This window comes from Bacteroides sp. AF25-5LB, from assembly GCF_003602965.1.
GTDB lineage: Bacteria > Bacteroidota > Bacteroidia > Bacteroidales > Bacteroidaceae > Bacteroides > Bacteroides uniformis.
Genome location: NZ_QTMC01000002.1, coordinates 230686 through 346028 on the forward strand (window position 1 = coordinate 230686; position 115343 = coordinate 346028).

The 115343-nt window shown below is 45.8% G+C and carries 102 protein-coding genes and 2 pseudogenes (1 of these 104 running past the window's edge); 42 read left to right on the top strand and 62 right to left on the bottom strand.

All coding sequences use genetic code 11. The features are described 5' to 3' along the window. Window positions 1-243: 243 nt before the first annotated feature. The 11 genes from DWY57_RS03120 to DWY57_RS03175 form a co-directional block, all read right to left on the bottom strand. A complete protein-coding gene (locus DWY57_RS03120) occupies window positions 244-1044 on the bottom strand; it encodes a DUF4595 domain-containing protein (RefSeq protein ID WP_011964754.1) in 801 nt (266 codons plus the stop codon). Window positions 1045-1094: 50 nt separating this feature from the next. Further along, a complete protein-coding gene (locus tag DWY57_RS03125; protein WP_115649090.1) occupies window positions 1095-1847 on the bottom strand; it encodes a hypothetical protein in 753 nt (250 codons plus the stop codon). Window positions 1848-2554: 707 nt separating this feature from the next. Further along, on the bottom strand, window positions 2555-3142 hold the full coding sequence (locus DWY57_RS03130; RefSeq protein WP_011964752.1) for a tyrosine-type recombinase/integrase: 588 nt from the start codon (window positions 3140-3142) through the stop codon (window positions 2555-2557). A 309-nt stretch (window positions 3143-3451) separates the two neighbouring features. Further along, window positions 3452-4468: a DUF3871 family protein gene (locus DWY57_RS03135; RefSeq protein WP_011964751.1), complete on the bottom strand. Its 1017-nt coding sequence runs from the start codon at window positions 4466-4468 to the stop codon at window positions 3452-3454. A gap of 201 nt (window positions 4469-4669) precedes the next feature. Continuing rightward, window positions 4670-5485 (bottom strand): winged helix-turn-helix transcriptional regulator, encoded by an 816-nt coding sequence (locus DWY57_RS03140; RefSeq protein WP_115649091.1) that lies wholly within the window; start codon window positions 5483-5485, stop codon window positions 4670-4672. 540 nt (window positions 5486-6025) lie between these two features. Continuing rightward, window positions 6026-6175 (bottom strand): hypothetical protein, encoded by a 150-nt coding sequence (locus tag DWY57_RS03150; RefSeq protein ID WP_243634638.1) that lies wholly within the window; start codon window positions 6173-6175, stop codon window positions 6026-6028. A 536-nt stretch (window positions 6176-6711) separates the two neighbouring features. Next, window positions 6712-7158 carry a hypothetical protein gene (locus DWY57_RS03155; RefSeq protein WP_011964749.1) on the bottom strand — a complete coding sequence of 149 codons (447 nt, stop codon included), beginning with the start codon at window positions 7156-7158 and terminating at the stop codon, window positions 6712-6714. Continuing rightward, window positions 7155-7475, bottom strand: a complete 321-nt coding sequence (locus DWY57_RS03160; RefSeq protein ID WP_119961332.1) for a hypothetical protein — start codon at window positions 7473-7475, stop codon at window positions 7155-7157. Before DWY57_RS03160 ends, DWY57_RS03155 begins: the two co-directional genes overlap by 4 nt. Window positions 7476-7491: 16 nt before the next feature. Further along, window positions 7492-8397 carry a hypothetical protein gene (locus tag DWY57_RS03165; protein WP_243634639.1) on the bottom strand — a complete coding sequence of 302 codons (906 nt, stop codon included), beginning with the start codon at window positions 8395-8397 and terminating at the stop codon, window positions 7492-7494. 219 nt (window positions 8398-8616) lie between these two features. Further along, on the bottom strand, window positions 8617-9633 hold the full coding sequence (locus DWY57_RS03170; RefSeq protein ID WP_119961333.1) for a hypothetical protein: 1017 nt from the start codon (window positions 9631-9633) through the stop codon (window positions 8617-8619). Between the two features lie 59 nt (window positions 9634-9692). Continuing rightward, complete coding sequence (locus DWY57_RS03175) at window positions 9693-11369, bottom strand: recombinase family protein (RefSeq protein ID WP_011964745.1); 1677 nt, start codon at window positions 11367-11369, stop codon at window positions 9693-9695. Between the two features lie 68 nt (window positions 11370-11437). Here DWY57_RS03175 and DWY57_RS03180 point away from each other — a divergent pair. The 21 genes and pseudogenes from DWY57_RS03180 to DWY57_RS03285 form a co-directional block, all read left to right on the top strand. Further along, a pseudogene (locus DWY57_RS03180) lies at window positions 11438-12124 on the top strand (VapE domain-containing protein); the annotation flags it as partial. A gap of 64 nt (window positions 12125-12188) precedes the next feature. Beyond that, the gene (locus DWY57_RS03185; protein ID WP_057252409.1) at window positions 12189-12743 is read left to right on the top strand and encodes a DUF5063 domain-containing protein; all 555 of its coding nucleotides are present in this window, start codon (window positions 12189-12191) and stop codon (window positions 12741-12743) included. Window positions 12744-12746: 3 nt separating this feature from the next. Next, the gene (locus tag DWY57_RS03190) at window positions 12747-13370 is read left to right on the top strand and encodes a 3'-5' exonuclease (RefSeq protein WP_005826911.1); all 624 of its coding nucleotides are present in this window, start codon (window positions 12747-12749) and stop codon (window positions 13368-13370) included. A 39-nt stretch (window positions 13371-13409) separates the two neighbouring features. Next, window positions 13410-14591 (top strand): class I SAM-dependent rRNA methyltransferase, encoded by a 1182-nt coding sequence (locus DWY57_RS03195; RefSeq protein WP_119961334.1) that lies wholly within the window; start codon window positions 13410-13412, stop codon window positions 14589-14591. A 563-nt stretch (window positions 14592-15154) separates the two neighbouring features. Continuing rightward, on the top strand, window positions 15155-16387 hold the full coding sequence (locus DWY57_RS03200; RefSeq protein ID WP_005867000.1) for a site-specific integrase: 1233 nt from the start codon (window positions 15155-15157) through the stop codon (window positions 16385-16387). A gap of 17 nt (window positions 16388-16404) precedes the next feature. Beyond that, window positions 16405-16797, top strand: coding sequence for a hypothetical protein (locus DWY57_RS03205; protein ID WP_005866999.1), 393 nt, complete (start codon window positions 16405-16407; stop codon window positions 16795-16797). Window positions 16798-16873: 76 nt separating this feature from the next. Beyond that, on the top strand, window positions 16874-17242 hold the full coding sequence (locus DWY57_RS03210) for a hypothetical protein (protein ID WP_195527776.1): 369 nt from the start codon (window positions 16874-16876) through the stop codon (window positions 17240-17242). 162 nt (window positions 17243-17404) lie between these two features. Then, window positions 17405-18772 carry a MobV family relaxase gene (gene mobV / locus DWY57_RS03215; protein ID WP_117682424.1) on the top strand — a complete coding sequence of 456 codons (1368 nt, stop codon included), beginning with the start codon at window positions 17405-17407 and terminating at the stop codon, window positions 18770-18772. A 143-nt stretch (window positions 18773-18915) separates the two neighbouring features. Then, the gene (locus DWY57_RS03220; RefSeq protein ID WP_029427360.1) at window positions 18916-19140 is read left to right on the top strand and encodes a hypothetical protein; all 225 of its coding nucleotides are present in this window, start codon (window positions 18916-18918) and stop codon (window positions 19138-19140) included. 87 nt (window positions 19141-19227) lie between these two features. Continuing rightward, on the top strand, window positions 19228-19629 hold the full coding sequence (locus DWY57_RS03225; protein WP_118033010.1) for a hypothetical protein: 402 nt from the start codon (window positions 19228-19230) through the stop codon (window positions 19627-19629). Window positions 19630-19677: 48 nt separating this feature from the next. After that, the gene (locus tag DWY57_RS03230; RefSeq protein ID WP_004295267.1) at window positions 19678-20241 is read left to right on the top strand and encodes a hypothetical protein; all 564 of its coding nucleotides are present in this window, start codon (window positions 19678-19680) and stop codon (window positions 20239-20241) included. Window positions 20242-20316: 75 nt separating this feature from the next. Then, window positions 20317-20688, top strand: a complete 372-nt coding sequence (locus DWY57_RS03235; RefSeq protein WP_119961336.1) for an SMI1/KNR4 family protein — start codon at window positions 20317-20319, stop codon at window positions 20686-20688. Window positions 20689-20774: 86 nt separating this feature from the next. Then, complete coding sequence (locus tag DWY57_RS03240; protein WP_117682422.1) at window positions 20775-21680, top strand: hypothetical protein; 906 nt, start codon at window positions 20775-20777, stop codon at window positions 21678-21680. A 102-nt stretch (window positions 21681-21782) separates the two neighbouring features. Then, window positions 21783-22165: pseudogene (locus DWY57_RS03250) on the top strand (hypothetical protein); the annotation flags it as partial. A 233-nt stretch (window positions 22166-22398) separates the two neighbouring features. Next, on the top strand, window positions 22399-23655 hold the full coding sequence (locus tag DWY57_RS03255) for a nucleoside permease (RefSeq protein ID WP_117964164.1): 1257 nt from the start codon (window positions 22399-22401) through the stop codon (window positions 23653-23655). A 26-nt stretch (window positions 23656-23681) separates the two neighbouring features. After that, window positions 23682-24266: a bifunctional nuclease domain-containing protein gene (locus DWY57_RS03260; RefSeq protein ID WP_117964163.1), complete on the top strand. Its 585-nt coding sequence runs from the start codon at window positions 23682-23684 to the stop codon at window positions 24264-24266. 1 nt (window position 24267) lies between these two features. Continuing rightward, entirely contained in the window at window positions 24268-24966 is a 699-nt protein-coding gene (locus DWY57_RS03265) for a 16S rRNA (uracil(1498)-N(3))-methyltransferase (RefSeq protein ID WP_117964162.1), read from the top strand. A 22-nt stretch (window positions 24967-24988) separates the two neighbouring features. Next, the gene (locus DWY57_RS03270; RefSeq protein ID WP_119961337.1) at window positions 24989-26542 is read left to right on the top strand and encodes a DUF4836 family protein; all 1554 of its coding nucleotides are present in this window, start codon (window positions 24989-24991) and stop codon (window positions 26540-26542) included. A 41-nt stretch (window positions 26543-26583) separates the two neighbouring features. Then, window positions 26584-27228, top strand: coding sequence for an ATP-binding cassette domain-containing protein (locus DWY57_RS03275; RefSeq protein ID WP_119961338.1), 645 nt, complete (start codon window positions 26584-26586; stop codon window positions 27226-27228). An 11-nt stretch (window positions 27229-27239) separates the two neighbouring features. Next, complete coding sequence (locus DWY57_RS03280; RefSeq protein ID WP_117964159.1) at window positions 27240-28445, top strand: ABC transporter permease; 1206 nt, start codon at window positions 27240-27242, stop codon at window positions 28443-28445. 619 nt (window positions 28446-29064) lie between these two features. Further along, window positions 29065-30027, top strand: a complete 963-nt coding sequence (locus DWY57_RS03285) for a TIM-barrel domain-containing protein (RefSeq protein ID WP_243634641.1) — start codon at window positions 29065-29067, stop codon at window positions 30025-30027. A 147-nt stretch (window positions 30028-30174) separates the two neighbouring features. Here the strand turns inward: DWY57_RS03285 and DWY57_RS03290 are convergent, their stop codons facing one another. Together DWY57_RS03290 and DWY57_RS03295 are read right to left on the bottom strand one after the other, a co-directional pair. After that, window positions 30175-32034 carry an SLC13 family permease gene (locus DWY57_RS03290; protein ID WP_119961339.1) on the bottom strand — a complete coding sequence of 620 codons (1860 nt, stop codon included), beginning with the start codon at window positions 32032-32034 and terminating at the stop codon, window positions 30175-30177. Between the two features lie 78 nt (window positions 32035-32112). Further along, on the bottom strand, window positions 32113-32388 hold the full coding sequence (locus DWY57_RS03295; protein ID WP_117964158.1) for a putative quinol monooxygenase: 276 nt from the start codon (window positions 32386-32388) through the stop codon (window positions 32113-32115). Between the two features lie 167 nt (window positions 32389-32555). Here DWY57_RS03295 and DWY57_RS03300 point away from each other — a divergent pair, with 167 nt between their 5' ends. Continuing rightward, window positions 32556-32849, top strand: a complete 294-nt coding sequence (locus tag DWY57_RS03300; RefSeq protein WP_117964157.1) for a YtxH domain-containing protein — start codon at window positions 32556-32558, stop codon at window positions 32847-32849. 66 nt (window positions 32850-32915) lie between these two features. Here DWY57_RS03300 and DWY57_RS03305 read toward each other — a convergent pair whose 3' ends face one another. Continuing rightward, a complete protein-coding gene (locus DWY57_RS03305; protein WP_009038044.1) occupies window positions 32916-33266 on the bottom strand; it encodes a helix-turn-helix domain-containing protein in 351 nt (116 codons plus the stop codon). Between the two features lie 299 nt (window positions 33267-33565). Next, window positions 33566-33778, bottom strand: a complete 213-nt coding sequence (locus DWY57_RS21600; RefSeq protein WP_007567577.1) for a hypothetical protein — start codon at window positions 33776-33778, stop codon at window positions 33566-33568. A gap of 106 nt (window positions 33779-33884) precedes the next feature. Between DWY57_RS21600 and DWY57_RS21045 the strand changes: the two genes are divergently transcribed. From DWY57_RS21045 to DWY57_RS03360, 9 genes are all read left to right on the top strand, one after another. Then, complete coding sequence (locus DWY57_RS21045; protein WP_004291538.1) at window positions 33885-34295, top strand: hypothetical protein; 411 nt, start codon at window positions 33885-33887, stop codon at window positions 34293-34295. A 161-nt stretch (window positions 34296-34456) separates the two neighbouring features. After that, entirely contained in the window at window positions 34457-34672 is a 216-nt protein-coding gene (locus tag DWY57_RS03325) for a hypothetical protein (RefSeq protein ID WP_004291535.1), read from the top strand. 11 nt (window positions 34673-34683) lie between these two features. After that, window positions 34684-34905: a hypothetical protein gene (locus DWY57_RS03330; RefSeq protein WP_004291534.1), complete on the top strand. Its 222-nt coding sequence runs from the start codon at window positions 34684-34686 to the stop codon at window positions 34903-34905. 13 nt (window positions 34906-34918) lie between these two features. Beyond that, entirely contained in the window at window positions 34919-35335 is a 417-nt protein-coding gene (locus DWY57_RS03335) for a PcfK-like family protein (RefSeq protein ID WP_004291533.1), read from the top strand. Further along, complete coding sequence (locus DWY57_RS03340) at window positions 35332-36663, top strand: PcfJ domain-containing protein (protein WP_004291532.1); 1332 nt, start codon at window positions 35332-35334, stop codon at window positions 36661-36663. The genes DWY57_RS03335 and DWY57_RS03340 overlap by 4 nt, the downstream gene beginning before the upstream one ends. Before the next feature lie 24 nt (window positions 36664-36687). Further along, window positions 36688-36945 carry a hypothetical protein gene (locus DWY57_RS03345; RefSeq protein ID WP_004291531.1) on the top strand — a complete coding sequence of 86 codons (258 nt, stop codon included), beginning with the start codon at window positions 36688-36690 and terminating at the stop codon, window positions 36943-36945. Between the two features lie 19 nt (window positions 36946-36964). Continuing rightward, on the top strand, window positions 36965-37198 hold the full coding sequence (locus DWY57_RS03350; protein ID WP_004304291.1) for a DUF3873 domain-containing protein: 234 nt from the start codon (window positions 36965-36967) through the stop codon (window positions 37196-37198). Continuing rightward, window positions 37138-37440: a hypothetical protein gene (locus tag DWY57_RS03355; protein WP_005783104.1), complete on the top strand. Its 303-nt coding sequence runs from the start codon at window positions 37138-37140 to the stop codon at window positions 37438-37440. Before DWY57_RS03350 ends, DWY57_RS03355 begins: the two co-directional genes overlap by 61 nt. 53 nt (window positions 37441-37493) lie before the next feature. After that, window positions 37494-37802: a hypothetical protein gene (locus tag DWY57_RS03360; RefSeq protein WP_004304290.1), complete on the top strand. Its 309-nt coding sequence runs from the start codon at window positions 37494-37496 to the stop codon at window positions 37800-37802. Between the two features lie 33 nt (window positions 37803-37835). On the opposite strand, the gene DWY57_RS21605 is transcribed toward DWY57_RS03360, so the two are convergent. From DWY57_RS21605 to DWY57_RS03450, 19 genes are all read right to left on the bottom strand, one after another. Further along, window positions 37836-38225 (bottom strand): hypothetical protein, encoded by a 390-nt coding sequence (locus DWY57_RS21605; protein WP_004291527.1) that lies wholly within the window; start codon window positions 38223-38225, stop codon window positions 37836-37838. A gap of 64 nt (window positions 38226-38289) precedes the next feature. Continuing rightward, a complete protein-coding gene (locus DWY57_RS03370; protein WP_004291526.1) occupies window positions 38290-38817 on the bottom strand; it encodes a hypothetical protein in 528 nt (175 codons plus the stop codon). Then, window positions 38814-39317, bottom strand: a complete 504-nt coding sequence (locus DWY57_RS03375) for a DUF3872 domain-containing protein (RefSeq protein ID WP_004291525.1) — start codon at window positions 39315-39317, stop codon at window positions 38814-38816. The genes DWY57_RS03370 and DWY57_RS03375 overlap by 4 nt, the downstream gene beginning before the upstream one ends. Beyond that, a complete protein-coding gene (locus DWY57_RS03380; protein WP_004291524.1) occupies window positions 39314-40216 on the bottom strand; it encodes a toprim domain-containing protein in 903 nt (300 codons plus the stop codon). Before DWY57_RS03380 ends, DWY57_RS03375 begins: the two co-directional genes overlap by 4 nt. Before the next feature lie 7 nt (window positions 40217-40223). Beyond that, window positions 40224-40799 carry a conjugal transfer protein TraO gene (locus DWY57_RS03385; protein WP_004291523.1) on the bottom strand — a complete coding sequence of 192 codons (576 nt, stop codon included), beginning with the start codon at window positions 40797-40799 and terminating at the stop codon, window positions 40224-40226. Between the two features lie 2 nt (window positions 40800-40801). Next, the gene (gene traN / locus DWY57_RS03390) at window positions 40802-41788 is read right to left on the bottom strand and encodes a conjugative transposon protein TraN (RefSeq protein ID WP_004291522.1); all 987 of its coding nucleotides are present in this window, start codon (window positions 41786-41788) and stop codon (window positions 40802-40804) included. A 34-nt stretch (window positions 41789-41822) separates the two neighbouring features. Next, on the bottom strand, window positions 41823-43175 hold the full coding sequence (gene traM, locus DWY57_RS03395; RefSeq protein ID WP_004291521.1) for a conjugative transposon protein TraM: 1353 nt from the start codon (window positions 43173-43175) through the stop codon (window positions 41823-41825). Continuing rightward, a complete protein-coding gene (locus tag DWY57_RS21060) occupies window positions 43156-43464 on the bottom strand; it encodes a TraL conjugative transposon family protein (protein ID WP_004291520.1) in 309 nt (102 codons plus the stop codon). The genes traM and DWY57_RS21060 overlap by 20 nt, the downstream gene beginning before the upstream one ends. 6 nt (window positions 43465-43470) lie before the next feature. Next, window positions 43471-44094, bottom strand: a complete 624-nt coding sequence (gene traK, locus DWY57_RS03400) for a conjugative transposon protein TraK (RefSeq protein WP_004291519.1) — start codon at window positions 44092-44094, stop codon at window positions 43471-43473. 31 nt (window positions 44095-44125) lie between these two features. Continuing rightward, complete coding sequence (gene traJ, locus DWY57_RS03405; protein WP_004291518.1) at window positions 44126-45130, bottom strand: conjugative transposon protein TraJ; 1005 nt, start codon at window positions 45128-45130, stop codon at window positions 44126-44128. Window positions 45131-45133: 3 nt separating this feature from the next. Next, window positions 45134-45763, bottom strand: a complete 630-nt coding sequence (locus DWY57_RS03410) for a DUF4141 domain-containing protein (protein ID WP_004304283.1) — start codon at window positions 45761-45763, stop codon at window positions 45134-45136. A 23-nt stretch (window positions 45764-45786) separates the two neighbouring features. Next, a complete protein-coding gene (locus DWY57_RS03415; protein WP_004291516.1) occupies window positions 45787-46167 on the bottom strand; it encodes a DUF3876 domain-containing protein in 381 nt (126 codons plus the stop codon). Window positions 46168-46207: 40 nt separating this feature from the next. Next, window positions 46208-48712 (bottom strand): TraG family conjugative transposon ATPase, encoded by a 2505-nt coding sequence (locus DWY57_RS03420; protein ID WP_004291515.1) that lies wholly within the window; start codon window positions 48710-48712, stop codon window positions 46208-46210. Beyond that, window positions 48709-49041 (bottom strand): DUF4133 domain-containing protein, encoded by a 333-nt coding sequence (locus DWY57_RS03425; RefSeq protein WP_004291514.1) that lies wholly within the window; start codon window positions 49039-49041, stop codon window positions 48709-48711. The genes DWY57_RS03420 and DWY57_RS03425 overlap by 4 nt, the downstream gene beginning before the upstream one ends. Before the next feature lie 10 nt (window positions 49042-49051). Beyond that, window positions 49052-49369, bottom strand: a complete 318-nt coding sequence (locus tag DWY57_RS03430; protein ID WP_002560983.1) for a DUF4134 domain-containing protein — start codon at window positions 49367-49369, stop codon at window positions 49052-49054. A 201-nt stretch (window positions 49370-49570) separates the two neighbouring features. Continuing rightward, the gene (locus tag DWY57_RS03435; RefSeq protein ID WP_004304280.1) at window positions 49571-50299 is read right to left on the bottom strand and encodes a hypothetical protein; all 729 of its coding nucleotides are present in this window, start codon (window positions 50297-50299) and stop codon (window positions 49571-49573) included. Window positions 50300-50315: 16 nt separating this feature from the next. After that, window positions 50316-50669 carry a DUF3408 domain-containing protein gene (locus DWY57_RS03440; RefSeq protein ID WP_004291505.1) on the bottom strand — a complete coding sequence of 118 codons (354 nt, stop codon included), beginning with the start codon at window positions 50667-50669 and terminating at the stop codon, window positions 50316-50318. Window positions 50670-50671: 2 nt separating this feature from the next. Continuing rightward, on the bottom strand, window positions 50672-51112 hold the full coding sequence (locus DWY57_RS03445) for a DUF3408 domain-containing protein (protein WP_004291503.1): 441 nt from the start codon (window positions 51110-51112) through the stop codon (window positions 50672-50674). A 2-nt stretch (window positions 51113-51114) separates the two neighbouring features. Continuing rightward, window positions 51115-52164, bottom strand: coding sequence for a ParA family protein (locus DWY57_RS03450; protein ID WP_004291492.1), 1050 nt, complete (start codon window positions 52162-52164; stop codon window positions 51115-51117). 421 nt (window positions 52165-52585) lie between these two features. On the opposite strand from DWY57_RS03450, the gene mobA reads away from it, so the two are divergent. From mobA to mobC, 3 genes are read left to right on the top strand one after another with little or no spacing between them, the layout of a single operon-like run. Continuing rightward, complete coding sequence (mobA, locus tag DWY57_RS03465) at window positions 52586-53014, top strand: conjugal transfer protein MobA (RefSeq protein ID WP_004291488.1); 429 nt, start codon at window positions 52586-52588, stop codon at window positions 53012-53014. Then, a complete protein-coding gene (gene mobB, locus DWY57_RS03470; protein WP_004291483.1) occupies window positions 52993-54240 on the top strand; it encodes a conjugal transfer protein MobB in 1248 nt (415 codons plus the stop codon). The genes mobA and mobB overlap by 22 nt, the downstream gene beginning before the upstream one ends. A 30-nt stretch (window positions 54241-54270) precedes the next feature. Continuing rightward, complete coding sequence (gene mobC / locus DWY57_RS03475) at window positions 54271-56289, top strand: conjugal transfer protein MobC (RefSeq protein WP_004291482.1); 2019 nt, start codon at window positions 54271-54273, stop codon at window positions 56287-56289. Window positions 56290-56420: 131 nt separating this feature from the next. Here mobC and DWY57_RS03480 read toward each other — a convergent pair whose 3' ends face one another. The 13 genes from DWY57_RS03480 to DWY57_RS03540 all read right to left on the bottom strand — a co-directional run bounded on the left by DWY57_RS03480 (window position 56421) and on the right by DWY57_RS03540 (window position 79763). Beyond that, window positions 56421-59675, bottom strand: a complete 3255-nt coding sequence (locus tag DWY57_RS03480; protein ID WP_004291481.1) for a P-loop NTPase fold protein — start codon at window positions 59673-59675, stop codon at window positions 56421-56423. A 16-nt stretch (window positions 59676-59691) separates the two neighbouring features. Beyond that, a complete protein-coding gene (locus DWY57_RS03485) occupies window positions 59692-60822 on the bottom strand; it encodes an ATP-binding protein (RefSeq protein ID WP_004291480.1) in 1131 nt (376 codons plus the stop codon). Window positions 60823-61123: 301 nt separating this feature from the next. After that, a complete protein-coding gene (locus DWY57_RS03490; RefSeq protein WP_004304269.1) occupies window positions 61124-61729 on the bottom strand; it encodes an RteC domain-containing protein in 606 nt (201 codons plus the stop codon). A gap of 238 nt (window positions 61730-61967) precedes the next feature. Further along, window positions 61968-62390, bottom strand: a complete 423-nt coding sequence (locus DWY57_RS03495; protein WP_004291474.1) for a dihydrofolate reductase family protein — start codon at window positions 62388-62390, stop codon at window positions 61968-61970. Window positions 62391-62669: 279 nt separating this feature from the next. After that, window positions 62670-63992, bottom strand: coding sequence for a sigma-54 dependent transcriptional regulator (locus DWY57_RS03500; RefSeq protein ID WP_004291471.1), 1323 nt, complete (start codon window positions 63990-63992; stop codon window positions 62670-62672). Beyond that, entirely contained in the window at window positions 63985-66303 is a 2319-nt protein-coding gene (locus tag DWY57_RS03505) for an ATP-binding protein (RefSeq protein WP_004291467.1), read from the bottom strand. The genes DWY57_RS03500 and DWY57_RS03505 overlap by 8 nt, the downstream gene beginning before the upstream one ends. After that, window positions 66303-68228 (bottom strand): tetracycline resistance ribosomal protection protein Tet(Q), encoded by a 1926-nt coding sequence (tet(Q), locus tag DWY57_RS03510; protein WP_004291466.1) that lies wholly within the window; start codon window positions 68226-68228, stop codon window positions 66303-66305. The genes DWY57_RS03505 and tet(Q) overlap by 1 nt, the downstream gene beginning before the upstream one ends. 657 nt (window positions 68229-68885) lie before the next feature. Next, window positions 68886-74702 carry an N-6 DNA methylase gene (locus DWY57_RS03515; protein WP_004291462.1) on the bottom strand — a complete coding sequence of 1939 codons (5817 nt, stop codon included), beginning with the start codon at window positions 74700-74702 and terminating at the stop codon, window positions 68886-68888. Then, on the bottom strand, window positions 74692-75279 hold the full coding sequence (locus DWY57_RS03520; protein WP_004291461.1) for a DUF1896 family protein: 588 nt from the start codon (window positions 75277-75279) through the stop codon (window positions 74692-74694). Before DWY57_RS03520 ends, DWY57_RS03515 begins: the two co-directional genes overlap by 11 nt. Window positions 75280-75306: 27 nt before the next feature. Then, window positions 75307-77394 carry a type IA DNA topoisomerase gene (topB, locus tag DWY57_RS03525; RefSeq protein WP_004291456.1) on the bottom strand — a complete coding sequence of 696 codons (2088 nt, stop codon included), beginning with the start codon at window positions 77392-77394 and terminating at the stop codon, window positions 75307-75309. A gap of 60 nt (window positions 77395-77454) precedes the next feature. After that, entirely contained in the window at window positions 77455-79026 is a 1572-nt protein-coding gene (locus DWY57_RS03530) for a DUF3945 domain-containing protein (RefSeq protein WP_004291455.1), read from the bottom strand. A 20-nt stretch (window positions 79027-79046) separates the two neighbouring features. Then, on the bottom strand, window positions 79047-79397 hold the full coding sequence (locus tag DWY57_RS03535) for a helix-turn-helix domain-containing protein (protein WP_004291454.1): 351 nt from the start codon (window positions 79395-79397) through the stop codon (window positions 79047-79049). Between the two features lie 3 nt (window positions 79398-79400). After that, complete coding sequence (locus tag DWY57_RS03540) at window positions 79401-79763, bottom strand: helix-turn-helix domain-containing protein (protein WP_004304264.1); 363 nt, start codon at window positions 79761-79763, stop codon at window positions 79401-79403. Window positions 79764-79964: 201 nt separating this feature from the next. Between DWY57_RS03540 and DWY57_RS03550 the strand changes: the two genes are divergently transcribed. Both DWY57_RS03550 and DWY57_RS03555 read left to right on the top strand, forming a co-directional pair. Then, window positions 79965-80264: a helix-turn-helix domain-containing protein gene (locus tag DWY57_RS03550; protein ID WP_004291426.1), complete on the top strand. Its 300-nt coding sequence runs from the start codon at window positions 79965-79967 to the stop codon at window positions 80262-80264. 31 nt (window positions 80265-80295) lie between these two features. Then, window positions 80296-80601, top strand: a complete 306-nt coding sequence (locus DWY57_RS03555; protein WP_004291424.1) for a helix-turn-helix domain-containing protein — start codon at window positions 80296-80298, stop codon at window positions 80599-80601. Between the two features lie 77 nt (window positions 80602-80678). On the opposite strand, the gene DWY57_RS03560 is transcribed toward DWY57_RS03555, so the two are convergent. Together DWY57_RS03560 and DWY57_RS03565 are read right to left on the bottom strand one after the other, a co-directional pair. Further along, window positions 80679-81041: a hypothetical protein gene (locus DWY57_RS03560; RefSeq protein ID WP_004291423.1), complete on the bottom strand. Its 363-nt coding sequence runs from the start codon at window positions 81039-81041 to the stop codon at window positions 80679-80681. Between the two features lie 11 nt (window positions 81042-81052). After that, window positions 81053-82288 (bottom strand): site-specific integrase, encoded by a 1236-nt coding sequence (locus DWY57_RS03565; RefSeq protein ID WP_004291422.1) that lies wholly within the window; start codon window positions 82286-82288, stop codon window positions 81053-81055. Between the two features lie 367 nt (window positions 82289-82655). Between DWY57_RS03565 and ung the strand changes: the two genes are divergently transcribed. Continuing rightward, window positions 82656-83318, top strand: a complete 663-nt coding sequence (gene ung, locus DWY57_RS03570; protein ID WP_005826944.1) for a uracil-DNA glycosylase — start codon at window positions 82656-82658, stop codon at window positions 83316-83318. Between the two features lie 4 nt (window positions 83319-83322). Here ung and DWY57_RS03575 read toward each other — a convergent pair whose 3' ends face one another. Next, window positions 83323-84030 carry a TIGR02757 family protein gene (locus DWY57_RS03575; protein WP_117964156.1) on the bottom strand — a complete coding sequence of 236 codons (708 nt, stop codon included), beginning with the start codon at window positions 84028-84030 and terminating at the stop codon, window positions 83323-83325. A 193-nt stretch (window positions 84031-84223) separates the two neighbouring features. On the opposite strand from DWY57_RS03575, the gene DWY57_RS03585 reads away from it, so the two are divergent. Together DWY57_RS03585 and DWY57_RS03590 are read left to right on the top strand one after the other, a co-directional pair. Beyond that, on the top strand, window positions 84224-85081 hold the full coding sequence (locus DWY57_RS03585; protein ID WP_016272950.1) for an AraC family transcriptional regulator: 858 nt from the start codon (window positions 84224-84226) through the stop codon (window positions 85079-85081). A 342-nt stretch (window positions 85082-85423) separates the two neighbouring features. After that, window positions 85424-86320 (top strand): DMT family transporter, encoded by an 897-nt coding sequence (locus DWY57_RS03590; protein WP_117974322.1) that lies wholly within the window; start codon window positions 85424-85426, stop codon window positions 86318-86320. A gap of 6 nt (window positions 86321-86326) precedes the next feature. Here the strand turns inward: DWY57_RS03590 and DWY57_RS03595 are convergent, their stop codons facing one another. Beyond that, window positions 86327-87343, bottom strand: coding sequence for an N-acetylmuramoyl-L-alanine amidase (locus DWY57_RS03595; RefSeq protein ID WP_035457740.1), 1017 nt, complete (start codon window positions 87341-87343; stop codon window positions 86327-86329). A 137-nt stretch (window positions 87344-87480) separates the two neighbouring features. On the opposite strand from DWY57_RS03595, the gene DWY57_RS03600 reads away from it, so the two are divergent. Next, complete coding sequence (locus DWY57_RS03600; RefSeq protein ID WP_087331714.1) at window positions 87481-88761, top strand: O-acetylhomoserine aminocarboxypropyltransferase/cysteine synthase family protein; 1281 nt, start codon at window positions 87481-87483, stop codon at window positions 88759-88761. A gap of 64 nt (window positions 88762-88825) precedes the next feature. On the opposite strand, the gene DWY57_RS03605 is transcribed toward DWY57_RS03600, so the two are convergent. After that, window positions 88826-91330, bottom strand: a complete 2505-nt coding sequence (locus DWY57_RS03605) for a family 20 glycosylhydrolase (RefSeq protein WP_117964153.1) — start codon at window positions 91328-91330, stop codon at window positions 88826-88828. A 175-nt stretch (window positions 91331-91505) separates the two neighbouring features. Between DWY57_RS03605 and DWY57_RS03610 the strand changes: the two genes are divergently transcribed. Both DWY57_RS03610 and DWY57_RS03625 read left to right on the top strand, forming a co-directional pair. Further along, window positions 91506-93794, top strand: coding sequence for an NADP-dependent malic enzyme (locus tag DWY57_RS03610; RefSeq protein WP_034522738.1), 2289 nt, complete (start codon window positions 91506-91508; stop codon window positions 93792-93794). 363 nt (window positions 93795-94157) lie between these two features. After that, window positions 94158-95495, top strand: a complete 1338-nt coding sequence (locus DWY57_RS03625) for an NADP-specific glutamate dehydrogenase (RefSeq protein ID WP_117964151.1) — start codon at window positions 94158-94160, stop codon at window positions 95493-95495. A gap of 214 nt (window positions 95496-95709) precedes the next feature. Here DWY57_RS03625 and DWY57_RS03630 read toward each other — a convergent pair whose 3' ends face one another. From DWY57_RS03630 to DWY57_RS03675, 10 genes are all read right to left on the bottom strand, one after another. Continuing rightward, the gene (locus DWY57_RS03630; RefSeq protein WP_120164383.1) at window positions 95710-96552 is read right to left on the bottom strand and encodes an endonuclease/exonuclease/phosphatase family protein; all 843 of its coding nucleotides are present in this window, start codon (window positions 96550-96552) and stop codon (window positions 95710-95712) included. A 91-nt stretch (window positions 96553-96643) separates the two neighbouring features. Next, entirely contained in the window at window positions 96644-97375 is a 732-nt protein-coding gene (locus DWY57_RS03635; protein WP_117964149.1) for a DUF3823 domain-containing protein, read from the bottom strand. 24 nt (window positions 97376-97399) lie between these two features. Beyond that, window positions 97400-99358: a RagB/SusD family nutrient uptake outer membrane protein gene (locus DWY57_RS03640; protein WP_227203892.1), complete on the bottom strand. Its 1959-nt coding sequence runs from the start codon at window positions 99356-99358 to the stop codon at window positions 97400-97402. A gap of 12 nt (window positions 99359-99370) precedes the next feature. After that, window positions 99371-102454: a TonB-dependent receptor gene (locus tag DWY57_RS03645; protein WP_117600491.1), complete on the bottom strand. Its 3084-nt coding sequence runs from the start codon at window positions 102452-102454 to the stop codon at window positions 99371-99373. Between the two features lie 31 nt (window positions 102455-102485). Beyond that, entirely contained in the window at window positions 102486-105971 is a 3486-nt protein-coding gene (locus DWY57_RS03650; protein ID WP_119961342.1) for a glycoside hydrolase family 38 C-terminal domain-containing protein, read from the bottom strand. Window positions 105972-106481: 510 nt separating this feature from the next. Beyond that, on the bottom strand, window positions 106482-107657 hold the full coding sequence (locus DWY57_RS03655) for an MFS transporter (RefSeq protein WP_117652722.1): 1176 nt from the start codon (window positions 107655-107657) through the stop codon (window positions 106482-106484). 25 nt (window positions 107658-107682) lie between these two features. Next, window positions 107683-109272, bottom strand: coding sequence for a sulfatase (locus DWY57_RS03660; protein ID WP_117652711.1), 1590 nt, complete (start codon window positions 109270-109272; stop codon window positions 107683-107685). 10 nt (window positions 109273-109282) lie between these two features. Beyond that, window positions 109283-111634, bottom strand: a complete 2352-nt coding sequence (locus DWY57_RS03665; RefSeq protein ID WP_009038014.1) for a GH92 family glycosyl hydrolase — start codon at window positions 111632-111634, stop codon at window positions 109283-109285. A 33-nt stretch (window positions 111635-111667) separates the two neighbouring features. After that, the gene (locus DWY57_RS03670) at window positions 111668-114805 is read right to left on the bottom strand and encodes a GH92 family glycosyl hydrolase (protein ID WP_165853580.1); all 3138 of its coding nucleotides are present in this window, start codon (window positions 114803-114805) and stop codon (window positions 111668-111670) included. A gap of 72 nt (window positions 114806-114877) precedes the next feature. Beyond that, window positions 114878-115343 carry the 3' end of an ROK family protein gene (locus DWY57_RS03675; RefSeq protein ID WP_117588442.1) on the bottom strand. The gene runs 638 nt beyond the window's last position, so 466 of the gene's 1104 nt are visible here — the last part of the coding sequence; the start codon falls outside the window, past its right edge — the gene reads right to left on this strand; its stop codon occupies window positions 114878-114880.

A 115343-nucleotide genomic window follows, 5' to 3' on the forward strand; every position in this document is an offset into this window, starting at 1 on the left:
ATTTCTCTGTAATATTGAATACAGTTGGATATGTGAAACTCTAAAATTTATAGCTATGAAGAAATTAATAAAGAAACCAATTGGTAACAGAGAGATAATGCGGAACTATTTCTCTACTATTGGACTTGTTCCTATAATGAAGTCCAAGAAAAGATGTTAATGATTAAGTGTTCAGAACTGAAAAAGCCAACTTATCCGTAATTGGATAGGCTGGCTTTTTGCATTAGTTACAGTTTCACTAGACTATTCCCATGTGAAAGTATAAATTGTAGTTTCTGTTCTTGTTTCATTATTATCTAGGCGTTTGTAAGTAGATACTTCAGTACAGCTTTCCACATATCCGTCTTTATCAAATGTATAGGTATATTGCTCTGTAGTTTCGTCAATTTCATCTTTGCTATATATTTTGTCTGGAAGTTGGTTGCATCTCATTCCTGCCAATTCGGGATGTGCTTCCAATAACGGACGCAAATCATCCACACTCCATACCATTATCGGGAGATAGCCTTTACAAGTTTTTCCACTATAAGACAATTCGTGAATATCTTCATCGCTAAAGCTCCATGCCATTTTAGTTAATTTTTCACCTTGCCATGTGTAAGACAGATAGTCCTCTTCATCATATTGCAATTTTACTAGCTGATTGTTTGCATTATAAGTAAAGTCTGTATTATCCAAATCTCCTCCGTCACTATCAGAAGTATGTGTTATCAATCCATTTTCTAATGTATATGTGATTGCCTCTCCATTTCTGCTTTCAATGATTTTGTTTGCTCCCCAAGTGACTGTATAAGTACTGGTGTGTGTGCTACCATCGTATTGTTCTGTGTTTGTAGCTGATATTAGCTTACCATTACTACCGTAGGAATATTCAGTAATAGATACCCCATCTTCGTTTGTCATTCTTAATTCAATAAGTAGCTTTTGATTGGTGATAACACCATCATCATTTTTACTAGGTTCTTCATCATCACTGCAAGAAGTGAAATTCACACACATGACTATGGCTAGTAAAGCCATTCCAATTAATCTAAAAGTTTTCATTTCTGTTTGATATTTAAGTTATTAATTATGTTGATTAAATCACTGGATATTTATCTTTGGTTATAGCGTCTAAGTATTCTGCTTCTTAATCTAATATCAATTATTATTGCAATGACACTGAAAAATAGTATTGGAGAACAGAATGTAAAAAGCATATCTATAAAACTTCTAAGGTTCTGTGTTGGAGGATAATAAATAATAAACAGAACTGTATATATTACGAATATACTCCCTGCAATTATGCTGAATTTCAAGTAATAGTTACAATTCTTCAAAATTTCTTCTTCTCGTTCTTCCTCTTTTCTTCGTCTTTTCTGGTCTATCTGAAATTCTCTTATTTCTTTTTGCCTAGTTTCTTGCTGTTGCAATAAGAATCTTTTTTCTTGTTGCCTTTCTTCTATATTTCTACGTTCTTTGTTTTCAAAATAGGCAGTAAGTTCTTTTAGTGATTTTGGATGAAAAGAATTGCTTTGGCTTTCTTCTATCATAAAGGCAAATTTTTCTGTTCCGTCTAGCTGTAAAACAAATATAACATCATCCTTGAATGATGGATGAAGCATATAAGATTGTTCTTTGAAAGAAATCACTAAGGAATTATTGGCAGAAATATATTGCCATGTAGCATTTATAACACTACCATTTACAGAAGTAATGAGAGAACCGTTTTCTTGAAAGATATATAACTCCTTATCTCCAGAATCATTAAATACCAACCAAGACTTATTACATAGAATAGCCTTAACATCCAGATTCTTACTGAATCTGTGGTATTTGTTAGGAATATCCAATAAGTAGGCTTTCATCTTGTTTAAATCCATGCTTCCCAGTTTCCAGACAGAAGCGGATAAAAATAAGGCGTGGAAACTTTAACTTATTATTCCACTTAGGCTCTGGACTGCCTTGACTGTATAATAAGCAAAGTCCACGCCTAATGATATGATATTCCTATAGCTAGGATATAAAATACCATAGACGCGGACGCTTCTTGCTCATTACCCACAGTCAAGAATTGTCCAGATTCAAGTGAAGGATAACTTTGCTAAACGCCCTTTACTAAAATATGTCCTTCCAGTGTCTTAACGCATTAAGACCTCTGAAATTGCTGCAAAGTTAATGAAAGGTTTTGAATAGCTAAAGATAAAACGCTGATAAATGCAGTTCCAAGTGTTCCAAAACATATCTGTAATAGATAATTAGCTAGTATCAGTTTCTTTTAGTTGTAACTTCATTGCAGTATAAAAATTAGAAGTGGGCATATAAGACGGAACTCATACTTACTGTTAGCTAGAAAGATTATAGCTAATATTGCAGATTGATATAACCATTCAAACTTTATTAGTAGTTCCCACAAATCGCACATACCATAAACTACAAGCCGTACCATGCCTTTTTAAAAAGACGGTTCCCACTTCATTTCGGAACTGGTTTGCATAGGACTATCAGAATGTGACAAAACTTTCTATCTCTGTAAATAGCTCAGAAATTTCAAACTTTGTCACATTCCAACAGATTAGAAACTTAGGCAGTCATAAGTATTTAACAGTTCTTCCTGCCTTAAACCTAAGTATCTTTTAGTTATAGTTACACTGGAATGATTAAACAGTTCCATCAGTTTGACTAAGGCTAGTTCTGAATTGTCACTGTTCATATTATAAACTTGTCTGCCAAAAGTCTTTCTAAGTGAATGACAGCTAAAGTTCTTAATCTTTAATTTATACTTCTTTTTCACCTCTTTTAGTATCACATTGATTCTCTGGATAGTGAAAACAGTTCCTTTTTGGCTCACTAAAATAGGTGAGTTAATTCCTATAGGCTTTATCTGTTCATAGCATTCTTTAATGTGCTGCCCAAGTTGGGCATTTATCCTAATAGTTCTCACCTTATTTGTCTTTTTCTCTATTACTGTAAATTCACTGGTATTTAATATCTGTTTCCATCTCAAAGCTAAAATATCTGATATTCTCAATCCTGTGAAACAACCCAAAGCTATAAGAAGTGAAATTTTGTAATTACCATCTTTAGCCAATTTCCTTATTAAATTCATAGCATCAGACCAAACTAGATAATCTGCTGTAGTGCTTGAATACTTTAAACTCATAATGTTCTGTTTTATATGTAAATAAATAAAAGTGAATGTTTCACCATTACCAACATACTAGCTAATTAGCTAATGTGTTGATTTATAGCAAAACATTCACTTTGTATATTAGTGAGTATTTATGATTGCAGATAAGTAAAGATTGCAATAATCAGTATCAGCAAAAAAGGATTGATAATACCAATTATTATTAGTAGTAGAACTACCAATGTACCCCATAGTACTAGTTTTCCATTATCTTCCATTCTGTAGTATTTTTAAGTTGTTAAAAAAGAAAGGACACCTAATAAATAGATGTCCTCTCATTAATTAGTCAATAAACCATTTGTAATGCTCATCCCCATGCAAGGCTGCATTAATTCCAACTGCCATTTCAGTAGCATTTAAAGAGCGGTCTAAGAAACTATCAATATATGAACTTTTATTTGCTCCAGTGAGCAAATTATAAAATTTCCACATATTCAAGTCATTTCCAAAGCTGCCAAAGTTCTCATCATTAATGTAGGCTTTTGCAACACTGTTAATCTGTGTATCAGTTAATAACATTCTTGGCAGTCTCTTTTGGTAGCCATTGGGCAAACACTGATAAAGTCTCATTTTACCCAATATTTGTGCAAATTGATGCTCACTCATGGAAGTATTACCCAACTGTTGCATCAGATACAGATGTTTGGCAGGATTGTAGTTGTTGAACAACTCTAAGGCAGAACGGTAAAGTTCACTTGTATTGCTCACTCTTAAATCATCCTTGTAACCATCTGTAAATATGCACATATTGCAACAAACTTGGTTTTTAAAGCCTATTGCCAACCTAAACAACTCTGGAACTTTCTTTGAATACAGATTCATTTGGTTATAGGCTCTAACCCCTACTATTGAAAGGTTCAACTTGTTACCCTCAACCGTTTCATAGATTGTAGGAATGTCAATACTGAAAGCTGCCCTCTCATAATAGATAGTTTTGTCAGATTCTAACAACTGATTGGCTGGCTTATGTATCGCTTCCGGAATGCGCCCCTTAATCACATGACTAACACGAATATTGGGTGTTCCAATAGCCTCACCATTGTAGTAGGAGTTTGCAGCTTCCCAAACAGTTTCAATAAATGCAGCATGGTTTACTGTAAGCTCATTGTCTTTGGCAAACACTGGAGTAATGCAGTCATTTTTCAAGTGACTTAAAGAAACTTCTTGTGTGTTTGCCTCTATGAAATGTAAAGACTTGTTAGATATTGCAGTTTCTTCAATAATGGTTGCTTCTTCTGCAAACTCACCTAAATTCATTCTCTCTCTGTTCTCTGTTGGCATGATAACTAAATTATTCATATTGATAAAAGTTTAAATGATTAATAATTCTTTTTATATCAATATACAGAGGGGGACTATTGAGGGTTGCCAACCGTAAAGGCAGGCACTCTTATATATTTAAGGTTACTGGCTGAATGGGGAGGGGGCTTTCTGTACTAAGTACTTTATATATCTGCTCTCTTGACTTTTAGCTAAACTGAATATAGGTGATTAGCTAGTTTAGTCAAGCATGATGATGGGTGGCCACTCTATTTCTTCCTTCTTCTTTTTATTTTTTATATTCAGCACTTTAGCTATATATTCCAAAGTTATTTCTTCGGAAGTTATTCTATTAGTTAGCAAACTCCTAATTTCTTCATCTTTCATATAACCTAGCTTTCCTGCTATTTCAAGAAGTAAGCTGTTTTTTCTTCTGACACTGCCATCTTCCATTATTTTTATTTCATCGTTTCTGTCTGGTGGAACAACATCGTTATCAATGCACCAGTCATAAATAATATGATAGATTCTTGTATCTGTATCATCTTTCTTAAAATCTGGAATAATGGACTTGTTCAATATCAGCAAACCATTAGTTATATATTTTATCTGTCCTGCATTGACTGCCATTTCCAGATATTTATTTAATGTCTTTGTATCAATGCCCAGTTTCTTAGACAGTTCCGCTTTGTTAAGCCCATCCAGATACGGACTTTCACTTATATACTTGTTCGTTTCCTTTTTGCATATTGCCTTTAATTTAAGCAAGAAGTTCTTTATCTTAATTCTCTCACTGGCTTTTGCAATGTTCATATCATCATTAAAGAAACTGTTATAAATATAAAAGAAGTCTTCATTACATTTTGCCACATGATATTTATTGTACGTCTTGTAGCTTCCTTCTGCTATTACATTGTTACTTATCACTTTATCAATAAGATTCTTATTATTCTTTAGCCTTGAAACGCTTCTTTTTACAGTGCTTAATGATATGCCTAGTTTTTCGGAAATCTCCTTTTCCGTAACATTATCTGCAATGGAAGTTTTATAATTCATCCTTGACTTTATATAGGCATATACTATAGCATCCTTATTATCTACATTATTAATGTCTTTTGTCAGTGTCGTATATTGTTGTTCCATTGTGCGCAAACGGTTGGTTATTTGATTCTTCTTGATATATGTTATAAATCTCTCCGTTTTTCAGAGCCTTGTTGTATTTACGTGTTCCACCTAGATACCGTTTCAATTCCTTTCTGGTATTGAACAGTCTGTTGTTGTATATCATCATAATGTTACGTTTTTGTTATTAGTTACTTATCTACGAAAGCTAGAAATTTGATAATGAAGTGCGAAGCACTGAATTATCTAAGTTGTAATGTTAGTATTGTAGTAATGTATAGAGTATCATTTTTCCCCTATACTTGGTGTCAAATTTCCCATAGACTACGGTTCATTTTTCCTTAGTACCACTTCACTAAGATTATCTTTAAAAAACATCTGTAATTTACTTTCTTGTGTTATCTGGCTAACCATGTATGCCGAAATAGGTATTATGTACCGTTTTTGATGCTGCCTTACAGAAAGGCTTTGCAGTCATACATTATGAGGTTGCCAATCATCCAGTTTAAAGTAGAATGTAATTCTACGCTTGTTTATCTGCTTCTTTTTCTTTAGAAAGCCGTTCATCTTTGCCCATATACCAACAGCTACCTTATTGCCGGTAATGCCATCCTTGAAAGCCATTTCTTTTAATTGTTCAAACGTGTAATACTCCATGATTCAATGTTAGTTTCATTATATACTGTAAAATCTATAGTGCTTGAATTACTCTGGGCAGTTCTGGTTATGCCTCTGCTCGTGGTAATTCCAATCTTTTTATCTATGTACGATTATACTCACCTCTGGGCAGTGTACCTAATCAAAGGGGCACTTTCTATAGCCAGCTTACCTTTATCTCCATATTGCCGTTATTTTCTTCTGTCAATAAGCTAACAGACAAGAATAGTGACTTTATGTAGTTCTTTTGACAATAGTTTATATTTATGGCTATTTACGGATATGTGATATTCGGAATAGATAGTTAAACAACTGTATATTAGCGACTAGCGGATATATCGAAGTAGGTGCTATATAACTTGCCTAGTAGATGAAAAACGGCAATAAAAAAAGGCAGTCAGTTATCCTGCTGCCCTTGTGAACCAGTGGAATACTGATTCAAACAATATAATGCAAAAAGCCAGTCAAATTAATATTAAACTGGCTTTCTTATTTCATTGTGTCTAATCTATTCCGACACAAGTTCTAATGAACTTCGTTTCTTCTTTTCTGTTTTCAAGTAGCAGTACCTTGAGCTTTTCTGGAACTTTAGCCCACTCTTCCTCTGTATCTTCTTCTTCAACGTCCATAGTTCTTTTTATTGTCACATCAAAAGAATCATTTCCTCTCTTTTCAATAAATATAAATATCTCCGCATCTATATTTATCACACTAGTGTCATATCTGAACAGCCTTTCAATTATTCCGGCATCATTGGTTTCTTGATAAAATACTCCCACCACTCCCTCTTTCTGTTCCATCTCTATATCCGTTTTCAGAACATCTTCTGTAAAAGTCAAACCAAGCATTCCATAGTGTATCAATTTGGAAGCGAAGTTTGCGCCATAATGTAAGTAACCAACTTTACATACATCTTTCTTTAATTCAATGATACAACCTCTTGTACTCATAATTCAAAATGTTTAAAGTTATTATTAACTATATCTTGCATAAAATCTCTATCCAGAGGAACACCGCAAGGCTCAAAAACGCTTCCTGCCTTTGGCATTTCGTATGATTCATTTATTAGTTTTGCATCTTTAAGACCTTGCAATGACTGAATGGTAAACCCACGACAGCACACTCTCATTGAAAAGTATTCATTTACCACTTCTGCATTTTGCTTGGCTTGTGCCCAAGCCAACATCTTTGCCAACATATACTCATTAAAGTTTATGCCATACTTCTCCAAAAAAGTAAATAGCTTTGTAAATTCATTCTTTCCCATATTTATATTTATTTGATTAATTATAGTTCTCTTCCATGTGTTTTTTCCAAAGAATGTTTAGTTCTTCATAAATGATAGTTTCCTTTGGTTTTCCACCTCTTGTACCTTTAGCTTTTTCTATCTTCTCCGTATTTTCACGTTGAACATTAGCTAGAAAGTGGTTCATATTGTTAGTGAACGTACTTTTTTCGCTATCATCCGTATCTTCATACTTGCCAATAATCCAGTCAATGAGTGTACGGCTCTTCAAAAACTCCGCACTGAATGATTTTCTGGCGGCTTCAACAAGTGTTCTCCCTCTACTGATGGTGTTTGATTTTCTAAGCACTTCATCAATATTGCCGCTGATAGCCCTGACAAGAACTGCCTTGCTTATCTTACTGCCAAATGTAGCCCACTTGGAAGCCGCATCCAGAGAATAGCCCATAGTAGTCAAATCAGACACAAAGTCCAATGTCGGCAAATCCTCTTCAACCATCATTTTCACACCCTTTACATAATCCGCACCTTTCCATGGGGTAGTGGCAATGTTGATTTCCGCCAATGTCTTTTCAATGCTAACAGACGGATTCAAAGAATACATGAAATAGAACTCTCTTTCGTACTGCTTTTCCAGCTCAATCTTTTTATTCTCTTCCAGAAGTCTTAAATGGGCACTGTAACGGTGGTTGGCATCCAATAGAACAACATAGTTATTTCCATCCTTGATTTCTTCACCAGTGGTAAAATCAACCACTTTCAAACCGTCTTTAATTGCAGTGGAAGCGTCCACAATGATTGCAGGAACTAGCTGACCGTATTCCCTCATTGATTTCATTTTAGCCTTGACTGCCTTTTCATTCAAATCTCTGTTACCTGCCAATCTTGCTACTTTTACACCATTCTTAGTTAATTCTGTTAATGTCATAATTTCGTTTCTCATAATTTATTACCGCTGCCCTGCGGATTTATATTGGCTTCTGGCACGCCGTTATTATTTTTTTGATGATGCAAAAGTAGAGTGGAAATTCCCATAGACAAAGCATTTTGCCTAATGCCCATGTGTGTAGAAAACGTGCCCATTCCAGTACGCAAAAAAAATGCGTACCAAAAAGGGAAATCCTTTCAGTACGCATTCCTGCTATGGTTGTATGTATGTCGTTTATGAGACTACCATGTAGTTATTAGCTATGACAGACGGAAATTTCTCGTTCTTGTATCTTCTAAGGAGATTGGATAACATTCTGTTCTTGTTGCCCTCCGAATCGTATTCTTCATTATATCTCTTGCCATCATAGCCCACTGTATAGATAAGCCTTGAAACAAGCATCATCTTGTCTTTAGATACCTTTACCCTTTTATTGGGTATGATGGTAGCCTTTCTTCTTTCAATAAAGAACAGAAACATATCCGTAAACTTCCATTTCTTATAAGATATGTCAAGACTGAACTTGTCCGTAAAGCTGATTTTTGACGATAAGTCATTTCTGATAAATCCACCCAAACCTATGTTCTTTAATTGTTTAATCATGGTTTCTCTGTCTTGTTCACTATGTATAATATCACTGTATGTATTGATAAAATGCTGCAAGGCTGCTTGAATGATTCTAATTGTGTCCTCTCTTTCAACAACATAGCTTTTCTTGTTGTTCTTCTTTAAGGTGATACTTGTAGCTTCCAATAGATTGGCATGAAAATAGCTAAAATCTTCTAATACGGACTTATTTAATGCAGGTGCGTTTGTACCAATATCCTCTATAAAGTCATATACGAACAGAAGTAGATACCAAAACTTGCTAACATCTAGCTTATATGCTTCAATGGTATTCTGTAAATCTTCATTAGTTAGAAACTTCTCTTTGAAAGAATCATCCAGATTTCTGTATTCCCGTTTTTTGTATTCTTCCAAAGTTCCTTTGAAAGTGTTCATTTCTTTGTTTCTCTCGTATCTTTCTTCAACGGACAAGTTTCTTTCCGCATATCTGTTGGCAAATATAGCAGGTGCTGTAGATTCTATTGGTATCATTCCCTTATCTGTTTCTTCATAATCTGGTAGAAAGTGGTTGGCTACTTCCCACACATATTCTAATAGTGGCTCATCCAGACATTTGTAGCTTTCAGTCCAATAAACTTTCAAATCTGAAAGTTCCTCTATCTGATATAGTTTTTCTTCTAGCATGGTACATTCATTATTAGTTCTACTGCAAAATAACAGAAAAGTTTGTAGAATACAGACTTTTATATTTTATATTCTTCCAGATTGAAACTTTCCTGCAACTGTTTAAATGTGTATTCTTTCTCTTTGATACGTTCCAAGACAAAAGAAGTCATTTTAGGTTGCTCTGGTAAAGTTGGAACTATTACAGTCCGTTTTACCTTGTTGAATCTGAAAGTTATAGGAAGTGCCCATAAAAATGGTTTGTTCCTATTATGATACGCTATGATAGTTTCCAAGTCATTCTTGTAAGTAATGACTATGAATCCGCTATTTAAAGAAACGGAATAATAAACTACTTTACTAAGTAATTCTCTGAACATTTCTCCCTTGCCCTCCAGAGAAAGGCTGTCAAGTTCTTTTCTTGACTGGCTCTTTATTTCATCCGCTATTCTTCTGTTATTGGATGCAATTTCTTCATCAATGGCTGTCTTTTCCGCTTCTATACTCTTTATCTGGCTGTCTATTGAATCCGCCTTGCCATTCAATGCCTTGACTATTGTTATATTGGTGGAAGCCATAACATTATCTATGACTGTTTTCAAATCAGACTGTAGTTTGGCTATTTCAGAATCCTTTTCTTTTATGCTTTGTGTCAGTTTTATATTTTCAGCTTCTATTTCTGCAATTTTCTCATTGCTCTTGGCTTGGTAAGTTTCATCCAGAGTTCTAAGTCTGACATCTTTCCACACCGCATATATTAAAGTTTCAGCCTTTATGCCAACATTGGTGCATGGGCTTTTTATTCCCATCTTTATTCTGTCAAGACATCTGTAGGTAATGCAGGATGAGGTTCTGCCATACATTGAGGTTTGCCCACAAGGACACTTGATAATGCCTTTCAACGGGTTATAATGTTTTTGTGCCTCACCGCTATAATTCTTGTTCTCCTGCACTTTCTTGTGTGCCAGATTCCAGATTTCATCTGATATGAATTTTACGGGAAGTTCCAGTTTCATGCCTTTCCAATATCTGACACCGTTATAAATGGAATCATTTATAATTGTTCTGATAGACTGTTCATAGAACGGTTTGTTTCTTGCTGTCCTATATCCAAGCATATTCAGTTTTTCTGCTGTTTTTCCTAGAGAAAGACCGTTTGCCACATAGTTAAATATATCTCTGACTAACTGCATACGTTCCTCATCTTCCACCAATAACATTTTGGGGGTTGCTCCCTTTATATAATTCGGATTGGGCACTGCCTTAAAGCCAGTTGGTATATTACTGTCTGTAAGCATTAACGGAAACGCTTGTACTTTACTGTCTTTACCTGTAGTCATACGGCTTACTATTTTCTTTCTTTCATCCGCTGCTCCATAGGCTTTGATTGCAAGCATTAAAAAGTCAGAAAGAATGATAGTTTTTCCAGCTTCATATACCTTGTCTGGTTCGTCTAGTATTACTAAATCCACGTTTCTAATGATTGTGTGAATCTGTGTCAAAGTTTCAAATATATCATCTTGACGTGACAGTCTAGACAACTCACTAACTACTACCATGTCAGCAACGCTATTGGTAATGTTTAGAATACTGTTCAATCCGTTTCTGTTGCTGACTGTTCCAGATATGGCATAGTCTTCTTCTATTCTTAACAGAGAGTACCCCTTATTCTCACAATACTTTCTAATCAACACCCTTTGCCTTTCAAGGTCTTGATTATCAGTAGAAACACGAATATAACCTATAACTCTTTTCATTGTTTATCTTATCTTTGATGCAAAGATAAAGAGTATTTTCAATAGCAAGGTATAACTTTAACAACTTAACATTCTGCCGCATCCTGCTGCCACCCGAACTGCGCTTCGGCTATACCGACAGTATCGACTTCAAAAGCAAGCAGGACGCAGAGCGGAGCCTCGGCCGCTTTTTCCTGATAAACATCGACGAATTCGACCAAATCAGCGTCAATCAGCAAGGTTTTCTAAAGCATCTGCTGCAGAAACCCGTGGCAAACCTGCGCAAGCCTTACGGCACCGCCATCCAGGAAATAAGACGCTACGCCTCCTTTATAGCCACCAGCAACCAGAAAGACCTGCTGACAGACCCCAGCGGCAGCCGCCGTTTCATCTGCATCGAAGTCACCGGCCCCATCCATACCAATGTCACCATCAACTACCGGCAACTCTACGCACAAGCCATGGATGCCATAGCCAAAGGTGAACGCTACTGGCTGGACGATTCCGACGAAGCCATCTTGAAACAGACCAACCGGGAGTTTGAACAGCCCACACCGTTGGAACAGCTCTTCCTCTGCCACTTCCATCCCGCCGAAAATGAAGAGGAAGGAGACTGGATGACCCCTATGGAGATTCTCTCCTTCTTGCAAACCAAGACCAAAGACCGACTGTCCATCAATAAAGTGGCTCTGTTCGGACGTGCACTCCACAAACTGGGCATCAGCAGCCGCCGGAAGACAAGAGGAACAGAATATCATGTAGTGAAAAAAGAATAATCCTGCCAATTAATTTGCTTCTACTTTCGGTTTGCGCTATCTTTGCGTTTCAAATCAAGAAGATATGAAAAAAGAAAGTCAAGTGATATTCGACCGGAATGCCGTAGAGTTTGTGACCGTAGCCGCCGAGTTTTGCAAGTTTCTGGAACAAGCGGAAGGGGTGAAACGTTCCGCGTTCGTCGATACCTCCTTAAAAATACTTCCGTTGCTCTACCTGAAGGCCTCCATGCTGCCCGAATGCGAAACCATAGGAGACGAGGCACCGGAGACATTCGTCACCGAAGAGACCTACGAGGTACTCCGCATGAACCTCGCCAATATCCTGGCCGAGAAAGACGACTACCTGGACGTATTCGTATCTGACATGAAGTATAGTGACCAGCCCATCACCAGGAACATTTCCGAAGACTTGGCCGACATATACCAGGACATCAAGGACTTTATCTTCGTATTCCAGCTGGGTTTCAACGAGACGATGAACGATTCGCTTGCCATCTGCCAGGAAAACTTCCGCCTCCATTGGGGACAGAAGCTTGTCAACACCCTGCGTGCCCTGCACGAGGTGAAGTATGCGCAAGGCGAGGATGAAGAGGAGGAAACCACAGACTTTGAATATTAAATTATGGTTATCAAAAGAACAATAGATAAAGAAACAGTGAAAGACCTGCCCAAAGCCGCCTTTCCGGGACAGATACATGTCGTACAGACACCGTGGGAAGCGGAGAAGGCAGTTGCCTATCTGAAGTCCTGCCCGTTGCTGGGCATAGACAGCGAAACCCGTCCGTCGTTCACAAAAGGACAGATACACAAGGTAGCCCTGCTGCAGATTTCTTCAGAGGAACATTGCTTTCTGTTCCGCCTCAACCTGACGGGACTGACTCTGCCGGTTATCACATTGCTGGAAAACCCGAGTGTAACGAAAGTAGGCCTTTCCTTGCGGGACGACTTCATGATGCTGCACAAACGCGCGCCCTTCGAACAGCATGCCTGCATCGAATTGCAGGAATATGTCCGCGCTTTCGGCATCCAGGACAAAAGCCTGCAGAAGATATACGCCATCCTCTTCGGGGAAAAGATTTCGAAAAGCCAGCGCCTTTCCAACTGGGAAGCCGAAACCTTGACCGAACCGCAGAAACTGTATGCCGCCACCGATGCCTGGGCATGCCTCAACATCTACAACAAGCTGCAAGAACTGAAACGGACAGGAGATTTTGAGATAGAAGCCAATAATAATGTGGTAATGTGATGCACATTATCACATTACCACATTAATCACATTATATATATGTACAAAGTATACCTTAAACCCAATAAAGAGGAGTCATTAAAGCGTTTTCACCCGTGGGTGTTTTCCGGCGCCATCGCACATTTCGACGGAGAACCCGAAGAAGGGGAAGTAGTTGAAATCTATACATCCAAAAAGGAATTCATAGCCAAAGGGCATTTTCAGATTGGCAGTATCGCCGTACGCGTACTGACCTTCCGCCAAGACGAAGAAATCAATGCGGACTTCTGGAAACACAAACTCAGCATAGCATACGATATGCGCCGCAGTATCGGCATAGCCGGAAACCCGACAAACAACACCTATCGCCTGGTGCACGGGGAGGGAGACAACCTGCCGGGGCTGGTTATCGACATTTATGCCCGCACCGCAGTGATGCAGGCACATTCTGCCGGCATGCACCTCGACCGCATGGCCATTGCCGATGCCCTTACCGAAGGGATGGGCAGCCAGATTGACAATATCTATTACAAATCGGAGACGACCCTTCCCTTCAAGGCCGACCTCTATCCGGAGAATGGTTTCTTGAAAGGCGGCAGCACGGACAATGTAGCCATGGAGTACGGCCTGAAGTTCCACATCGACTGGCTGAAAGGCCAAAAAACCGGTTTCTTCGTAGACCAACGCGAGAACCGTTCGCTACTGGAACGATATGCCAAAGGCCGCAGCGTACTGAATATGTTCTGCTATACCGGCGGCTTCTCCGTATATGCCATGCGTGGAGACGCCAAACTGGTGCATTCCGTGGACAGCTCCGCCAAAGCCATCGACTTGACTAACAAGAACATCGAACTGAACTTCCCGGGTGATACCCGCCATGCCGCCTATGCAGAAGATGCCTTCAAATACCTGGACCGCATGGGCGACCAATACGACCTGATAGTTCTTGACCCTCCTGCTTTTGCCAAGCACCGCGATGCCCTGCGTAATGCCCTGCAAGGCTACCGCAAACTCAATGTCAAGGCTTTCGAAAAAATCAAGCCCGGAGGTATTCTTTTCACTTTCTCGTGCTCGCAAGCCGTCAGTAAAGAGAACTTCCGCACGGCCGTGTTCACAGCCGCTGCCATGTCCGGCCGCAGCGTACGCATCCTGCACCAACTGACACAACCTGCCGACCACCCGGTCAGCATCTATCATCCGGAAGGGGAATACCTGAAAGGACTGGTTCTATATGTAGAATAAAGGAAAAAGCAGGCTTTGTTAGCCTGCTTTTCTTAAATAGAGTTAATAAAAAGCAGAAAAACGTCAAAACAGTATGTTATATAACATAAACCGTGTATATTTGCACTGTGTTTTTCATGGTATTAGATTTAAGGTTAATAAAGATTGGGTGTCTGGGATAGATACCCTTCTTTTTTTATAATACATTCCTTCCCAAAATCCATCCCTCATTAATCTCTTTCGTTGAAGAAAAAGCCGTACAGAACTTGTTTTTCTCCTAGTCTCATTGTACATTTGCATCTATTACATAATTTAAAATAAACACATAGCGAAAAAGTAAATTTGGGCAAAGCGTAGCGAATTAGCTGATAGAGTGTTCGTTACGCTTTGTTTTTCTATGGGGCAGAGCCAACGAAATACCACCTCGAAGCCAAACAGCGCAGAAGTTCAGTTACCACCTCATTACCCCCGTAACGGGTGTGAATTTCTTGCTAAATGGTTCTGTTTCTGTGATTTGCGTAATTTTGCATAGCAGTCGGTAACTCACTAATAACTAATTTTGTAACCAAAAAAAGGAGTGAGTTATGCGAAGTACATTCAAGGTATTATTTTACGTGAAGAAAGGCAGCGAGAAGCCGAACGGCAACCTGCCTCTGATGTGCCGTATCACGGTGGACGGCGAGATTAAACAGTTCAGTTGCAAGATGGACGTTCCCCCACGGTTGTGGGACGTGAAGAACAGCCGTGCTTCGGGCAAGAGCGTCGAAGCGCAGAGAATCAACCTTGCGGTAGATAAAATCCGTGTGGAGGTAAACCGCCGCTATCAAGAGTTAATGCAGACGGACGGATATGTTACCGCCGCCAAACTCAAAGACGCCTATCTTGGTATCGGCATCAAGCAGGAAACCTTGCTGAAGCTGTTCGAGCAGCACAACGCCGAGTTTGAGAAGAAAGTCGGGCACAGCAGGGCGCAGGGTACATTTACCCGTTATCGGACGGTCTGCAACCATATTCGGGAGTTCCTGCCCCATACCTACAAGCGTGAGGACATCCCGTTAAAGGAACTCAACCTCACGTTCATCAACGATTTCGAGTATTTTCTGCGCACGGAGAAGAAATGCCGCACCAATACCGTGTGGGGCTACATGATTGCGTTGAAGCACATCGTTTCGATAGCGAGAAACGACGGACGTTTGCCGTTCAATCCCTTTGCCGGATATATCAACTCTCCCGAAAGCGTGGATAGGGGCTACCTCACCCAAACGGAGATACAGACGCTCATGGACGCACCCATGAAGAATGCCACCCATGAACTTGTACGGGACTTGTTCGTCTTTTCGGTGTTCACGGGTTTGGCGTATTCGGACGTGAAGAACCTCACCGCCGACCACCTGCAAACATTCTTCGACGGCAACCTTTGGATAATCACCCGAAGAAAGAAGACCAACACCGAATCGAACATCCGTCTTTTGGACGTTCCCAAGTGTATCATAGAGAAATACAAGGGACTGGCTCGGGACGGTCATGTTTTCCCCGTTCCGAGTAACGGCAGTTGCAACAAGATACTCAAAGAGATAGGCAGACAATGCGGCTTCAAGGTACGTTTGACCTACCATGTTGCAAGACACACGAACGCCACGACCGTGCTTCTGTCGCACGGCGTACCCATCGAAACGGTGAGCCGTCTTTTGGGGCATACCAACATAAAGACCACCCAAATTTACGCCAAAATCACCGCCCAGAAGATAAGCCAAGACATGGAAACCCTGTCGCACAAGTTGGAGGATATGGAGAAGAATATCTGCCGAGCCATCTAATTAAAAACAGAATCCCGATGAAAGAAGAAAGGAACATTATCACGATGGACGGGCAGGGCAATATCTCCCTGCCGAGCGATATAGGTGCAACCGCCATGACCGAGCGGGAAATCTGCGAACTGTTCGGGGTTATCGCCCCGACGGTTCGGGCAGGGATAAAGGCACTCTGCAAAAGCGGAGTTTTGAAAGAGTACGGCATAAAACGCCTTATCCGCTTACCGGAGAGAAGTTACATCGAGGTTTACAACCTCGAAACGATAGCCGCCCTCGCTTTCCGTATCGAGTCGTTCGGGGCGGCGAAAGTCCGCAGGGCATTATTAGAGAGGATTATACACGGGCGAAAAGAGAAAACGACGGTATTCGTGTCGGTTGTTTCGGACGGCAAGCCCAACAGCCGTTGGAAAGCATGATGATACACCAACATATCAACATACCAACATGCAAACGTACCAACATACCGGCATGCAAACATGCAAACCTATCACTATGGTGATATATATTGCAGGTTCTATTCCTCTTTTCAGAGGAAAGCGGAGCAATCATTTCCGTTTACAAAGGCAAAGCAAGCACGGGGCTTTATGTCGGCTAAAAGGTCAGGCGGCTGCGCCGTTTCCCGATAAATCTTCCTCTCGCTTCGCTGCGAGCGTATTTATCGGGAAAACCTTGTATCCGACCGCCCCGTGCAAAAGAGCCTTTGAAAACGGAAACGACCGCCCCGCCGCCCACCACCGACCGAAAGGGAAAAATAATAAGGTGGGGGTTACGGGCAAGCAGGCGGCAGGGACAGCCACCGCCGAAAGGCAGACGGGCAGACGGACGGCACGCCGCAGGGTATTTGCGGAGAAAATACCGTAGCTTATTAGGGAATTTTCCGAGCCGCAATACTACGTATCGCTGAAAATTCCCCAATAAGGCAAGGGGCAAGCCCCTCTGCACACCCCATCGGGGACGGCATTTGCCGCCCCCGAAAATACAAAAAATCATTGTTTCACAAGCCAAAAAAGAAAGGAAGAATATATGGGTTTCGTAGTTTTACACATGGAAAAGGCGCACGGCAGCGACAGCGGAACGACCGCACATATCGAGCGTTTCATCATACCGAAGAACGCCGACCCCACACGCACGCACCTGAACCGCAGGCTTATCGAATACCCCGACGGGGTGAAAGACCGTTCGGCGGCTATACAGCAGAGATTAGAAGAAGCGGGGCTGACACGCAAAATCGGAAGCAACCAAGTACGGGCAATCCGCATCAACGTGTCGGGAACGCACGAGGACATGAAGCGGATAGAGGAAGAGGGGCGTTTGGACGAGTGGTGCGCCGACAATCTGAAATACTTCGCCGACACGTTCGGAAAGGAGAACATCGTGGCGGCTCACCTGCACAGGGACGAGGAAACGCCGCACATACACGTCACGCTCGTCCCCATCGTCAAAGGAGAGCGAAAGCGCAGGAAAAGGGAGGAACAGACGAAGAAGCGATACCGCAAGAAGCCGACCGACACCGTGAGGCTGTGCGCAGACGATATTATGACACGGCTGAAATTGAAGTCCTACCAAGATACCTATGCCGTGGCGATGGCGAAATACGGGCTGCAAAGGGGCATAGACGGCTCGAAAGCTCGTCACAAGTCCACGCAGCAGTATTATCGGGATATACAGAAACTCTCCGACGACCTCAAAGCGGAAGTGGTGGATTTGCAGCAGCAGAAAGAAACGGCACGGGAAGAACTAAGACGGGCGAAAAAAGAAATACAGACCGAGAAGCTGAAAGGGGCGGCAACCGTCGCAGCCGCCAACATCGCCGAGAGTGTCGGTTCTCTTTTCGGCAGTAACAAGGTCAAGACGCTGGAAAGGGAGAACACCGCCCTGCATAGGGAGGTAGCCGACCACGAGGAAACCATCGAAGCCCTGCAAGACAGAATACAGACCATGCAGGCAGACCACAGCCGACAGATGGCGGAAGTAGAACGGAAGCACCGCAGGGAGATAGCGGACAAGGAAACGAAGCACAAGGAGGAAATATCTTTCTTGAAAACGGTAATCGCAAAGGCTGCGGCATGGTTTCCCTATTTCCGTGAAATGCTCCGTATCGAAAACCTTTGCCGCCTTGTCGGGTTCGATGAAAGGCAGACCGCAACGCTCGTCAAGGGAAAACCGTTGGAGTATGCAGGGGAACTCTACTCGGAGGAACACGGACGGAAATTCACGACCGAAAGGGCAGGTTTCCAAGTGCTGAAAGACCCCACGGACGGGGCTAAATTGGTTCTTGCCATCGACCGAAAGCCCATTGCCGAGTGGTTTAAGGAACAGTTCGAGAAGTTAAGGCAGAACATACGCCGACCTATACAACCGCAAAGGAAAGGCAAGGGATTCAAGCTATAAATGTTAAATCCTGCCCGATTTGCCGAAAAAAGTGCGGTACGCCGTTCGTGGTGTACCGCACTTTTTTTATATTTGTTCGCAAGGTGATATACTTGAAGAAAATAACAGCTGATTTCGCTGTTAGCACAATGTTACCGATAAGAATGAATACGAAAGAACTTATTAGAAAATTGGAGCAAATGACAGAGCTATCGGAAAGTAGGAATGAGTTTTATAAGAAACTAATACATTCCTTCCAGAATGATGCTGATCCACAAATCTATGATAAGATATATTCTAATCTTTGCGGATTATTAGCGCATGGAGATTTGAATAATAAAGAATATGACTTACTGAAAGAAGTTTTATATGAATTAGAAAGGATATAAGAATTAAAAGAATGTATCAGTAACATGCACCTCAATCGCCCATAAAGGTCGATTAGCTGCCAGACATTATCGGTAAAGTTCAAAAGAATGGAAATAAAAGATATAATAACAAGCATAGGCTTTATTGGTGGACGAGATGCTATAATAATTGAGCATATCAATATTGTAGATACTCGAACAATCGAAGTGTATGTTAATGTCTGGAATAATAGTCTATGTGATTTTTTTGACAACTCGATGAGTGATATTAATCTGAAATTTGTATTCAATGGAGTAATGAAATTCCAGTTGTACGATTACGAAATGTTTGAAAACAATATCAAAGGTAAAGGGCAAACAGTGTCATCTATACGAGAGATTGTAAAGCCCACCTATTCCTCAAAGGGACTTCATCACATAATAATAGATGCATACGATGATGTAATGGAACTTTTATGTACCGAATTTCATAATGAATTGATTACCGATAACAAACAGCAGACCGACTGAATAAGCGGAACGCTGCCGAACATTATAATAAATAAAAATCAAAGCATTATGGCAAAATATGAGTTGGGGGCAATTTATAAAATTAATGGTCGAAGTGGTGAATTGTATTATGTAAGACTTTTGACAAACGACTGTTATGGCGTTTTTTCATCATTAGAAGGCGAACTGAATGAAGAGACATTTGCTCAAACCCATTATCGTCTCTATTTTAGCTGTAACTCTTTTCCTATAAAACGAGGTATATGGGAAAAAGTCGTATCATCTCCAAACTGTACAGATATTGCACGGTGGCAACGCCCTCAATATTTAGCTAATTTTGCTAATTTCAACATGAAATTATTTCTTGATCAATGTAGAGTTTTTCATGAAGATGGGAACCTTTATCAATGTGAAAGTAAAGAGGAGTTTATTAGATTAGTAAAATCCGGTAAGATTTTATTTTGTTTTAATACTTATGAAATTATACCAGACTTTCTAATGAGGTATTACAAGGATTTCCCCAATAGCTATATTGTAAATAAAGATTTTATCCATAGTGGAACTTTGGAATACCAAAAAGAACAAACAAATGTATTAAAAGAATTAGGCTTTGATATTGGAAACTTATTATAACAAGCGGCTGAACATTCCTATAAAGGTTAGTTAGCCACCAAACATTAGTGTTTTTAATAAATAAAATATAAAGCTATGACAGTTGACAATAAAGAAATAAACAAGAGGATTACTGAACTTCAAGCAAAGCTCAACATTACTTTCCCATCACTTTATATTGAATTTTTAGCTGAAATCAATGATGGAAATGTGTATGAAGTAGAGAATTCTGGGATATGTCTGTATTCATACTCTGATTTAGAGGAAAGAAATAAAACATATCAAATAAAAGACTTTGAGCCAAATTATTTTATGATAGGACAAGATGGGGATTTAGGGTACTTCATAAATGTCGATAACCCCAATGATAATGCTATATATTCAAATGATTTAGGTGCTTTAGGTTCTTTGGAAATGGAAAAGGAATCGGACAATATCTTTGATTTCATAGGCAGAAATGAAAAATAAACACTAACACACCTTAATCGCCCCAAAAGGCGATTAGCTGCATCACATTATCCACCGAATATTACGATAATTAGAATAAGTTAAGTATGAGAACAATTCCATTTATAATGTTATTCTTGAGTTGTAGCTTGTATGCAGTAGCTCAACTCAACATAATCCCCAAGAATGACGGTTTGAAAGAGTACACTGTGCAGAATGCACAACCTTATGACAGCCTTACAAACGTGGAAAGTCGGAGTTTTGCTTCATTGCCCGGCCAGACCCTCTATATGCATGGAGCGAAAAATGACAGTCGTGGTTACTACGAGGTATTCTTCACGGGCAACTTCCTCGATGGTGAGAAGCAGCCGGTATATCAAATGGATGGTGTAAGTGTAACTCCTGCAAAATCTGTGGTGGGAAAGTATTATGAGGTTCTGAAAGTCTGGACTAAAGGAACAGGATGCTGTATTCTGTTGCGTGAAAAAGAAAGTGGAGATGAAATTTACTACAATCCTTATCGTTATCCTCTATGTATGACCTGTTTGGGCTTCTATGAGAAGCTGAAAAGATACATTGGGCAGGCATTCTTCTCACTTGCCAAACGGGTAGAAACCGAGGACGGACAAATCATAACACCGCCTGAAGGTACTGAATACCATTGTATGGATATAGGCTTGAAAATGAACAGTGACGGGGCGTTTCTGATTATGGAGGGGGCAGACAGCGTTAAGGTAGAAGCCTTCCCAATAGGTGATGAAGTTTACGAGTTCGTAAGTGCCAAGCGTATTTCCTTGCTGAAAGAACAGTATGGCGATAATTTTGGCAAGCAGATAGCGTTCAGGAAAGTAGATACCGGAATGACGAAAGAAATGGTTGTCGTTGCGTGGGGTGAACCTTATCGGAAATCAGAAATAAAAAAGGAAAACGGAACGCTTGAAACATGGAGTTTTTCAGATAATCGTTATGTGGAACTGTTTAATGGAAAAGTGTTGAATGTTCGTGTCTATTAGTACGCTACAAACCTTATTTTGCAAGTAAGAAAATGAGAACACCTATCATAATCATACTTTTGGCAACCGTATTTACTGCAAGCTGCGGAGAGCCGCCCATGCCGCCAAGGCAAGATAGACGGAACTGTAAAGACCTATTTTCATAACGGCAAAATGGAAACCGAAAAGGAGTATAGGCAGAGTGTGGAGAGCGGACGGGAACGCCGCTTTGACAGCAAGGCGGGTGAGCAGATTTTTGAATCTCATTATATAGACGGAAAAAAAGAGGGTGAGGAATGGGAGATTTTCGAGGATGGGCGCACGCTTCACAACAGGACTACACGACACTACCGTAACGGAAAACTTGACGGCTCTTATCATGTGGAATCGACACGGGACGGAAAACCCTATATAACCATCGAGGGACAATACACGACGGCGAGAAATCGGGACGTTGGAAACAGTACAACGCCACCGATGACACAACCCATGAATGGGATGAATGATTTTCTTTTTTCGCAAGTTGATTTTATAAAATTGCCACCGAAAGTTCGTACTTTCGGAAAAAGATGTTATATTTGCAAATGAAAGAGTTATTTGACAGCATAGCAACGCAAAACGCTGAAATTCGCACAGTTGCTAAATCGTTACCTCTATTTCTCAAATAATTCGCTAAAAGTTTATTTCTCAATTGGTTAAGTCAAACCGAGAAAAATCTAAAATATAAAAAGCTAATATTATGAGCATCAAATTCCGACTCACTGCCATGCAATTCCTGCAATTCTTCGTTTGGGGAGCATGGCTGATTTCATTAGGTGGTTACATGGGCGGTACGTTACATTTTGAAGGCGGACAAATCGGAGCAATCTTTGCAACCATGGGTATAGCCTCACTGATAATGCCCGGACTGACCGGTATCATCGCCGACAAATGGATAAACGCCGAACGCCTTTACGGCATACTTCACCTCATCGGTGCCGGTGCTCTGATTTATGCTTCCACTGCCACTACGTACACCCACATGTACTGGGCCATGCTGCTCAACATGCTTGTTTATATGCCCACGCTATCCCTGGCCAACACCGTGTCCTACAATGCGCTGGAAAGATATAAAATGGATTTGGTGAAAGACTTCCCCCCCATCCGTGTATGGGGAACGGTAGGCTTTATCTGTGCCATGTGGGCTGTGGACCTTACCGGGTTCAAGGCAAGTGCGGCACAACTCTATGTGGCAGCCATCTCGGCAGCCATGCTGGGGCTTTACGCCTTCACCCTGCCTGCCTGCCCTCCCATGCGCTGCGAAGGAAAAACGATGCTCTCCGCTTTCGGACTGGATGCACTGGTGCTGTTCAAGCGCAAGAAGATGGCCATCTTCTTCCTATTCTCCATGTTGCTGGGAGCCGCCCTCCAAATAACAAACACCTATGGTGACCTTTTCCTGGGTTCGTTTGCTTCCATACCGGAATATGCAGATTCGTTCGGTGTGAAACACTCCGTCATCCTGCTCTCCATCTCGCAAATGAGTGAGACGCTGTTTATCCTTGCCATCCCCTTCTTCCTGAAACATTTCGGAATCAAGCGTGTTATGTTAATCAGTATGTTTGCATGGGTATTCCGTTTCGGGCTTTTCGCCCTCGGAGACCCGGGAAGCGGACTTTGGATGCTCATTCTCTCGATGATTGTCTACGGCATGGCATTTGACTTTTTCAATGTATCGGGCTCGCTGTTTACAGAAATGGAGGCACATCCCAGTATCCGTGCCAGCGCACAAGGCTTGTTCTTCATGATGACGAACGGTGTGGGAGCCATCATCGGAGGTTATGCCAGCGGAGCCGTGGTGGATGCCTTCTCGGTATATGCCGAAGGCGGAGGACTGGTAAGCCGCGACTGGACACCGGTATGGTTTATCTTTGCAGGATATGCCTTAGTCATTGGTCTGTTATTTGGAATAGTATTCCGCTATAAGCATAATCCGGAGAAAATAGAGAAAAACTGATTGAAAATCAGGTTGATTTAATAGGTATGAATAAGAAGAAGATAGAACTACAAGTACTAAACATTTCCAACAGCCAGGCGCAAGCGGGCGCCTATGCCCTGGTACTGGGTGAAGCGGGCGGCGAGCGTCAGCTTCCGATTATTATAGGTGCCACCGAAGCACAAGCTATGGTCATCGAGATGAAAGGTATTGTACCGCCCCGTCCGCTGACCCATAACCTATTCGCTTCCGTTCTTGAAGTGCTGGGCGTAAAACTGATGCGTATTCTTATCTATAAAGTAGACAACGGAGTATTCTACTCTTACCTTTATATGAAAGCCGAAGAAACCATTCTCCGGATTGATGCGCGTACCAGCGACGCCGTTGCCCTGGCATTGCGCATGAATGCCCCTATCTTTGTCTACGAAGACATCCTCGAAGCAGAATGTCTGAAAACCGTCGAAGGTTCCATCGACCCGATGGAAGGCAGCGAACCGGACAAAGACGAACTGCTGCAGGAAGACACGATAGGCATACTGAAAACGGCCCTGCAAAAAGCAGTCGATGAAGAGGACTATGAACGTGCCGCACAGCTAAGAGACCAGATTAACCAACTCAAGAACAATTTGTAATATGCACGTATTCTATACCCCCGACATACAAGCCCACGCAGAGCTGCCCGAAGAGGAAGCCGCACACGCCGTACGCGTCTTGCGCTTGCAGGCTGGAGACGAGGTCATGTTGACAGACGGAAAAGGCTGCTTTTATCGTGCCGAAATCAGTACGGCTACAAACAAGCGCTGTCTGGTGAATATCCTGGAAACCCTTCCGCAAGCCCCCTTGTGGAAAGGTCATCTGCACATTGCCATGGCGCCTACCAAGAATATGGACCGCACAGAGTGGTTTGCCGAGAAAGCGACGGAAATTGGGTTTGACGAACTGACATTCCTGAACTGCCGTTTCTCGGAACGGAAAGTCATCAAGACGGAGCGCATTTCCAAAATACTGGTTTCCGCCATCAAGCAGTCGCTCAAGGCACGCCTGCCCCAACTGAATGAGATGACAGACTTCAACAAGTTCATCACACAGCCTTTTCCGGGCCAGAAATTCATCGCCCACTGTTATGAAGGCGAAAAACCGCTTTTGAAGGATATGGTACATCCCGGAGAGGATGCCCTCGTACTAATCGGTCCCGAAGGAGACTTCAGCGAAGAGGAAGTCCGGAAGGCGGCGGAAAACGGGTTTATCCCCATCAGCCTGGGAAAATCAAGGCTGCGCACAGAGACGGCGGCACTGGTTGCCTGCCACATCCTCAACTTACAGAATCAATGATACTCACTAAAACAAAAACTATATGAAAAAGAACCTATTCTTCCACTTCTCAGTACTGGCAATGCTCATCGTGCTGATAAGCGCTTGTTCGTCCAAAAAGTCGGAATATACCAATGTGATTCCCTCCGATGCCTCGCAAGTCATCGCTGTCAATTTAAAATCATTGGCAGACAAGGCCGGTACCAAAGATAAAGAGACTAAAGAAGCACTGCAAAAGCTGACAGATGCCTTGAAAAGCGATATGAATGCAGCCACTTTCCAACAATTGGAGGCTGTACTGAAAGACCCTGCCAAATCGGGAGTGGACGTTCATGCGCCCATCTATATCTTCAATGCTCCCTCGTTCCCCTACACCACCATGGTAGCCAAGGTTCAGAACAAGGATGACTTGCTGAAACTGCTGGAAGTTACGGAGAAAGAACAGATAATCAGCCACGTGTCAGAAGCGGACGGCTACAGCTTTGCACAAATCAACAAGCAGGCACTGCTCGCTTTCACTCCCACCACGCTTATGGTGGTGAACTACACCGGCACATCGCAATTGGAAAAAGTCAAGGAGGAAATACCCGCCCTACTGAAACAGACGGAAGAGAACAGTATCAACAGCAATACTGCTTTCAAGAAGATGCAAAAGCAGAACGGAGACGTCAACATGCTCATTACTCCCTCCAGCCTGCTGAGTGCCTATGCCAGTCCGCTGAATTACGGAATATCCCAAAGTATTGATTTGAAAGATTTGAAGATGCTGGGAAGCCTCTCTTTCGAAAAAGGAAAAATTGAGCTGAAGATAGATAACTATACAGAGAATGCAGAACTGAAAGCTCTCTTCGAAAAGCAGGCCAAAAGCACTTGCCCCATCGAAAACACATTTCTGAAATATTTCCCCAAATCTACGCTGGCACTGCTCAGCATAGGTATCAATGGAGAGGAGTTCTACAATGTACTGCAAGAGAATGAGCAGTTCCGCAACGATTTCTCCATTACCAAAGCCGCTGAAGTAAAGGACTTGTTCAGTGCTTTCCACAACGACCTGACCATAGGCCTTATCAATGTAACCATGAACAGTAATCCTTCTTTCCTTGCCTACGCCAGCGTAAAGAACGATGCTCCTCTGAAAGCCCTTTATGAGAAAAAGTCCGAACTGGGACTGAAACGCGGCGAAGACATCGTGAAATTGAATGAGAATGAATATGTCTATAAATCACGCGCTATCAACATTTTCTTCGGCATACGAGACAAACAAATGTACGCCACCAACGACGAACTGCTGTATAAGAATGCCTGCAAGACCGCTGACCCGTCTGCCAAAGAAACAGACTTCGCTTCCAGTCTGAAAGGCAAGCGTACAGCCTTTGTCATCAATGCGGAAGCCGTACTCGACCTGCCCGTTATAAAATTGCTTGTTGGGTTCGGCGGACAAGAGTATAGCACCTATTACTCGCTGCTCGGCAATATCTCGTATCTGGAAGCTGTCGGTAACGAGGACAAGGCAACCGTTACCCTGCAACTGAAGAATAAGGATGTAAATGCGTTGAAACAGATTGTGGACTTCATCAAGCAGTTTGCAGGAATGTAATTTAAGGATTAAAGATTAGAGATTAAGGATTAATACCACTCATGAATAGGATTCACCTACGGCAAACACTACCTCAAGTGTTTGCCGACCGTGATGCCATTACCTCAGACGTATGGCATCGGGACATTACGTTCCACAAAGGGAAACGTTATCTCATAGAAGCCGCTTCGGGTACCGGAAAGTCATCGCTTTGTAGCTATATTTACGGCTATCGGCACGATTATCAGGGAATCATCAACTTTGATGAACGCAATATCCGTTCACTCTCCGTCAATGACTGGATAGATATACGCAAACACTCTCTCAGCATTCTTTTTCAGGAGTTGCGTATCTTTCCCGAACTTACCGCCATCGAGAACATACAACTGAAGAACCGGCTTACCAATTTCAAAAAAAGGAAAGAAGTCCTTACCCTCTTTGAGGCCATCGGCATTGACGACAAGGTAAACGAAAAAGCCGGAAAGCTATCTTTTGGCCAGCAACAAAGAGTCGCCTTTATCCGCAGCCTCTGCCAGCCTTTCGACTTCATCTTCCTGGACGAACCCATCAGCCATCTGGATAACGAGAACGGAACAATCATGGGCAGACTGCTGACAGAAGAAGCCAGCCGCCAAGAAGCGGGAATCATAGTGACTTCCATAGGTAAGCATCTGGAACTAGAGTATGACGAAATTTATAAATTATAAATGTAGCTAATATGAATCGACTTGTTTGGAAACTTCTCCGCCAGCACATCAGTGTCGGACAGCTGGCAGGCTTTTTCCTCGCCAATCTCTTCGGCATGATGATTGTATTGCTGAGCGTACAATTCTATCGTGATGTCCTTCCCGTTTTTACGGAAGGGGATAGTTTCATGAAGAAGGAGTATATCATTGCTACCAAAAAAATCAGTACTCTGGGCAGCTTTGCCGGGAAAAGCAATACCTTCTCCAAAGAGGAGATAAAGGACCTAAAAGCCCAACCTTTTACTAAGGGGGTAGGCGCGTTCACTCCTTCCCAGTTCAAGGTTTCTGCCGGACTCGGTATGCAGGAAGCCGGTATCCGTCTGTCAACAGAGATGTTTTTCGAGTCTGTACCCGACGAATATGTGGATGTCAGTCTGGACAAATGGCATTTTGACGAAGATGCCCGGGTAATTCCCATCATCATTCCACGTAACTATCTGAACCTCTACAACTTTGGCTTTGCACAAAGCCGGAGTCTGCCGAAACTCTCCGAAGGCCTGATGAGTCTGGTACAAATGGATGTGATGATGCGGGGTAACGGACGTGTGGAACAATATAAAGGCAACATTGTAGGATTCTCCAACCGGCTGAATACCATTCTCGTTCCCCAATCCTTCATGGACTGGGCCAATAAGAATTTCGCACCGGAGAAAGAAGCGGAACCGTCCCGGCTGATTGTGGAAGTAAAGAATCCTACCGACACAGCCATCACCGACTATTTCCAGCAAAAGAATTACGAAACTGAAGGCAACAATCTGGATGCCGGGAAGACAACTTATTTCCTGCGCCTCATTACGGCCATCGTCATGGGAGTAGGATTGTTCATCAGCATTCTGTCATTCTACATCCTGATGCTGAGCATCTTCCTGCTTCTCCAAAAGAATACGGTAAAACTGGAAAACCTGCTGCTGATAGGATATAGCCCGACGCAGGTAGCCACACCTTATTATATACTGACAGTAGGGCTGAATGTACTGGTACTGCTCCTCGCCATCGGCTGCGTGGCATGGGTGCGCAGTTACTATATAGAAGTAGTCCAAAGCCTCTTCCCGCAATTGGAGAGCGGATCACTGCTTCCATGTATATTGATCGGTTGCCTATTATTTTTTGCTGTATCACTGCTGAATATTTTGGCAATAGGCAAAAAAATTATCAGTATCTGGAAAGGGAGAAAATAAAGATGGAAAAATTCCATCCAGCAAATATAAAGTTCATGATATGCCATCATTACAGCAAGCATCCGCCTCTACATATACCGCACCCGAAAGGAGATGGAACGGAAACACAAAGAAGAAATCCTTTTGCTCCGCATCCGCAACTTGATAAAGCAGTGCAGCCGTTATGAAGCGGAACAAAAGAAATGTACGGTTGCCACCCCTCGGAATATGCGGAAAAAATGCAGAAATCAACCTGAGTGTTGTTCCGTTTCAACAAGATTGTTGCCGTCTAAAGAGGATTCAAGACTACTTTTGCAGCATAATTTTAAAAGAACCATGAAAATGAATTTTATGAAAAGAGCCGGCTTCGTGCTGACTTGTGCAACCATGCTTGCAAACTTGTGTGCCGCCCAGAACACAGAACGCACACCTCAAGGAATGAAATGCACCACATAAGGAATGGACATCCGTGTGGAATTCTATTCGCCTTCCATTGTGCAGGTTTCAAAACTCCCGAAGGCAAACCCTACAACAAAGAAAGTCTGGTAGTGGTCACAAGCTGAATGCCAAGCTGATGATTGTGGCATGACCCGGCTTTGGCACCCACACAGAGCAACGCAAGGAGTTGGATGCCAAAGGGATGATTATCAACTTCAACACTTGGCCACCCAAAAGTGGCACACGCCCCTACGACGTCTACAATCCCGAAGCAAGGGACATTTATTGGAAATATCTGAATAAAGGCATTTTCAGTTACATCGGCAACGACGACTGGTGGCTCGATTCTACAGAGACTGACCATATCAACCGACAAGAATCGGACTATGACCTCTCCACTCACTTGGGGTCTTACCGGAGTGTAAAAAATGTCTACTCACTGATGCACAACAGCGGAATAGCCTCGCATCAAAAGGCTTTGAGCAAAGACAAACGCGTTATCATCCTGACCCGTTCCGGATTTATCGGACAACAACGTTACGGCTGCAACACCTGGAGTGGTGACGTGACCTCCACTTGGGACATGCTGGAGAAACAGATTCCTGCCGCACTGAACTATAGCTTGATGAACATCCCGAACTGGAACAGTGACATAGGTGGCTTCTTTGCCGGACGCTGGATGCAGTTCGGCACTTTCTGCCCGATAATGCGTTCGCACGGTACGGAGTTGCCCCGTGAAATCTGGAACTTCGGCAAGCGTGGCGAGTGGTGTTTCGATGCCCAGGAGAAGGTGATTAATCTGCGCTATCGCCTTCTGCCCTACGTTTACAGCACTTCCTGGGATGTGTTCCACAATGACGGTACATTCATGCGTCCTTTAGTAATGGATTTTGCGCCGGTTTACCTCCCTCAAGGCGCAGACTGGTGGGACTTCTGGAGTAACGAAAAGCAGCAGGACAGACAGACCTTGAACCGCAGTGTATCTTGGGAGGACAAGGCCCGTCCTCTGACGATAGAAGAGCGGGAAAGCAGTTTTCCGAACATGCTGAAAAGCCGCAAGTTCAAGGTTGTCCTGGTCGGTCAGGACTCCGGTACGAGAAACCGGCCGATGAAAGGCAGAAAGACAATAAGCTATGCAGGAAAGAAAAAGAGTATAAAGCTGTAACAGTAAAAAGGAGGAACGTGTCAAAACTACCTTACTATTTTTTAGGCGCGGATTACGCAGATTTCAAGAATCCAATTTGCATAGTCCGCGTTACTCCACGTAATCCGCGCCTAATATTACAGCATAATGAAGTGGTCATATACTTTGCTAAAAAGGAAACAACAACGGCAGCACAAATACCATCACCACTCCCATAATAATCTGCAACGGGAGCCCCACTTTTATATAATCCATGAATGTATATTGTCCTGCCGGCATCACCAGTGCATTGGGCGGTGTAGAGAATGGAGAAGCGAAACACATACTTGCCGCAACCGTCACGGCAAACAAGAACGGAACGGGACTTACTCCAATCTGAATCGCACTTTGAAGAGCAATAGGGGCCATCAGCACTGCCGTCACCGTATTGCTGATGAACATGGTCATCAATGAAGTGGTGAAATAGATACCTGCCATCAACACAATAGGACCATAACTGCCCAACCCACTTACAAGACTGTTGGATATATATTCCGAGGCACCGGTCTTTTCGAGTGCAAGAGACATGGGGAGCATGGCTGCAAAGAGTACAATTGTTTCCCAGTTTATCGTTTTATAGGCGGCTTCCACATTCCTGAAACATCCCGTCAGCACCATCAGCAAGCCGGCAATCATCACCGCTGTCACCGGGGCCACGGGAATAAAGTCGAAGACCATCATGGCAACCATCAGCACCATAATAGCGGCAGCTATGGGCGCTTTATAATCCAGCGTCACTTTGGCGGCTTCTGCCAAAGGCTGCCCCAATACCACCCAATCGGAATCTTCCCTGCTTATCCGTGCGATGTCCTGCCACGCACCCTGCACCAGCAAAACATCGCCACTATGCATACGCTCACGTCCCAATTCACGTAATATATATTCCTTCTTACGACGGATGCCCAATACATTTACATTAAATTTATCACGGAACCCTGCTTCCTTCACCGTCCGGTTCACGATATTGGAAGAAGGCATCAACACAATTTCGGCAATTCCGATGTCATAAAAGTCAAGGGACTTGTCGGCTTTAGAGGCTTCTTCAGTGGTATGCCCGTCGAGCATTTCCATTAAAAAGTCTTCAGCAAAACGATTTACGTTCGATACCTCTCCCGTAATATAAAGCACGTCGCCCACCCAAATAGTCGTATCGGGTGATGCCAATTTCTGGGTAATAGTTTTCAGGAATCTATGTTGGGAAGAGTCTACACGCCGTACTTCAATGATATTCAGACCATACTTGCGGCGTACATCCAGGTCTATGATGGTTTTTCCTATCAGACGGGAATCATTGACAGCCCTCAAACGGAACAGATTGCTGGAAAGTCCGTACTCCTGCACCAGTTGGTTCAATGATTTGCCCGACAATGTTCCGTCATTCTTTTTGCCTTTCTTGGAGAGAAACCATTTGGTCAGAGGCATTAAAACCAAAGTTCCCACTATCACGCACACAATGCCCACCGGCAAGAAGGAGAAGAAAGACAGCGGTTCAAAGCCCGCTCCCGTCAATGTATTCTGAATGACCAAGTTAGGAGGCGTACCGATAAGTGTCATCATACCACCCATGCTGCTGGCAAAAGCCAAAGGCATCAATAGACGGCTGGGATTCATTCCTGCACTCAGTGCCAAACTCACCACGATAGGCAGCATCAAAGCCACCGTTCCCGTATTGCTCACAAAAGCACCAATGGCAGAGGTAACCAGCATAACCAGCAAGAAGAGTTTCAGCTCGCTTTTGCCTGCCAACTTTAGAATACGCGAACTTATCATTTTAGCCAGCCCGGTCTGAAAAATGGCGCCGCCCACAACGAACAAGCCTACCATCATAATCACCACCGAGTTGGAGAAGCCGGAAAGGGCCTCTTCAGGAGTAAGAATCTGAAATATCAATAAACCAATCAGCGCACAAAGCGCCACAATGTCCGAACGGACTTTGCCTGCTACAAAAAAGGCAGCGGAGAGAACAAGGATAATAAGGGTAATCAGCATAAATATGTATATTAAGAATGCACAAATATACTTATTTACGCATGATCACACAACCCCTTACTACCTCAAACTACTGATTTAGAACTCGAATTTTTCCAGCTTCATGGCGGCCAGCCCCTGGATTTTGGGCACCAGGGCCACAAAATGGTCCGCTTTTTCATGGGCAGACAATGACTCTGCATCTTTCCATGTTTCACAAATCATAAGAACATCGCTGCGAGTGGCGCTCTCAAACACATCATAGGCAATGCATCCATTGTCCTTCAAGGAATATGCGACCAGTTCTTTGGCAGATTCCAATACTGCGGTACGGTTTTCCGCACTTACCTGAATAAAAACATTTAATCTAATCATACTTGTATAAATTTTAAGTGCATCGCAAATTTAAGCAGAATAAATCTCTCCACCAACAAAAGTAAATTGTTATTAATTCCTTTCCCGCCGGATGAACCAATCTTTGGCAAGTATGTTGTCTCATCAGAATTGATTCTAACTTTAACTATTAAAAAACTGACTTGATTATGAAATGTAAAGATTCTAATTTCTGGATCGGACTGGGAATAGGTTCGGTTGCCGGTGCATTGGCCTACCACTTCTCCCGTACGGAGAAAGCTAAAAAGCTGGAAGATGCCATATGCCGTGCCATCCACAAAGCAAGTGGCGAAGCCAAGGAGTTCATCAACACTGCTGAAGAAGAAGCATTGCACACTGGCACCAAAGTAGCGGACAAGATGGCCCATGAGGTCCATGAGGCCGCAGAGAAAGCTGACAATCTGAAAAACAAGGTTCACAATTTTGCCGATGCCAAGAAATAAAACAAGCACTTGGAAACTTCTGAAGACGGATGTATTTTGATACATCCGTTTTTTCATATCGCCCCATCAGTTCTGCAGACTGCGCCGATTCAAAATATCATTCATATGCTCCAATGCCCATCCTACCAAAGATTCAATATGCGGCATCAGGCTACATCCGGTTTCTGTAAGGTTATACTCCACACGGGGAGGAACTTCCGCATAGACTTTCCTGACAATCAGCCCGTCCGTCTCCAATGAGCGCAATGTAACCGTCAGCATCCGCTGGGAAATATCCCCTATGGTTTTCTGTATATCGCAAAAACGCATCGTTCCATTCGCTTTCAGTGTGACCAGCACAAGCATTGTCCATTTGTCTCCCAACCTGCTCAGTACATCCCGTACCGGACAAGCATCCATACGATGAAAATTTTCCATTCCTTTATTTTACCAATCAGTTCAACCTCAGCAATGGCGACTCTATGCTTAGTGTCCGGCATTGCACCACAAAAGTAATAAACTTACTCAAAATAACTATCGTTTCATACAATAATAAAAACATTCTTTATACTCATAAAAGCATCCATCTCATCCGGATTATTTGTATGTTTGCAACATGAAGTTACGAAAAGAGTGTAATTTATTGGAAATGAGCGTAGGTTAATTGCTCTTGATAGTAATAGGTTACGATTTAGTTAGTTATCTACTGCATTATCCTTCTGCGCGTTGCGTAACCTTCAAAGAACTCTTCGTATGCAAAAGTAGCTATTTAATTCGAGATTTTGATATAAACTCCCGTTTTTTATCCCCTCATTCATAAGAATTTTCCGTAAAAGCGGTATTGTCCGTCGGCACACCATTGCCCAAAACGAGTTTGGAACAAACGTGTGCCGACTACCGCATAGCTGGAGAAAAGGGCATTGCCTCACGCCTAAACGATGTTTAGACAGATGAAGCAATGCCCCTTTCTTTTGCGCCTATGCCAAGAGGTGCTTTTACGGGTTTTCAAATGATTTTTCTTTTTTCGCTGTCTCTTTTGCCGGAAGCGGAAAGTGAATGCAGAGTGTGTCAGCCTGCCCCATGAATGAAACAGGCGCCCACACACAGCCGGACAAACCGGGAAGAATGATTGTTGCCACCCGGCTGAACAAGTTCCGTCGGATCGGAAACAATCATACTTCCTTTGTTGTGGTTTGCCCTTTTCACGCTTCCGGTGATGTCTTTTTCCTTTTGGTGATTCTTTTTTTTACGGATTTTCCCCTGAAGTTTTTTTCTACACAATCTGCCTCTGTTTTCGTTTACCTCCATTTTGCGCCTTTCAGTAAGCCGCATCAGTCAGTCATTTTCGTTCTGGGCGCAAAGGTAATTCCGGGATTGGACGGGAAAGCAAGGTCAAGCCTCCTGTTTTCGGTAAAAATCTCCAGCCCTGCGGGTAGTATTTTGACCGAAAAACCTTGCATTCCCTAATCCCTACCTTTTCAAGCACCCGAAACGAAAACGACCGATGCGACAGAAAGACGCATAAAAAAAATGTCGGATAAACGAGAGGCAGATAAGATAGTTTGAAACTCAACTCCCTCAGCTCTTGAATCCGCATTAAAAACAAAAAAATCAAAAACAGCGAAGATATGACGGCAACGGCAAATTTCAGACAAATGGCGCAACACATCGGGTTGGCGATATGCGGCTTGATGATGCGCACCGCCTTCGGGGTGTTCGGCATCCTTTGGGGCATCATCAGAGAGATTGTAAACGGAGTGTTCCGAGTGGCGATAGGTGTAATCGTGGCTATCCTTTCCACCATTGCCTTCTTTGGCTTCATCCTTTGGTTATTCACCCTTTAACCCTTACCGACATGGCAAAAAGAAACAGCAAGACGGCAGCGCAGCAGTGCAGATATTACGAGGTGGACAACATCTTCGTGTATATGGTGGAAACGTACATCAACGGCAATTTTGAAACTTTCCGAAGATTGTACCACGAACTGAACAAGGACGCACGGAGGGATTTCATGGACTTCCTTCTCAGCGAGGTAGAGCCGACCTATTGGAGAGAGATACTGAAACAGATAATCTAAAAATGACAGCGATATGAAAGGAACAGACCATTTCAAGAGAACGATATATATGTACTTGGAACAGCGTGCGGAGGAAGATGCGCTATTTGCAAAGAAGTACCGCAACCCTGCCAAGAACATGGACGAGTGCGTGACCCACATTCTGAACTATGTGCAGAAAAGCGGTTGCAACGGTTTCACGGACGGAGAGATATTCGGGCAAGCCATCCACTACTATGAGGAAAACGAGATAGAGGTGGGCAAACCGATGGACTGCCAAGTGGTTGTGAACCACGTTGTGAAACTCACGGCAGAGGAAAAGGCGGAGGCACGTCAGAACGCTGTCCGCAAATACCAAGAGGAGGAACTCCGCAAGTTGCAGAACCGCCACAGACCGTCAGCGAGAAAAGAAAACCAACCCCAACCCTCATTATTTGATTTAGGCTTATGAAACCGAAGACCAAGATACAGAAAGAGGTGGCAAGACTTTCCGCCAACCTTCGCCCCATATCAGCGACACAAATAGATTGGGCATACCGCCACTGCGTTGAGCATATCGGCTACCGCACCAAGAAAGGGAACATCACCTGTTCCGACTGCGGTCACGAGTGGCACAGCGACAGCGGACTATGCGACACCCTTGAAGGCTGCACCTGCCCCAAATGCCATGCCGAACTCAAAGTGCAGGACACACGCAGACGCATCTACAAGGAAACGCAGAATTTCAGCGTGATAACCACCTGCAAAGGGTATCAGGTAATCCGCGTGGCGCAGGTCAGATGCGAGAGCAGGAAAGGCGAACCGATGCGTTTCTACTGCCACGAGGTCGTGCAGCGTTGGATTTCACCCGACGGCAAGGTTACGGACATGGCGTTGCTCCGTGGCTTCCTTTTCTGCTATTGCGATGTGTGGGCATTAGGCAGCGATATGGAGGTAAGACCGCACAACAGCCTATACGATGATGTGGTGGCAAGAAGCTGTGCATATCCAAAGATGAGGATATTGCCCCAACTCAGACGTAACGGCTTCAAGGGCGATTTCCACGGCATCTCCCCCGTGCGTCTTTTCAAAGCCTTGCTTTCAGACCCAAGAATTGAAACCCTTATGAAAGGCGGTGAGATTGAGGTCATGAAACACTTTCTTTTCAATACCCGTACTGCCGATGAATGTTGGGCATCATATCTGATTGCCAAGCGTCACAAGTATCAGATAGACAACCTCTCAATGTGGTGCGACTATCTGCGTATGCTCAAAAAACTCGGTCAAGACCTCCGTAACCCGAAGAACATCTGTCCCGAAGATTTCATGGCGGCACACGACAACGCAACCCGAAAAATTGAAGCCATACACGAGAAGGAAAGAGCCGCAGAGCAACGCCGTTGGGAGATTGAAAGGCGTGAGCGTGAGCAACAGCGACAACTCCAACGAAAGAAAGATGCGGAGGATTTCATCGCCAACAAATCCAAATTCTTCGGCTTGGTAATCACGGACGAGGAAATAATCGTCAAGGTGCTTGAAAGCATAGACGAGTATTACAACGAGGGCAAGACGCAGGGCATCTGCGTGTTTGGCAGTGGATACTACAAGAAAGCCGACACCCTCATACTATCGGCAAGGATTGGCGATGAGATTATTGAAACCGTAGAGGTGGACTTGCGAACCCTCGAAGTGGTGCAGTGCCACGGCAAGCACAACCAGGACACCGAATATCACGAGCGCATCATAGACCTTGTGAACAAGAACGCCAACCTTATCCGTGAGCGGATGAAAGCGGCATAGCATAACCCCTAAAACAACATTGATATGGAAGTAAGAATTGAAAGTATGATTTGTGTGTGGGATGATGCAATCCCCACGATGTTCCTTGAATTTGTGAACCTCCTCACTCTCACAACGAGTGAGGGGGAATTGAGAAAGAGCGTAAAGGAGTTTGCCGAGAAGCACGAACTTGACAAGTTTTTCCTTTACGGCTTCGGCTCACACCATTTCTACCTGCACCAACGCTACACAAGCAACCCCGAAATGGTGATGAAGAACAGAGTTCTGTCAGTACATTTTTAACCATCTAAAAAGCAACATTATGACAACACGAATGACCATCAACGGAGTAAGCACCTGCGCGGAAGCAGGTACGGAGAAATACGAGCGTTTCCAATCGGGTATCGGAAGACGCAGGCGGACACTTGTGCAGTACGACTACCGCCACCCCATAGACAGAGAATTGTTCTCTTGTGTCAAACCCACGTTGGACGAGTGCCGAGCCGCACGGGACAAGTGGCTGAACGCAAAGAAGGGAAAGGAGGACAGACTATGAACACGACCTATCAAACGCTGATAGTCAAGTTCAGCGAACCTATCACGGCATTGGACGGTATCTTTGACGATACCGGAGCGTGGGGAACGGACACCCTCAAGGGGTGGATAGATGATTACGAAAGCACACGTTTCACCGCCACCGACAGCCATACGGCAGTCATCACGAGCGAGTACAATATGGAATGTGTGAAAGAGTGGCTACAACGGCAGACCCCCATTTCCGAAATGCGAGAATTTTGAACGGGATGGCGGTGTCCGCACCGCCAATACTTAAAACCCTAAAAACAAAAGATATGATAGCCAAGACGATATTACAGCAGATAGGCGGAAAACGCTTCACCGCCATGACAGGTAGCCGTGATTTCATAGATATGGGCAACGGCTTACGGATGAGCCTTGCAAGGAACAAAACAAGTGCCAACCGCCTTGACATCATCTATGACGAAGGGGCAGACCTCTACAATATGCGCTTCTACCGCAGGACGTTCAGCAAAAAGACCTTTGAGTGCAAGACAAAGGACATTGCCGTACACGAGGGTATCTATTTTGATATGCTGGAGGAAATGTTCACGATGGTGACGGGACTTTACACACGCTTTTGAGTGGCGGGGCGGCGAGAGCCGCCCTACTTTCTTTCAGTGAGCATGATGGCGGACAAAGAAAGTAGCAAAGAAACCTTTGTCCAATCTGCGATAACTAAAAAATCCGCAAGTAAAACTTGCGGAGGCTATATATTGGGTCGTTATTTTTTGGTGGAGGGGAATGATAATCTCGAACCGTTGAACTACACATTTCTGCTTCGTCTCCATTTCCCCCAACGATTTGATACGTTCAATCATTTTTGTTGTTCCTTTCTGAATTTTCCTAAATACTTTCTTCATAATTTCGCTATACTTTTTATGGTTAATAACTATGTTTTGTATTGCTCTCACAACACTTACAACTTGAAGTGTTATTTGGAAACCGATAGGCAAAAATGGCTCAACGATGTCAATTAACGAGAAAATCCTACGATAATCTATCAAGTGATAGAGCAAAAGACGTGCCAAGTTAAATATGGCACGTCTTTTGCCAGTTTTGTCAGTCCTTTTATGGGATATACAACAGCGCAAACTCCGCCTTTCTCCGTTTGAGCAGCATGGCGTGGCGTTTTCCTTTGTAGTTGCAGAAGGCTATATACTCACGGTAGATGTTCCTGTCACCAGCTTCCAGCTTCTTGATTAAGGTGCTTTTGGGGATTGTTTTGCTGCCTAACAGCTTCGCCGGTCCCACATTGTAAGCTAACGTGCCAAGCAAAATCGAATCAACCCCGAATTTACGGAACATGGCGACAAATTTGCGCAGGTCTTTCCGCAAAAGTTCATCCGCATCCCGTTTTGTCATGGTTCGTGCCGAATACTTCTCGTTTGGCAAAAGTTTGTGACCCCAACCGACGTATGGGTAGTGTTTTTCTGAGTGCCAGCCTTCAAAGTAGCGGCAGCATAAAAAAGCACGTTCCATAAGCGGCAGTCGGTAGATTGCCGCCTGCCCGTCCGTTCCCTCTTGGCGGCTGATCTGCGCGGACACAGAACAGACCGTCAGAAGTGAACAGAGCATTGTCATGAATACACGCATCATTTCAACAAGGGGCTGAAGTTGCCGATGGGAACGATGGTAAGATCGTCGTCCTTTACATTCCTGTTGTTGAAGTCAAATTCCAGTTCGTAGGAGTTGCTAAAGTTATCCTCCACCACCACGATGAAATTATGCGCCTCATCACCCGCCGCCGTGTAGTACAGGCGGAATTTTTCGTTCTCCAGCAGGTAGCGGTCGTTAGGCAGGAAGGTGATGCCGTTATCCATTTTGAGCGAGCCTTCCCCCTCGAACTGGAAATAGCGGATGGTATAGAGCGTACCCGAAAAGTCGCCCTCCTTTTTCAGTTCACAGCGGATTTCCACTGTCTGCCCCTTTACTACCTTGTTCGGCACGGGCATGACCTCCACCGTGAAGGGATAGGACTGCTGGATGTCCATGTCATCGTCACATGACACGAGGGTGAATGACATGGCGGCTATCAGGCATAACGCCACTGCCTTGAATATTGATGTTCTCTTGTTTCTGTTGTTCAGTATGTTCATTGTTCTTCGATTTTTAGATGGTTGTTTTTCTGTTTTTTCGTTGTCAGTTGCAGGTACTCGTTCAAGTCCTTGCAACCGTCATAGAGGGAGGAACGGTCGGTGACACGTTCCCCGTATCGCATGGTAAGTGCGGCAAGCGTCCGCCGTCCGGCTTCGTCACGGTCGAGGAAGCAGCCGATGCGCCCGTATCCGTCCAGCAATCCCGCCGCCTTCTCCACGTTGGCGACTGAGTTCAGCACAAGACAGTCAGCGTTACCGGTTACACCAAGCGTCACGGCAGAGAGAAAGTCCATGAAGCCCTCGAACACGAGGCACTCGTCAGCCGGGATGTCATTCGCCTTTACCAGTGATACAGACTTCGGAGGTATGCAACCCTTGAAATATCGGCTTCTGACTTCATAGCCACCTGCCATGTTCGGAAAGCCAACGGCAAAATACCGTTTCCCACGCACACCGTAGTTCAAGCGGCAGCAGTGACGGGATGCGATGGCGTAAGGGATGCCCCGTTCCTCTAAATACTCCGTCAGCAGTGAGCGGAGCAGCGGAGCGACCTCCACATCCTCAAAAACGGATTCGGTCGGCTTCGAGAGATAGACGGGCTTTTCCCATCCGGCAACCGTCATATTGGCGGCTTCCGCTATGAACTTCGCTTGCTTCATGAAGTCATCGCTTTGCAGAAACTCCCCGGCAAGCGTGAAGATGTCGCCGCCCTTGCCCAAACCGAAGTCGTACCAGAGCTGTTTCGCCACGTTCACACGGAAAGAGGATGTGCGCTCGCCCCTGTACGGGGCAAGATACCACAGCTCGTTACCGCTCCTTCTGACAGGCTCATGCCCCAGCCGTGCGAGAAAATCCGCAAGCGGCATCCTTCTGACAGCATCTATTTCCGTCCTTTCCATGCCCGTGTCAGTTGATGATGAACTTGATACCGACCCCGAACTGCGTGTGGAACTTCCGTGTGTCGCCACCCCAAAGGCAACGCTCCCGCAGGTTGGCAAGCAGGGCGATACGGTCTGCCACGTAACACTCCACATCGAGCGTCAGCGCACCGCCGTAGATGAAGGCGTCCCGGTCGTGCAGCGTGGAGCCGTCATGCAGCACCTTCTTCCCCCAATTTACCGCCTCATATCCGGCGAGAGCCGAAGCCCCGGCATAGACGAAAACAATCTTTCGGGCGTCCGACAGTATCTTGAAGTAATAGCCGCCCTCCGCCGTGAACTGCGCCACGGGTATCTTGGTGTCCTTGTAGGGATTGTTCTTCAACAGGTATTCGCCACCGAACACCCACTTGTTCCCCTTCTTCGTGTAGGTGGAGAGAGCCGCCCCGAAGCTGTACCCGCCGTCCTTGCCGCCGAGATTGAAGCCGTCCGCCATGTCCGCCCTCACCTCGATGCCCTGCATCTTCGGCAGACACCGCTGGGCGTGCGCCTGCCCTGTAAAAAGGGCAAGCGACGCGATGATTATTGCGATGTACTTTCTCATGGTCAGCGTACTTGAAGTTCGTTGATGGTACCCGCGCGTACCAAATCCTCGTTCTCAATCACGAAGGACTGGTGACGGCCGCCGTTCTTCTCGTTCAATTCCACCACGAGGCACTTGTCATCGGGGATGGTGAACTTCGCCATCGTGAAGACCGTGCGCTCGCTCTTTTTGCCCGGCACGAGGGTGGCGTAGTTCTGCGCGCGGAGCGGCAGAATAATCTGCTCCTGCACGGCAGTACGCTTCGCAACCTTCTTGTCCACGATTTTCCAAGTGATGTAGTCCACATCGAAAGGCACGTTGCTCTGGTTCTTTATCTCCGTGTGGAAATAAAGCAAGCCGTTGTGCGTGTAGATGCCTTTCAACAGGTATTGGATGCCGAAACGCTTGCAGCCGATATGCTTCACCTCGCGCTTGTTCTGTTTGTGGATGGACTTCATGATAAGGCGCACCAGCATCGGGCTTTCGCTGCCCAGCTCTTTCAGATAGATTTCCTGCGCGTTGTTCGGGCGGTTCACCGTGCTGCCGTCATGGATGAAGTCGCACATCTCCACGTTGAGCAACAGCGGTTCGGCGGCGTACTTCACGTTGAAGGTGTAGAAACTGCCGTCCTCCGTGATGACGGACATATTCGTTTCGTTGGGAAAATTCCTTACGGTAGCCTTCACACGGATGATGTTCTCCGCTCCGTCGGCTTTCCCGGCAATCAGGTCGGGCGAGCCTAAATCGACATAGCGCACCTCCGCCGGAAAAATGACGTGGACGGTCTTGTCGTAGGTCACTTCCAGACCGTGCGGCGGTATCATGCGGTCGAAGGTCAGCTTGCGTGACAGCCCGTGATATAGGTCGCCGTCCGCCTCCTTCTGCGGATAGACCTCCTTCGTCAAGGTCGGTTGTTCACTTCCGTTGGTCGTTTCAACGGTTACATTCTCCTGCGCGTTGGCAGTTATGATGCCCATAGCGAGGGCAAACATGATGATTACTTTTCTCATTACTTTTGGATTTTAGTGGTAATTTTTATTGTTTTCAATATTTTTCTTGGTAAAGCATGACCCTGTACCCGGCTTTCAGATGCACCTTGACGGTTCGCATCTTTTTGGCGATGTACTGGCTCGTGCCTTGTATCAGCCCCTTGCCCAAGTCGGAGGCGAGCTGCGCCCCGGCATTGGTGGAGATGTTGATGCTGCTTCCCAGCGAGCCGCCCATGTTGGCGGCGACCTCCCGGACGGCGTTCATCTCCATCGAGTTCGGGATGAAGATGCCGGGCTGTCCGTCCGTGTCATAGACCGCAAGCTCCACGGGGATAATCGTGCCGTCGTATTCCAGCGAGGTAATCTCGATGTCGAGCCGCTCACCCTGTATCTTGCCCGTGCCGACCACCACCGCACCCCGGGGTATTGTCCTGCCTGCCACCGCCATAGGCTCCAGCAGGCGCAGCCTTACCGTCTGCCCGTCCGTCACGCTCTGCGCCCCATGCACGCACGCCGGTATGGTGTTCCTGTCCAATACCTCCGCCGTGCCGACAGCCGTGTTGAAACCCCGGTTGCGTTCCTGCGATAAGGCGGCGACAAACTCCGCGTTACTCATAGGCTGTGAGAGTGAAGAAACTACTTGATGCTCCACCTGTCTGATAGGCATTGCCTTGTTCTTCTTCCCTTTCTGCACGGTAGTTGGCTCTGCCCTCTGTTCCGCCGATGGCTGTCCTCCGTTCTGACCGCCCATGTACTTTGCCGCCAGCTCGTAGGACTTCTCCATAAGAGCCACCTGCTCGTCCATAGAGGAAGCCTTGCCCCTCTCGCTTTCCAGTTCCGACTCCAGCGATGCGATGCGCTCCAACAATTCGTCCATCTCCGCATTGTCGTTTTTCGGCTGGTCGTAGAAGTTTCCGAGCGTGGCGTTCAGGTCACGGTAGGCGGCTGCGGAGGACTGGATGGTCTGCGGCGTGGCTGGCTTTGCCCTTTCTTCCTTGCCGCCCGGATTGGCGAGGTCGAAGTCCACTCCGTTCTCCGTTCCCGCTATCTCGCGGTCGAACATGTCGCCCAGCTGCCCGATGGCACGGTTGCGGCTCTCCTGACGCTCTTCCATCTCCCCATGCTCGTAGGCTTTCAGCTTGTCGCCGATAATCTGCCGGTTCGCCTTGTCAGCGTCGGGCATCTCGGTGTTGTATCCGTCCGTTCCCGGCGGTTGCTCCTTGCCGGAGGACGGGGCGAATATCAGCCACATCGCCCCGATGAACACCAACACCATAGCGGGCAGCACGATCATCTTCTGCCGTTTCAGCCGTTGCGCCTCTGTCAGCGGTTCGCGCTCCTTTTTCGGTTTCCCCGTTTCGGGAGCAGCTTTGTTCTCTTTCGTCGGTTCATTCTTTGTCTGTTCCATATAAATAAGGTGTTAAGTGATTGCCTGTTTCCGCCGGGGTCGGCAGTTCCACCCGTCCGGCGTGTCCCGTTTCCATATGTGAGCCGTCGTTCCTGCCGATGTCATAGACGGCTCTGCCGAAGGTGTAAAGGGCAAGCACCGCGAAGGCGGCGAACATCCCCAGCACGATGCGGCGGCGTGTTTCCGGCGGCAAGCCGTCCAGATACCCTTTGAGACTTGCCGCCAAGCGTTTCCGTTTGTCGTGGAGTTTCCAATACATGCCCCACATTGATTTTCTGATACTTTTCATGTCCTGTTACCGTTTGATAGTCTGTAAATCCTTGTTCTCAATGATGGTGAAACCCTCGATGGTAAAACCGTTCGGGTTGTCATCCGACCGCGATGCGTTCAGCAGGCGGCAGGTGGTCACGAGGCTGCGCTCGGTGACGTTGCTCTGCCGGATGATTTTCTGTGTGGCGTAGGTCACGGCACGGTAGGGATAGGCGTTGAAGTCGCACACCACGCTGTCCACCTTCAGCACTTGGTTGATGTTCCCGGCGATGATGCGGTTGTAGTACCCCTTCTCCGCGAAGTCCGAATAATAGTGGTACACGCTCTTGTCCGCCAGCAGCAAGGCACGTTTCACGTTGTGTTCAATCGCGCTTTTTTCAGGTGATAGCGTGAAGAACATCTCGTGGAAACGGCGCACATGTTCCCGTGCCTCCGCCGGGCGGTTCTGCGACAAATCCTGAGACAAGGCGAGCATCAGGCTCTTGCCGTTGTCCAGCACATAGATTTTCTCCCGTTGCTTCTCTGCGAAACGGTAGGAGTTCCACACGCTCCACACCGTCACCACGGCGCACAGCGAGAGGAAGACGATACCGAACAGGCGTATCTGCCTGAACGACGATTCGATGTTTCTAAGTGATTTGAATTCCATTTATATTTTCCAATTTATGATTGCACATTGATTATTTCAGCAATTTGCCGACACGTCCGACTGCGTTTCCTGCGGCTGCACCCGCCACGCTGCCCGCCATGCTTCCGGCTCGTCCCGCCATCTGGTTCACGTTGCGACCGTAACCGCCCATGCCTCCGGCTTGGATAATCCAGCCCGCAACGGTGGGAATGGTAAAGTAGCCGATGATGCCGATGCAGAGGAATACGATATACACCCCGTCGCTCGAATCCAGCGAGAAGTTCGGGTCTGCCTGCATCCGCTCGATGTCGTTTTGCAGCATCAGAACCTGTATCTTCGCCAGTATGGTGCTGAACATGTCCGATACCGGTAGCCACAGATAGACCTGTATATAGCGGCATATCCACTGCGTGAGCGTGTTTTGGAAACCGTCCCATACCGACAGGGCGAAGGCTATCGGACCGAGAATCGCCAGCACCACGAGAAAGAAGGTGCGGACGGTGTCTATCACGAGGGCGGCGGCTTGGAACAGCAGTTCGAGTATCTCGCGGAAGAAGTCGCGGATGCTCTTCTTCATGTTGTACATTCCCCGGTCGATATACATTCCCGCCATCGTCACCATGTCGGAGGGCGACCAGCCGAGTTCCTCCAGTTGCTTGTCAAATTCCTCGTTGGACACGAGGTAGGCGGTTTCGGGGTTGCGTACCATCGCCTCGTATTCCAGTTTGTCCTTCTGCTCCCGGTATCGGTTCATGTCCAGCGTTTCCGCCTCCAGCATCTTTGCCGTGCCCTGTACGACGGGTGAGAGGATGCTGTTTATCGTGCCCAGCACCACAGTCGGGAAGAACATGATGCACAGACCGATGGCAAAAGGACGGAGCATCGGGAATACGTCTATCGGTTCAGCTCTCGCCAGCGACTGCCATACCCGGTAGGCGACGTAGAACAGCGCACCCAGCCCGGCGATGCCTTTCGCCACACCAGCCATGTCCCCACACAGCGGCATCATCTGCTCATAAAGTGAACGTAAAATCTGATGAAGGTTGTCGAACTTCATAGGCTACCAGTATCTTTCGTTCATGTTCCCGTACAGCCCCATGATGCGGTCGAGGTCGTTCTTCTTTTTCGCACGCAGGTAACTCACGGAGATGTTCTTGTTCGTGTAGTAGCTCACGAGGTTGCGGTAACGCTTCATCTTCGAGTGGCAGCGTTCCACCACGTCCATGCGCTCCTTGTCGGTCATGGAGAGCGTGGTGATGTTCACCACGTTCCTGAGTTCCGTCAACACTTCGTTGCTTTCCTCCAGCAGTTTCGTGTAGCCGAAAGCGATTGCGGAAAGCTCTTCGGGTCTGAAATTCCCGTCACGGAGCATCCGTTGGAAACTGTTCACATAGATGTCTGTGATGTCGCCCACCATCAGGATGGTCTGCTGCACCTTGCGGGCGTCCTTGACCAGATTGTTCACCGATTTGAGGGCATCGTAATACTTCTTGCCCTGCTGATAGATTTTCACCGTCTCCTGAAAGTTGCTCACCATGTTCGTGGCGGTCTTGGAGGTATGGATGATGTTTTTGGAGGCATTGATGATGCCCTGCGCTAGATTGCCCGGATCGCTTACGACCCACTGTGCGCTTGCCCTGCCCGCGAAAAGCAGGCACAGGCAGATAATCATTGTTATTCTTGTTCTCATGTTACTTTGGATTTTAGTGGTTGTTATTCTTCGGTCGGATGTCCCGGCTGCGGCTTCACCCGCACATAGTCCCCGTTTGGCGAGAAAGTCAGCACATCCGTGGCCTCGTTGTAGGACACGTCGATGCGGAAGCCGGTGTTCATGAACAGGTTGCCGTTCTCCTCCTGCAAGAGATAGGTTTCCGGCTTGAGCTTGCGGCGCAGACCGCTACGACGGAACACCGTCACTTTGTAGGCTTCGCCCTCCTTGTAGATAAGCACGTCAGGTTTTCCCTCCACGCTCTCCCAGTTCCCGCACAGCATGTCGCGGCGGTTGTCGGCCACGTCGCAGGATTGCAGCATCATGACCGCCAATCCGATAAGGCACTTGCTGACTTGCAGCATTTTCACTTTTGGTAAATTCATACGCGTTTTTCTTTTTTGGTTGATACATTCTGTTTTTTAGTTATTCCTTGTTTCTCCGCCTTTCGGCAAGCTGCCGGATGGCGGCTTCGATGTCGTCGCCCAGCTTCTCCGCCAGACGGTAAACCTCCACTTTTTCCGTTTCCTCGGTGGTGTACGCCAGATACTCTTCCGCGCTGACCTCCGTGGCATAGACCGCCGACTGCGTGCCGCCCAAGCCTATCCACACCTCCTTGTAGAGCCGTGAAGGGTTGTTCGCCATGTTGATGGAGAGTATCTGCGACTTCTCCTTTTCCGTCAGTCCGAGCAACGCCTGTATCTGGTCGAACTTGTTCATATATTTCCTTTGGTCAAGCAGGATTTTACAATCCGAGTTGTTGATAATGCTCTCTTTGACCACCGGAGAACTGATAATGTCGTCCACCTCCTGCGTCACCACGATTGCCTCGCCGTAATATTTTCTGACCGTCTTATACATATAGCGCAGATATTCAGCCATGTTCGCCGATGAGAGGGCCTTCCAAGCCTCTTCCACGATAAGCTGTTTCCGCACGCCTTTCAGCCGCCGCATCTTGTTGATGAAGGCTTCCATGATGATGATGGTCACGACGGGGAACAGTTCGCGGTTTTCTTTAATCGAATCTATCTCGAAGACGATGAACCGCTTGCCGAGCAGGTCGATGTTCTCCGTGGAGTTGAGCAGGAAATCGTAACGCCCGCCCCGGTAATACTGCCGCATGGTGGTGAGCATGTTGTCGATGTTGAAGTCGGACTTCTCCACCTTGATGTCACGCTGTGCCAGTTCCTTGCGGTAGTCGTCACGCATATACTCGTAGAAGGTGTTGAACGACGGCACGATGCTACGGTCGGATTGGATGCGCTCAATATAGGCACTCACGGCACTGCCCAGCTCGCCGCTCTCCGTCTTTGTCACCTTGTCGTCCTCCGACTTCCAGAGCGTCAGCAACAGGGTCTTGATGCTGTCCTTCTTCTCCACGTCGAAGATGTAATCGTCGGTGTAGAACGGGTTGAAGCTGATGGGCTTATCTTCCGTGTAGGTGAAATACACACCGTCCGCTCCGCCTGTCTTGCGTCGGATCATGCCGCACAAGCCCTGATAGGAGTTTCCCGTGTCCACCAATACCACATGTGCGCCTTGCTCATAATATTGGCGCACGAGGTGGTTCATGAAGAAAGACTTGCCGCTGCCCGAAGGACCCAGCACGAACTTGTTGCGGTTGGTCGTGATACCTCGCTTCATGGGCAGGTCGGAGATGTCAAGGTGCAGCGGTTTTCCCGTGAGCCTGTCCACCATCTTGATGCCGAAGGGCGAGAGCGAGCTGCGGTAGTTGGTTTCCTCTGTGAACAGGCACACCGCCTGTTCGATGAAGGTGTGGAAACTCTCTTCCGCCGGGAAGTCCGCCGCATTGCCGGGTATCGCCGCCCAGTAGAGTGTCGGGCAGTCGATGGTGTTGTGGCGCGGCACGCATTCCATGCTTGCCAACTGGCTGCCCACGTCGTTCTTGATATGCTTCAGTTCCTCCGCATCGTCGCTCCACGCCATGACGTTGAAGTGTGCCCGTACCGAGGTCAGTCCGTAGGAATGGGCTTCGTTCAGGTATTGGTCTATCCACTCGCGGTTGATGCTGTTGCTCCTTGAATAGCGAGATAGCGACTGCATGTTACGGGCGGACTTCTCGAACTTCTGCAAGGTTTCCTCACTGTTGTCTATCAGCACATACTGGTTGTAGATATGGTTGCAGGAGAGCAGAAGCCCCACCGGGGAGGCGAATGACAGTCGGCAGTCACTCCGGTCGGTGGAGAGCTTCTCGTAACGGGTGTCGGTAGCCACCTTGCCCGGCAGGTCTTCCGCGTCGGAGAGGGTGTGCAGACACAGGCGGTTGTCGCCGATGCGCATCTCCCTTGCCGAAAGCTCGATGTCCTGCAAGGTGGTGTCACCTTCCGGCATGAGCGAGAAGTAGCGTTCAATAAGTCCCGTCTTTCCCTCAGTACCCACAATCTCATCGGTGGAGAGGCGGCGCAGCCTGACAAGCCCGCTGTCGTTCATGATGCGCTCGAACTGTTCGCAGGCTTCCAAGAACTTGGTCGTGGTTTCCCTGTCCAGCTCCTTCGGGATGATATGTCCCCGGCACAGCGTGCTGAAATTGCTCTGCATCCGGTTACGCTCCTTTGTTGTCTTGGTCAGGTAGAGGTAGCAGGTGTGTTTCAGGTACGGACGCTCGTTGAAGTGACGCTCGAAAGAGCGGCTTAAAAAGCTCATGTCGTCCTTCTGAAGCTCCGGTTTGTAGCGTTCCTTGATGAACCAGTCCTGTTTGTGGACGACGGAGTAGTCCGGCAGCACCTTGATAGCCTTGCACCAGCAACTGTGTATCGCCTCGTACTCCGCACCCGTCACGGTGTAAAGTTCCGGTAGTTCCACCTCGAAAGCCACCGTGATGTCGGCGTCCTTTGAGATGATGCAGCCATGCTCCACCGCTAAAAGTGGGAACCTGTTTTCCAGTGTTGTCATTTTCGATGTATTCCTCATTGTCTTTCTTCCTTTCGTTGTCGTTTGAACAGACGGGTTATCCGCCGCCGGTTGATAAGGTATCGGGGATGGCTCCGTGCCGCTCCTAATTTCATCAGCCCGTGTTCACCGTACCGGGCGTTCAGCGCGAAGGTCTGCCATACAAGGAGGGAGGACGATGCCGCGCCGAAGCCGATACATATCCACTGGTCGATACCGACCATGTAGAGGATGACGAACAGGACGAAGAGAGCCAGCAGACCTCCGCAGAAGATGAAGAGGTACTGTGCCTTCAAGCCCTTGAACTCTACCGGACGGCCGATACCCTTGTTGATTGGGTATTCAGCCATACATTATTTATTAAAGGAAGAATGAGCGCAGGATGGTGGCGGCAACAATCAGGAAGATGCACGCGCCGAACCACGAGGCGGCTGTCTTGCTGGTGTCGGGGTCGCCCGATGAAAACTTGCCGTACACTTTTACGCCCCCGATAAGCCCGACGACTGCACCGATGGCGTATATCAGTTTAGTTCCGGGGTCGAAATAAGAACTCACCATAGAGGTGGCTTCGTTGATGCCCGCGATGCCGTTTCCCTGCGCGAAAGCGGAGGCGGTTGCGGCGATGACAAGTGCCGCGGAGAGGATTGCTTTTCTGTTTTTCAAGATGTTCTTGTTCATAAACTGTTCTTGTTTTTTGCCGTCAAAAGGGTGGATGGTCCTTTGTCGGGCGGTTGATACTTTGTTTCTTTACTTTGGTTTTAGTGGATGCCCGTTTGTTTCCACGGACGTGGGCGTGTCCGTTGCGGATGGGGATGCGCCTTGCGTTTCCTCGCCGCGTGGGTTGATGTCATTCTTTCATGTTCATTTCTTTTATTGTTGTCATACATAGTTGCGAATGTCGAACTCCTCGATGTTGTCCGGCACGACGAACTCCTTTTCAGATTTCTTCAGCCGAATCTCGATAAGCCCCTTGATGCGGATGCCTATCTCCGAAGAGCCTTCCATCATTTTCTCGTACAACTCCGTGCCCTCCATGTCGGTGAACACCTTAGCCGCCTTTTCACGTTCCGCCTGTGTCGCGTCCGGGTTTTTGGCGGTCTTGCAGGCGTCGTCAATCTCGTCAAAGCTGCTGCCCGAAGCCCGTGGCGTGTCCGAGGCGTCCTCTTCCGGTTCGTCGTCCCCGTATCCCAGTTCCTCCGGCGGTATGCTCGTGAAGGTCTCATCGAGTTTTTCCTCCGGGACTTGTGCCGGGCGGGATGCGTTTCCCGTTTTTCCGTCGTCAAAAGTAGCCTCTTCCTCCGACAGCTCAATGCCTTTTTCAATAGTGGCGGCTTCTTGCGTCGGTATGGCAGCGGTTGTCCGGGTGGATGCCATCCTGAAACGGCTCTTGCCGATGATGTCCGCCTTTTCCGCAGGGACTTCCTCGTGTGCCGCTATGCGTTTAGCCTCATTCCCGTCCAGTGACCGCCATAATCCGACAATGCCCTTGAAGAAGCGGACAATCCGCGTGTCCATGATGCGCTCGTAAAGGAGCAGGAACAGGAACCAGAGGTTGCAGCCGACCGATACCGCCAGCAGAATGTCTGTCATGCTGATTGTGTAATTCATATCCTTCCGTTTTTGGTTAGAATACTGAATTGTAATTTCGGGCATAAAGGCTCTTTATCGCATCTTCGCACTGGTTGAAGTGGTGCGTCAGCACATGGTCGATGTAAGCGGACAGCGTAAGCCGGTCATGCCCGATTACACGGGTGATACGCATGATACGCTCGTGGTACTCCGGGCGCACATACGCCATCTTCCCCTCACGTGCCTTTACTTCCGGGTCGCGGATGAACAGGCGTTCATAGTCCTTCTCACTGCATTTGCCGCTTACCGGGACAGGCGACAGTATTTCCACACTCGCCTGCACTTGGGTAAACATACCTCCGCAGTCTTGCTGTGGTCTTTTTTCATTCGGTGTCATTTCTTTTTCCATTTTCAAATCAGATCTTCACGTTGTTTCTTGTACAGTTCGTTGATTCTCTCCTTGTGCTGTTCCAGATGCTGGCGCAGCACGGTATCCACATATCCGCCTACTGAGATTTCCCCTCCGGCGATGTCGTTCACGATTCTGAGGATCTTGCCGTGGACGTCACGGCTGATATAGACACATTGGCGGGTCTTTATCTCGTTGCGGCGCAGGAATAGCTCGTTGTAGTCCTCGTCCTGCCTTTTCCGGCGTCCACTTTCCCTCTGCGCTTTTTCCCGTGTTACGGGTTGCACAGGAGATGGTTCCGGTGCGGCGGTGTCCTCTTCGGTCGGTGCAGCTGCGGGTACTTCCTGTGCGGGGCGCAGTGTCCCGTCCTGTGTGCGCCGCCCGATGGAGGCTAACAGCAGTTCCTCGTCGATGCCTTCCGTGTTCACTTTCCTGCTGCCCATGCTCACTGCGGTCTGATGATGTCGCTTATCTCTTCGGAAAACTCCCGGATGCCACTCCCTTTCAGCAGTGCCGTGTCCATCGGGAAGATGGTGGAGCGGAAAACGCTCTTGCGCTCTTCCGAAAGGTCACGGCGGAACTTCTTGCTGTCGGGCAAGCGGGTGGAAAGTACCGGAAAGCCCATTTCGGCTATCACTTCCTCGTAGATGCCGTACAAGTCGTTCCTCTCCCTGCCGTCCACCATCGTCCAGAACAGATGCAGCCCCTTTGTTTTCGCCTGTCCGGTAGTCATCAGCCTGTCGCGGAACATCGTGACGAATTTCAGGGTACTCTCCACGACAAAGCGGTCGGCACTCAGCGGAGTGAAAATGTAGTCCATCTGCGAGAGCGTCTTTATCACGCCGTTGCTTCGGAGTGTGCCGGGCATGTCGAAGAACACCACGTCGGGTTTCACGTCCTCAGTGGCAATCATCCTCTCGGCATCGTCGAGGGCGTTCACCGCATTGCTTTTGACGATGGTGTAGGCGTTCTTTTTGATCCGGCGGAAATGGTCGCAAGCGAGAGCCTTGAAGTAGGTGCTGCTGTCGATAAGCCCCATTTCGTGTTCGCGCAGCCCGTGGATGCTGTGCTGCGGGTCGTCGCAGTCCACGACGGCGACATTGTAGCCTTTCACGTTGTGCAGGTAGCTGGCGGCAAGTGCCGTGACAGTGGATTTGCCGATGCCACCTTTCTGTGTTGCGAATGCAACGAAGATTTCCTTACTCATAGTTCCATTTATTTTAATTGTTGATGATTTGTTTTTCTGTTTCCATACGGATTTGGCTGTCGCACCATCCGCTTCCGTGACTACACACGCAGGCGGGTCGTCGCGTATCCGGTTCTGTGGTGAAGCGGTGCGTCGGACAAATGGTGATTGACGACATTGCGTCATGAAGTCATTGAATCCATACGTCACCGAATTGTCGGAGAACCGGGTTTCCGACGGTTCGGGTATCCGTTTCGGCAAGTATCCGAAGAAGCGGATTTCCGGGTATTTGAATGTTCCGTTTATCATATCTTCAAATCGTTCGTTTCTTGAATCATGCTGCAAATAAACAAGTATATTTTGGAACCTGTATCACTTCTCCGGCAAGTGGCGGCACGTTGCGCCGGTTGGCAGTCATTGACCGGGTCAAGCATCTGTCCGATACCGCTTTAAGGGCGTAACTTTGCACCCGGACAGCAGGGTTCGCCGATGACGCGCGGCCCGGAGTCCTGAAAGGTATTTTCCCAATCCGTCCCCTGACGGATTTTTATGTTCACCTGAACATAGCAAGATGTCTTTTCAGCCGCTCAAAATATTTTGAGCAGCCACGAAAAGCACTTGCCCTTGCAGGGGGCGGGCTTTCCCTCCGAAGTCGGGAAGCCTTTCAGAACTGCGGTGCTGTAATCCGAAGCGGCGGCTTATGCCGTCAATCCGCTAAATCCAAAGTAATATGAAAGAGAAAAGGAAAAGCAAATCAGGGAGAAATCCCAAACTTGATCCGGCGGTGTACCGGTACACCGTCCGTTTCAACGAGGAGGAACACAACCGTTTCCTCGCCATGTTCGGAAAATCGGGTGTCTATGCACGGTCTGTTTTCCTCAAAGCGCACTTCTTCGGGCAACCGTTCAAGGTGCTGAAGGTGGACAAGACGTTGGTGGACTATTACACCAAACTGTCGGATTTTCATGCACAATTCCGTGCCGTGGGTACGAATTACAACCAAGTCGTGAAGGAACTGAGGCTGCATTTTTCAGAGAAAAAGGCGATGGCGTTGCTCTACAAATTAGAGCAACACACCGTCGAACTCGTGAAACTGAGCCGCCGGATTGTGGAACTTTCAAGGGAAATGGAGGCAAAATGGTCGCAAAAATCAGTGTAGGAAGTTCGTTGTACGGCGCGATTGCCTACAACGGGGAGAAGATTAACGAGGCGCAGGGGCGGCTTCTCACCACCAACCGCATCTACAATGACGGTTCGGGAACGGTGGACATAGGCAAGGCGATGGAGGGTTTTCTCACCTTCCTGCCACCGCAGATGAAGATCGAGAAGCCGGTGGTGCATATCTCTCTCAACCCGCACCCGGAGGATGTGCTGACCGATATTGAGTTGCAGAATATCGCCCGCGAGTATCTGGAAAAACTCGGTTTCGGAAACCAGCCTTATCTTGTATTCAAGCACGAGGACATCGACCGCCACCACCTGCACATCGTGACGGTCAACGTGGACGAGAACGGGAAAAGGCTCAACCGGGATTTTCTCTACCGCCGCAGCGACCGTATCCGCAGGGAACTGGAACAGAAGTACGGATTGCATCCGGCAGAACGTAAAAATCAGAGATTGGATAATCCGTTGCGCAAGGTGGCCGCATCGGCAGGTGATGTGAAGAAGCAGGTAGGCAACACCGTGAAGGCTCTGAATGGGCAGTACCGTTTCCAGACGATGGGCGAATACCGTGCGCTCCTTTCCTTATATAATATGACGGTGGAGGAAGCGAGGGGCAACGTGCGCGGACGGGAGTATCACGGGCTGGTCTATTCCGTCACGGACGACAAGGGTAACAAGGTGGGCAACCCGTTCAAATCCTCGCTTTTCGGGAAGTCCGCAGGCTATGAAGCCGTACAGAAGAAGTTTGTCCGTTCCAAATCGGAAATCAAGGATAGGAAACTGGCAGACATGACGAAACGCACCGTCCTTTCCGTGCTGCAAGGCACTTATGACAAGGACAAATTTGTATCCCAACTCAAAGAGAAGGGCATCGACACCGTACTGCGCTACACAGAGGAAGGGCGCATCTATGGGGCTACCTTCATCGACCACCGCACGGGATGCGTGCTGAACGGTTCGCGCATGGGTAAGGAGCTTTCGGCGAATGCCTTGCAGGAACACTTCACCCTGCCATACGCCGGACAACCGCCGATACCGCTATCCATCCCTGTGGATGCTGCGGACAAGGCACACGGGCAGACCGCCTACGACAGTGAAGATATATCGGGCGGTATGGGCTTGCTCACTCCCGAAGGTCCGGCGGTAGATGCCGAGGAAGAGGCTTTCATCCGGGCGATGAAGCGCAAAAAGAAGAAAAAACGCAAGGGCTTGGGTATGTAATCAGAGTATCAACAATTAAAAAATCAATGTATGTCACAACAAGAAGACGATTTGAGGGCATTGGCGAAAATCATGGATTTTCTGCGTGCCGTGAGTATCATTTTAGTGGTCATGAACGTGTACTGGTTCTGCTACGAAGCCATCCGGCTGTGGGGCGTGAACATCGGCGTGGTGGACAAAATCCTTCTGAACTTCGACCGCACGGCGGGGCTGTTCCATTCCATTCTCTACACGAAGCTGTTTTCCGTCCTTTTGCTTGCCTTGTCCTGTCTGGGTACGAAGGGTGTCAAGGGTGAGAAAATCACTTGGGGGAGAATCTGGACAGCATTTGCCGTCGGGTTCGTGCTGTTTTTCCTGAACTGGTGGTTGCTGCCCCTGCCGCTGCCGCTTGAAGCGGTGACGGGACTGTATGTCCTTACCATTGGAACGGGCTATGTCTGCCTGTTGATGGGTGGTCTGTGGATGAGCCGCCTGTTGAAACACAATTTGATGGAGGATGTTTTCAACAACGAGAACGAGAGTTTCATGCAGGAAACGAGGCTTATCGAAAGCGAGTATTCGGTCAATCTGCCGACACGTTTCTATTACAGGAAACGCTGGAACAACGGTTGGATCAATGTAGTTAATCCCTTCCGTGCGTCCATCGTGTTGGGTACGCCGGGCAGCGGCAAGTCCTATGCCGTGGTAAACAATTTTATCAAGCAACAGATTGAAAAGGGCTTTAGTCAATACATCTACGATTTCAAGTATCCCGACCTATCTACTATTGCCTACAACCATTTGCTGAACCACCCGGACGGCTACAAGGTAAAGCCGAAGTTCTATGTGATCAACTTCGACGACCCGCGACGCTCTCATCGGTGCAATCCCATTCACCCGGATTTTATGGAAGATATTACGGATGCCTATGAGAGTGCCTACACAATAATGCTCAACCTCAATAAAACGTGGGTGCAAAAGCAGGGCGACTTCTTCGTGGAGTCACCTATCATTCTGTTTGCCAGTATTATCTGGTATCTCAAAATCTATCAGAACGGGAAGTTTTGCACGTTTCCCCATGCTATCGAGTTTCTGAACCGCCGTTACGAGGATATATTTCCGATACTGACCTCTTATCCGGAGCTGGAGAACTACCTTTCGCCGTTCATGGATGCGTGGCTTGGAGGGGCTGCGGAGCAGCTCATGGGTCAGATAGCGTCGGCAAAAATCCCGCTTTCGAGGATGATTTCACCGCAGCTCTACTGGGTGATGTCAGACAGCGAGTTTACGCTGGACATCAACAATCCCGAAGAGCCGAAAATCCTCTGCGTGGGTAACAATCCCGACCGTCAGAATATCTACGGTGCGGCACTCGGTCTGTATAATTCCCGTATCGTGAAGCTCATCAACAAGAAGGGGATGCTGAAGTCATCGGTCATCATCGACGAGTTGCCCACAATATACTTCAAAGGGTTGGACAATCTTATAGCTACCGCCCGAAGCAACAAGGTTGCCGTGTGTCTGGGCTTTCAGGATTTCAGCCAGTTAGTGCGTGACTACGGGGACAAAGAGGCGAAAGTGGTGATGAACACTGTCGGCAATATTTTCTCCGGTCAGGTGGTGGGGGAAACAGCCAAGACGCTCTCCGAGCGGTTCGGTAAGGTGTTGCAGAAACGGCAGTCCATCTCCATCAACCGGCAGGATGTTTCCACCTCCATCAACACGCAGATGGACGCGCTCATTCCACCGAGTAAGATTTCCGGGCTTACGCAGGGAATGTTTGTCGGTTCTGTATCCGACAACTTCAACGAGCGTATCGAGCAGAAGATTTTTCATTGCGAGATTGTGGTGGATGCCGAAAAGGTGAAACGGGAAGAAAGTGCCTACAAGAAAATTCCCGTCATTACAAACTTCACGGACGAGGACGGCAACGACCGCATGAAGGAAACGGTGCAGGCGAACTACCGGCGCATCAAGGAAGAGGTGAAGCAGATTGTGCAGGAGGAACTGGAGCGTATCAAAAACGATCCGGTGCTGTGTAAACTGCTACCAGATAATGAGACTGTCTAACAAGTCCCCAAAATTGAAAATTATCCCTATCGAAGTTTGAAGTGACCCCCAAAAGTTGGATACAATTTTTTTGGGGGGCACTTCAGTTCTGACGGGTAAAATCGTAAAATTCGGACTTGTTAGACAAATACTTACGCGGTTTCAACCTCAGGTACTGAATCTATCGAATTGACAAATTTAACCAATTGCGGATCTGAATCTTTTTGTATGAGGTTTCGGAGACTCTTTTTCAATTCATAAGCATCATCCCCTGCTGTATTTATTAAATCCATATAAAAATCTTTGTTTTGCAGAATCAATGAACGGCATGCCCCATCGGAAATTACAGGTTTCACTATTTTATCAATAACGTCTCCAGCTTGACTTTTCAAATTACCATGCGATCTAAGCCATGTTTCGAAAAATTGAAACTTTATTGCATTGATAGTCTTTTTACCGATGCAGAAATCATTTCTTATATCGGTAACTGTCGATTTAATTTTTCGTTTATCCAATCTTTCAACTATATTCTTGAAACAATTAGGGAAAGGATTCAAACTTTGAGTTCCAGAAGCAATATCCATCAGAATCTTTTTGCCAAATTCAGTCAAGTTATCTGGCAAGGATTTGATTTTAGCCAGTAAATGTTTTATTGCGACAAACCAATAATATGATGTATGTGCTGTTCTTTGGGCGTATAATGTATCAACACTTATTTCAGACAACGCTTCGAACGCTATTTTATTGATATGATCGGTCAGGACATTGCTTATTTTAGTGGTCAAATCGTAAAAAGATGCGTCAGGAATTACATCTTTAATATTGTTCTTAGTGATATACTTATCCAAATCGGTATTCCACTCTGCTAAATGCTCGATAAATACCTCATCCGTTACACCTATTCTGTTCTTAATATCTTCAAATTGGGGCAATATGTCTGAGAGCAATAATTTATAGCCAAGTTTATGATTTACCATGTATTGTAGTGTTTCATTTAATAGCGGTATATTCCATCCCACACTATTTACTAATAAGTCTCCATGATCCACATAATAGTCCATGAGTTCTGCAACATATTTTATATCTCCACCCTCTATTAAGGAAACGGAATGACCATGTGCCAATTGCATGGCGACTAAATCGTAATATCCAGACTCTTTAATGTTTCGGCCATCAGTTTCTAATTCAGAATGCAACTGATTTATGTAGGTTGAATCTAACGTTACAGGTAAAGGTCTTTCTTCGTCAGATGCCAATAAACGATAGGTTGTAAATATAGCCCCTATATTATCTTTATTTACATTCTGTTCATCAATGCAATTCGTGATCGCTTGCAAAAGCGTTGGAAACGTATAGGTAGAATTATCTTTTAACGTTTTTACAATATCTGCATGGTCGAAATTATCGGGTAGTAAGTTTGCCAAATAATTATCGAGCGCCTCCGAATTTGTTGCTACTTGATAATATTTATATGCTTTAGTTGTCGCGTTATCCCGATAGGCAGCATCTGTTGCATTTGCAGCTTGAATATAATCGATAAATGTATTTGGCTTGACTGTTTTTGCTTCAATCAATGACGTAAAATCGCACGCCAACTTATTTTGCGCAATAAACCTGTCTATTGCATCTAACGTTTTGAAATAGTCGCCGCCATTGAAGTCATTGAACCGAACTATCTTCTTATATAATTGAGCAATCACATGGTTTTGGCTTTCCGTGTCTAAATGCAACAGCAGTTCTTGGTATTCGACAGGGAACACCTGCTTCTCTATGGATTCTTTTAATTTCAATTGTGCTATTCTTTGCCATACACGCAGAATAACATCGCTCTTTCGAGTTAATTTATGCAAACAATGTATAATCTTATCGATAAGCGCATTGTCCATACATTGTATAACTTCTTCTAATACAGTGTCAAATTGTTTATTAGTCTCTGCATATTGATTTATGTCGTGGTCTTCTTCTCCGTTGATGCAGCCTTCAATATATTTTTTCAATGGAATTTGTCGAGCATCTTCAACATCGACACCATATACCAAAGCTGCAATTTCGCGTTGTGTTTGCAGATCATTGTTAATTATTGTTTGAATGCCATTCAGATAGTCGCCGGACAATATTTGTTCTACTGGATTTGCCAGAATATCCGTCTTCTTCAAACAGAACAATGCTATGTTTATCATCAAAATTTCGTTACACCACTCTTGTTTAAGAGCGACCATCTCATTGATATATGATATAATTTCCCTAACATTGGCATTAGGATTTACCAATCTGAATATCCGATTTATAGTTTCTTTCGCTTCATTTTCTGTTTCTCCAAATGCTTCAACAAACAGTTTGTTGAATATACTTCGATAGTCGGTAATAACAGGAGGAGCAACACGATAAACAATAGGGAAAGTTTTATTGATAAAATACTTGGTCAGTTGTTTCGTTTGTTCGTCGGTCTCATCTCCGAATGCACAAGCTAAATGTGTTTCATCGAAAGGAATAACAGCCCAAACATTTTCAAAACCGCTATCGGCGAAGAACGTATGGATAGAAGACCATAATTCTTTTACTTTTTCAGCGGGGAGACGATCCATGTTGTCAAAAACAAGGACTAATTTACGTTGTCCTTTTTCCTTGATAAAATCAGAAATGTCTTGCATCCATGTTTTGAACTCGTAAACCGTTGGTTCGTCTTCGCTCAAAGTCTCATAGCAAACGTCCTTTTCGACTTTATCTTGATAAATAGCTAACATATAACTCCATCCATATTTATGATCTTTGCTATATGCCCATTTCCAAACGCACAATGCAATAAGAACTGGCAGTGCAGCTATGATAATAGACAATAAAGAAAACCACCATGTTGTGGGTGTAGGTTTTACTGCATACGCAATAAATGTAAATATCGGAGTTAAAACTGCAACCAAAAATGCCGCAACCATACCATTACTGATAAGGGGATATTTTTCGGTTACGGTCTCCGTTTTACGGGCTAATAAATATTTCAGCTTTTCAGACCATGATACGGTTTTCGTACCTCCACCTTTGACTTTTATTGTTGCATTTCCAGATAGGATACCATCATCAATAAGTTTGCTTGTAAGCAATTCCAATATAGAGCGGCGTTGCAAGTCCTCTTGATGTCCCCATGCGTCATACTCAAAAAAGTAATAGTCGTCTGATAATTCACGTTCCAACATTTTAACCACGTTGGATTTTCCAGATCCCCAAATACCTTCGATGCCGATAATTCGAGGTAAAGTACATTCCTCATCCAATGAATCATTCTGACAAAAATGGCGAGCAATAGTTTTTGCCAACCTTTCTTGCGAACCTCCATCGAATTTGTCAATACCACACGGTTTATTTTGGATAAACCGCGGATATTGCTGTTTGGATTGTAGTTTTGTTTCCATATACGTAATTTATTGATTATACGAACTCCAAATAATTCTCCCGATTTACCACATGAAACTCGGCATAGGGATAGGCTTCTTGGAAGGCTTTCGGTGCGGCCGGCATTTTATTTCCCCACTTGAACTCCAAGGCGGTAAGACTGTCGGCACTCTCCTCAATCAGGTCGATTTCCTGTTTGTCGTAGGTGCGCCAGAAATAGAACTCCCTGTGCAGTCCCTCATTGAAGTTCGCTTTGCGCCGCTCTCCGATGATGTAGTTCTCCCACAGCGCACCGACATCCTGCCGAATGGCCAGCGGTGAGAAAGCCCCGATAATGGCATTGCGAATGCCGTTGTCGTAGAAGTACCACTTGCCAGCTTTTGTAACCTCCTTGCGTAGGTTACGCGAATAAGCCCCCAGACGATAGATAACGAAGACCTTTTCCAATAGGTCGAGGTATTTTTCAACGGTCGTCTTGCTCATGCCGAGTTGTTTACCTAACTCTTCGTAAGAAACTTCGCTGCCCAACTGAAAAGCTATCAATCGCAGTAGATCGCGCATCTTGCTCGAATTTTTTAAGCCGTCAATTGCTAAGATATCTTTAAGCAGGTATGCACCGACAATATCACGTAGGTAGTCTGTTTTACGTTCATAGTTCTCCATCATTACTACTTCGGGATAGGAACCGTAAATCAAGCGCGCTTCGAGGTTCTGGCGGGTTTCAAGTGCCGTTTCCGTCTGTGCGATTTCCCGTTGCGAGAATGGTGTAAGGAGAAATTGCGTACTGCGGCCGACCAACGGTTCACCAGTCTTATTCAGCAAATCGAATGACGAAGAACCACTTGCCAAGACACTTATTCCCGGTATTTCATCAACTATCAACTTCAGAATACTACCGATTTGTGGTATGTTCTGTGCCTCATCAATAGCCAGCAAATCAATACCATCCAATAAATGCCGATAATTGGCTATTGAGCGATTCTCCAATAGTGCTAATGTGTCGTAGTCTTCGCCGTTGAGCATCATCGTCCTACCTGAATAGTTGTCCACAATTTTACGCATCATTACCGTTTTACCAACACGGCGAGCACCAAAAATCAGTACTGCTTTATTGGGCGCGATTCGTGCTGTAATCTTCTCTTGAAGTATTCTATTTACTGTTTCCATACCTTATAAAATATAATGCAAAGATAATCATATTTTTTTAATTGGCGAATTTTACAAAAAAAACGGGCTATTAAATGGCGATTTTTACAACCACAATCTTATGGAAGTTGTTTCATTGTTTTTAGTAATGATATATGTTCATACTATGATGACTCAATAATTTACCAGACATACGTTTCTGAAATTTGTCCTTATAGGAATGAAAAACTCACATATATTGTGCTAATTAATATATAATTAAATGAAAATAAAAAGACAGGATACGAGTATTCCTGTCTTCTCATATGTAATGGATATTTTTTTATTTTCTCATCCGCTCCAACTCCTCATCACGCAACATTCTCTCGTTCAGTTTTTCCTGCATCCTGTCAATGAAATAGGTGCGGCTTTCGTTCTTCCGGCGTTTGATATCAGTGTAGAAGCGGTAGCAGTCTTTAGAATCAACCCCGAATATCTTATAGAGAAGTGGGGCGAGCTGTTTGAGCGGCATATTGCCGTTGTTGATGCAGCCCATCACGTCTATGCCGTAGATAAGTTCCACGAGGTCGATGGCATTGCCCGTCCATTGAAGAAGGCTGGCGGTGGTTTCTGTTGCGTTGTTGGCGGATATTAGTGGTGGCACTTGGGGCGTGGCAAGGAATTTCTGCATCTTTCTTACGAAAGACAGAGCCTTGCTGACGTAGGCGGCAATCTCTCTTTTTTCTTCTGACAGATTACGTACGGGATGGTGCTGCAACTCGATTTCGATGTAGGCAAGCGCGATGACGGTAAGGTTCATGTCCATGCCGCCGTTGCACAGTTCGATCACTTGGGTGGCGAAAGCCGTGTATGCCGTTTCCATATTGCAGTCGCCGGCTTCGTTTATCAGGCGGAAAAAGTCGGTTTCCGCCAGCAAGAAATAATTCATGGTTCTGTCAATTTTGAAAATTACACTTTGTTTTCTGCGTGCGCACATGAATATAATTGGCAAAAAACGCGGCAGAAAATAAAAAATCCAACACTCAATTTTACAAAGTGCTGGATTTCAGAGGTATAAAATTCAGTATTTTTTCACAAGGACAAATTATCTCCGACTTAAATTGTTTGTAATCGGAACATTTATTCTATTCCTGAAAATAGAAATGTATGCTTGCCGCACATTTTGGCTATCTTGCTTTTTTATCAAGGATATAGATAATGCGACATACACCGTTGGGATAGCTTTTCAAAGAGGAAAGCGTCCAGTGTTGCTCTGGCAGAGCCGACTTAAAAAAATGTCGTCCGCTTCCGGATATGAAAGGAACGGTGTATAGTATGATTTCATCCACAGCGTGCATCCGCAGCAGTCCGTTTATATAGTCTGCCGTGTCCGGTGTGGCTTCCGCGAGGTAACGGATGTTTGTGCAGTCTTTTCTCCATTCGTGCAGCATTGAAATGGAATAGTCCGGTGTCACACGGTAAAAGGCTTTCTTCCTGATTTCATCAAGACCGCAACGGTCAAGGCACAAATCCTGATGTGCTTTATCATATAACTCTGAAGAAAGACATCCGTCCATCGTCAGTACGGCGAGAATCTGAACTTTACCCATAATCGTTTCCTTTCGTTAGGCAAGGGTAAAAAAGTAGCGTGCAATTCACACTACCTTCAAGCGATGGCTCTGGTAAAGCCTTTACGGAGAGTACGTGAATGCACGCTATGCGTAAGCATAGCATAAGCATCACGCAATCGTCTCCGTAGTTCCAATTTACCAGATTTTCGCTTGAAACGCCTTGCGGTCTTATCCTATATGTTGGCGGCGAAAAGCTCCTGCCAATCGCCGTTTTTCTCAAATGTTATGCAAAGATAGCCAAATTCAGTGAATTACGGGCTATGATTGCTTGAATTTATATTTAAGTCCATACTCTTCAAGTTTGCTGTATAGTGTTGTCCTGCCTATGCCGAGCAGTTCTGCGGCGACACTCCGGTTGCCGTTTGCCTGTTTCAACGCACGCAATATCCGCTCCTTATCCTCCGCGTCATTGCGCAAGGCGAAGCTGACAGTAGAGGTCGGTTTCGTCACGGCAAGTTCCAGATGCTCTTTCATGACAACACCTTCCTGCGCCTGCAATACAGCACCCATAACTTTCTGCCGAAGTTCCCGCACGTTGCCCGGCCATGCGTGTGTCAGCAACGCTTTACGTGCTTCGGAACTGAACCCGCTCACGCTACACTCCAGCTCTCTGTTTGCCATATCACGGAAGAACTCTGCCAGCGGCATAATGTCTTCTTGACAGTCACGCAACGGAGGAACGGTTATCCCGAAGTCGTGCAGGCGGTACAGAAGATCCTGCCGAAAACGCTTTTCATTCACCGATACCTCCAAATCTTCATTGGTAGCAGCGATGATGCGGACATTGAAATTCCGGTCTGCCTTGTCTCCGACCGGGCGATACCGCCTCTCCTGTATGGCACGGAGCAACATCTGTTGGGTTTCCAACGCGAGGTTTCCTACCTCGTCCAGAAACAACGTGCCGCCTTCCGCCTCATGGAAATATCCTTTCTTGGCATTGTCCGCACCTGTAAATGCACCTTTGACGTGTCCGAAGAAAGCCGACGGTGCAAGCTCTTTGGAGAGTGAACCGCAGTCCACCGCCACAAATGGCTTGCCTGCACGTTTGCTCTTGTCATGCAACAGGTGGGCAATATGCTCCTTGCCCGTGCCGTTCTCACCAAATATCATCACGCTCATATCGGTGGCGGCTACCAGCCTTATGCGGTGCATGATTTTCTGAAAGGCGGAACCTTCACGGGCGAATATAGGCATACGGCGTTGTCCTGCCTGACGTTCTTTCAGTATGGAACGGATCAGGGGGACAAGTTTATCCTCCACAAGCTGTTTGGGAATATAGTCTATCGAGCCGAGTTTCATGCTTTCCACGGCGGTATTAACTTCGGCGTAGTCGGTCATAATGATGAAGGGCTGCATCTTTCCCTCCTTTCGCATCCAGCACAAAAGGTCTATGCCACTGCCGTCAGGCAGACGCAGGTCGGCAACCACGATATCATTATCTGTTGCCTGTTGCAGATGTTTCTTCGCGGTTGAGAGGTGGTAAGCCTTCATATTGCGGTAGCCCTCCCGTGACAGCATATTGCAGACATATTCGCAATACACGATGTTGTCTTCCACCACAATTATTTTTGTCTTATTCATCTTCGTATTTTCTCCTTTCCTCTTCTGCCAACCGTATTATTTCCACTCCCTTATCCAGCACGGCAGTCACGGCATGGCTTAACGCTTCACCATCCGGGAGAGCATCGCCACGAAGCAATCCGTAAAGTACATTCAGCGGTTGGTCGGCACGGAGCACCTCCCACGAACTGCGCAGGTGGTGGATCAGGGAATCCAGCTTTTGCAGGTCTTTTTCTTTTGCTGCATCCCGTACCGCCTGCATTTCCTTTTCTGTTTCAGTTATCAACTTTTCCAGCATGACGGCTTCATTGCCATAGGACAATAAGGCGGAAAAGTCCGGTTTCCCGTCCGGTGTCGCTTTTATGGCACACCTGTCGGAAACCTCCATCAGTTCCGATATGGAGAACGGTTTGAACAGGCATCCGGCAAAGCCTTTTGCCAATAGTTCCCCTTTGTTACAACTGCCCGAAGCGGTTGCCACAACCACCGGGATTGTTGGTGAATTGCCCACGTTGGACGAACGCAACAGTTCCAGCAATTCGAAACCGTTTATATCGGGCATATTCAAGTCTGTCAGCAACAGGCTGTATTCTTTCTGGCGTATCATTTCCATCAGTGCCGCAGCATCGGTGCAAGTGTCGCAGTGTATTCCTTCTTGGGAATACATCTCTTTCAGCATCAGAAGTAATACCTCATCATTGTCAATGGCGACAACATCATGGAATTTATTGTTATGATAAACAGGTGTATTGCTTGTATATCCAAGCTGTTCTTCAGCTTCCTGCATAGAAATTTCAACTGTGAAACGACTGCCTTTCCCTTTCTTGCTGTCTAAACGGATTGTTCCGCCAAGCATCGACACAATATTACGCATTATGGCAAGCCCAAGCCCGAAACCCTCCTTTGCGGCGGCATTTGATAGACGTTCAAACGCACCGAACGCTTGTTTCTGTTCCTCTTCTGTCATGCCTGTACCTGTATCTTCAACGACCAGTGTCAGAACTCCATTATCATATTCAGTAATCAAAGAAACACCGCCTTCTTCTGTGAACTTGACAGCGTTTGACAGCAGGTTATTCCCGATTTGTATTATTCGCTCTTTGTCGGTCAATACAATGGCATCGTGTCCAGTCTTCACGGACAAGGACAGCCCTTTGTTCACGGCAACAGGCATGAACTCCGTTTCAAGTGTGTGCGTGATTGCTGAAATCCGGCAGGGTGACAGACGGGGCTGTTCCTTGCCGTTGTCCAGGCGGAAGAAGTCAAGCAAAGTGTTAAGCATATCCCGCATACGGTCGGAGGATTGCAGTATGTTTTGGATATACTGCCCGGACTTATCCTCACACTGTTCTTTCCGTATCAGTCCGGCATAGCCTGTTATTGCTGTCAGCGGTGTGCGCAGTTCATGGGTGATAGTATGTACCGCCTTCTTCCTTGACGTTATCAGTGCCTCGTTCCGTTGTACGGATTGTTCCAGTTGCCTTATCAAATCAGTTGTCTTGTGCTTGTATTGTTTAATGCTTTTTGCATCACGATGTATGATGATGTAGGAAATTAACAACAATAGAAGAACGAATCCCATTAAACCGCCTACTTGCATAAATGACTTTTCACGCATGGCAACTATTTCGTTTTCCCGGCTTTGCAGTTCGGTTTGTACCTTTTCTTCTATTTGGCAAATCAATTCTTGCAGTTGTCTGTTAAGTTCTGCATTACGAGCTGCAAGGCTGTCGGCTTGTTCCGACAATTGGCGATCCTGCACTTTCTGTTCGCTGATTACGTTTCTATTGACCGAATGAAGGATAGTGGTTGATACTGCTGGAGTTACTTCCTTTTTTTTGCCGAATATGCCTAAGAAACCTTTTCGTTTTGGCTTTTTGGACTGTTCCTGCACACTTTTCTGTACAATAACCGGAATTTGATTGGCTATCTTCTTGTTAATAGATTGTTGTTCATCCATTAACCGGACTATCTGGAACATCTGTCGTTCCTTATCCTCTAAAAGACTGCGCACACTATCGATGCGCTCTGCTGGATAGGTGGCCTTGAAACGGCAGAGCATACTGTCCATTGCCATACGCCGTGCATGGTAATGCTCGATATCTTTATCGTTCCATTCCAGTATTGTTTCACCCAATAGAGAAAATTTTATCATTTGAATATTGATATTGTTTATTTCTTTTCGGAGCTCGTCTATTTTTTTATTGCCAAGTTCTAATGCTTCTATCTCCTGCCATTCATAGAGGCTATTATATGCCATACATCCGATAAGAATGGAGATAAGTATATATCCCAACCGTATTGCCTTATAGAAATTTCCTGACCGCTCCATTATTTTAATGACATTGATTTTTGGAACATGAATAAAAGTTTATCTTTTTCGTTCATGCGGATATTATCAGAATAACCGTCTTTTGTTATTTGATACCCACATGGCTTAACCATAAAAATGCCTAAGCCCTTAGTGTACGAACTTACTTCTGAGGCATAGTCTTTACTTGTATTTAATGGAACTTTCCCTTTAATATGACACCACTCATTATTACAACTGATGTCTTCAATCTCAGACATCAGTTTTTGCAAATCTGTAATAGCTTTGGAACTCGCTACTTGGGGTATCTGCAACTCAAAACAGAGCATCGGTTCGAGAATGTCCACACCTGACTGTTGCAAAGCCAGCCTGAAGACATAAGGGGTCAGCTGTCTGAAATCAGCAGGTGTACTTACCGGGCTATAATACTCGGCTTGAGTAAAAGTTACTTTCAGATCTGTCACTTCCCATCCATGTAAACCAGATTGGCAAGACATACGAATCCCTTCAAAAACGGCATTTTGAAAAGAATGGTTCAGATAACCATAGGAGATGTCACTTTCGATTTGCAACCCTGCCCCTAACGGTAAGGGTTCAAGAGTCAGCCCTATTGTGGCCCAGTAAGGGTTGGGTGGTACTTCGATCTGAATAATCTTATTGACCTTTTTTATAGGTCGTTCTTTGTAGATAGTCTTGATCTCATCAAAATGGACCTTTACGGAAAATCGTTCTTCCAGCAATGTCTGTATGATTTCCTTTTGGGTCAAACCATATAACGAGATTTCCAATTCATCACTATATGAGTTTATGGAAAAGGACAAAGACGGGTCTTCAATCCACAATGTATTCAGAGCGGATATCACCTTGCTTCTCTCTTCGGGCTTATTTGGCCGGACGGAGGATTTGAGAGCGGGATGCTGATGAGATAATCCTTGAATCAAACAAGGTTTAGCACCTAAATAATCTCCGATTCGAAAATCTTCTATATCTTCTACAATCGCGATATCATTGGCACCCACTTCATCAACATTTATCTCTCTGCCCTGATAAATAGTCTTTAGATTTTTAATCTTGATGAATTTTTCCGAATCGTTGATTCTTACAACGTCTCGAAGTCTCAGACTTCCGTCAATTATTTTAAGAAAACTTCTTTTATGCCCTTTGGGGTCATGCTCTATCTTATAGAGATAAGCTGAAAGTCTGTTTGAGACTGATGCCGGAGGAAGTATAAAAGAAGAAATGGCGTCCAACAACTCATTGATACCGATATTGAACATTGCTGATCCATGTAGCACCGGATAGACTTTGGCTTTTGCCACAAGAGCGATTATCGTATTCCAATAATCAGCCGGTGAAATTTCGCTATCCGCCAAATATCGTTCTAATATATCGTCGTCATGGTTGCATACAAATTCTTTGTATTCTTCCTTTATATATGTTTGGGAGCAAACCGGATAAACCGATCCATCGACAACAGTTTGCATAAACAGGACATCTTGCGACAGATTTGTTTTTATATCCATATACAAACGCTCCAAATTCACACCGGCACGGTCAATCTTATTGATAAATATAATTGTCGGGATTTGCAGCTTTTGTAAAGTACTGAACAGCAACTTTGTCTGCGCTTGTATGCCTTCCTTTGCGGATAAGATGAGGACTGCTCCATCAAGCATTTTGAATGTCCGCTCCACTTCCGCAATAAAATCCATGTGTCCCGGAGTGTCAATGATATTGCATTTCACTCCATTCCAGATAATAGATGTCGTAGAAGCCCGGACAGTAATTCCTCTACGTTTCTCTATATCCATAGAGTCCGTTATGGTGTCACCATTATCCACACGGCCGCACTTTTCCGTTGCTCCACTGGCAAACAGCAGATTCTCGGTTACGGAAGTTTTTCCTGCATCAATGTGAGCAAGAATTCCTAAATTTATAATATTCATTTGGATTAAGCAATAATATACTACAGTAGATGCATTGTCGAAACGCACCTTTTAATACCTCCTCGTAGCATATGAGAACTACAGGATTACTAACTCGTATTAATATGTATATTATTACTGCCGCATAACGATTACAAAATTACACAAAAAAATATATCTAACAAAAGTGGGAGGATTTTTTAACTTTTTACCATAGACATTTTATTAGGGAAGCGTAGGTTCAACTGGCAAGTACAAATAAGTAGAAATGTTTGAACAACACCGTTTTAGGAAGTTGAAAAATCAAGTTTCTCTCTCGGTATAGCGTTTATTTTGGCCAATATCTTCTTTAGTTTAGCATTTGTGTATTTCCCATTCGTGTTCTATTTAGCTCCTTATTATGAGTATGTAGCAAGTTACTTATCAAATTCAGCCTCTTTGAGGGTCAAATATGGTTTTGCAAATGGTGACTGACAAGACATAAACAAGGTCAGCAGGAATTTTTTACATAAATGGACATGAATGTATATAACCTAAAATAAGAATAAATTTTAATAAGGGCTGCCCAAAAAGAAAAAAATGCAGTTGCCATCCTATAGATACTTGCAGAAAGGATAAAATTTACTTTTAGACCTTTTGGGATAGCCCTTATTAATACTTCAGATAAAATTCCTTAGGTTATATTTTCAATCCTTTGGACCGGGTTTCCTCCTTGGCATACAGTCCCGGACGCCCGATTATGACATGGTTGGCAACGATACTATCCGCCGGACTGCGTATCTGCGGCGGTGCATTTTCGGGATATTGCGCCTGCCTGTTCCTCACATCTTCCGCTTCCGGCTTGAGCTGTTGCCCTTCATTCTCCTTTTCTGCGACTTCGGGCGTGGGTGGCGCAAGCTCCAGCTGAATTTTTCGGTCAAGGGCGGCAAGTTCGGACTTCAACTGCTTCAGCTCGTCCTCCTTCTTCCACACCTTACCCGCTATCTCCTGTAACTGCGGTATCTCCATCTCCAGCACCTCGTTCTTCGCCTTGTACTGGTCGATGATGGAGGGTATCCTCTCCATCGCGTTGAGGAAGTTGCGGGCGGCGGCCAACGGGTCAGCCATCGCCAGATGCCCGTTGTTGTAGGTGTACTTGTAGTTCCCCTCGACCACGAAGCGGTTGTCGGTGAACTCCAATCCCTCTTTGAGTATCCTTTCGCTCACCACCTTTATCGGAAAACCGTAAAGTTCACCGACCTGCGTGTACAACCCTCCGGTCGTGGCATTCTTGGCTATCTCCTGCAAACGCTTTCCGATGACCTTCTCATCGGCGGAATCCACTCCGTCCACCTTTATTATATTAAGGCGGTTGCCCTCCTTGTCGGTCTGCACCACCGACAGGAAGCGGTTCCAGTCCTCCGTCATGGCATCTATGAAAGCCGTGTTGTTGCGCAACTCGCCGGTCTTTGACTCCAGCTTGAACTCCGAATCACGCTTGCCCTTGTTGAACGACTTGCGTTCCCCTTCGAGCGATGCGATCCGCTTTTCCAGTTTCGCCTTGTCCAACAGGTCGGTATTGCCGGAGAGCAACGCCATGTATTCCGAGAAATTCATGCCCGATTTTTCGTCCATTGCCCCCTCGTCGATGGTACGCGCACCCATCGCACCGCTTTTGAGCTGGCTTATGAAAGTCTGCTTGCAGTGCAGGAGGTTGAACTTGTAGCTGTCCAGTGACTTCTCCACCGCGTAGATGATTACATCCACGTTGTTCCCGGCGAAATGTTTGGCAATCTCATTACCTGCCCTAACTCCGCGTCCGTCACGCTGTTGCAAGTCGGACGGTCGCCACGGCGTATCGAGATGATGGATAGCCACACACCGTTTCTGGGCGTTCACACCCGTTCCGAGCATAGAGGTAGAGCCGAACAGCACACGCACCGTCCCGGCGTTCATGGCGTCTATCACCGCCTTCCGCGCCTTGTCGGTCTTGCACTCCTGAATGAAGCGCACCTCGCTTGGCGGTATACCGTAGTCCTCCGTCAGTTTGCGCTTGATTTCCGAATAGACGTTCCACCCGTCGCCCGGCTGGTATGTCCCCAAATCAGAGAAAACGAACTGCGTGCCTTTCTGGGCGTCGTATTTTTGATAATACTCCGCGATCATCTTGGCACAGTGACTCGCTTTGTTGTCGGGATGATCTTCGTAATTCGGGTCTATCATGCGCATGTCGAGTGCCATTTTCCGGGCATAGTCCGTGGCGATGAGCATCTTCGCCTTTTCTTCCGTTTCCGAAAGCGGCAGCCTGCCCAACAAGGTGGCATCGCCCGTCTTGGCGAACTGCATCAGTTTCTGTATGAAGTCCTCCTGTTCCGGCGTGGGCGGTATATGGTGCAGTATCTCGTTCTTGGCAGGACGGTCAACGCCCACATCCTCCGCCGTGCGGTAGTCCGTGATTTCATTATAGAAGGCGGCAAGCTCCGGCACTTTGATGAAGTAGCGGAAACGCTCCTTCTGGACCACATTGTTCGTCACGTTAAATTCAAAATCCGTCGTCTTCTTGGCAAATATCGCCGCCCAAGCGTCGAAACACCTTATGTCCTGCCGTTCCAGCTCCTTCGGGCGCAGGTACTTGAACAGCAGGTACAATTCAGTCAGTGAGTTGCTGATAGTCGTGCCGGAGAGGAAGGTCGCACCCAAGTCTTTTCCTGTGCGCTCCTGTATGGTGCGTATGGCAAAGAGCATGTTAAGTGCCTTCTGGCTTCCCTCGCTGTTTCCCAATCCCGCCACACGGTCGTGGCGCGTGTTGAAAGTCAGATTCTTGAACTGGTGGCTCTCATCTATGAAGATGTGGTCGATGCCCATCTGCTTGAAATCCACCACGTCGTCCGTGCGTGACTTTATGGCGTGTTCCACCTTCTCCAGCTTCGCTTCAAGGTTGTGCTTGCGCTTCTCCAATCCTTTCAGCATCGCCCGCGACACGTTCTTTCCCTGCTGCCGTAGCACTTCGAGGTTTTCCTCCACCGTGTCAAGCTCTGCTTGCAGGATGCGCTGCTGCAATTCCGGCGACTGCGGTATCTTGCCGAACTGGTCGTGCGACATGATGACGCAATCGTAGTCGTTGTTCTTTATATTATTGAAGAAGCGCACACGGTTGGCGGTCGAAAAGTCCTTCTCCGAAGCGTACAGAATACGTGCGTTGGGATATGCCGCCTGATAGGTGGCTGCAATCTCCGCAACGTTGGCTTTCAGCCCGATAATCATCGGCTTGTGTGCCAAATTCAGACGCTTCATCTCATGCGCGGCGATGCACATTATCAGCGTCTTACCGGTTCCCACCTCGTGGTCGCAAATTCCGCCGCCGTTCTGTTTCAACATCCAGACGCAATCCATCTGTGAGGGATAGACGCTCTTGATACCCCGGCTTGCCAGCCCTTTCAGGTTGAGGTCGGGAAAGGTCTGATGGGAGCCGTCGTAGCGCGGGCGCACGAAACAGTTGAACTTGCGGTTATACATCGTCACAAGCCGCTCCTTGAACTGCGGCGACTGCTCTTCGAGCCATTCGGAGAAGCCGTTTCGTATCTCGTCAATCTTGGCGTTGGCGAGTTGTATTCCCTCGCTGTCGCGCATCTTGATGTCGTTGCCATGCTCGTCCTTGCCGATGGACTTCATCATGTCAGGGCAGGTGTTGTGCAGGGCGTGTTTTAGGAGGTGCATACCGTCATAGTTCCGGTAATACCCCTTCACCAGAAACTCGTCCGTGATTTTCATGGTGCGGTAGCCGCACACCACCGAAAACTCGTCCATGCTTGCGGAATAGGCGATTTTCACCTCCGTGTCGAACAGCCGGCTCATGTAGGCGGCATAGACACCCGTCGGAATCCAGCGTTCCCCGAAATTGAAGTCCAGATCCTCGAAGGCGATGCGCTGCGGCTCGGCATCTTTCAGAGCCTCCAACGCCTGCTTCACCTCCGGCATACGCTCATTTTCGGGATTGTCACCCATCCATGCCTCTATGCGTTCCGCTTTCTCTATGACATTTCCGGCGATGAAACGGTCTTTGATTTCGTAACCGGTCACGAGCGGATTGTAGTAGATGCGCCCTTGCAGGGCAGTGAGCAAATCCTCCGCCGTGCTGTCGGTTATCTCCCGCATATAGTCGAGATTGACCGTACCATATTTGTTGAGCGACGCAGACAGGGCTTCTTCGGGAGAGCCTACGTTGGCATGGCTCTCCACCGCGAAGGAAACAGGATGCTCGAAGATGTCCGCCTTGACGAACTTTCCGTTTTCCATCCGTTCCAGCGAAAGGATGTCGCGCCCGCCCGCATCCATCATCACTAACTTCACGTTCTGCTTGGCGTTGAGGTTGCCGTAGCGCATGACAAACTCATCGTAACAGGTATTCAGATGCTCTCGCCACGGAACATTTGCCTCGCGCCGGAGCGATTCATAACGGTACAGACGCTCGTAGGCGTCACGCAGCGACACATACAACAACGCCTTTTCCTTCTGGTATCCTTTCAGGTCGAGCGGCTGGAATGTCGCCCCGTATGGCGTGATGTCTTTCAGGTAGCCGATGTTATGACGCCCCCGGTCAGCCACCAGCGACCCTTCGCGCAGGTGCATCTCCGGCGTGCGGTGGTAGGCACGCGGAGAAAGGTCCACGACTTCCTCCTTCGGCTTTTCCGCTTCGATGTCGGGGAAAAGGAAAGTCCCCACCGCTTCCGATGGGGTATCTGTAACGGCAGGTGCGGCGACTGCCTCCGGCTGTGTTTCCTCCTGTCGTGGCTGCTCACGGGAAGTTTCCGGCACGGCTTTCACTTCCGTCTTTTCCGCCACTTGTTTCTCGTTATGCTGCCTTGCCAGTTCCCGAAGTTCTTTCCTACGCTCCGGCGTCAAACCCATCATCATTTCATAGAAACCGTTGATGGGAGGATTGGTATCCCAGTCCAGTGTGGCATAGATGTCGTCCGGGTCGGCAGGCTTGGCGGTGTTCTCCGCTTTCACCTCCTTATTCTCCATTGCGGGTTTTGCAGTTGGAGCTGTCGGTGTAACCGTGACTTTCGGTTTGGGCGGAGTGGACTTTGCCGTAACTGCCTTTTTCACCGTCTTTTTCTTTTTGGAGGTTTTCGGTTGGCTGACCTCTTCCGTCATCCCCCAGAGGTCAAGCAGGGTGAGCTGCACGCCTGCGGAATATTGCGGGCGCGGTTCTATCTCCGGCTTTTCATCTGCGGGTTGCGGCTTTTCTGTCGGAGTTTCCACCGTCTGCGCCGAGGATACTGTTTCCAATTTTATGGCAGGACGCTCTACTTTATTTTGAACGGCAACTTTTTCTTCCGTTCCTGCCTGCCGGATTGAACCCGAATACAAGCGCATGGCAAGCCTGTAATGGAAATCCTCGTCGAGCATACGGCGCAAATCCCCGGCGATGCCTGCTGCCTTGCCCTCGTGCAGATAAACCATAGCGGGCTTCCCGTAGGGGTCTGTGTCAAGTTTCGCCATCGTATGCACGATGCGTTCCGGGTGGTGGATGAAATAGGCGTTGTCGGTCAGGGCGGTTTTCGTGTCCGTCTGTATCACGGTCATCAGCCGCTCGTCCTGCGACATTTCCTTCTTGCTGAGGTTCTTTTGCAGGACAATCAGGTCACTGCCCACCTCCGTGCCCGCGTTGTCCGTGAACAGGTTGTTGGGCAGGCGTATCGCGGATACCAGATTGGCCTGACTGAACAGCTCGTTACGCACGGAGGTCTTGGTGCTATTCAATACCCCTTGCGAGGTGATGAACGCCACGATACCGCCGTCACGCACGGCATCCAGTCCTTTGAGAAAGAAATAGTTGTGGATGGTTTTCTGGGCGGAGCGTCTGCCGAAAGAGTCGCTCCGCTGAAACTCCGCGTCGAACACGGCAATGTCACCGAACGGAATGTTGGACACCGCCAAGTCGAAATAATTGTTGAACGGTCTTTCGATTTTCTCAAAACCGCAGGTGCGCATTTTCTGGTCGGGATAGAGATGCCTCAAGATTGTACCCGTGAGCAGATCCTTCTCGAAAGCCATCACATCCGCATTGGGGCTGTGCCGCAGCATGGAATCCACGAACACGCCGACACCTGCCGACGGTTCGAGCATACGGGCGGGGCGGACGCTGTAATCTGCCAGCACGTCCGCGATGGTGTCGGTTATCTCTTTGGGGGTGTAGAAAGCGGTCAGCACGGACGCTTTCAGCGAATCCACAAACCGCTTGTACTCTGTTTCGTCCTTGCTGTTCTCACGGATAAGCCTGTGCAGCTCCACCGTCGGGGCGAACAGTTCGAGGTCGGATTTCGCCCACCGGACGGCATCCGTCAGTTCCTTTGCAGGGTTGAGGATACATTTCAGACCGCCGAAACCGCAGTACCTTTGAAGTATGGCACGCTCTTCGGTTGTCGCTGTCCTATTTTCCCTGTCAAGGATGAATGCCGTCCGTATCGCCTCGATGTTGTCCCGCAGTTTCTGTTTGCGGTTAAACGCCATATTCGTCTAAGTAAAGGACGGTTGCTCCCGTCAGCTCCGTGTAGAGCAGGTCGTAATCGGAAGACAGGGCGAAATTGTCATCCGAGAGGTCATAGACGGAGAACACGTTGCCGACAAGCGGCAGCAGTTTCAGGACAAAGGCTTCACGCTTCTCTTCCGGCACTTCATCGGCAAACTCGTTTTCCACGACTTCGCGGAGGATGGCGTAACGGGAATAATGCAGCCCGCGCAGCAGCGTGTCCATCGCCAGTTCCTGCGCACCATCGGCGGGATAGCCTTCAAGCCGTGCCCTCTCATACGTTTCGGCGGCACGGTCGGCCCGTTCCCGTATGAAAGCGGTGTCGTCAGCCTGTTCAAACTTGTTCGTGCGGAGATAGTCCAGCAGGTACAGACCGTAATAGGAAAAGTCGGTCTGACCCTCGTTTTTCTTCTTGTTGTTCATTACTTTGGATTTAGCGGATTGATAATTAACGGGATAATCGGTTGGAAAAAGGAAGAAAAAGGCACTCGGTATCCCTCCGAGTGCCACCACTAAATCCAAAGTATGAGTGTAATCCGGTATCGAAGAACAATTCATTACTCTGAACAAGTGGCAAAGTTAATACTATTTCTTCCGTCCTGAAAATTTCTTGTCCTTTTTAGCCTCCGGGAACACAAAAGTCGTGTTATATTCCCCGTCAAAGGCGACAACAGCATCGAAACTCTTGCCCTGTTTGCTCTTGAACCCTTTGAGCAGCTTGGTATGCCCTTCGGTGAGCAGGTCTTTGATTTCATCGTCGGACAGGGTGCGTCCCGCTTTCAGCCGGAACACGGGCAGTCCGCACTCCGTGTTGTCGCAGCGTACCACCTTGCCGTAGAACCGCATCCTGCCCGTGCCACACTTGGGACACGCGCAGCCGGAGTCACGGCTGCCGAAGAGCTTGTCGCACGAGATCAGTTCGGAGGTTATCTCACGTGTGTACGCCTCTATCTCCTTGCGGAAGGTGTCGTCGGACAGTTCCCCGCGCTCGATACGCGCCAGCTCCTTTTCCCATTCGCCCGTCATGGCAACATCGGCGATGCGCATCGTCTTGACGACGGAATTGAGGGCAAGTCCTTTTTCGGTGGGAACAAGCGACTTCTTGCAGCGTTCCATGTAACCGCGCTTGAAAAGCGTTTCGATGATGGAGGCGCGTGTGGCGGGAGTACCGATGCCACAGTCCTTCATCGCCTGCCGCAGTGCGTCGTCCTCAATTTCCTTGCCCGCCGTTTCCATTGCCGAGAGCAGGGTGGCTTCGGTATGCAGCGGCTTGGGTTTGGTCTTTCCTTCGGTAATGGACGAGCCTTTCGGTGTCAGCGTGTCGCCTTCCTGCCAGCCGGGGATGGTAATTTCCTCTTTTTCCTCGCCATAGACGGCACGCCATCCGGTTTGCTTCACGACGCTGCCTTTTACGGTAAACTCCACTCCGGCACATTCCGCCGTGACAGTGGTCACATCCTTGACGCATTTCTCAGAGAATGCCTCGACCATGCGCCCGGCAATCATCTGATAGATGGTATTGTCCTCTTTGGAGAGGAAGAGCGGTTTCTCACCCGTGACGAGCAGGGCATGGTGGTCTGTCACCTTGCCGTCGTCCACGCTGCGGCGTGTCGGGGCGGCTTTTGCCCGCACCTTGTCTTTCCATTCGGGCTGTGTGCCGATGAAAGCGAGCAGTTTGGGAATTTCGGCAAACACGTCTTCGGGGATGTAGCGGCTTCCCGTTCTCGGATAGGTTATCAACTTCTTTTCGTAGAGTTTCTGCGCGATTTCAAGCGTCTGTTCCGCCGTGAAGCCGTGCTTGGCGTTGGCTTCTTTCTGGAGCGTGGTCAGGTCGTAGAGCAAGGGAGTTTCCTCCGTCTTCTCCTTGCGCTCGGCTTTCGTGACAGTGGCGCAACCTGCCGCCTTTACCTTATTATATAGTTCCATCGCCGGTTCTTTCTCTTTCCATTTCTCGGAGGATGAGAATTTCACGACTTCGCCGTCGCAACCGTCCGTTGCGATATGGAGCTGCCAGAATGCTTCGGACGTAAAGCGGCGGTTCTCCCAGTAGCGTTCACATACCATAGCCAACGTTGGTGTCTGCACCCGCCCCACGGAATACGTGCCGTGTCCGGCGGCGATGGATAACGCCTGTGTGCCGTTGATGCCCACGAGCCAGTCGGATTCGCTCCGCGCTTTGGCGGCGAGGTAGAGGTTGTCGTATTTGCTGCCGTCTTCGAGTTTCCGCAGTCCCTCGCGGATAGCTTTGTCGGTGAGAGAGCTGATCCACAGGCGCACGAAAGGAGTGGTGCAACCCGTATAGTGGTAGAGGTAGCGGAAGATAAGCTCTCCCTCGCGTCCGGCATCGGTCGCCACGATGATATGTTCGCTTGTGTCGAACAGTCTTTTGATGACTTTTATCTGCGACACCACGCCGCTGTCGGGCTTGTAACCTTTCTCCGTCCTGACCTGACGGGGGACGAGCGTGAATGTGTCGGGAATAATCGGGAGGTTGTCACGGACAAATCCGCGCACGCCGTAGCCGTCGGGCATGGCAAGCTGAACGAGGTGTCCGAATGCCCATGTCACGGCATAACCGCCTCCCTCGAAATATCCTTCCTCTCTCTTTGTCGCGCCCACGATGCGGGCGATTTCACGTGCCACGGAGGGCTTTTCTGCAATGATTGTCTTCATGTCTTCTTCTTTTTTGTTGATACTTTGGATTTTATTTTGGATTCAGTGGCGGACACGGGATTACATTTTCATGCCCTTGCCCGTTTTCTTCTGCGGCTTCTCCTGCTGCTGTTGCTGGCGGGCGTCCTTCGGGTTGGTCTGACCTTTCTGCAACGGCTCTCTCAGATTCTTTGTAGCCTCGTTGGTCTTGCCATCGTTGTTCACCGCCACCTGCGTGCGGCTCTCGTTGGACGGAGCAACCTGCTGTGCATTGTCAGGGTTCGTGTCGTAGCGGTACGGGCGTCCCTTCTCCGGGTTGAACTTGATATACATCGTGGCATGGAAGCCCTGCTTGTCGGTCACGTTCTCCAGCTTCACGGCTTTACCCGCCACATAGTCGGCTTTCTGCTGGTCGGTGAAGCTCACGCCGCTCCATTTGCTGATGGGGCGGATGCTGCCGTCCTCGTTCGTCCACGTGTTGCGGCGTTGCTCCTTCTTGGTCTGTGCGGCATTTTCCCCGCCCTGCGCCTGACTTTTCGATGTGTCGCCTTTGGTTTCCTGTGTCTGTGCGGTACGGGGCGACTTGCCGGTTCCCGGCACGAACTCCACGCCGCGCTGCTCCACGTTCACTTGCAGGGTGGTGACGAACTTTCTGCCGTCGTTGCGCTCGATGAGCTTGTCGCGTACGGGCAGTCCGGCGCGGAGCATGTCCCGCTCCTGCGTGGTGATTTCCGTCTTGCCGATGCGCTCCGGGATGCGCACCCTGCTTGCCGGAATGTCCGTGATTTCATTCGTCTTGCGGTCGATGCTGATGTAGGAGGGGATGATCTCGCCCGTTTCCCTGTCCACAATGTCCACGACCCTACCGAGATTGCCCGTTTCGCGGAGGTTCTTCCGGTCATTGTCGGAGAATTTGTGTTCCTTGTACTCATCCAGCTTCTGCTCCTTGCGGATGAAGTGCGGCACGAGGCTGATGTTTCCCTCACCGTCCTTCTTGAAGGAGAGGCGGGCGTCCAGCTCGAATGATTCGCCGCCGAAGGTCGGTTTGACCTTTACCAAGTCGGACTTGCCATAGTTGAGCATCTTCGTAAGGTCGCCGGACTTTTCAAGGTTGTCCCGCTTTACGCCCCATCTGTCCTCCAGCTCCTGCCAGTTGATTTTACTCTCGTCGATGGGCTGGTAGCCACGTTTGCCCTGCATCTGTTCGGATTTGTCCTGTTGCTGTTCTTTCCGTTGTTCCATGTTCTCCTGTTTTTGAGGTTCTTGTTTCTCTGTCTGTTGTGCTGCCATCTCTTCCTGCACCTTCTTCTCATAGTCGGAGGTGTCCACCTTGTGAGGGGCGAGCAGCTCCTTGTTCGCTTCGGGGTCTTTCAGCAGTTGCTTCATCACCTCTAAGAGATTTTCAGCTTGGTCTGCCGCAATGCGGTAGAAACCGAAGCGGCTGGGTTCCTTGCACTGCCGGAAGAAGTTCTTGAAGAAGTTGTCCAGCACGTCGCCATGTCGGTCGAATTGCAGGAAACTCTGCGCGTTCTCCGCTTTTGCGGGGGTGCGCTTGGGTGTGCCGTCCGCGTTCAGCCCGGCTACCACGCTGATCTCGCCTGTCTTCTCGTCACGGACTACCAGCACGTCCTTTTCGTCTTTTTTCTTTGCCATCTGAAAAATGTTTTAATGGGTTATTTATGAAAGAAATTATGGATACGAGCCTTGTAGAAGGCTATATCTTCCTTTTTGAAGTCCTTGATATGGTTGGAAAGGAATGTCAGCACGTCCTCCTCGCTGTAATAGGTCTTCTTGCCCAGCGTCTTGTAGGGCAATGCGCCTACGCTGCGGTAGCGTTGGAGGGTGCGTTTGCTTATCTGGAGCAACATGCACAAATCCTGATTGTCGAAAAGGCGGATGCTTTCCGTGATAGTGGGCTGTTTCCCCTCAGCCTTCATCGCCAGCAGCAGTTCGTCCTGACGGTCGAGCCGTTCCATCAGCTTCTGCATCCAGCCCTCGAAGTTGTTTCGTGTGAGCAGTTCCATGACCTATGTCCTCCTTCCTTTTGGTTTGCCGCCCGTGCGCAGCGTGTGGTTGTGGAACAGGGTGTCTATTGTCCCTTCCTCGTTCCTTACTGTGTTGTCCTCCAATAGCCGCAGTATCTCGGAAAGGCGGTAGCGGCAGCTTCCGCGTACCACCACATACTCGATACGGTGGTCGGTGCGCATACGCTGCATGGTGCGCTTGCTCACGTTGAGCATCTTCGCCGCCTGTGCCGTGTCAAGCAGCTTGTCTTCGGTTTCCCGCTTCCGTTTCTTCTCGTCCCTTGCCTCGCGGATGTACCCTGCGATGTTCGCAATCTGCGCCATCATCTCCTTGTAGGCGGAACTTTCCATTGTTATCACTTTCATGTTCAGTCCTTTCTTTTTGTTTCTGCGACAAAATTCGGCAATAAACAAAAGGGGCTTTAACAACTCACTACGTGACTCACGTAAGATTTTTGCGGAAGATGGCTCCGTAACCCGGTCAAACGGCGCAACAGGCAGCCTTTCAGCGGAAAACGATACGTCTTGTATGCCGTTTCGTTACCTTTGCGGCAAACTCTAAATGACATGAATATGGAAATAGTATCTATCGAGAAAAAGACTTTCGAGATGATGGTGGCGGCATTCGGCGCACTCTCGGAGAAGGTCGCCGCCCTGAGGCGCAAAAGCGACACGGGGCGCATGGAAAGATGGCTCACGGGCGAGGAGGTCTGCGGGCAGTTGAGAATAAGCCCGCGCACGTTGCAGACGCTGCGTGACAGGCGGCTTATCGGCTACTCGCAGATAAACCGCAGGTTCTATTACAAGCCAGAGGAGGTGAAGCGGCTGATACCGCTTGTCGGCACGCTCTATCCGCACGGCAGATGATTTGATTTATTCACCCACTGAATCCGAAGTTATGATGAACGAGAACAACGATGTTTTTACGATGGAAGACGAGCCGATAGCCTCTGTGGTGCAGGATATGCGCAAAGGCTCGAAATGGCTGTCCGCATTTCTGGAAAGCTACCGTCCTCCGCTGGACGGGGAACGTTACCTGACGGACGGCGAGGTGTCGGAACTGCTCCGTGTGAGCCGGCGCACCTTGCAGGAATACCGCAACAACCGCGTGTTGCCCTTCATACTTTTGGGAGGGAAGGTGCTTTACCCGGAAACGGGGCTGCGCGGGGTACTGGAAGCGAACTACCGCAAGCCGCTGGAGTGAGGCGGTTTCATGAAAAAGTAAACGGGTGACACCTTTTGTGGTGCTACCCGTTTACTTGTCTTATGGGGTATGTGCAATCAGCAATACCCGGCTTTTCCGTTCTGTATGAACATCACGTATGTCTGCCGTTTCTCTTGTGAGAGTGCCTTTCCCACCAGCCATGTGCGGAACAGGTGGGTGTTGTAGGTATTCACCCTGAAAGCGACCGGGATGATGATTTCAAGGGCGTACACGTCCGCGTGCAGCCCGTTTTCAAGCTGCATGTAGCGGCACACCTCGTAGTCGTTCAGCACGTCCGACTTGCGGACGGCTCTGATGGCGGCGTTCACTGCCGGGACGGTCGTATGGAACAATCCGGCTATTTCGGTGGCGGTCATCCACACGTCGTTACCGGTTACGCTGACTGCCTTGTCCTCGATGATGATTGTGTCACGTTTCATGGCTTTTCTTTTTAGATGGTGCAACCTGCAAATTCCTCGACGCCGTTCAATCTTGCGGCAAGGTTCTCCATGTCCTGATTGAGCTTCTCTTTGGTTATCTTTGCGTAAATCTGCGTCGTCTTTATGCTCTTGTGTCCGAGCATGGAGCTGACCGTTTCGATGGGAACACCGTTGGAGAGGAATATCGTCGTGGCTGCCGTGTGGCGGCTCTGATGCCACGTGATATGCTTGGTGATGCCGCAACGCTTGGCGACGGCACGGATACCGGCAAGGCACGTGTTATAATGCGGAACGGGAAATATCCTGCCGTCCCCGCACAGTCCCCGGTATTTGCCGATTATGCGGTTGGCGATGTCGAGCAGGCGGATGTTGGACACCACGCCCGTTTTCTGGCGGTTGATGTTTATCCACTCGTGTTCGTCGAAGTAGGTGCGGATATTCTCTTCCGTAAGGTTGCGCATATCCGCGAACGACAGCCCCGTGAAGGCGCAGAACAGGTAGAGGTCGCGGTACAATTCCTGTTTGGCGTTTTTCAGTTTCCCCTCCATCAGCAGGCGGATCTCATCTTTGGTCAGGAAACTGCGTGTTGTTTCCTCCTTCTTGATTTCATACTCGCGGAACGGGTCGCGCGTCAGCCACTCGTTGTTGATGGCGATGAATACCATCGTCCGTAACGGGCAGACGTACAGCCACACGGTATTGGTGCAGCAGTGCTTGTCCGTGCGCAGGAACATCTCGAAGTCGGAGATGAAAGCCGGGGTAAGCTCTTTTAGGGCGATGTCCTTCACATGGTAGCGGATGTCGAGGAACTCTTGCATGTGCTTGTAAACGGTGCGGTACTTCAGCAGCGTGCCTTTGGCTTTCATGCCTGCCTCCACCTGCTTCTCGTAGTCCTCGTTGTGCTGGCGGAACACCTGCATCAGCGTGTGGTAGCGGTGTTCCAGTCCGAGAAAGGCGTTCTTCACCTTCTCCGCCGTGACGAAGTTGTCACGCTCCATGATTTCCTGATAATGCCTGTTGATGCGTACCCGCATCTTGTCAAGCATACGGTTCGTTTCGAGTGCCGCCGTGCTTCTGCCCGTGACACGTCCACCTTTGGTGTCCCACAGTTTCGGATCGACAGTCAGTTTGCAGCTGAACTGTGTCTGGCTGCCGTCCACCGTGATGCGTCCCATGACGGGAACTGTCCCGTCCTTTTTCACTACCTGACGCTTGAGGTAGTAGATTACTGAAAATGTACTCTTCATTGTCCTTAATTTTTGGGTTTCAAAATTAGTTGGTGAAGAGTCCGGTGTTGGTACGCAAAACGGGGAGGAACGGCGCAATCTTTTTCCGTAACCTGATTTTTCGCATGAGTTATGGATAACTCACTATTCCTTAGAGCCTTGTTTCGCTATTCGTACCCGTTTGTCGCATTTTCGGGCATGGTTACGAACAAGTAACGTAGCGGCGTCAGGATTTGGCTTCGGCAGGGATTGTAATGGCTTCACGGATTATCGCCACTTCAACCAAAACCCTTGTAACTCAATTCTATCACTATATCTTTCCGCATTTCACTTTTTTGTAGTAACTTTGCACCGACATTTCCCATTCATATGTAACTGCAAGACTCTTATGAACGTAAAAATAGAAGAAAGCTGGAGAAAACGCCTGCAAGAGGAGTTTGACAAACCTTATTTTGAGAAGCTGGTAGCATTTGTAAAAAGTGAGTATGGACATGCCAACGTGCTACCTCCCGGCCATCAAATTTTCCACGTCTTCAACTCTTGCCCGTTCGAGAAAGTGAAAGTCGTCATACTCGGACAAGACCCTTATCCTAATCCCGGTCAGTATTATGGAGTCTGCTTTTCCGTACCGAAAGGAGTAGCCATTCCCGGTTCTCTGGCAAACATATTCAAGGAAATACATCAGGACCTGGGAAAGCCCATTCCGACTTCCGGAAATCTGGACCGTTGGGTAGCGCAAGGCGTGTTTCCTATGAATTCCGTCCTCACAGTACGTGCCCACGAAACCGGCTCGCACCGGAACATGGGATGGGAAATCTTCACAGACGCTGTTATCAAGAAACTGAGTGATGAACGGGAGAATCTTGTATTCATGCTTTGGGGAGCGTACGCCAAAGAAAAAGCCGCTTTAATTAATAGCAGCAGGCACTTGATTCTGACTACCGTCCATCCGTCCCCACGTTCTGCCGAATACGGATTCTTCGGTTGCAGGCACTTCAGTAAAGCCAACGATTTCTTACGAAGCAGAGGGATACAAGAAATAGACTGGTAACGCGCTACAATACTCCGCTGACTCCGCTTCCAAACAAAGCAAAGTCCCCCAGGCACGGGTCGTCCGGAAAGGCCTCTGCCAGAGCTTCAGTAATCCGGCGGGCATTCTTCAAAGAAAATGTTTCTGTCTCGGTGAGTCCCAAAGCATAAGCCACACGGCAGACATGCGTGTCCAAAGGCACAATCAGGTCCCTGCAATCAAATCTCTCCCAAATACCAAAATCCACTTCCGGACCTTTCCTTATCATCCAGCGCAAAAACATGTTCAGTTTCTTTTGAGGACTCTTCGCCGAGACTTCCAAAAATGCACATAACCTTTCCATCGGATTACCGGCATACGTACATAAGGCATCCTCCAGACTGTCAAAAGCAGAATAAGCTGCATGCAAACGTCTGAAATAGGAATGAAAGTCAGCATAAGAAAGCATCCGGTAAAAACTGCTTCTGTCCGCAGCAGGAAAGTCATTCTTCCATCGGCAGGACAACACGTATTGATGAGGTGATGCCCCCATCAACCTATGCAACTCTTCAGCCTTTTTCAATATCTGTTTACGGTTGCCGAAACTCATGATGGCAGTCAGCAGCCCACTGATTTCAATATCCTGCTTCCGTTCATAGCGATGTGGAAACTGTATGGGATCGTTCTGAATGAAGCCGGCGCAATGATAGGCCGCCGCCCACTCCCAAAGTTGTCTTTTAATCTCCTCGGTCATCTGCAAGCATTTGTTTTTTCATCTGAAATGCAAAGATATTGCAAATCGAATGCAAAACTTTCATGCTTGCACGAAAAAGTTGTGCCGGGATATAGCTTATCTTATTTAAAGATATTGCATTTATAGCAACATCGGACAAGTAACCTATTTCTTTTCCTCCTATTTTTGCAACATGAAAAAGCCCAATAGAGCCATGCAGCAGAAAAAGACAACCCAGGAGGAATACCAAAAGTGTGTGAACGCAGTAGTGGATTATATAAATCTGCACCTCGGAGAAGAAATTGACCTGAAATCTTTGGCCAGGATTTCCCATTTCTCTCCCTTCTACTTCCACCGCATCATGAAAGCTTTTCTGGGTGAACCCGTCGGTACGTTCATTGTCCGGACGCGTACCGAAGCCGCTGCCCGGTTGCTTCGTTACTCGGACATGCCGATAGCGGACATAGCCTACCGTATAGGCTACTCTTCGCCCTCGTCACTGTCAAAAGTATTCAAGCAATTATACGGCATTTCACCATTAGAGTATCGTAACAATAAAAACTTTGTAATTATGAAACCAGCCATTATTCGTCCGGAACTGGAACTGAAACACGAAATCAAAGAAGTTCCTGCCCGCAATGTGATTTACATCCGCCTCTTTGGCGACTATAAACTGAACGACTATTGCAGCGCATGGACGCGCCTTTGCCAGTTCATCCAGGAAGAAAAACTGCCTATGGGAGAAGTGATGCCCTACTGCATCTATCACGATGACCCCAAAGTGACACCCCCTGAAAAGCTGCGTACCGATGTATGTATGGTCCTACCCTCATTTGCAACGGCCAAAGGAGACATAGGATTTAAACAGCTCGCTGCAGGCCGCTATGCCATATTCCTATACAAAGGTCCATACGAACATCTGCAGGCCGTATACGATACCATCTACGGGAAGTATATCCCCGAAATGGAATGTAGCTTACGGGATGAGTCCAGTGCGGAACGTTACCTGAATAACCCCGCAGATACGGCACCGGAGGAACTGTTGACAGAAATTTATATTCCGGTAGAGTAGGCAAACTGTTCTGCCGGAGCCATCAGACTTTCTCCCCGGAAGAGTTTAGGAACCGGACAGCGAACAAGTATTCGTTCCTCCATGGAGTAAAAATCGTTCCACCATGGTGGAACGATTTTTACTCCGCGGTGGAATGATTTTTACCTCATGATGGAACGAATAAATATCAGGCAAGCCAGTCGATACTATATTAGATACCCATATCTATACTGTATTGTAAAAAAGGGACACTCCCTTGTCTGTATGCTTGTTTTTATTCATTAATTTTGCACGACGCAATGCGAATCAAGCAATTGACGCAAACAGATAATTTTAAAATCTCCATTAAAATCAAGATAAAAGATGCAAAATGTTTCCATAAAAGGGTTTATATATGCGGCTCTCTCCTCTGCCACCTTCGGGCTGGCTCCTTTCTTCACCATTTCATTACTCCTTGCGGGCTTCTCCTCTTTCGAAGTATTGGCCTACCGATGGGGAATAGCTTCACTTACCTTGGTCGTTTTCGGCATTATGCTGGGCGAGACATTCCGCATCAGCAGGAAAGACTGGGGAACGGTGTTCATCCTCAGCCTGCTCCGGGCAGCTACCTCCTTCAGTCTGGTCATCGCCTATCAGAACATAGCCAGCGGAGTGGCATCCACCATTCATTTCATGTATCCGCTGGCCGTGGCACTGGCCATGATGGGCTTTTTCGGAGAAAAGAGGTCATTCGCCATTCTGTTTGCCGTGTTGGTGTCACTAAGCGGAGCTGGACTTTTGTCATCCGGCAAAATAGACTTTGAAGGAGGAAACACGACCATCGGGCTGATTGCTGCCGGTCTGTCCGTATTCTTTTATGGAGGATATATCGTAGGAGTAAGGAAGAGCCGTGCCGTGCAGATTCCCTCCACTGCATTGACATGCTACGTAATGGGGTTGGGAGCCTTGTTCTTTATTATAGGAGGATGTCTGACCGGAGGCATCCGGCTGGCCAATGACACCCATACATGGCTGAATATTCTCGGACTGGCACTGCCGGCAACAGCTATATCCAACATCACCCTGGTAAAGGCCATTAAATACATAGGGCCTACACTGACTTCCATTTTCGGGGCCTTGGAACCTCTGACAGCCGTAGTTATCGGTTGCCTGATATTCAATGAAAGCTTCACACCGGCCAGCGCCGTCGGCATGGCGCTGATAATAACGGCCGTTACAGTCGTGGTGGTACACGAAAAGAAAAAGGAGAGCCAGAGTTGATTGTCCTTATTTCGCCTTTTTATAATCCGTGATGAAACCCTCCATCATCCACTTGGCCAAGGCCTGGCGGTTCGAACTGATTACAAAACGGCGCTGGTCAAAAGTGTTCTGGATATTTCCCAATTCCACGAATACGGAAGCGGGAGAAGTATTGGCTAACACATAAAGATTGCGTGCGCTGACAGTTCCGGTAAACCCACGGTTGGGCTGGTGCTTGTCATATTTCGACTCGAAAGTTTTCTTCATGGTCTTAGCCAGACGCTTGCTGTCGGGCTTGCTTTTAGAGTGGTAAAAGAACACATCGGTCTGATGGCTCTTGCTGCGACTGTCCACATGAAGAAAAATGGCACGGCAATATTTATAGTTCTTGCGGTCCTTCTTGTAAAACTCATTGATTTTGGCGCAACGTTGCCGGAGACGTGCCACTTGGTTCAAGGGTATGGGAGCTCCCATGCACGTCTCACGTTTGCTGTTGGAAAGGTACTTGTCATCACGGATTCCGTCTTTAGCATCCTGGATAATGATACGGACTTCCGCTCCCTCTTGCATCAAGTTACGGGCAAGGCGCAAAGCCACATCATACGCATACTCATCTTCATGCAGTTCTATTTTGCCGATTCTGCCGATAGCTCCGGGGTCGGGGCCTCCATGCCCGCTCACTACATAAAAACAAGCACCCTGCAAACGGTTGGATGTCACTTTTACACTGGCAAGCGCTTTCCCGAACAAAGGTTCATTGATTGTCTTCTTCCCATTGCCAACCGGCTTTGATAATGGGGGCAGTACATACTTCACTCCCAGCCGCAATTCCTCCTTCCCTTTAAGAAGTTTCTTGTTCAGCTCCAAAAACTCCTTATAATAGGCTCTCCCCGGGCGCTTGTTACGTTCCAGGAAAACAGAGATTCCTTCTCCACGTCTCGGACTATCCCGCTCTTCCTGAGCCGAAGCATTAAAAGCAAACGAAGTACAAAAGAGGATGGTCAGTAAACAAAATATGCGTTTCATATTCCAATTATTCATCATTTATTCGGTTCGCTACAAATTTCCAGCCGCTAATTTATAGCATTTTACCATACTTAAGCACAAAATTATAATTTTTTCCCTACTTTTGCGACAACTTACGCGATAATAGATAAGAAACTTTTAAAACAGATAACATTATGGCAAAGCAATTCAAGCCGGAGACGCTGTGCGTACAAGCCGGATGGACTCCTAAAAAGGGCGAGCCCCGTGTACTCCCCATCTATCAAAGTACAACTTTCAAATATGATACCAGCGAACAGATGGCGCGCTTGTTCGACCTTGAAGACAGCGGCTATTTCTATACCCGCCTGCAGAACCCTACGAACGATGCAGTAGCCGCCAAGATTGCCGCCCTCGAAGGTGGTGTGGCCGCTATGCTGACATCCAGCGGACAAGCAGCCAACTTCTATGCCATTTTCAATATCTGCCAGGCAGGAGACCATTTTGTTTGCTCCTCTACCATCTATGGCGGAACATTCAACCTCTTCGGAGTAACTTTGAAGAAATTGGGCATCGACGTCACTTTCGTCAACCCGGATGCCAGCGAGGAAGAAATTTCCGCTGCTTTCCGCCCCAATACCAAGGCCCTATTCGGCGAAACCATCTCCAACCCTACGCTCGAAGTGCTCGATATAGAGAAGTTTGCCCGCATTGCCCACAGCCACGGCGTGCCCTTGATTGTGGACAACACCTTCCCTACCCCCATCAACTGCCGTCCGTTTGAATGGGGTGCCGACATCGTAGTACACTCTACCACCAAATACATGGACGGACATGCCACCAGCGTAGGTGGAGTCATTGTAGACAGCGGTAACTTCGATTGGAATGCACACGCCGACAAATTCCCCGGACTGTGCACACCGGACGAGTCTTACCACGGACTGACTTATACGAAAGCCTTCGGCAAAATGGCTTACATCACCAAGGCTACAGCCCAACTGATGCGCGACCTGGGCAGCATCCAGTCTCCACAAAACGCATTCCTGCTGAACCTGGGTCTGGAAACACTGCACCTGCGTATGCCCCAACATTGCAAGAATGCACAAGCGGTAGCCGAGTATCTTGCCCAGAACGATAAAGTGGCTTGGGTGAATTATTGTGGTCTGCCGGGCGACAAATACTACGAGCAGGCACAGAAGTACATGCCGAACGGCTCTTGCGGCGTTGTCACCTTCGGCTTGAAGGGCGGACGGGAAGAGTCTATCAAGTTTATGGATTCACTGAAACTGGCGGCCATCGTGACTCATGTGGCCGATGCACGTACTTGTGTGCTGCACCCAGCCAGTCATACACACCGCCAGTTGACAGACGAGCAACTGATGGAGGCAGGTGTACGCCCCGACCTAATTCGCTTCTCGGTAGGTATAGAGAATGCAGAGGATATTATTGCGGATATAGAACAAGCGCTGAACGCCTAAAGGAATAAACAAAAGGGAGTGCATTTTCGGACAATGCACTCCCTTTTCATTTCAATATTCTCTATTACTCAACATTCAATATAATCGTCAAACTTTCCTTGCCTTGGTAGAAGGTCTTTGCTTTCACGACCAGGGAACCACACTTCACCGGTTCTTTCCATAAGGTTGACTGGGCAGTAGGTTCCGAACCATCAGTTGTGTAACGTACTTCAGCACCATCAATGGCCACATTAGCATACAGATTTCCATCTTTTACCAATAATCCCGGCTGAGGCAAGCGGAAGTTAATCCCATTCTTTGCCCAATAAGGCATTTCACTCTTGCTGATTTTCTCATAATAAAGTGCCAAAGCCTGATTGAAAGCCTGCTGCTCCCGCACGCCGGACAGATTTTCCCATACCGGATGAGCATTCCAGCCACGTTCTGCCAGCCCTAAGATTTTCGGGAAGAGAAGATATTCCACGCCATCAAAACTACGGATAGTTTCGGCGAATAATTGCCCTTGTACACCCATAATATGTTTCTTGCCTATCTCTGTCAAAGCAGTCTTCCCCTTTTCCGCATTACCCAAATCAATGGGATTGCCTGCCATATCCACACGCAGCGAACGATAAATGCTAAAAGGAAGCATAGAGAAAGAGACAGACTCATCCACATAACCTCCCCAATCGAGTCCACGCTCGTCCGGATGACCATTGTAAGCCATATCCATATAGAAATTGCCCACGTTGCAAAGGATGACCGGGTAACCGTTATTGGCTGTCTGATAAACCACTTCATCAGAGCCCGGTACAGTATTCCAGCAATACACACCGGCAGCCTGGCCCCTCAACTGTTGATGAGCCTCTTCGGTATGCCCCAAAGCAACTTCCTGCCAACCACTGAATTTCAGTCCGTTCTTCTGCATCACATCCGCCATTTGCGTAATGAAATACTCCGACAAATCATGAGCTTTCGTCATGCCTTTTTTCTTCATCAGTTCCTGACATTTCGGGGAGCCCATCCACACGCCGCGAGGCACTTCGTCACCACCTAAATGCACTGTAAACAATGAAAGACCGGCTTCCTGATACATCGCATTAAGTTCCTGAATCACCTTCTCCATAAAACGGTAGGTAGAAGGCAAGGCGACATTCATCACATTGTCCGTATAATATTGTACAGAAACATAACGTGAAGTATCTTCCGGTTCACTCAACATATATTCTGTAGCTTTTCCCGGATCAGTTTCAAAATATTTGTTATAGCGTGCCTTCATGGAGACAATGGCAGCGCGGGCATGCCCCGGAGATTCTATTTCCGGAACAATGCGGACATGTCTTTCGGCAGCATACTTCAGCAAATCAATAAATTCCTCGCGGCTATAATATCCATTGCCTACAGTCTTTGCATCAGGGTCATAGCCACCGTCATAACATGGGTAGAGGCACTGGCTTTCGTCAGTGGTATGTCCGCGACGGCTACCCACAGCAGTCAGTTCCTCCAAACCGGGAATCTCCAAACGCCAGGCTTCATCATCACAAAAATGGAAATGCAGGACATTCAATTTATAAGATGCAAAAATATCCACCAGTTTCTTCAAGTTCTCCGGAGCGGTGAAATTACGGGCAATATCTATCATTTGTCCACGATATGCCAAGTCCGGATAATCCCGGATGGAGACTGCCTCCAGCAAATAAGGTGTCTGCTTATCCTTCAACATTGACAAAAGTGTCTGTGTACCATTAAAGATGCCATGAGGAGTGGCAGCACTGATTTTTATCAGGTTGTCACCTATATTGATAGTATAATATTCATCATTTACGGCCTCCTTCCTATCAAGCAGTTCTTCCAGCACAATCTTCACGGAAGCATTTCCGACAACTTCCAAACCATACAAACCTGTCAGTTTCTCTTTCAACAACTTGGCTTCACCGGCAAAGTTCTCCGGAAATACCAAAGCTACCTTACCTTCCAATACGACATTATCGCCTTCAATGGCTACCGCTTTCTTTACAGACGGAAGAATGTCTGACTGCACCAAAGTAGGAGCACCACCCAAGCGAAGATTGGATTCATAAATCTTAGTCGCATCCGGATAGCCGCTCATTGACTCGGGAGAAGGAAGCGGCAGCGCCTTCAAAGCCACGGGCAACGGACTGCCCTCTTTACCATCCACAGTCTCCACCCAATAAATTCCTTCCGGTACATGGGAGTTCCGGTCCAGCTTGTAAGTGCAAAGGAAAGTAATCCGCATGGAATCACCGGGAGCCAGCGAAGCAAATTCGTCTGTCGGATACATTTTGAAAAAATTACCGTTCACTACCTCTACCTTCACTTCAGAGGCTCCTTCCTGCTTCACCCCTCGGGGAAGCTGTGAATAGTAAATCGTCCAGTTCTTTTTTAGAGGTTTTTGAGAGATATTCTTGAGAATAAAGGTATTCTCATAATATCCGGGTTCGATGTCACTTGCACCCATTTCCCAGGTCAGAGCAACCGGTGCCTTAGGTTCATTACTCGTTTTACATCCAGCAAATAGTGCCATTACACAAAATAATAATCCTGCCAGAGGAAGTTTCAAAATTCTCATGCAACTCATATGTTAAGTTAATAAATGGGGGTAATCTCTAAAATCTGATGCCAAAAATAAGCATTTTAAGCTAATTAACTGATAAAAGTAATAGATTTTATTGACAGCGAGCTACAATTTAGAACTTTTATACCTACATTTGCAGCCAAATTATAACCAATTTAACTATTCTACCATGGCTAAAATAACCAAAGAAGCAGCCTTGCTCTACCATTCGCAAGGCAAACCGGGTAAGATTGAAGTAGTACCCACCAAGCCTTACAGTACACAAACCGATCTTTCTCTCGCCTACTCTCCGGGCGTTGCAGAACCGTGCCTCGAAATTGAGAAAAACCCGCAAGATGCATATAAATATACAGCAAAAGGCAATCTGGTAGCTGTCATCTCCAACGGAACCGCCGTGCTCGGCCTGGGCGATATTGGCGCCCTCAGCGGCAAACCCGTCATGGAGGGTAAAGGTCTGTTGTTCAAAATTTATGCCGGTATCGACGTATTCGACATCGAAGTAAATGAAAAAGACCCCGACAAGTTCATCGAAGCTGTCAAGGCTATTGCCCCAACATTCGGAGGTATCAACTTGGAAGACATCAAAGCACCCGAATGTTTCGAAATAGAACGCCGCCTGAAAGAGGAATTGGACATCCCCGTGATGCACGACGACCAGCACGGCACCGCCATCATCTCCAGCGCAGGATTGCTGAACGCCCTGGAAGTGGCAGGCAAGAAGATAGAGGAAGTGAAAATCGTCGTAAACGGTGCCGGGGCTTCCGCCACCTCATGCACCAAACTGTATGAAGCGCTCGGCGCACGCCGTGAAAATATCCTAATGCTGGATAGTAAGGGAGTCATTACCAGCGATCGCGAGAATCTGACCGAGCAAAAACGTTACTTTGCCACCGACCGTCGCGATGTACATACTCTGGCAGAAGCCATCAAAGGCGCCGATGTATTCCTCGGACTGTCAAAGGGTAATGTGTTGACCCAGGACATGGTTCGCAGCATGGCAGACCATCCCATCGTGTTTGCCCTTGCCAACCCTACTCCGGAAATCTCTTACGAAGACGCCATGGCAGCACGTCCGGACGTACTGATGTCCACCGGTCGTTCCGACTATCCTAACCAGATTAATAATGTAATCGGTTTCCCCTACATCTTCCGCGGTGCCCTCGACACGCAGGCAAAAGCCATCAACGAAGCCATGAAAATTGCTGCCGTGCACGCCATTGCCAACCTTGCCAAGCAGCCCGTGCCCGATGTGGTGAACGAGGCATACCACGTAAACAACTTCACCTTCGGTCCCGAATACTTCATCCCGAAACCGGTTGACCCGCGCCTCATCACCGAAGTGTCCTGCGCTGTGGCCAAAGCCGCCATGGAAAGCGGTGTAGCCCGTAAAGACATCGAAGACTGGGATGCCTACCGCCTGCAACTGCGCGAGCTGATGGGTTACGAAAGCAAACTGACCCGCCAACTCTACGACACCGCCCGCCGCAACCCGCAACGTGTGGTATTTGCCGAAGGCATCCACCCCAATATGCTGAAAGCTGCTGTGGAAGCCAAGGCTGAAGGTATCTGTCATCCTATTATATTGGGCAACGACGAAGCCATCGAGAAGCTGGCAAAAGAACTAGACCTTAGCCTTGAAGGTATTGAGATAGTAAATCTGCGTCATCCGGATGAAGCGCCGCGCCGTGAACGCTATGCCCGCATTCTATCTGAAAAACGTGCCCGCGAAGGAGTCACTTACGAAGAAGCCAATGACAAAATGTTCGAACGTAACTACTTTGGTATGATGATGGTGGAAACGGGTGAAGCAGACGCTTTCATCACAGGTCTTTACACCAAATACAGCAATACCATCAAGGTTGCCAAGGAAGTCATCGGCATCCGTCCGGAATACAAGCATTTCGGCACCATGCATATCCTGAACTCCAAAAAAGGTACATACTTCCTGGCCGATACGCTGATTAACCGTCATCCCAATGCCGAAACGCTAATCGATATTGCCAAGCTGTCGGAATATACCGTCCGCTTCTTCAATCATACACCGGTAATGGCCATGTTGAGTTACTCCAACTTCGGTGCGGATAAGGAAGGTAGCCCGGTAAGTGTACACGAAGCAGTGGATTATATGCAACAAAACTATCCTGACCTTGCCATTGACGGAGAAATGCAGGTGAATTTCGCCATGAACCGCGAAATGCGTGATGCCAAGTACCCGTTTACACGCCTGAAAGGAAAAGACGTAAACACACTGATTTTCCCGAACTTGAGTTCTGCAAACTCTGCTTACAAGCTGTTGCAGGCGATGGATACGGACTCCGAACTGATTGGTCCTATCCAAATGGGATTGAACAAGCCTATCCACTTTACCGATTTTGAGAGCTCCGTGCGCGATATCGTTAACATCACTGCAGTAGCAGTTATCGATGCTATCGTAGACAAAAAGAAGGCTGCCAAATGAGACGACCGTTATCAAAATTCCAAATAGTTTGCATTGTGCTGCTTTGGGCAGCACTTTGCTACATTGTTTTGATATCTGTCGAACGAATTGACGGTCCAATTATCCTAACGCTTGCCATTTCGGCGGCTTTAGTGTTTATTCCCGTCATAAAGTCTCTAAAAAGAGGATAAATAATATCTTTTTATTCCATTTTGCGGTATAAAACAATAAAATTGTTGTCTTATACCGCATTTTCTTTATAAAATGTTTGCTCGTTTCATTTTTATGTGTACTTTTGCAACCGCAATGAGAGGAAAAGGAAACAAACCGAAAATCGAATTGTTTTAGGTAACATATAGTAGCAACCAATAAAAGAAATAGATTATGAATGCAGCTAAGGTATTAGAAGACCTGAAAAGACGGTTCCCCAACGAACCGGAGTATCATCAAGCAGTAGAAGAAGTTCTTTCTACGATTGAAGAAGAGTATAACAAGCATCCGGAGTTTGACAAAGCCAATCTGATTGAACGTCTTTGCATCCCCGATCGCGTTTACCAATTCCGTGTTACTTGGGTAGACGATAAAGGTAACGTACAAACCAACATGGGCTATCGTGTGCAGCACAACAACGCTATCGGCCCATATAAAGGCGGTGTTCGTTTCCACTCTTCTGTAAACCTGAGCATCCTGAAATTCCTTGCTTTCGAGCAGACATTTAAAAACTCATTGACAACTCTGCCTATGGGTGGCGGTAAAGGCGGTTCGGACTTCTCTCCGCGCGGCAAGTCGAATGCTGAGGTTATGCGTTTCGTTCAGGCTTTCATGCTGGAGTTGTGGCGTCATATCGGTCCTGAAACAGACGTACCTGCCGGTGATATCGGTGTAGGTGGTCGCGAAGTAGGTTTCATGTTCGGTATGTATAAGAAGCTGGCTCATGAATTTACGGGTACTTTCACCGGTAAGGGCCGTGAGTTCGGCGGTTCGCTGATTCGTCCGGAAGCTACCGGCTACGGTAACATCTACTTCTTGATGGAAATGTTGAAGACTAAGGGTACTGACTTGAAAGGCAAAACTTGTCTGATTTCCGGTTCCGGTAACGTAGCTCAATATACGGCCGAGAAAGTATTGGAATTGGGTGGTAAGGTATTGACCATGTCTGATTCTGACGGTTATGTATACGATCCGGACGGCATTGACCGCGAAAAGTTGGATTACATCATGGAGCTGAAAAACCTCTACCGTGGACGTATCCGCGAATATGCTGAACAATATCCGGGTGTGAAATATGTGGAAGGAGCCAAGCCTTGGGGCGAAAAGGCTGATATCGCTTTGCCTTCTGCCACTCAGAATGAATTAAATGGCGACCATGCCCGTCAGTTGATAGCTAATGGGGTAATGGCAGTATCCGAAGGTGCCAACATGCCCTCTACACCGGAAGCCATCAAGGTATTTCAGGATGCAAAGATTCTGTATGCTCCGGGTAAGGCAGCCAATGCTGGCGGTGTATCAGTATCTGGTCTCGAAATGACTCAGAACTCCATCAAGTTGAGCTGGAGTGCAGAGGAAGTGGACGAGAAATTGAAGAGCATCATGAAGAACATTCACGAAGCTTGCGTGCAATATGGTACGGAAGCCGACGGTTATGTAAATTACGTGAAGGGTGCCAATGTGGCCGGATTTATGAAGGTGGCAAAGGCTATGATGGCACAAGGGATTGTGTAAGAATAAAAGCCATAGTTGTTATGAAGAAAGGCGAAGGGAGTTGTACCTCTTCGCCTTTCTTCATAATAGTAACCTAGTCAGTAGGGACATATTAAGAATTTCCTTGTCCTTCCCTCATTTTTTATTCGGTTTCGGACTCATCCATAATTCTAACAGCCCTCCATTAGCAAACACATCGTGAGAAAACCAGAATACATCATGATTTTTCACATAATTAAAACTTCAGTACCCCCTTAATCGGATAGTGATCAGAAATAAAAGTTTTTCCTGCATATTTTTCTCGAATTGTAACGTATTCCGTACACATTTTAAACCCTTTATAATAAATATAATCTATAATGGAGCTACGGGTCCCCCATCCATTGAAAGTACCAAAAGAATCCGTTTTTTTAGCAGAAGTTCTAGCATCTATCATTTTTTCATTCAGTTTTTGTATGGAAGAATCCGTATACTCCATATTAAAATCTCCGGTTAAAATTAATGGAAAATTATCAGGATTAATCTTCTGTATCTTTTCTAAAATGAGATTCAGACCTTCCTTCCGTGCCACTCTTCCGACATGGTCCAAATGAGTATTAACGTAATAAAATTTCTCCATTGTCTTTTTATCCTTCAAAAGTGCCCATGTAGCAGTACGGGTACATGCAGCATCCCACCCTATAGAAGGAATTTCAGGAGTTGAAGAAAGCCAAAAATTACCCCACTCCAACAATTCTATTTTTTTCTTATTATACATTATTGAAGCATGCTCTCCGTTGTGCTTACCATCAATGCGTCCAACACCTACAGCCTCATAGTTCGTGCAATTCTCAAGAATAAACGCCAGCTGAAAATCCAAAGCTTCCTGAACTCCCAAAATATCAGGCTTATGCTTTTTAATCATTTTTATAGTAGCTGGCTTTCTGAATTCCCATGCATTAACACCGTCCTCTGCCGTACCATACCGCATATTATAAGAAATAACAGTAAGTTGTGAACTATTTTTCCCCCTTTTTGCAGAAACGAACTGAGGTAACATAAGGGTAATTACCATAAAAATAAAAAAGGACTGTTTCATATTAATATCTATAAAAGAGATGAGAGTGTACAAAACCCAGACCAAACAATGTGCTTATCAAGGTTCCAATACACTCTCATCCAGATTATTACTAATTACGTGCTATAGTTGTGATTTCTTTAATTGTTGTATAGTTATAACGATTGGTACCGCTAAAGCTTTTTGTAGTACGAGCACCTACACGCAAAAAGAATTTACGCGAATAATCAGGGAATTGGCCTTTTGTCTTAATAGTAATTTCTTTACCTAAAACATCAGTTAAAGCTGCCCCTAACAACTGAGTAGAAAAACGCGGACTGAAGTTGAAATCTCCGACATAACTCGTTTCGCTCACAAATAACCAAGCTTCGGTAAGCGGTTGTTGGTAATCCGGATTATTTGTACCACGAGTAATTATAACCTTCACCTCCACAGTACCATCTGCATTGACCTGAGGTTCGCTTACCCATTTCACGCGCAACAGTGGCTCAATCTCATAAGTTTTCTCTACAGTACCTTTTATATCAATAATCTCTTCATCCAATGGCACAAAAGCACCTTCAGGAATAATACCATAATTGCCTGCAAATATTTTGGTATTCTGGAAAGTACCATCCTGCATACAATTAAAATCATAAGGTTCCGGAGTATCACTCCAGCTATATTCCATCATACGGATACGAATGCCGGTATTACCAATAGCTGTTTGGAAAGGTTCTTTAGTTTCCTTATCAATAAAAGCACCACGGAAAGTTTCTTCAGGTTCTCCATAATTATCCACATCGCAAGAGGTAAAATTTACCAATAAGCATAAGGACAACAAAATATATGTTAACTTTTTCATAATTGAATGTTTCGTTTCTTATAATTAATAACCTGGATTTTGTTTACAATTCGGATTCTTAGTGATTTCACCAGTCGGAATCTGCTGATAATAATTACGTGTATCATAAGTATAAGTATATCCATATTCCTGCTCCTTGATATCCATGAAATACTTCATGGCATCTGCTGCAAAGAATGGCTGCAAAGTGCGATATCTGCGTGTAGACTGTTCATCATCAATAATACGCCAACGCTTCAAATCCCAATAAGTTTTATTTTCGAAAGCAAGCTCTTTACGACGCTCTATACGCACTACATCAATTGAAGTTTCTGCAGAAGAAGCAAGCAACGTAGCACCTGCACGTTCACGAATGAGATTCACACAGCGGAAAGCCTCCTCTACATAATTCTTACCGGCATCATCGGTAACACTACCCACAGCTGCAAGTTCCATAGCCGCCTCGGCACGATTGAGCAACACTTCTGCATAACGGATGTCAATCCAATCTGTAACAGACTGATTCCAAGTTGTATTCTTCTGTTCAGGATTCAAATACTTACGAATAAGGAAACCGGAAACCGTACAGCCTATCTCCTGATTCTTCACTGTACCACTTTTCCCTGCACGCTTCATCATTGTACCATCCTTTAACAGAATTGCATTAGCATCCGTATTTTGCGATTCGCGACTGGCTAATTTCAGCAAGCTCGTCGCATCGTTAGCGTAAGCACTATAATCATCATAAAAGCCATAGGTATCTTCTGAAGGAAGAAGAGGAGAAATTTTATCACCTTCTCCAACCCAAATACCACGACGGATTTCAATGGATTCACCCTTGAACTCGTCACCCGGCAGCAATACAGTAGCACGCAAACGAGGTTCGGCATTCTTGAAAGGTTCCATTGTTGTTTCATACAATTTATAATAACCTTCCGTGTTCATGTTAGCAAAATGCCCATCGGCATCTTTCTCAAAACCTTCAAACATTTCTACAAAATCCAATGTAGGACAAATTTCTGTGTTGCTACCACCGGTAGAGGTTTGCGTAGGCTGTGCAAAACAATCATATGAATGTACACAGTCCGGATAATCAAAATATTTCACGAAAATATTCTCTTCCGTATCTTTCAAGAAAATATTCACGAAATTAGTATATTGTGCATCCTTATTATTAGCTGCCCAGTCCCCTTTGTAAAGAGCATAACCTCCTTCATCAACAATCTTCGATGCTTCATAAGCCTGTTTAAAATAATCGGCAGCACGATTTGCTGGAATTCCGCAAATACGCGCATCATTATAAACTTCATTCACATCATTATATTTGGCAATACTTCCAGCATAAAGCATAGCACGCGATTTCAAAGCTGCAGCTGCATATTTATTGGCACGTCCTTTTTGGTTCTTTGCAGACAAATGCGCAATAGCGTAGTCCAAATCACTGGAAATAAAATCCCAGACAGCCTCTTCCGAATCACGGAACAATTGTGTTTCAGGAATGCTTACTGTAGCCGGATAATCAATTACTGTGTTAACAATAGGTACACCACCATAACGCTTAACTAATGCAAAATAAGTATAAGCACGAATGAAATACGCTTCGCCCAACAAACTTTCAATTTCAGTAGCAGAATGTGAATCAGCATATTTGGGAAGTGTTTCTATAAAATAGTTCGTTTCACGTATTAAGGCATACGCAGCATCCCAATAGTTTGCTGTTTCAACTTCTGCCCCCTTCGTGTCACGGCTAATAGCTTCACCAGTCAAACAAGAAGGTTGCGCAAAATTAGAACCTCCCGAAAAGAACATGTTTACATGCGAATAGCGGAAGTCTTCTACAGGCAACGTACTATACAAACGGGCCATATAGCTTGTAACCCCCGCCGTACTTCCAAAAATATCATTATCACCAACAATATTCATTGGTGGGATGTCCAGATCTACACAAGAAGTCAATGACCCCATGCATAATGCAAATGCGAAGATATATTTTTTAATTTTCATGTTGATATTCATTTAAAATTTAAGATTTGCTCCAATAGTAACTGTTTTATTTAAAGGATAGTTATATCCATAATTTCCTGACGGGAATTCAGGATCACAATATTTCAATCCGGTAATGGTAAACAAGTTATAACCGCTTAAATAAACACGCAGCCCTTGTACACCAATTTTAGTCAACCATGATTTAGGAAGACTATATCCCACTTCAATTGTTTTCAAACGCAGATAAGCAGCATTTTGCATATTGAATTCTGAATTCCGGTTCGGCAGTGAACCAGTGTAAGCATAATGACCGCTAATCCATTTAGTTGCCGGATCGTAAGGATCTGCATGACTATCAGCAGGACGCCAACGATCCATAAATTGATCCAAAGCATTTGTATTAGCCCACAATGGATTGTAAAGCAACTCATCATAAGAGATATGACGTTTGGCAGCTCCTTGCAACAACAGACTTACATCAAAACCTTTCCAACTTGCATTAAACGTCAAACCAAAATTTATCAAAGGACGGTCTCCCGTGTTCGTCAAAGGATGTTCGTCCAATTCATTAATCCAACCATCACCGTTCCAATCCTCATAGTTATAATCACCGAGTACAGAACCACGTCCTATATAAATAGAATTGTAATAAATTTGATCCCATGAAGTAAAACGTTCGCCGGCCCCATATCCCCACCAAAGATCTGTAAAACGATCGTTTGAATTTTGTTTCCAATTCAAATAAGAATTACCTTTCCGCGCACCTTCCACATGTTTATTTTCTGAACGGGCATACGCAAAATTTCCTTTTATCTCATAACTGAACTCATTGATGGTATTACGGTGGCTTATTTCTATTTCATATCCACGGGTCATATCTCCATTCAGATTCTCTTGTGGCAATGCGGCTCCCACTACTCCCGGAAGACTCGCTGCCCGAGTGGTCAGTAATCCATCACGATCACGTCGGAAATAATCAACAGTCAATCCCAATAGGCCATCCCATGCTTCCAAATCAAAACCTATATCAAAAGTTTTAGCTTCAATCCATGAGATGCTTTGATTAGCCAATCCCTTTGTTGCAGAAGCATTGACAAATGAGCCATCAAAAATGGCACCACCCGGCATCGCATATGCTGCCCCACCTACCGGATACGTATAACCATTAAGGAACTGATACGCTAAAGCACCATCGTCACCCATCTTACCCCAAGAAGCACGTATTTTAAGGTTATTAATGAAATTCAAAGAAGATTCTTTCCAAAACTTTTCTTCAGAGACACGCCATCCCCCTGACACTGAAGGAAACATAGCCCAACGTGAATTTGCAGGGAATTTTGAAGAACCTTCATAACGGAAAGCAAATTCAATAAGATATTTGGACTTATAATCGTAAGCTACACGCCCTACCAATGCTTGATTGGCATTATCAAACAAGGCAGAAGCAGCAGTACTCTGTCCAAATTGCTGGTTATCAGCATTTCCGGCAAAAACTTGATCTATAGGAATAGAAAGTTCCTTTTTACCATTAAAGTTATCCCCCTTATAAGTCGATTCCTCAAACAGCAGCATCGCATCAATATTATGCCCATTAAACTCACGAGAGTAATTAGCTTGTACTTGCCATAAAGTATTATCTTTTGAATAGAATGTACGACCTACTTTAGGAGGATCATTACGTGTCCATACCTGATTATCTCGATATGATTTCCAAGTATTTTCAAACTCCTTATTATCATTCATTATATAATCGTAACTATATAACCCCTTTAGTTTCAATCCTTCTACCCAAGGTACATCATAACTCAATGAAAAACTTGACTGAAACCATTTGCTCTTATAAGTTTTATATCCTACAACATCCTTATCCATCATCGCCACCGGATTCATCAAAGTAGAGTTTGAAGGCTGGGTAAAACCGCCATTCTCCTGATAAATGGGATCCATCGGCTGCATCAACCAAAGACCACGAATAATATCATAAGCACCATAATGCGGTGTATTACGCTCATCCATCAAACCTGAAAGATTAACATCCAATTTCAGATTCTTAGTAATATTGGCAGAAAGATTACTACGCATTGTCCATTTATCGTAATTCATATCATCTGTCTGCAAGAAACTTTGTTGCGCTTGATAGCCAACACTCGCATAATAATTTACACGTTCCGTCCCACCTGAAATATTGATGGAATGTTGTGTCTGAGGCGCAGAACCACGTAATACTGCTGATTTCCAATCTGTAGTCTGTGCAGCGGCTATTTCTTCATCAGAATAAGAAGCTCCTCCACCATCTACATTATGACGTCCCTTTTCATTAGCCAATGTCATCCATTCTTGTGAAGTAACCAAATCTGGGAAATTGGAAGGCATTTGCCAAGTAAAGCTACCCGAATAATTAATTTCCGGTTTCCCTTGCGCACCTTTTTTGGTGGTAATAAGAATTACGCCATTGGCAGCACGTACACCATAGATAGAAGCAGAGGCATCCTTCAAAACAGAAATACTCTCAACATCTTCCGGATCAACGCGTGCCATATTATCGCGAGGAATACCATCAATTATCACCAGTGGATTCCCCAGTCCACGAATATCCATCGATGTATTGAAAGCTCCCGGCTCACTTGAATTTTGAACCACACGTAAACCGGCAATCTTACCAGTCAGCATATTCTGTAAACTTTCATTTTTTGTAGAAACAATGTCCTTCGTGTTTACGGCAGACACAGCACCGGTCAATGTCTGTTTCTTTTTCACTCCATAGCCTACCACTACCAGTTCATCAATCAAAACATTGTCACTTTGAAGGATGACATTATAAACCTTCTGTTCTGCCTTGATGGCAATCGTCTGTGACTTATATCCAATAAAACTTACTTTAATCGACGAATTTGGCGTCACCTCTAAAGAAAAGTTTCCATCAACGTCCGTCACACATCCATTTTTTGTCTTGGTATCAATGACAGTGGCGCCAATCACCAGCTCACCGGTGTTGTCCTTTACTGTACCCGATACCTTAAAAGAGTTCCCTTGTGCATACAACGTCACTGTCATGAACGACACCATTGCACACAACCAAACCTTTAAAAGATTCTGTACCACTAACTTTTTCATACTTATTAAATTTAAAATTGCAATTTGATGATTATTCTATTATTACTTTCAACATGATATATTCATAAGGCTTCATCCAAAACATCTCGTCATTAAAAGGTCTGAAGGCCTTCTGACGATAATCACATACACTTACTTCACGCGGCCTTATACTACCCCAAACAAATGATGAACAAACACTCTGCTTACCCATATTGTGCAGGCAGACAATATACCCCTTTCCATCGTCAGCAGGTTTGATACTGGATAATGCAATACGATGGCGTCCTTTCAACCGAAACAACTGCTCTATATTCTGAGAAGAACGACTGGCTACAGCCACCAATTCCATCTCACGTTCAGCTCCTCGCTGTTTCAATTTCAGGTCAAGCGGATTACAAGGCTGCAAAGAATAGCGAAACTTCGCTGTGCCTCCTTGTGATGCTTTATAATTAGTCCTCCATGTATTCGTCATTACCCATGAATAGACAATCGGCGATATCTTGGCAGACTGCCACCAGCCATATCCATGACGGGGATTCAGGCGATAATCAAGCCCTGAGGGCGAACCCAGTTCAACAAAAGGCGCATCAACGGTGGTCAGGCAGACTGCATGCTCCAAATCTCCCACAGCCAATCCGTTTTGCAATGAATAATAATGTTTGTTTACTCCCTCCAGTTGCTCACGCTCAGGATGAATTTCACTCATGGCAAGATCCATTGTAATTTCAGGTTGCTGAATATTGAATGGAAAAACAAAACGCACATTTTCAAAATCTAAAATATCCTGCTTATCCAACGTATTACAAATATCTACCCTATCTATCCCTTTGTAAACTGTCACATCACGCCATAAAGTATTACATCCTGGAGCTTTAGACTCTATACGCAGTGTAGCAGCAACCGCTCCATCATCCAACACTCTTATATTTAATATCTGTTCGATTCCCTGTGGGTCAGAAGCATATCTTCCAGTATATAAATAATCATTCAAACCGCTATTCGAAGCATATTCATAAGAGTCACCAACTCTTTTGAAAGAACTAATTGTACCTTTCACCTCATCAATTTCAACGCGTACAATTCCATTATTTAATATTTTATTCTCTGCAATCATGGAAACGAAACGTCTTGAACTCTTTTTCTTCGAGACGATTTGATATACCTCAGAAGAAAGTGCTGGTATATTTTCAGCAACAAAAGCCCAACGGCCATCATACAGACGCTGTGTCTCTACTTTTTCACCAGTCCTGGTTATCAATTCTTTTTCATTCAAATTGACCATTGAATCCAAAAACACTACATCCGTACGATTCCAAAGATTTGTATTCAGCACATGTACAAAATCCCCACCTTTGTCGACATGCAATGGGCTTAAAGCCTGTTTATATAATATTTGAGACTGATTACTTGCATTATCAGCATAAGCTTTTTTCCCTTCCCACAAATCTTTTGTAAATTTAGAATGCGGGTCAGTTCCACTAGCAGAAGCCCCCCAAGTGTGCTCAGAAAACAGTATCACATTTTTCCATGCTTCTTTAAAAGCTTTATCTGGGAAAGCGTCTGTTTTATGAAGCATACTCCAAATAGTTTCAGTCTGTGCCAAGCGTGCAGCAGTAGTACGATTCATTGCTGTCTCACAAGCAGTAGAAGCCGCTCCGTCTTCCCAAGTGGGAGTCATGTCACCAGCAAAGACGGGTAATTCAGCGCCATATTGTTCTTCGAATTTCATAAAGAACTCACGGGCAGTTGATATACGGAATTGAGGAGACTCATAACGTTCATTCCACTCACGGATTACATCAGACATTGATTGATCGGGAGGGCCGTTATCACCATGAACTGTATAACGTAAATAACAAGTTTGATATGGAAACTCCTCAGTTTCTAATTCTGTTAAATAGTCCCAGATTGGCTCAAGTCCACAAACTCCGATACGGTTAGCCAACCAGCCATGAAACCATGAGTAACCGCGCCCTGCCTGCCATACAAGTACTTTATCAGTACCTGATTGAGATTGCCAATAAAAAGGTCTATCACCCCATCTGACATGTAAAGCAGCAGCACGGTCATTTCCTATCCTCCCATAAAAAGGTACATAATTTGGTCCGGGTGAATAATATTTCACTCCATTCTTAGCCATTGCAGTGACCAATCCCCAAGCTTGCCCAGGCACATCACTCATCATTGCAGTATTCAGCTCTACTCCCACTTCATCACTAATCCAATGTGCATCATCAAAAATATGCATCAATTCTTCTTGTCGGCTAATCCCAGTCAAAATACTTCCCAAAGACATATCAACATTAATAATACCATCGCGAATGGCCTGCTTCAAACGTTCAGCCTTTTCAGTTGCTGCATATTTTTTCAAATATGCAGCAACTGCCCATGTAGCCTCCGTATTCCAACAGTAACGTGAACCTTCCGGATATTCTTTAGTACGCTCAGCTAAATCGAGTGCGCGTTCCAAATTACGCCATTGAAGTTTCATCACATCATCCTGGCGATGTGTATATCCGATATCCAAATGAGAATGCGGAAAAAAGCAAACAGTCCACTTTCTTGCTCCTGGCACTTCATATTTACGTTTCACACAACCTTGACGGCTATTCACCTTTATCTCCAAAGAAGAGGTCTCTTCCATATATCCAGCAGGGAAATATCCTTTGTACTCATCCACCCCAGTCTTTGAAGCCTCTATTTCAGCATTCCATATTTTATCACCTAATTGACACGTTAAGGTAGCCCCAGCATACAATGGAGTATTAAAACGTAATAAGAATTCTCGTTTAGGACCTTCAGCACTCTTTAGATAGCCTTGCCCAGCCACAAAAGAAATATCATCAAGCTTTCCCAATGATTGTACTGAAACCACTGTTTTTTTATAAAAACGAATTTCGCTCAAACCATAGTAATCCACATTCTGATGCATATCAGCAGCTTCCTGTATCACAACCGGATTCTTACGATCATAATGATTACCTTCTCCATCCAACGCAGCCGTAAAGCATATATAACGTGCTTTTATACCTTTAGTATCCAAAGAAAAATCCACGGATCCAGGATTACGTCCTACCGATTCAGGAATTAAATAATATTCCAAATCACCATTCTTTAGTAATTGCCATTTATTCCCATCCTCTGAGTACTCTATATATACCTTATTGAGTCCACGCCGAGTATGCTCATTCTGATTATAGTTCCATATCTGAATCAAATCTACTTCAGGACATTTTCTACTTTTACCAAAATCACACAAAAACCAGACAACTCCTTCATGAGTAGACTTATTGTAACGAACTGGCTTTTTAGAAACTTCAGACAACCACATGCCATGTCCCAGGTTATTAGCCACATGATAGCACCCCTGCATTCCATCTCCATTAACTACGGAACAAATAGTTCCTTTATTCAATTCGCTGCTGGCAGATACTTTAATTAAGCTCTCATCCAACTGTTTATACACAACAATACGTTGTGCATATCCGGTAATGAACATCATTAATAACAAAATAACGGTAATGATTTTTTTCATTCCACAAAATATTAGTTTTTAATAAAACTGCTAAACATATAAAGTAGTCTCAACAAAAACAAACCTCATTATATGTATGAACATATAGATGCAGCAAATATATATAATAAATTCAAAAAGCAAAAGTAAAACAAAGTTTTTTTTATAAAAAAATGAGATGTAATAAATTAAAAGTCAAACTAAACTTAAATTAATTTATCACTAAATTATTTATAAAAGAATACATATTAAAACTTAAACTACTAATAATTAACTAATTATGTTTAAAAACATCTTTAACTACAATATTAAAAAACAAACATTTCAAAGAATAACATCCCAGCAAAGCCCGTATTTATCAAAATGATTACACAACACACTTCAATGTTCACACATTAATTATAAGGTATAAAATTATATTTTCATTAAATCATCATACCAAAGAAACCATACAACACAAAAAAGCGTCTTCGTTTTCGAAGACGCTTAAAAAATAAAAATGATGATGTATTAATAGTATCAAAAAACGAATCACTTTACACAAGAAGTTACTTTTATACCAAAAGCGCAATACGTTAGATATAATACGCAGGCCAACGTCACCACAACACCACCGATAATACCTACAGTACCGATGGCAAAACCGATAACTGGAGTTACCACTCCACCTCCGGCAACCGCTGTAATCATCAGACCGGAAATCTGATTTGCCTTCTCCGGACGCGCCTGCAAAGCCATTGAATAAATAATAGAGAAAACAGATGAAGCAAAAAAGCCTACTGCACCAATACAAACTATATTCACCACATCCTTTTCCACTCCCATTAAAACTAACAGCGAAACGACACAAGCTACAATATTTATACGGAAATATTTCATTTCTGCAATACGGGTCAACAAGAACGCCCCTAACAAAGCACCAATCGTACGACTAAGGAAATAGACTTGAGGAGCAAATTTTACTTGCTCATCAGACCATCCAAAACGGATAGACATAAGTTTCGAACTAATAAAGTTTGTCGCCACATCCACGCCTACAATAAAGAAAATTCCTAAAAACAGTAATAGAATAGTCCGGTCTTTCAACAAAGCAAACGTATTCCTCATGGAAAGATCACTGTTCGACACAACATTTCTTTCCCGTTCAATAGGGGTTGCAATCAGCCAAACTGTCGACAATAAAGTGATGAAGCCAAGAATGGGGAAGCAATAATACCATTTATCCATCCCCCAATAATGGACAGCCAGCAATACAATCTCCGGACCGACTAAAGAAGAAGCCGCTTTTATTACCTGCCCAACTGTCAAACTACTTGTCAGGAAAGCTTTGTTAGTTATAACATTATTAAGCAACGGATTTAAAGAAACTTGTAAAATAGCATTTCCTATACCCAACAAGGCATAAGCCACCATGCAAGTTACACCATCATACGCCAATAATGGCAGAATCATACCTACAATTGTAATCACCATACTAACAAGTACGGTATTCTTACGTCCCCATTTATTCATCCGATTACCTATCGGAATTCCTAAAAACAAGAACCAAACAAACACCATTGAAGGTACAAACCCGGTCATCATAGGTGACCAGTTAAAACTACGCTGAACATAGTCTGATGAAATACCGACAATATCACAGAAGCCCATCACAAAGAAACCGAAAAGTACCGGAAAGGCTGTCATTATAGAGTTTTGTTTTTTCATTTTCATGGATTTTTATATAAAATATCTATTCTGTCACTCCCACGTCTTTACGCAGTTTTTCCAATTGAACAGTCAGTGCTTCCCGTACTTTTACATACTTCGGGTTATCATATACATTATTGACCTCCATCACATCTTTTTTCAAATCATACAATTCCCAAAAGTCAATAGCTTCATCATTCCCACTACCCTCTCCATACCAATGAATCAATTTGTAGCGTTTAGTGCGAATGCCATCATGTTTGCGTACACTACCCACTGCCGGATAATCGTAAAAATGATAGTATAACTCATTTCGCCAATTTTCCGCCTTTCCATTTTTAAACAACGGTAATAAAGAGCGCCCAGACATCTCTTTCGGCACCTCCACTCCTGCAAGGCTCAGGAAAGTCGGTGCCAAATCAATATTCTGCACCAGCTCTTTGCATACCGAATGTTTCTTGACTAAAGAAGGGCACGAAATAATCAGAGGTGTACGGAAAGACTCCTCATACATAAAGCGCTTGTCATACAGTCCATGCTCTCCCAACAGAAAACCTTGATCAGAGGTATAAACTATCACTGTATTATCCAGAACTCCTTTTTCTTCCAAATAATCAAGCAAACGGCCCACTTGTTCATCTACCGAACGGATAGTCCGACAATACTCTTTTACATACCGTTGATATTTCCACCGAAGCAAATCCTTTCCAACCGGAGGATTTTTCAGGAATTCTTCATTTTTCTTGTCATAAATAGCTTCCCATGTGGCACGCTGTTTGCTATCCATCTCAGCCATTGCCATCAGCCAACTGTCTCTAATATATTGCAATGTAGGTTCGTTCTTCAATTCTCTCACCTTAAAATCGAACGCATACCCCATGTGCCGATCAATTGTCAGCTCCTGAGTTTTCATCTGCGGACCACGTGTCGTATAGTCATCAAATAGCGTTTCAGGTTCTGGAAAATCCACATCCTCAAATAAATGCATATTGGGAAAGTCAGGCATCCAATTACGATGAGGTGCCTTGTGATTTACAAGGACACAGAAAGGCTTCTCATCGGAGATGTTTTTCTCCAACCACTCTATGGCATGATCGGTTATCAACGTGGTAGCATATCCTTTTTCTTTTATATATTCTCCGTTTGTATCAGGACGACGGAACTTGGGATTATAGTATTCACCCTGATCAAAAAGAATGTCATAATGGTCAAACCCCTTCGGCTCAACATTCAAATGCCACTTTCCAAAGACTGAAGTTACATATCCTTTTTTTTGTAGCAGCTCGGTAAACCATTGTTTCTGTGGATTCAAACAGCACCCCAACCTCGTCTGTCCGTGCTGATGACTATACAAGCCCGTTAAAAGGGTCGCCCGGCTTGGAGCTGAAATGGAATTCTCTACAAAAGATTGCGTAAAAAGCATGCCATTCCCAGCCAAACGATCAATGTTAGGTGTCGGAGCCAACTTTGAAATAGGATGTCCGTAAGCACTTATGGTCTGGAAAGCATGGTCATCCGTAAAAATACAAACAATATTCAACGGTTTATTGGACACTTTCTGGGCCCAAATAGGTTGTACTGCCGATATTATCGGCAGTACAACCATAGAAGTGGAAAACAGATTATTTTTCATAACATATTTCTCAGTGAGTCAATTCCTCATTAGGTGAAGCTCCCAAACCTAAAACCAATTTTCCTCCTTTTACGACCTCACTAAAGGGCAATTGTACAGTATCTTGCGGACGGTTGTTCAAAGATATATCCTGCAAATAACAATCACCTACCGCCTGCTTCTTAGCTTCGATTACAAATTTCTCTCCCGGATAATAATCTTTATTCAAACGGACAGTGACTTTGTCAAACAAAGGGGCACCTATCTGGAATTTCGGATCAATCTCCGTCAATCCCTTTACATCAAATAAGCCCAATGCAGACATTACGTACCAAGCCCCCAATTGTCCTTGATCCTCATCCTGTCCATAACCATAGCCATGTATACCTTCGAGGCCATAGAACTCATCCAAAATAGCACGTACCCACTTTTGAGACAGATATGGTTTACCCGAAAAGTTAAACAACCAAGAAATATGCAAATTAGGCTGATTACCATGATTATACACCGTCTTCAATCCGGCGAACGCATCCACTTCTTTCCCACCTCCAAAAATATTTTTCTGTGAAAGCAAAAAGATACTATCCAGACGATTATTAAACGTTTCTTGCCCTACCAAATCTACCAATTCGTCTATCTGGTGAGGAACATAAAATGTATATTGCACGGCATTTCCTTCTTGAAATCCCTTCCAAGGAGCCAATGGATTAAAATCTTCCAGAAAATTTCCTTTAGTATCCTTGGGACGAATCAAACGGGTCTCCGGATCATAAAGATTCTTCCAGCCATTCGACAAATCAGAGAGTAACTTATAGTCATCCTCTTTACCCAAATGTTTGGCAAATTGGGACACAGCAAAACTACTGAAACTGTATTCCATTGTATGTGAAGCACCAAACCCAGATCCTTCCTCACGAGTCACCATATCAAACCGTTTTTCATAAGGAGAATATCCACGTTCCACAAACTGACGTACATCCATCTTACCTGCACCTTCAAGTCTTCCACGCCATTCCACTTCATTCTTCAAAGCAGCTTCATATCCCTGCTGTACGTCAAAATCACGAATACCGCAATTATATGCAGCAGCAATAGCCAAGCTAGTAAAATTCGTCCCTACTCCAGACACATATTTACTGCATGCGATGCCATCACCCAACCAACCGGCATCCTGATAAACCAACAACTGACTTTTTATCCAATCAGAATAATATTCGGGATAAGCCAATGACCATAATTGCGTCAGATTCCAGAAACCACCCCAAATGGCATCCGTATTATAATGCTGATGTACCGGATTACCTTCTTCATCAAGAGCAATACGACCGACCGTTCCATTATTTTTAGGATAATATCCATTTGCATCACTAGCCAATCCACGCCCCAAAAGCGCATGGAACAATCCGGTGTAAAACTTCACTTTATCAGTTTCCTTCCCTCCTTCCACATAAATCCTGCTCAGAGATTCATTCCACACATCTGTTGCATTCTTCTTGGCTTGGTCAAAGGTAACATCCGCAGCCTCGGTTTCCCGGTTGAAACGAGCATTCTCTATGGAAGTATAGGATAGGCCCACTTTGACTTCCACAGCCTCTTGTTCTTCTGTAGAGAATGTCATGTAAAGACCCGCGCCTGGTCCTTTTTCCTGATGTTTACCCGGATTAACCACATCTTTTACAAAAGTACCTACCTGAACCGGCTTCTTATTAAGAACAGCCGAGAAATACATACGTACATCTGCCCCTTTCTGATAAATATTAACATATACGGGGGAAGTGATTACATAACCTTCCACCCGGCCATCTTCAAAATATTGTACTTCGGCATCTTTCACCTCACCACTTTCTCCTTGCTTGTTACCTATATCGAAGATAAGGTTTGCCAGTTCTGTTTTGGGATAGGTATAACGATGAAATCCCACTCGTTTCATAGCAGTCAATTCAGCCTTTACTCCATAGTCCTTCAACAAAACAGAATAGTACCCGGGAGCTGCCACTTCATCTTTCTTATCGAAACGTGAACGATAACCGCCATCCGGATTTTCCAACTCACCCGGTACTGTCTGCAATTCTCCGACAGTCGGTGCAAATACGACACCGCCTACCTGGAACTCGTGAAAATTGGCAAAGCCTTCGATGGAAGTATGACGAAAATCATACCCCACTGCTTGCCAACCACCGGGATTTCCCAAATGCGCATCGGTAGAAGGAGCCAGTTTTGCCATGCCAAACGGAATAGCAGCCGGTGTATAAAAGAACCAACGACAATGCGCAGTTCCAATGTTTGGGTCTACATAGTCCACCAAAGCTTTAGTGCTTGAAGTACTTGTTGAACACCCCATAATGATACTCATACATATCACCAAAAAACAAAGTCGTTTCATGATATTAATTTATTAAGACGGTAGACACTAACATTATTTATTTTCCGAGCATGGAGCAATCCCCCATGACTTATTCGGTTTATCACCCATTTCCAGTATCAATTCTCCACCTTTTAGCAATTCTGCAGCGGGGAAATAGAAACGTTCCAACTTCTCACCATTCAGAGTGGCACTCTGAACGTACTTATTTTTTCTGGATACATTTTTAGCCTCAATTGTAAATGTTTCACCACGATTATAGCGTTTGCCCAAATCAATAACCACTTTCTCATACAATGGACTGGCAATTTCATAAATAGGTTCGACACTGCAACCGCCATCAGTCTGAAACAGTCCCAAAGCCGCCATCACAAACCAAGCACTCATCTGGCCCTGATCTTCGTCACCCAAATAGGCATTGGCAACGCCACAACCATAATATCTATCAATAATGGAACGGGACCATTTTTGTGTCAGCCAAGGTTTATTGGCCCAATTGAACAAGAAAGCAAAATGCATGGACTGCTGGTTGCCCTGAACCACCGGATAATCCCAATATTGGTCATTGGGAGCATTGTATCTCCAAGGTTCACTTACTTCAAAACCCCAGTTCAGACGATCCACAAATGATTTTTCTCCCATTATGTCAATCAAGGCCGGTACATCCTGAGGCACAAAGTAGCTAAGCTGCCAAGAATTACCTTCTACATAGTGGTGATTACGTCCGGTTTGAAATGCATCAAAATCAGGGATAAAGTTACCGGCCGAATCACGCATGTGAGCATATCCATTTTCCGGATTAATAGCATTTTTCCACCAATATCCGCGATCATTGAATGTAGCATATTCCGAGAATTTACCTAATGCTTTCGCCATCTGTCCCACAGTCCAATCATCGTAAGAATACTCCAATGTATTAGAAAAACGTCCCAATTCAATAGGTACGTATTTATATTTCATATAAGACACCAAATCGCGATTACCGGCAAAACCACCTGCAACATGTGTAGCTGGAGTAGTCTGCATTTTTTTCATGGCTTCAAATGCCTTTTCCACATCATAATCACGAATACCCATCTGATAGGTAGATACCATCTGTGGAATTTCGTGTTCGGCCACCATTACCGGAATATATTCCATTCCGGCAGGACCTTTTGCCAACCACCCGTTTGCATCGTACAATGCCAACTGAGAGTTCACCCATTTGGAGCTCCATTCGGGTGTCACTAAATTCCAGAACTGATTCAAATTCCAGAAAGTGTTCCAAAAAGCATCACATCCTAAAGCTACATGTTCAGGATTTGTAAATTTACGTACCTTTTCGTCCGGAGACACCCATTCGCCATTCACATCACTCCACAAATTTCGGCAAAGTGCACGATACATATTAGTGTAAAAGCGCACCTTCTCCAGACGGTCATTGGTAGTTATATCCAGACGGTTGAAAATACCATTCCATACATCTTTCTGATTTTGCACTACCGCATCAAAATCCCAACCAAATCTATCAGAGATTTCCTTTTGCAGATTTTCAGAAGCATTTGAAATACTCACCAACGAAATACCGGCACGAGCCTGCACCACCGGATGCTTTTTCGTATCAAATTCGACATAAAGTCCTGCATCTTTCAAGTTCTTACCAAATATATGGCCTCCATCCAATATTTGCTTATTCTTCCAGCCACCTACTTTCTTAATCGGTGCATCAAACTCTATTACGAAGTTCACTACATATTCCTGATCAGCGTCATTACTCCACACATAAGGACGAGGAGAAATCTGATGAGAGCGTCCCTCAATTCTATAATCACTTACCTTCTTAATATCTACATCCAGCAGATTATAATCATATTCAGCTTGCACATGAAGGTCAATCATTACACGTCCATCTTTATCTTTCGGGAAGGTATATTTCTGGAAACTTGCTCTTTCTGTAGCTGTCACCTCCGCCCAGATTTCTGTATCGGTCAAGAAGACCTTATAATATCCTAACGGAGCTTCTTCTGTCCTCTTGTCAATACGCGAACGGTAACCTTCATCTGGACGGAACTGATCGCCAACCTGAGTAAACAACTTGCCGTTAGTAGGCATTAACCCTAATCCGCCCATTGTCCACTCATGGATATGACTGAAACAACCCAAAGTTTCAAAAGTTGGTTGATAACCGGCCTGCCAGCCCATATTTTGATTGTCCGGACTCAGCTTCACCATACTGAAAGGCATCCAAGGTCCCGGTGCAATCATCCATCGAGAATGTGCCGTACCTATTTTGGTATCTACATAGTCAGCAAATGTCTGTATCTTTTGCGGAGAACGTATAATAATACCCTTTTCCAGCAATTGTCCATCTACAAACACTTGATATTCACTCTTTCTACTTTTTTTCACAGCAGGCATAGGTACTTCAAATACATAACGTGCCGTGTCCAACTGCGCAGAAAAAACATCTATACCGTCTAATTTTACACTCAATTTCGGGTTACCGGATAGATGCTCTACATCAACCAATAAAGGCTGTATTTTTGCTCCATCCATTTCCATTTCATATTCTGCCGGAGCCACATTGCGCAAGAAAGCATATTCATTATTCTTTTCCAGAACAAGTTCGTCAGCACCTTCCAAACGTATCTGATCGAAAACAATCCAGCCCCCTTCAAGAACAGAAACAGTGACCATATTTCCACCTTTTTTCAAATCATTGGCTGAAATTGGAAATTCAAGAATTTGTTCCTTGGCATCTTGAAGATTACCCTCCAGTACTCCTTTCGAATGCCCTTTAATTTCAAACTTCTTTTCGGCAGAATTCACCATAACTTTAACCACCGAACGGCTCGGATTGGCATCCACCAAGTCTACCACCAATTTCCATTTGCCATGTTTCGGCAATTTTTTAATGCCAAACAATATATTTGCATCATGAGTTCTCCAACCGGAAGTACTCCATGTACCTCCCCAAGTATCATCAGGCCCTGGCAACACATAAGGGAAATCATTTTTGTCAACAGAAGTCCCCACTAAAAAGTAACGATCTTCATAACCAAAATCATGAGCCAGGAACTTTTTATACTCAGAAGGGCCCAAAGCCAGTTCTGTTCCGGAATTATCCGCAACGCCAATTTGCCATACCACTTTTGCAGCAGTTGCACACATAGCGCAACAAGCAACGATAAAAAAAGATATTATTTTTTTCATATTCATAATGAGTCTTATTATTTTTTGTTATCCGTGAAAACAATCTTATCTACTTAAAAAGCAAACTAACCCTTATATCTTCTTGTCTATCTGTTGTAAAGCAAAAGCATATGCTCCCAGTGCAATAGCCTTGTTTGCTCCTAAAGTTGAAATCGCCACCCCTATACGTTTAGTACAATCATAGGATACTTTCTTGTCAGTAAAAGGTACCTCAACCCAAGAACTTGTATCTTCTAAAAACTTCTTATATTCGTCCGGCTCCATCAAATTACAAACTTCCATCTGCAGACAATCGAAATCCCGTCCGGAGAAAGTCGATATGGAACGACGCATTTCACGCATCATACCTGGCAGAATATATTTAGCTGCACCAGCAACTCCTCCTCCTATAACCACCATACCATCTACAATATGAAGTGCACTGACAATGGCAGCACCCGCCATTTCACCTAATTCATCAAAACTCCGCACAGCCGCTTCACGATTCCCCGTGAGTATGCCCTCGGCAATGTCATATATATCCTTTGGAGTCAGATTA

Bases quoted from the DNA above. Each gene is read 5' to 3' on its own strand.
- DWY57_RS03120 (WP_011964754.1), bottom strand. From the start codon at position 1,044: ATGAAAACTTTTAGATTAATTGGAATGGCTTTACTAGCCATAGTCATG.
- DWY57_RS03125 (WP_115649090.1), bottom strand. From the start codon at position 1,847: ATGAAAGCCTACTTATTGGATATTCCTAACAAATACCACAGATTCAGT.
- DWY57_RS03130 (WP_011964752.1), bottom strand. From the start codon at position 3,142: ATGAGTTTAAAGTATTCAAGCACTACAGCAGATTATCTAGTTTGGTCT.
- DWY57_RS03135 (WP_011964751.1), bottom strand. From the start codon at position 4,468: ATGAATAATTTAGTTATCATGCCAACAGAGAACAGAGAGAGAATGAAT.
- DWY57_RS03140 (WP_115649091.1), bottom strand. From the start codon at position 5,485: ATGAATTATAAAACTTCCATTGCAGATAATGTTACGGAAAAGGAGATT.
- DWY57_RS03150 (WP_243634638.1), bottom strand. From the start codon at position 6,175: ATGGCTTTCAAGGATGGCATTACCGGCAATAAGGTAGCTGTTGGTATA.
- DWY57_RS03155 (WP_011964749.1), bottom strand. From the start codon at position 7,158: ATGAGTACAAGAGGTTGTATCATTGAATTAAAGAAAGATGTATGTAAA.
- DWY57_RS03160 (WP_119961332.1), bottom strand. From the start codon at position 7,475: ATGGGAAAGAATGAATTTACAAAGCTATTTACTTTTTTGGAGAAGTAT.
- DWY57_RS03165 (WP_243634639.1), bottom strand. From the start codon at position 8,397: ATGAGAAACGAAATTATGACATTAACAGAATTAACTAAGAATGGTGTA.
- DWY57_RS03170 (WP_119961333.1), bottom strand. From the start codon at position 9,633: ATGCTAGAAGAAAAACTATATCAGATAGAGGAACTTTCAGATTTGAAA.
- DWY57_RS03175 (WP_011964745.1), bottom strand. From the start codon at position 11,369: ATGAAAAGAGTTATAGGTTATATTCGTGTTTCTACTGATAATCAAGAC.
- DWY57_RS03185 (WP_057252409.1), top strand. From the start codon at position 12,189: ATGAAAAAAGAAAGTCAAGTGATATTCGACCGGAATGCCGTAGAGTTT.
- DWY57_RS03190 (WP_005826911.1), top strand. From the start codon at position 12,747: ATGGTTATCAAAAGAACAATAGATAAAGAAACAGTGAAAGACCTGCCC.
- DWY57_RS03195 (WP_119961334.1), top strand. From the start codon at position 13,410: ATGTACAAAGTATACCTTAAACCCAATAAAGAGGAGTCATTAAAGCGT.
- DWY57_RS03200 (WP_005867000.1), top strand. From the start codon at position 15,155: ATGCGAAGTACATTCAAGGTATTATTTTACGTGAAGAAAGGCAGCGAG.
- DWY57_RS03205 (WP_005866999.1), top strand. From the start codon at position 16,405: ATGAAAGAAGAAAGGAACATTATCACGATGGACGGGCAGGGCAATATC.
- DWY57_RS03210 (WP_195527776.1), top strand. From the start codon at position 16,874: ATGGTGATATATATTGCAGGTTCTATTCCTCTTTTCAGAGGAAAGCGG.
- mobV (WP_117682424.1), top strand. From the start codon at position 17,405: ATGGGTTTCGTAGTTTTACACATGGAAAAGGCGCACGGCAGCGACAGC.
- DWY57_RS03220 (WP_029427360.1), top strand. From the start codon at position 18,916: ATGAATACGAAAGAACTTATTAGAAAATTGGAGCAAATGACAGAGCTA.
- DWY57_RS03225 (WP_118033010.1), top strand. From the start codon at position 19,228: ATGGAAATAAAAGATATAATAACAAGCATAGGCTTTATTGGTGGACGA.
- DWY57_RS03230 (WP_004295267.1), top strand. From the start codon at position 19,678: ATGGCAAAATATGAGTTGGGGGCAATTTATAAAATTAATGGTCGAAGT.
- DWY57_RS03235 (WP_119961336.1), top strand. From the start codon at position 20,317: ATGACAGTTGACAATAAAGAAATAAACAAGAGGATTACTGAACTTCAA.
- DWY57_RS03240 (WP_117682422.1), top strand. From the start codon at position 20,775: ATGAGAACAATTCCATTTATAATGTTATTCTTGAGTTGTAGCTTGTAT.
- DWY57_RS03255 (WP_117964164.1), top strand. From the start codon at position 22,399: ATGAGCATCAAATTCCGACTCACTGCCATGCAATTCCTGCAATTCTTC.
- DWY57_RS03260 (WP_117964163.1), top strand. From the start codon at position 23,682: ATGAATAAGAAGAAGATAGAACTACAAGTACTAAACATTTCCAACAGC.
- DWY57_RS03265 (WP_117964162.1), top strand. From the start codon at position 24,268: ATGCACGTATTCTATACCCCCGACATACAAGCCCACGCAGAGCTGCCC.
- DWY57_RS03270 (WP_119961337.1), top strand. From the start codon at position 24,989: ATGAAAAAGAACCTATTCTTCCACTTCTCAGTACTGGCAATGCTCATC.
- DWY57_RS03275 (WP_119961338.1), top strand. From the start codon at position 26,584: ATGAATAGGATTCACCTACGGCAAACACTACCTCAAGTGTTTGCCGAC.
- DWY57_RS03280 (WP_117964159.1), top strand. From the start codon at position 27,240: ATGAATCGACTTGTTTGGAAACTTCTCCGCCAGCACATCAGTGTCGGA.
- DWY57_RS03285 (WP_243634641.1), top strand. From the start codon at position 29,065: ATGATTATCAACTTCAACACTTGGCCACCCAAAAGTGGCACACGCCCC.
- DWY57_RS03290 (WP_119961339.1), bottom strand. From the start codon at position 32,034: ATGCTGATTACCCTTATTATCCTTGTTCTCTCCGCTGCCTTTTTTGTA.
- DWY57_RS03295 (WP_117964158.1), bottom strand. From the start codon at position 32,388: ATGATTAGATTAAATGTTTTTATTCAGGTAAGTGCGGAAAACCGTACC.
- DWY57_RS03300 (WP_117964157.1), top strand. From the start codon at position 32,556: ATGAAATGTAAAGATTCTAATTTCTGGATCGGACTGGGAATAGGTTCG.
- DWY57_RS03305 (WP_009038044.1), bottom strand. From the start codon at position 33,266: ATGGAAAATTTTCATCGTATGGATGCTTGTCCGGTACGGGATGTACTG.
- DWY57_RS21045 (WP_004291538.1), top strand. From the start codon at position 33,885: ATGCAGAGTGTGTCAGCCTGCCCCATGAATGAAACAGGCGCCCACACA.
- DWY57_RS03325 (WP_004291535.1), top strand. From the start codon at position 34,457: ATGACGGCAACGGCAAATTTCAGACAAATGGCGCAACACATCGGGTTG.
- DWY57_RS03330 (WP_004291534.1), top strand. From the start codon at position 34,684: ATGGCAAAAAGAAACAGCAAGACGGCAGCGCAGCAGTGCAGATATTAC.
- DWY57_RS03335 (WP_004291533.1), top strand. From the start codon at position 34,919: ATGAAAGGAACAGACCATTTCAAGAGAACGATATATATGTACTTGGAA.
- DWY57_RS03340 (WP_004291532.1), top strand. From the start codon at position 35,332: ATGAAACCGAAGACCAAGATACAGAAAGAGGTGGCAAGACTTTCCGCC.
- DWY57_RS03345 (WP_004291531.1), top strand. From the start codon at position 36,688: ATGGAAGTAAGAATTGAAAGTATGATTTGTGTGTGGGATGATGCAATC.
- DWY57_RS03350 (WP_004304291.1), top strand. From the start codon at position 36,965: ATGACAACACGAATGACCATCAACGGAGTAAGCACCTGCGCGGAAGCA.
- DWY57_RS03360 (WP_004304290.1), top strand. From the start codon at position 37,494: ATGATAGCCAAGACGATATTACAGCAGATAGGCGGAAAACGCTTCACC.
- DWY57_RS03370 (WP_004291526.1), bottom strand. From the start codon at position 38,817: ATGATGCGTGTATTCATGACAATGCTCTGTTCACTTCTGACGGTCTGT.
- DWY57_RS03375 (WP_004291525.1), bottom strand. From the start codon at position 39,317: ATGAACATACTGAACAACAGAAACAAGAGAACATCAATATTCAAGGCA.
- DWY57_RS03380 (WP_004291524.1), bottom strand. From the start codon at position 40,216: ATGGAAAGGACGGAAATAGATGCTGTCAGAAGGATGCCGCTTGCGGAT.
- DWY57_RS03385 (WP_004291523.1), bottom strand. From the start codon at position 40,799: ATGAGAAAGTACATCGCAATAATCATCGCGTCGCTTGCCCTTTTTACA.
- traN (WP_004291522.1), bottom strand. From the start codon at position 41,788: ATGAGAAAAGTAATCATCATGTTTGCCCTCGCTATGGGCATCATAACT.
- traM (WP_004291521.1), bottom strand. From the start codon at position 43,175: ATGGAACAGACAAAGAATGAACCGACGAAAGAGAACAAAGCTGCTCCC.
- DWY57_RS21060 (WP_004291520.1), bottom strand. From the start codon at position 43,464: ATGAAAAGTATCAGAAAATCAATGTGGGGCATGTATTGGAAACTCCAC.
- traK (WP_004291519.1), bottom strand. From the start codon at position 44,094: ATGGAATTCAAATCACTTAGAAACATCGAATCGTCGTTCAGGCAGATA.
- traJ (WP_004291518.1), bottom strand. From the start codon at position 45,130: ATGAAGTTCGACAACCTTCATCAGATTTTACGTTCACTTTATGAGCAG.
- DWY57_RS03410 (WP_004304283.1), bottom strand. From the start codon at position 45,763: ATGAGAACAAGAATAACAATGATTATCTGCCTGTGCCTGCTTTTCGCG.
- DWY57_RS03415 (WP_004291516.1), bottom strand. From the start codon at position 46,167: ATGAATTTACCAAAAGTGAAAATGCTGCAAGTCAGCAAGTGCCTTATC.
- DWY57_RS03420 (WP_004291515.1), bottom strand. From the start codon at position 48,712: ATGAGGAATACATCGAAAATGACAACACTGGAAAACAGGTTCCCACTT.
- DWY57_RS03425 (WP_004291514.1), bottom strand. From the start codon at position 49,041: ATGGCTGAATACCCAATCAACAAGGGTATCGGCCGTCCGGTAGAGTTC.
- DWY57_RS03430 (WP_002560983.1), bottom strand. From the start codon at position 49,369: ATGAACAAGAACATCTTGAAAAACAGAAAAGCAATCCTCTCCGCGGCA.
- DWY57_RS03435 (WP_004304280.1), bottom strand. From the start codon at position 50,299: ATGAATTACACAATCAGCATGACAGACATTCTGCTGGCGGTATCGGTC.
- DWY57_RS03440 (WP_004291505.1), bottom strand. From the start codon at position 50,669: ATGGAAAAAGAAATGACACCGAATGAAAAAAGACCACAGCAAGACTGC.
- DWY57_RS03445 (WP_004291503.1), bottom strand. From the start codon at position 51,112: ATGGGCAGCAGGAAAGTGAACACGGAAGGCATCGACGAGGAACTGCTG.
- DWY57_RS03450 (WP_004291492.1), bottom strand. From the start codon at position 52,164: ATGATAAACGGAACATTCAAATACCCGGAAATCCGCTTCTTCGGATAC.
- mobA (WP_004291488.1), top strand. From the start codon at position 52,586: ATGAAAGAGAAAAGGAAAAGCAAATCAGGGAGAAATCCCAAACTTGAT.
- mobB (WP_004291483.1), top strand. From the start codon at position 52,993: ATGGTCGCAAAAATCAGTGTAGGAAGTTCGTTGTACGGCGCGATTGCC.
- mobC (WP_004291482.1), top strand. From the start codon at position 54,271: ATGTCACAACAAGAAGACGATTTGAGGGCATTGGCGAAAATCATGGAT.
- DWY57_RS03480 (WP_004291481.1), bottom strand. From the start codon at position 59,675: ATGGAAACAAAACTACAATCCAAACAGCAATATCCGCGGTTTATCCAA.
- DWY57_RS03485 (WP_004291480.1), bottom strand. From the start codon at position 60,822: ATGGAAACAGTAAATAGAATACTTCAAGAGAAGATTACAGCACGAATC.
- DWY57_RS03490 (WP_004304269.1), bottom strand. From the start codon at position 61,729: ATGAATTATTTCTTGCTGGCGGAAACCGACTTTTTCCGCCTGATAAAC.
- DWY57_RS03495 (WP_004291474.1), bottom strand. From the start codon at position 62,390: ATGGGTAAAGTTCAGATTCTCGCCGTACTGACGATGGACGGATGTCTT.
- DWY57_RS03500 (WP_004291471.1), bottom strand. From the start codon at position 63,992: ATGAATAAGACAAAAATAATTGTGGTGGAAGACAACATCGTGTATTGC.
- DWY57_RS03505 (WP_004291467.1), bottom strand. From the start codon at position 66,303: ATGGAGCGGTCAGGAAATTTCTATAAGGCAATACGGTTGGGATATATA.
- DWY57_RS03515 (WP_004291462.1), bottom strand. From the start codon at position 74,702: ATGGCGTTTAACCGCAAACAGAAACTGCGGGACAACATCGAGGCGATA.
- DWY57_RS03520 (WP_004291461.1), bottom strand. From the start codon at position 75,279: ATGAATTGTTCTTCGATACCGGATTACACTCATACTTTGGATTTAGTG.
- topB (WP_004291456.1), bottom strand. From the start codon at position 77,394: ATGAAGACAATCATTGCAGAAAAGCCCTCCGTGGCACGTGAAATCGCC.
- DWY57_RS03530 (WP_004291455.1), bottom strand. From the start codon at position 79,026: ATGGCAAAGAAAAAAGACGAAAAGGACGTGCTGGTAGTCCGTGACGAG.
- DWY57_RS03535 (WP_004291454.1), bottom strand. From the start codon at position 79,397: ATGGAACTGCTCACACGAAACAACTTCGAGGGCTGGATGCAGAAGCTG.
- DWY57_RS03540 (WP_004304264.1), bottom strand. From the start codon at position 79,763: ATGAAAGTGATAACAATGGAAAGTTCCGCCTACAAGGAGATGATGGCG.
- DWY57_RS03550 (WP_004291426.1), top strand. From the start codon at position 79,965: ATGAATATGGAAATAGTATCTATCGAGAAAAAGACTTTCGAGATGATG.
- DWY57_RS03555 (WP_004291424.1), top strand. From the start codon at position 80,296: ATGATGAACGAGAACAACGATGTTTTTACGATGGAAGACGAGCCGATA.
- DWY57_RS03560 (WP_004291423.1), bottom strand. From the start codon at position 81,041: ATGAAACGTGACACAATCATCATCGAGGACAAGGCAGTCAGCGTAACC.
- DWY57_RS03565 (WP_004291422.1), bottom strand. From the start codon at position 82,288: ATGAAGAGTACATTTTCAGTAATCTACTACCTCAAGCGTCAGGTAGTG.
- ung (WP_005826944.1), top strand. From the start codon at position 82,656: ATGAACGTAAAAATAGAAGAAAGCTGGAGAAAACGCCTGCAAGAGGAG.
- DWY57_RS03575 (WP_117964156.1), bottom strand. From the start codon at position 84,030: ATGACCGAGGAGATTAAAAGACAACTTTGGGAGTGGGCGGCGGCCTAT.
- DWY57_RS03585 (WP_016272950.1), top strand. From the start codon at position 84,224: ATGCAGCAGAAAAAGACAACCCAGGAGGAATACCAAAAGTGTGTGAAC.
- DWY57_RS03590 (WP_117974322.1), top strand. From the start codon at position 85,424: ATGCAAAATGTTTCCATAAAAGGGTTTATATATGCGGCTCTCTCCTCT.
- DWY57_RS03595 (WP_035457740.1), bottom strand. From the start codon at position 87,343: ATGATGAATAATTGGAATATGAAACGCATATTTTGTTTACTGACCATC.
- DWY57_RS03600 (WP_087331714.1), top strand. From the start codon at position 87,481: ATGGCAAAGCAATTCAAGCCGGAGACGCTGTGCGTACAAGCCGGATGG.
- DWY57_RS03605 (WP_117964153.1), bottom strand. From the start codon at position 91,330: ATGAGAATTTTGAAACTTCCTCTGGCAGGATTATTATTTTGTGTAATG.
- DWY57_RS03610 (WP_034522738.1), top strand. From the start codon at position 91,506: ATGGCTAAAATAACCAAAGAAGCAGCCTTGCTCTACCATTCGCAAGGC.
- DWY57_RS03625 (WP_117964151.1), top strand. From the start codon at position 94,158: ATGAATGCAGCTAAGGTATTAGAAGACCTGAAAAGACGGTTCCCCAAC.
- DWY57_RS03630 (WP_120164383.1), bottom strand. From the start codon at position 96,552: ATGAAACAGTCCTTTTTTATTTTTATGGTAATTACCCTTATGTTACCT.
- DWY57_RS03635 (WP_117964149.1), bottom strand. From the start codon at position 97,375: ATGAAAAAGTTAACATATATTTTGTTGTCCTTATGCTTATTGGTAAAT.
- DWY57_RS03640 (WP_227203892.1), bottom strand. From the start codon at position 99,358: ATGAAAATTAAAAAATATATCTTCGCATTTGCATTATGCATGGGGTCA.
- DWY57_RS03645 (WP_117600491.1), bottom strand. From the start codon at position 102,454: ATGAAAAAGTTAGTGGTACAGAATCTTTTAAAGGTTTGGTTGTGTGCA.
- DWY57_RS03650 (WP_119961342.1), bottom strand. From the start codon at position 105,971: ATGAAAAAAATCATTACCGTTATTTTGTTATTAATGATGTTCATTACC.
- DWY57_RS03655 (WP_117652722.1), bottom strand. From the start codon at position 107,657: ATGAAAAAACAAAACTCTATAATGACAGCCTTTCCGGTACTTTTCGGT.
- DWY57_RS03660 (WP_117652711.1), bottom strand. From the start codon at position 109,272: ATGAAAAATAATCTGTTTTCCACTTCTATGGTTGTACTGCCGATAATA.
- DWY57_RS03665 (WP_009038014.1), bottom strand. From the start codon at position 111,634: ATGAAACGACTTTGTTTTTTGGTGATATGTATGAGTATCATTATGGGG.
- DWY57_RS03670 (WP_165853580.1), bottom strand. From the start codon at position 114,805: ATGAAAAAAATAATATCTTTTTTTATCGTTGCTTGTTGCGCTATGTGT.